General features: G+C 64.2%; 104 protein-coding genes, 2 tRNA genes, 1 rRNA gene, 1 other RNA gene and 1 riboswitch (1 of these 109 running past the window's edge). Of the genes, 63 read left to right on the top strand and 45 right to left on the bottom strand.

What is annotated here, in order from left to right:
- The 4 genes from J0O65_RS07280 to J0O65_RS07265 all read left to right on the top strand — a co-directional run.
- A protein-coding gene (locus J0O65_RS07280) for a carbon starvation CstA family protein (RefSeq protein ID WP_215405466.1) crosses the window boundary here: on the top strand, positions 1-810 show its final stretch. It extends 1,251 nt beyond the left edge of the window; only the last 810 of its 2,061 coding nucleotides appear in the window; its start codon lies beyond the left edge, outside the window; the stop codon is at positions 808-810.
- Complete coding sequence (locus J0O65_RS07275) at positions 810-1,010, top strand: YbdD/YjiX family protein (protein ID WP_092718220.1); 201 nt, start codon at positions 810-812, stop codon at positions 1,008-1,010. The genes J0O65_RS07280 and J0O65_RS07275 overlap by 1 nt, the downstream gene beginning before the upstream one ends.
- Before the next feature lie 317 nt (positions 1,011-1,327).
- Positions 1,328-4,189 (top strand): hybrid sensor histidine kinase/response regulator, encoded by a 2,862-nt coding sequence (locus J0O65_RS07270; protein WP_215405464.1) that lies wholly within the window; start codon positions 1,328-1,330, stop codon positions 4,187-4,189.
- Between the two features lies 1 nt (position 4,190).
- Positions 4,191-6,350 carry a putative bifunctional diguanylate cyclase/phosphodiesterase gene (locus J0O65_RS07265; RefSeq protein ID WP_215405462.1) on the top strand — a complete coding sequence of 720 codons (2,160 nt, stop codon included), beginning with the start codon at positions 4,191-4,193 and terminating at the stop codon, positions 6,348-6,350.
- On the opposite strand, the gene J0O65_RS07260 is transcribed toward J0O65_RS07265, so the two are convergent.
- The 5 genes from J0O65_RS07260 to dnaX form a co-directional block, all read right to left on the bottom strand.
- A complete protein-coding gene (locus J0O65_RS07260) occupies positions 6,319-7,452 on the bottom strand; it encodes an esterase-like activity of phytase family protein (protein ID WP_215405460.1) in 1,134 nt (377 codons plus the stop codon). The two genes, J0O65_RS07265 and J0O65_RS07260, sit on opposite strands and share 32 nt — an antisense overlap.
- Positions 7,453-7,540: 88 nt before the next feature.
- On the bottom strand, positions 7,541-8,758 hold the full coding sequence (locus J0O65_RS07255; RefSeq protein ID WP_215405458.1) for a CaiB/BaiF CoA transferase family protein: 1,218 nt from the start codon (positions 8,756-8,758) through the stop codon (positions 7,541-7,543).
- Between the two features lie 3 nt (positions 8,759-8,761).
- A complete protein-coding gene (gene recR / locus J0O65_RS07250; RefSeq protein ID WP_034786598.1) occupies positions 8,762-9,352 on the bottom strand; it encodes a recombination mediator RecR in 591 nt (196 codons plus the stop codon).
- 47 nt (positions 9,353-9,399) lie between these two features.
- Complete coding sequence (locus J0O65_RS07245; RefSeq protein WP_034759121.1) at positions 9,400-9,726, bottom strand: YbaB/EbfC family nucleoid-associated protein; 327 nt, start codon at positions 9,724-9,726, stop codon at positions 9,400-9,402.
- A 41-nt stretch (positions 9,727-9,767) separates the two neighbouring features.
- Positions 9,768-12,089, bottom strand: coding sequence for a DNA polymerase III subunit gamma/tau (gene dnaX / locus J0O65_RS07240; protein ID WP_215405455.1), 2,322 nt, complete (start codon positions 12,087-12,089; stop codon positions 9,768-9,770).
- Between the two features lie 56 nt (positions 12,090-12,145).
- Between dnaX and J0O65_RS07235 the strand changes: the two genes are divergently transcribed.
- Entirely contained in the window at positions 12,146-12,298 is a 153-nt protein-coding gene (locus tag J0O65_RS07235; RefSeq protein WP_215405453.1) for a hypothetical protein, read from the top strand.
- A gap of 28 nt (positions 12,299-12,326) precedes the next feature.
- On the opposite strand, the gene ffs is transcribed toward J0O65_RS07235, so the two are convergent.
- Positions 12,327-12,425: signal recognition particle sRNA small type (gene ffs / locus J0O65_RS07230), an RNA gene on the bottom strand.
- 122 nt (positions 12,426-12,547) lie between these two features.
- Positions 12,548-14,032 (bottom strand): 4-hydroxy-3-polyprenylbenzoate decarboxylase, encoded by a 1,485-nt coding sequence (gene ubiD, locus J0O65_RS07225; protein WP_215405452.1) that lies wholly within the window; start codon positions 14,030-14,032, stop codon positions 12,548-12,550.
- 587 nt (positions 14,033-14,619) lie between these two features.
- On the opposite strand from ubiD, the gene J0O65_RS07220 reads away from it, so the two are divergent.
- Positions 14,620-15,429 (top strand): lytic transglycosylase domain-containing protein, encoded by an 810-nt coding sequence (locus tag J0O65_RS07220; RefSeq protein WP_251373581.1) that lies wholly within the window; start codon positions 14,620-14,622, stop codon positions 15,427-15,429.
- Between the two features lie 121 nt (positions 15,430-15,550).
- Here J0O65_RS07220 and nusB read toward each other — a convergent pair whose 3' ends face one another.
- From nusB to ribBA, 3 genes are all read right to left on the bottom strand, one after another.
- Positions 15,551-16,021 carry a transcription antitermination factor NusB gene (nusB, locus tag J0O65_RS07215; RefSeq protein WP_215405451.1) on the bottom strand — a complete coding sequence of 157 codons (471 nt, stop codon included), beginning with the start codon at positions 16,019-16,021 and terminating at the stop codon, positions 15,551-15,553.
- Positions 16,022-16,223: 202 nt separating this feature from the next.
- Positions 16,224-16,706, bottom strand: a complete 483-nt coding sequence (gene ribH, locus J0O65_RS07210) for a 6,7-dimethyl-8-ribityllumazine synthase (RefSeq protein ID WP_070219579.1) — start codon at positions 16,704-16,706, stop codon at positions 16,224-16,226.
- 98 nt (positions 16,707-16,804) lie between these two features.
- Positions 16,805-17,926 (bottom strand): bifunctional 3,4-dihydroxy-2-butanone-4-phosphate synthase/GTP cyclohydrolase II, encoded by a 1,122-nt coding sequence (gene ribBA / locus J0O65_RS07205; protein ID WP_215405450.1) that lies wholly within the window; start codon positions 17,924-17,926, stop codon positions 16,805-16,807.
- A 376-nt stretch (positions 17,927-18,302) separates the two neighbouring features.
- On the opposite strand from ribBA, the gene J0O65_RS07200 reads away from it, so the two are divergent.
- Positions 18,303-18,728: an OsmC family protein gene (locus J0O65_RS07200; protein WP_215405449.1), complete on the top strand. Its 426-nt coding sequence runs from the start codon at positions 18,303-18,305 to the stop codon at positions 18,726-18,728.
- Here J0O65_RS07200 and J0O65_RS07195 read toward each other — a convergent pair.
- The 11 genes from J0O65_RS07195 to glyA all read right to left on the bottom strand — a co-directional run bounded on the left by J0O65_RS07195 (position 18,725) and on the right by glyA (position 30,999).
- Positions 18,725-19,810, bottom strand: a complete 1,086-nt coding sequence (locus J0O65_RS07195) for a hypothetical protein (protein ID WP_215405448.1) — start codon at positions 19,808-19,810, stop codon at positions 18,725-18,727. The genes J0O65_RS07200 and J0O65_RS07195 overlap by 4 nt on opposite strands.
- Before the next feature lie 102 nt (positions 19,811-19,912).
- The gene (locus tag J0O65_RS07190) at positions 19,913-20,548 is read right to left on the bottom strand and encodes a riboflavin synthase (RefSeq protein ID WP_215405447.1); all 636 of its coding nucleotides are present in this window, start codon (positions 20,546-20,548) and stop codon (positions 19,913-19,915) included.
- Between the two features lie 30 nt (positions 20,549-20,578).
- A complete protein-coding gene (gene ribD / locus J0O65_RS07185; RefSeq protein ID WP_353056161.1) occupies positions 20,579-21,679 on the bottom strand; it encodes a bifunctional diaminohydroxyphosphoribosylaminopyrimidine deaminase/5-amino-6-(5-phosphoribosylamino)uracil reductase RibD in 1,101 nt (366 codons plus the stop codon).
- 35 nt (positions 21,680-21,714) lie between these two features.
- Positions 21,715-22,284, bottom strand: coding sequence for a GspH/FimT family protein (locus tag J0O65_RS07180; RefSeq protein WP_215405445.1), 570 nt, complete (start codon positions 22,282-22,284; stop codon positions 21,715-21,717).
- A 3-nt stretch (positions 22,285-22,287) separates the two neighbouring features.
- A complete protein-coding gene (locus J0O65_RS07175) occupies positions 22,288-22,788 on the bottom strand; it encodes a type IV pilin protein (RefSeq protein ID WP_215405443.1) in 501 nt (166 codons plus the stop codon).
- 86 nt (positions 22,789-22,874) lie between these two features.
- A complete protein-coding gene (locus J0O65_RS07170) occupies positions 22,875-26,720 on the bottom strand; it encodes a PilC/PilY family type IV pilus protein (RefSeq protein ID WP_215405441.1) in 3,846 nt (1,281 codons plus the stop codon).
- Positions 26,717-27,301 carry a pilus assembly PilX family protein gene (locus tag J0O65_RS07165; RefSeq protein ID WP_215405439.1) on the bottom strand — a complete coding sequence of 195 codons (585 nt, stop codon included), beginning with the start codon at positions 27,299-27,301 and terminating at the stop codon, positions 26,717-26,719. Before J0O65_RS07165 ends, J0O65_RS07170 begins: the two co-directional genes overlap by 4 nt.
- A gap of 84 nt (positions 27,302-27,385) precedes the next feature.
- The gene (locus tag J0O65_RS07160; protein WP_215405437.1) at positions 27,386-28,345 is read right to left on the bottom strand and encodes a PilW family protein; all 960 of its coding nucleotides are present in this window, start codon (positions 28,343-28,345) and stop codon (positions 27,386-27,388) included.
- Positions 28,342-28,911 (bottom strand): type IV pilus modification protein PilV, encoded by a 570-nt coding sequence (gene pilV / locus J0O65_RS07155; RefSeq protein WP_215405435.1) that lies wholly within the window; start codon positions 28,909-28,911, stop codon positions 28,342-28,344. The genes J0O65_RS07160 and pilV overlap by 4 nt, the downstream gene beginning before the upstream one ends.
- Positions 28,912-29,142: 231 nt before the next feature.
- A complete protein-coding gene (gene nrdR, locus J0O65_RS07150; protein ID WP_071078724.1) occupies positions 29,143-29,607 on the bottom strand; it encodes a transcriptional regulator NrdR in 465 nt (154 codons plus the stop codon).
- Positions 29,608-29,751: 144 nt separating this feature from the next.
- Positions 29,752-30,999 (bottom strand): serine hydroxymethyltransferase, encoded by a 1,248-nt coding sequence (glyA, locus tag J0O65_RS07145; RefSeq protein WP_215405433.1) that lies wholly within the window; start codon positions 30,997-30,999, stop codon positions 29,752-29,754.
- Between the two features lie 111 nt (positions 31,000-31,110).
- Positions 31,111-31,235, bottom strand: a riboswitch (ZMP/ZTP riboswitch).
- Between the two features lie 283 nt (positions 31,236-31,518).
- Here glyA and ybgC point away from each other — a divergent pair.
- The 10 genes from ybgC (at position 31,519) to J0O65_RS07095 (ending at position 37,644) form a co-directional block, all read left to right on the top strand.
- On the top strand, positions 31,519-31,920 hold the full coding sequence (ybgC, locus tag J0O65_RS07140; RefSeq protein WP_215405431.1) for a tol-pal system-associated acyl-CoA thioesterase: 402 nt from the start codon (positions 31,519-31,521) through the stop codon (positions 31,918-31,920).
- Positions 31,921-31,966: 46 nt separating this feature from the next.
- Positions 31,967-32,656: a protein TolQ gene (tolQ, locus tag J0O65_RS07135; RefSeq protein WP_046682323.1), complete on the top strand. Its 690-nt coding sequence runs from the start codon at positions 31,967-31,969 to the stop codon at positions 32,654-32,656.
- 15 nt (positions 32,657-32,671) lie between these two features.
- Complete coding sequence (locus J0O65_RS07130) at positions 32,672-33,112, top strand: ExbD/TolR family protein (protein WP_226939836.1); 441 nt, start codon at positions 32,672-32,674, stop codon at positions 33,110-33,112.
- A gap of 48 nt (positions 33,113-33,160) precedes the next feature.
- Positions 33,161-34,171 carry a cell envelope integrity protein TolA gene (tolA, locus tag J0O65_RS07125; RefSeq protein ID WP_251373576.1) on the top strand — a complete coding sequence of 337 codons (1,011 nt, stop codon included), beginning with the start codon at positions 33,161-33,163 and terminating at the stop codon, positions 34,169-34,171.
- A 5-nt stretch (positions 34,172-34,176) separates the two neighbouring features.
- Positions 34,177-35,445, top strand: a complete 1,269-nt coding sequence (tolB, locus tag J0O65_RS07120; RefSeq protein ID WP_502793546.1) for a Tol-Pal system beta propeller repeat protein TolB — start codon at positions 34,177-34,179, stop codon at positions 35,443-35,445.
- Positions 35,446-35,488: 43 nt separating this feature from the next.
- Entirely contained in the window at positions 35,489-36,010 is a 522-nt protein-coding gene (pal, locus tag J0O65_RS07115) for a peptidoglycan-associated lipoprotein Pal (protein WP_034759187.1), read from the top strand.
- Between the two features lie 135 nt (positions 36,011-36,145).
- On the top strand, positions 36,146-36,904 hold the full coding sequence (gene ybgF / locus J0O65_RS07110; RefSeq protein WP_215405427.1) for a tol-pal system protein YbgF: 759 nt from the start codon (positions 36,146-36,148) through the stop codon (positions 36,902-36,904).
- 67 nt (positions 36,905-36,971) lie between these two features.
- Positions 36,972-37,047, top strand: a tRNA-Lys gene (locus J0O65_RS07105).
- Between the two features lie 143 nt (positions 37,048-37,190).
- Positions 37,191-37,394 carry a type II toxin-antitoxin system RelB family antitoxin gene (relB, locus tag J0O65_RS07100; protein WP_215405425.1) on the top strand — a complete coding sequence of 68 codons (204 nt, stop codon included), beginning with the start codon at positions 37,191-37,193 and terminating at the stop codon, positions 37,392-37,394.
- Positions 37,363-37,644 carry a type II toxin-antitoxin system RelE/ParE family toxin gene (locus J0O65_RS07095; RefSeq protein ID WP_251373574.1) on the top strand — a complete coding sequence of 94 codons (282 nt, stop codon included), beginning with the start codon at positions 37,363-37,365 and terminating at the stop codon, positions 37,642-37,644. Before relB ends, J0O65_RS07095 begins: the two co-directional genes overlap by 32 nt.
- 34 nt (positions 37,645-37,678) lie before the next feature.
- Here J0O65_RS07095 and J0O65_RS07090 read toward each other — a convergent pair whose 3' ends face one another.
- Positions 37,679-38,809, bottom strand: coding sequence for an acyltransferase family protein (locus J0O65_RS07090; protein WP_215405422.1), 1,131 nt, complete (start codon positions 38,807-38,809; stop codon positions 37,679-37,681).
- Positions 38,810-38,931: 122 nt separating this feature from the next.
- Positions 38,932-39,273, bottom strand: coding sequence for an ArsR/SmtB family transcription factor (locus J0O65_RS07085; protein ID WP_215405420.1), 342 nt, complete (start codon positions 39,271-39,273; stop codon positions 38,932-38,934).
- Positions 39,274-39,379: 106 nt separating this feature from the next.
- Between J0O65_RS07085 and J0O65_RS07080 the strand changes: the two genes are divergently transcribed.
- A complete protein-coding gene (locus tag J0O65_RS07080; protein WP_215405418.1) occupies positions 39,380-40,468 on the top strand; it encodes an NADH:flavin oxidoreductase/NADH oxidase in 1,089 nt (362 codons plus the stop codon).
- Here the strand turns inward: J0O65_RS07080 and J0O65_RS27840 are convergent.
- From J0O65_RS27840 to J0O65_RS07070, 3 genes are read right to left on the bottom strand one after another with little or no spacing between them, the layout of a single operon-like run.
- Complete coding sequence (locus J0O65_RS27840; protein WP_251373572.1) at positions 40,462-40,731, bottom strand: hypothetical protein; 270 nt, start codon at positions 40,729-40,731, stop codon at positions 40,462-40,464. The genes J0O65_RS07080 and J0O65_RS27840 overlap by 7 nt on opposite strands.
- On the bottom strand, positions 40,652-41,956 hold the full coding sequence (locus J0O65_RS07075; RefSeq protein ID WP_251373570.1) for an MDR family MFS transporter: 1,305 nt from the start codon (positions 41,954-41,956) through the stop codon (positions 40,652-40,654). The genes J0O65_RS27840 and J0O65_RS07075 overlap by 80 nt, the downstream gene beginning before the upstream one ends.
- A complete protein-coding gene (locus tag J0O65_RS07070) occupies positions 41,953-42,411 on the bottom strand; it encodes a MarR family winged helix-turn-helix transcriptional regulator (RefSeq protein WP_215405416.1) in 459 nt (152 codons plus the stop codon). The genes J0O65_RS07075 and J0O65_RS07070 overlap by 4 nt, the downstream gene beginning before the upstream one ends.
- Positions 42,412-42,530: 119 nt before the next feature.
- Between J0O65_RS07070 and J0O65_RS07065 the strand changes: the two genes are divergently transcribed.
- Both J0O65_RS07065 and J0O65_RS07060 read left to right on the top strand, forming a co-directional pair.
- Positions 42,531-42,606: transfer RNA gene (locus J0O65_RS07065), tRNA-Lys, on the top strand.
- A 172-nt stretch (positions 42,607-42,778) separates the two neighbouring features.
- Positions 42,779-43,705, top strand: coding sequence for a hypothetical protein (locus J0O65_RS07060; protein ID WP_215405414.1), 927 nt, complete (start codon positions 42,779-42,781; stop codon positions 43,703-43,705).
- Positions 43,706-43,824: 119 nt separating this feature from the next.
- Here the strand turns inward: J0O65_RS07060 and J0O65_RS07055 are convergent, their stop codons facing one another.
- Positions 43,825-44,610, bottom strand: coding sequence for an AraC family transcriptional regulator (locus tag J0O65_RS07055; RefSeq protein WP_215405412.1), 786 nt, complete (start codon positions 44,608-44,610; stop codon positions 43,825-43,827).
- A 66-nt stretch (positions 44,611-44,676) separates the two neighbouring features.
- Here J0O65_RS07055 and J0O65_RS07050 point away from each other — a divergent pair, with 66 nt between their 5' ends.
- Positions 44,677-44,934 carry a hypothetical protein gene (locus tag J0O65_RS07050; protein WP_215405410.1) on the top strand — a complete coding sequence of 86 codons (258 nt, stop codon included), beginning with the start codon at positions 44,677-44,679 and terminating at the stop codon, positions 44,932-44,934.
- A gap of 67 nt (positions 44,935-45,001) precedes the next feature.
- Complete coding sequence (locus tag J0O65_RS07045; protein WP_215405408.1) at positions 45,002-45,610, top strand: IMPACT family protein; 609 nt, start codon at positions 45,002-45,004, stop codon at positions 45,608-45,610.
- A gap of 260 nt (positions 45,611-45,870) precedes the next feature.
- Here J0O65_RS07045 and J0O65_RS07040 read toward each other — a convergent pair whose 3' ends face one another.
- From J0O65_RS07040 to J0O65_RS07030, 3 genes are read right to left on the bottom strand one after another with little or no spacing between them, the layout of a single operon-like run.
- Complete coding sequence (locus tag J0O65_RS07040; protein ID WP_215405406.1) at positions 45,871-46,476, bottom strand: hypothetical protein; 606 nt, start codon at positions 46,474-46,476, stop codon at positions 45,871-45,873.
- Positions 46,477-46,509: 33 nt separating this feature from the next.
- On the bottom strand, positions 46,510-46,899 hold the full coding sequence (locus J0O65_RS07035) for a hypothetical protein (protein WP_215405404.1): 390 nt from the start codon (positions 46,897-46,899) through the stop codon (positions 46,510-46,512).
- A gap of 13 nt (positions 46,900-46,912) precedes the next feature.
- Positions 46,913-47,290 carry a nuclear transport factor 2 family protein gene (locus J0O65_RS07030; protein WP_215405402.1) on the bottom strand — a complete coding sequence of 126 codons (378 nt, stop codon included), beginning with the start codon at positions 47,288-47,290 and terminating at the stop codon, positions 46,913-46,915.
- Between the two features lie 262 nt (positions 47,291-47,552).
- On the opposite strand from J0O65_RS07030, the gene J0O65_RS07025 reads away from it, so the two are divergent.
- The 5 genes from J0O65_RS07025 (at position 47,553) to J0O65_RS07005 (ending at position 53,610) form a co-directional block, all read left to right on the top strand.
- On the top strand, positions 47,553-48,953 hold the full coding sequence (locus tag J0O65_RS07025) for an L-cystine transporter (protein WP_215405401.1): 1,401 nt from the start codon (positions 47,553-47,555) through the stop codon (positions 48,951-48,953).
- A 113-nt stretch (positions 48,954-49,066) separates the two neighbouring features.
- Complete coding sequence (locus J0O65_RS07020) at positions 49,067-49,453, top strand: phosphoglycerate mutase family protein (protein WP_353056160.1); 387 nt, start codon at positions 49,067-49,069, stop codon at positions 49,451-49,453.
- A 120-nt stretch (positions 49,454-49,573) separates the two neighbouring features.
- Complete coding sequence (locus tag J0O65_RS07015; RefSeq protein WP_251373566.1) at positions 49,574-52,072, top strand: TonB-dependent receptor plug domain-containing protein; 2,499 nt, start codon at positions 49,574-49,576, stop codon at positions 52,070-52,072.
- A gap of 17 nt (positions 52,073-52,089) precedes the next feature.
- Positions 52,090-53,013 carry an SAM hydrolase/SAM-dependent halogenase family protein gene (locus tag J0O65_RS07010; RefSeq protein ID WP_215405398.1) on the top strand — a complete coding sequence of 308 codons (924 nt, stop codon included), beginning with the start codon at positions 52,090-52,092 and terminating at the stop codon, positions 53,011-53,013.
- Between the two features lie 249 nt (positions 53,014-53,262).
- Positions 53,263-53,610 (top strand): hypothetical protein, encoded by a 348-nt coding sequence (locus J0O65_RS07005; protein WP_215405396.1) that lies wholly within the window; start codon positions 53,263-53,265, stop codon positions 53,608-53,610.
- A gap of 116 nt (positions 53,611-53,726) precedes the next feature.
- Here the strand turns inward: J0O65_RS07005 and J0O65_RS07000 are convergent, their stop codons facing one another.
- The 6 genes from J0O65_RS07000 to J0O65_RS06975 form a co-directional block, all read right to left on the bottom strand.
- Positions 53,727-56,786, bottom strand: a complete 3,060-nt coding sequence (locus J0O65_RS07000; protein WP_215405394.1) for an efflux RND transporter permease subunit — start codon at positions 56,784-56,786, stop codon at positions 53,727-53,729.
- Positions 56,787-56,795: 9 nt separating this feature from the next.
- On the bottom strand, positions 56,796-57,944 hold the full coding sequence (locus J0O65_RS06995) for an efflux RND transporter periplasmic adaptor subunit (RefSeq protein WP_215405392.1): 1,149 nt from the start codon (positions 57,942-57,944) through the stop codon (positions 56,796-56,798).
- Between the two features lie 58 nt (positions 57,945-58,002).
- Positions 58,003-59,508, bottom strand: coding sequence for an efflux transporter outer membrane subunit (locus J0O65_RS06990; protein ID WP_215405391.1), 1,506 nt, complete (start codon positions 59,506-59,508; stop codon positions 58,003-58,005).
- 182 nt (positions 59,509-59,690) lie between these two features.
- Positions 59,691-62,912 carry an efflux RND transporter permease subunit gene (locus J0O65_RS06985; protein ID WP_215405389.1) on the bottom strand — a complete coding sequence of 1,074 codons (3,222 nt, stop codon included), beginning with the start codon at positions 62,910-62,912 and terminating at the stop codon, positions 59,691-59,693.
- Positions 62,913-62,915: 3 nt separating this feature from the next.
- Positions 62,916-64,088, bottom strand: coding sequence for an efflux RND transporter periplasmic adaptor subunit (locus J0O65_RS06980; protein WP_215405387.1), 1,173 nt, complete (start codon positions 64,086-64,088; stop codon positions 62,916-62,918).
- A 239-nt stretch (positions 64,089-64,327) separates the two neighbouring features.
- Entirely contained in the window at positions 64,328-64,753 is a 426-nt protein-coding gene (locus J0O65_RS06975; protein WP_215405385.1) for a divergent PAP2 family protein, read from the bottom strand.
- A 247-nt stretch (positions 64,754-65,000) separates the two neighbouring features.
- Here J0O65_RS06975 and J0O65_RS06970 point away from each other — a divergent pair, with 247 nt between their 5' ends.
- The 11 genes from J0O65_RS06970 to J0O65_RS06920 all read left to right on the top strand — a co-directional run bounded on the left by J0O65_RS06970 (position 65,001) and on the right by J0O65_RS06920 (position 75,672).
- Positions 65,001-66,083: a DUF475 domain-containing protein gene (locus J0O65_RS06970; protein ID WP_215405383.1), complete on the top strand. Its 1,083-nt coding sequence runs from the start codon at positions 65,001-65,003 to the stop codon at positions 66,081-66,083.
- Between the two features lie 100 nt (positions 66,084-66,183).
- On the top strand, positions 66,184-66,759 hold the full coding sequence (locus J0O65_RS06965) for a TerD family protein (protein ID WP_215405381.1): 576 nt from the start codon (positions 66,184-66,186) through the stop codon (positions 66,757-66,759).
- Between the two features lie 64 nt (positions 66,760-66,823).
- Positions 66,824-67,540 (top strand): TIGR00266 family protein, encoded by a 717-nt coding sequence (locus J0O65_RS06960; RefSeq protein WP_102295010.1) that lies wholly within the window; start codon positions 66,824-66,826, stop codon positions 67,538-67,540.
- 257 nt (positions 67,541-67,797) lie between these two features.
- Positions 67,798-68,835 (top strand): ATP-grasp domain-containing protein, encoded by a 1,038-nt coding sequence (locus J0O65_RS06955; protein ID WP_215405379.1) that lies wholly within the window; start codon positions 67,798-67,800, stop codon positions 68,833-68,835.
- Positions 68,832-69,995: a phosphoribosyltransferase domain-containing protein gene (locus tag J0O65_RS06950; RefSeq protein WP_215405377.1), complete on the top strand. Its 1,164-nt coding sequence runs from the start codon at positions 68,832-68,834 to the stop codon at positions 69,993-69,995. Before J0O65_RS06955 ends, J0O65_RS06950 begins: the two co-directional genes overlap by 4 nt.
- A complete protein-coding gene (locus J0O65_RS06945; protein WP_215405375.1) occupies positions 69,973-70,725 on the top strand; it encodes an HAD family hydrolase in 753 nt (250 codons plus the stop codon). Before J0O65_RS06950 ends, J0O65_RS06945 begins: the two co-directional genes overlap by 23 nt.
- On the top strand, positions 70,722-71,828 hold the full coding sequence (locus J0O65_RS06940) for a cysteine protease StiP family protein (RefSeq protein ID WP_215405374.1): 1,107 nt from the start codon (positions 70,722-70,724) through the stop codon (positions 71,826-71,828). Before J0O65_RS06945 ends, J0O65_RS06940 begins: the two co-directional genes overlap by 4 nt.
- Entirely contained in the window at positions 71,821-72,807 is a 987-nt protein-coding gene (locus J0O65_RS06935) for an HpcH/HpaI aldolase/citrate lyase family protein (protein WP_215405373.1), read from the top strand. Before J0O65_RS06940 ends, J0O65_RS06935 begins: the two co-directional genes overlap by 8 nt.
- Positions 72,804-74,042: a TerD family protein gene (locus J0O65_RS06930; RefSeq protein WP_215405372.1), complete on the top strand. Its 1,239-nt coding sequence runs from the start codon at positions 72,804-72,806 to the stop codon at positions 74,040-74,042. Before J0O65_RS06935 ends, J0O65_RS06930 begins: the two co-directional genes overlap by 4 nt.
- Positions 74,043-74,076: 34 nt before the next feature.
- Positions 74,077-74,451 (top strand): DUF8785 domain-containing protein, encoded by a 375-nt coding sequence (locus tag J0O65_RS06925; protein WP_215405371.1) that lies wholly within the window; start codon positions 74,077-74,079, stop codon positions 74,449-74,451.
- A 267-nt stretch (positions 74,452-74,718) separates the two neighbouring features.
- Entirely contained in the window at positions 74,719-75,672 is a 954-nt protein-coding gene (locus J0O65_RS06920) for a hypothetical protein (RefSeq protein ID WP_215405370.1), read from the top strand.
- 10 nt (positions 75,673-75,682) lie between these two features.
- Here the strand turns inward: J0O65_RS06920 and J0O65_RS06915 are convergent, their stop codons facing one another.
- Both J0O65_RS06915 and J0O65_RS06910 read right to left on the bottom strand, forming a co-directional pair.
- Entirely contained in the window at positions 75,683-78,106 is a 2,424-nt protein-coding gene (locus tag J0O65_RS06915) for a coiled-coil domain-containing protein (RefSeq protein ID WP_215405369.1), read from the bottom strand.
- Between the two features lie 123 nt (positions 78,107-78,229).
- Positions 78,230-79,243 carry a serine/threonine protein kinase gene (locus tag J0O65_RS06910; RefSeq protein ID WP_215405368.1) on the bottom strand — a complete coding sequence of 338 codons (1,014 nt, stop codon included), beginning with the start codon at positions 79,241-79,243 and terminating at the stop codon, positions 78,230-78,232.
- Between the two features lie 104 nt (positions 79,244-79,347).
- Here J0O65_RS06910 and J0O65_RS06905 point away from each other — a divergent pair, with 104 nt between their 5' ends.
- The 6 genes from J0O65_RS06905 to J0O65_RS06880 all read left to right on the top strand — a co-directional run bounded on the left by J0O65_RS06905 (position 79,348) and on the right by J0O65_RS06880 (position 85,636).
- Entirely contained in the window at positions 79,348-80,046 is a 699-nt protein-coding gene (locus tag J0O65_RS06905) for a UPF0149 family protein (RefSeq protein WP_215405366.1), read from the top strand.
- A gap of 78 nt (positions 80,047-80,124) precedes the next feature.
- The gene (locus J0O65_RS06900) at positions 80,125-81,045 is read left to right on the top strand and encodes a LysR family transcriptional regulator (protein WP_215405365.1); all 921 of its coding nucleotides are present in this window, start codon (positions 80,125-80,127) and stop codon (positions 81,043-81,045) included.
- Positions 81,046-81,147: 102 nt separating this feature from the next.
- Positions 81,148-82,671, top strand: a complete 1,524-nt coding sequence (locus tag J0O65_RS06895; RefSeq protein ID WP_353056159.1) for an MFS transporter — start codon at positions 81,148-81,150, stop codon at positions 82,669-82,671.
- A gap of 27 nt (positions 82,672-82,698) precedes the next feature.
- Positions 82,699-83,769, top strand: coding sequence for an HlyD family secretion protein (locus tag J0O65_RS06890; RefSeq protein WP_215405363.1), 1,071 nt, complete (start codon positions 82,699-82,701; stop codon positions 83,767-83,769).
- Complete coding sequence (locus J0O65_RS06885) at positions 83,766-85,205, top strand: efflux transporter outer membrane subunit (RefSeq protein WP_215405362.1); 1,440 nt, start codon at positions 83,766-83,768, stop codon at positions 85,203-85,205. Before J0O65_RS06890 ends, J0O65_RS06885 begins: the two co-directional genes overlap by 4 nt.
- Positions 85,202-85,636, top strand: a complete 435-nt coding sequence (locus J0O65_RS06880; RefSeq protein WP_215405361.1) for a hypothetical protein — start codon at positions 85,202-85,204, stop codon at positions 85,634-85,636. The genes J0O65_RS06885 and J0O65_RS06880 overlap by 4 nt, the downstream gene beginning before the upstream one ends.
- 48 nt (positions 85,637-85,684) lie before the next feature.
- On the opposite strand, the gene J0O65_RS06875 is transcribed toward J0O65_RS06880, so the two are convergent.
- From J0O65_RS06875 to J0O65_RS06865, 3 genes are all read right to left on the bottom strand, one after another.
- Positions 85,685-85,918 (bottom strand): hypothetical protein, encoded by a 234-nt coding sequence (locus tag J0O65_RS06875; protein WP_215405360.1) that lies wholly within the window; start codon positions 85,916-85,918, stop codon positions 85,685-85,687.
- The gene (locus J0O65_RS06870; protein ID WP_215405479.1) at positions 85,906-86,997 is read right to left on the bottom strand and encodes a hemin-degrading factor; all 1,092 of its coding nucleotides are present in this window, start codon (positions 86,995-86,997) and stop codon (positions 85,906-85,908) included. Before J0O65_RS06870 ends, J0O65_RS06875 begins: the two co-directional genes overlap by 13 nt.
- Before the next feature lie 213 nt (positions 86,998-87,210).
- Positions 87,211-88,122 carry a DMT family transporter gene (locus J0O65_RS06865; protein ID WP_215405359.1) on the bottom strand — a complete coding sequence of 304 codons (912 nt, stop codon included), beginning with the start codon at positions 88,120-88,122 and terminating at the stop codon, positions 87,211-87,213.
- A 316-nt stretch (positions 88,123-88,438) separates the two neighbouring features.
- Between J0O65_RS06865 and gcvA the strand changes: the two genes are divergently transcribed.
- Positions 88,439-89,383: a transcriptional regulator GcvA gene (gcvA, locus tag J0O65_RS06860; RefSeq protein WP_092717770.1), complete on the top strand. Its 945-nt coding sequence runs from the start codon at positions 88,439-88,441 to the stop codon at positions 89,381-89,383.
- Complete coding sequence (locus tag J0O65_RS06855; RefSeq protein ID WP_215405358.1) at positions 89,380-89,724, top strand: hypothetical protein; 345 nt, start codon at positions 89,380-89,382, stop codon at positions 89,722-89,724. The genes gcvA and J0O65_RS06855 overlap by 4 nt, the downstream gene beginning before the upstream one ends.
- A 138-nt stretch (positions 89,725-89,862) precedes the next feature.
- On the opposite strand, the gene orn is transcribed toward J0O65_RS06855, so the two are convergent.
- Positions 89,863-90,459 (bottom strand): oligoribonuclease, encoded by a 597-nt coding sequence (orn, locus tag J0O65_RS06850; RefSeq protein WP_175560553.1) that lies wholly within the window; start codon positions 90,457-90,459, stop codon positions 89,863-89,865.
- Positions 90,460-90,515: 56 nt separating this feature from the next.
- Here orn and J0O65_RS06845 point away from each other — a divergent pair, with 56 nt between their 5' ends.
- From J0O65_RS06845 to ppnP, 15 genes are all read left to right on the top strand, one after another.
- On the top strand, positions 90,516-91,796 hold the full coding sequence (locus tag J0O65_RS06845) for a M48 family metallopeptidase (RefSeq protein ID WP_215405357.1): 1,281 nt from the start codon (positions 90,516-90,518) through the stop codon (positions 91,794-91,796).
- Positions 91,793-92,158 carry a 4a-hydroxytetrahydrobiopterin dehydratase gene (locus J0O65_RS06840; RefSeq protein WP_215405356.1) on the top strand — a complete coding sequence of 122 codons (366 nt, stop codon included), beginning with the start codon at positions 91,793-91,795 and terminating at the stop codon, positions 92,156-92,158. The genes J0O65_RS06845 and J0O65_RS06840 overlap by 4 nt, the downstream gene beginning before the upstream one ends.
- On the top strand, positions 92,155-93,060 hold the full coding sequence (gene rsgA / locus J0O65_RS06835; protein WP_215405355.1) for a ribosome small subunit-dependent GTPase A: 906 nt from the start codon (positions 92,155-92,157) through the stop codon (positions 93,058-93,060). The genes J0O65_RS06840 and rsgA overlap by 4 nt, the downstream gene beginning before the upstream one ends.
- Positions 93,061-93,320: 260 nt before the next feature.
- Positions 93,321-93,776, top strand: coding sequence for a hypothetical protein (locus tag J0O65_RS06830; protein ID WP_215405354.1), 456 nt, complete (start codon positions 93,321-93,323; stop codon positions 93,774-93,776).
- 186 nt (positions 93,777-93,962) lie between these two features.
- Positions 93,963-96,815 (top strand): ATP-binding protein, encoded by a 2,853-nt coding sequence (locus J0O65_RS06825; RefSeq protein WP_215405353.1) that lies wholly within the window; start codon positions 93,963-93,965, stop codon positions 96,813-96,815.
- A 284-nt stretch (positions 96,816-97,099) separates the two neighbouring features.
- Entirely contained in the window at positions 97,100-98,020 is a 921-nt protein-coding gene (gene argF, locus J0O65_RS06820) for an ornithine carbamoyltransferase (RefSeq protein WP_215405351.1), read from the top strand.
- A 69-nt stretch (positions 98,021-98,089) separates the two neighbouring features.
- Positions 98,090-99,325: an argininosuccinate synthase gene (locus J0O65_RS06815; protein WP_086140762.1), complete on the top strand. Its 1,236-nt coding sequence runs from the start codon at positions 98,090-98,092 to the stop codon at positions 99,323-99,325.
- Positions 99,326-99,513: 188 nt separating this feature from the next.
- Entirely contained in the window at positions 99,514-101,325 is a 1,812-nt protein-coding gene (locus tag J0O65_RS06810; RefSeq protein WP_215405349.1) for a methyl-accepting chemotaxis protein, read from the top strand.
- A gap of 4 nt (positions 101,326-101,329) precedes the next feature.
- Positions 101,330-101,788 carry a chemotaxis protein CheW gene (locus tag J0O65_RS06805; protein ID WP_215405347.1) on the top strand — a complete coding sequence of 153 codons (459 nt, stop codon included), beginning with the start codon at positions 101,330-101,332 and terminating at the stop codon, positions 101,786-101,788.
- A complete protein-coding gene (locus J0O65_RS06800) occupies positions 101,785-103,020 on the top strand; it encodes a CheR family methyltransferase (RefSeq protein WP_215405345.1) in 1,236 nt (411 codons plus the stop codon). The genes J0O65_RS06805 and J0O65_RS06800 overlap by 4 nt, the downstream gene beginning before the upstream one ends.
- A 9-nt stretch (positions 103,021-103,029) precedes the next feature.
- Positions 103,030-103,716, top strand: a complete 687-nt coding sequence (locus J0O65_RS06795; RefSeq protein WP_215405343.1) for a chemotaxis protein CheW — start codon at positions 103,030-103,032, stop codon at positions 103,714-103,716.
- A complete protein-coding gene (locus tag J0O65_RS06790) occupies positions 103,713-106,016 on the top strand; it encodes a hybrid sensor histidine kinase/response regulator (RefSeq protein ID WP_215405341.1) in 2,304 nt (767 codons plus the stop codon). The genes J0O65_RS06795 and J0O65_RS06790 overlap by 4 nt, the downstream gene beginning before the upstream one ends.
- A 10-nt stretch (positions 106,017-106,026) precedes the next feature.
- On the top strand, positions 106,027-107,079 hold the full coding sequence (gene cheB, locus J0O65_RS06785) for a chemotaxis-specific protein-glutamate methyltransferase CheB (RefSeq protein WP_215405339.1): 1,053 nt from the start codon (positions 106,027-106,029) through the stop codon (positions 107,077-107,079).
- A gap of 10 nt (positions 107,080-107,089) precedes the next feature.
- A complete protein-coding gene (locus tag J0O65_RS06780; RefSeq protein WP_215405337.1) occupies positions 107,090-108,115 on the top strand; it encodes a diguanylate cyclase in 1,026 nt (341 codons plus the stop codon).
- 25 nt (positions 108,116-108,140) lie between these two features.
- Positions 108,141-108,455, top strand: a complete 315-nt coding sequence (ppnP, locus tag J0O65_RS06775; RefSeq protein WP_215405335.1) for a pyrimidine/purine nucleoside phosphorylase — start codon at positions 108,141-108,143, stop codon at positions 108,453-108,455.
- 111 nt (positions 108,456-108,566) lie between these two features.
- Here the strand turns inward: ppnP and murB are convergent, their stop codons facing one another.
- Positions 108,567-109,595 (bottom strand): UDP-N-acetylmuramate dehydrogenase, encoded by a 1,029-nt coding sequence (murB, locus tag J0O65_RS06770; RefSeq protein ID WP_215405333.1) that lies wholly within the window; start codon positions 109,593-109,595, stop codon positions 108,567-108,569.
- Between the two features lie 185 nt (positions 109,596-109,780).
- Here murB and J0O65_RS06765 point away from each other — a divergent pair, with 185 nt between their 5' ends.
- Together J0O65_RS06765 and J0O65_RS06760 are read left to right on the top strand one after the other, a co-directional pair.
- Entirely contained in the window at positions 109,781-110,266 is a 486-nt protein-coding gene (locus J0O65_RS06765) for a YajQ family cyclic di-GMP-binding protein (protein WP_034759416.1), read from the top strand.
- Between the two features lie 183 nt (positions 110,267-110,449).
- On the top strand, positions 110,450-111,715 hold the full coding sequence (locus J0O65_RS06760; protein WP_215405331.1) for a nitronate monooxygenase: 1,266 nt from the start codon (positions 110,450-110,452) through the stop codon (positions 111,713-111,715).
- Positions 111,716-111,770: 55 nt separating this feature from the next.
- On the opposite strand, the gene J0O65_RS06755 is transcribed toward J0O65_RS06760, so the two are convergent.
- The gene (locus tag J0O65_RS06755) at positions 111,771-113,069 is read right to left on the bottom strand and encodes a leucine-rich repeat-containing protein kinase family protein (protein WP_353056163.1); all 1,299 of its coding nucleotides are present in this window, start codon (positions 113,067-113,069) and stop codon (positions 111,771-111,773) included.
- A 111-nt stretch (positions 113,070-113,180) separates the two neighbouring features.
- Positions 113,181-113,293, bottom strand: a 5S ribosomal RNA gene (gene rrf, locus J0O65_RS06750).
- Positions 113,294-113,438 lie beyond the last annotated feature (145 nt).

Here is a 113,438-nt window from a genome sequence, read left to right as displayed (position 1 = left end):
GTGACGCCGGAAATGCTGACGCAGACGGCCAAGGATGTTGGCGAGCACAGCATCATCTCGCGCGCCGGCGGCGCACCGACCCTGGCGGTCGGCATGGCGCAGATTCTCTCCGGCGCCATCGGCGGCAAGGCCATGATGGCCTTCTGGTACCACTTCGCCATCCTGTTCGAAGCGCTGTTCATCCTGACGGCCGTCGATGCGGGCACGCGTGCGGGCCGCTTCATGCTGCAGGATTTGCTGGGCAGCTTCGTGCCCGCCTTGAAACAGACGGAAAACGTCATCGCCAACCTGCTGGCCACGGGCCTGTGCGTGGCGGCCTGGGGCTACTTCCTGTACCAGGGCGTGGTCGATCCATTGGGCGGCATCAACACCCTGTGGCCGCTGTTCGGCATCGCCAACCAGATGCTGGCGGCCATTGCGCTGATCCTCGGCACCTGCGTGCTGTTCAAGATGAAACGCGGACAGTATGCGTGGGTGACCATCACGCCGACCATCTGGCTGCTGCTGTGCACCCTGACGGCGGGCTGGCAAAAGATCTTCGACGCCAATCCGCGCGTGGGCTTCCTCGCGCATGCGAAGAAATACTCGGCGGCCCTGGATGAAGGCACCCTGCTGGCGCCGGCCAAGTCGATGGCGCAGATGCAGCAGATCATCTTCAACGATTATCTGGACGCCGGCCTGGCCGCCTTCTTCGTCATCGTCGTCGTCAGCGTGCTGTTCTTCGGCATCCGCACCATCCTGAAGGCGCGCGCCGACAGCAAGCCTAGCACCAAGGAAACGCCGTTCCAGGCCATGCCCACGGTGCAATGATGATAGCCGATATCATCAAGGCAGGACGGTACCTGGGGCAAAGCATGCGGCTCATGTGCGGCTTGCCCGAGTACGACACCTACGTGGCGCACCGGGAAGTGACCCATCCCGGCGAGCCGATGATGACGTATGAAGAGTTCTTCCGCGAACGGCAGGAAGCCCGCTACGGTGGCGCGGGCAAGCGCGGCGGTTGCTGTTAGCGGACACCTGACCCAGCCTACTGCGCGTCGGTATAGGCGGCTTGCGATGCTCACCGCCTCGGCGGCCCCGTACAAAGTACGGTTGCGCTTCTCGGCCACCTCTCCCTTCCGCTCGCTACGGCTGAGTCAGGTGTTGTTGCTCAGCAATAATTTGAGGGCGGTCTTGTGAGACCGCCCCATTCATTTCCTCTCGTATAAGTTCCCCTCCCCTCTCGTCCCTTAGACCCACATCAACATCGGGGTGTGTCTTCGCGTCTATATTTTTCCAATAGGAATTAAATAACAGTCAACGGGCCGACCGGAGAAGCGCCGCCATCATGTTCAATTTCCAACGCTCCAGCATCAGCCAGAAGCTGACCATGATTTCGGTATTGTCGTCGGGCTGCGCGCTGCTGCTGGTGTTCGTGGCGTTTGCGCTGACGTCCGTGCTCAGCCACAAGAATGACGAGGGCAAGCAATTGCTGTCCCTGGCGGGCGTGATCGGTGCGGCCAGCGCGGCGCCCATGCTGATAGGCAAGCCGGCGCAGGCGCAGGCGGAACAGGTGCTGGCCGCGCTGGCCGCGCGCAACGAGGTGACCCAGGCGGCCCTGTTCGACCGGGGCGGGCGGCTGTTCGCCCTGTACCGCGCGCCGCAGCACGCGGACGGCCTGGCGGCGCCGGAAGACATGGACCCGGCCCTGCTGGCCGACATTGCCGTGCAACCGGTCACGCAGGGCGCGGGCACGACCCTGGCGCCGGCCATGCGCCTGTACCGTCCCGTCTACCGGCCAGGCGAGCCGCAACAGATCATCGGCGCCGTGCTGATCGAGGCCGACCTGAACCACATGTGGCGCGACATCGGCCGCCACGTGGGCGCCATCGGCGGCGCCACCGTGCTGTCCTTCCTGATCGCCGTGTTCCTCGCGCGGCGCTTCAAGAGCGTGATCGCCGAACCGATCACCAAGCTGATCGATACGGCGCAAAAAGTGTCGAGCAGCCAGACCTACAGCCACCGCATCGCGCACCAGCGCAGCGACGAGCTGGGCGTGCTGATCGACAGCTTCAACGACATGCTGGCGCAGATCGACAGCCGCGACAGCACCCTGGCCAATTACCGCGACCAGCTCGAGCGCCAGGTGGGCGTGCGCACGGCGCAGCTGGAAAAGGCCAAGGATGCGGCCGAGGCGGCCAGCCAGGCAAAGAGCGCATTCCTTGCCACCATGAGCCATGAAATCCGCACGCCCATGAATGGCGTGCTGGGCATGACGGAGCTGCTGCTGGCCAGCCCTTTGAGCCCGCAGCAGCGCCACTACACGAGCATGGTGCAGCGCTCGGGACAGAATCTGCTGGTGATCATCAACGATATCCTCGACTTTTCCAAGATCGAGGCAGGCAAGCTGAGCGTGGAATACATCCGCTTCAATTTCCGCGAACTGCTCGACGATATCGAGCACGTCTTCGCGCCGCAGGCGGAGGCGAAAAACATCAGCCTGGAATTCGATATCGCCTACGACATCCCCATCGCCATCTGCGGCGACCCGAACCGTTTGCGCCAGATCATCGTCAATCTGCTGGGCAATGCCATCAAGTTCACGGAAACGGGCAAGGTCACCGTGAAAGTGACCGTGTGCAGCGAGGACGCGCCCAGCGTGGGCTTGCGCTTCGAGGTGCACGACACGGGCATCGGCGTATCGAACGAGGCGCAGACGCGCATCTTCGAATCGTTCTCGCAGGCCGACGGCTCGACCACGCGCAAGCACGGCGGCACGGGCCTGGGCCTGACGATCTCGAAACAGCTGGTGGAGCTGATGGGCGGCACTATCGGCGTTGATAATGCTTTAACGCAAGGATCGATCTTCTGGTTCGAAGTAAATTTCGATAAGCGGCGGGTCGACAGCGACGACCCGTCCTTCAACCTGAAAACCACGCGAGGGTTACGCGCCTTGATCGTCGACCACACACCCGCCACGCGCGCCGTGCTGGAGCGGCAACTGGCCAGCTGGCACATCGTCAGCGACAGCGCCGGCACGGCCGGCGAATGCCTGGCCAAGCTGCGCGCGGCCGCCCAGGCGGGCACGCCGTACGGCGTGGCGCTGCTCGACATGGAATTGCCGCGCACCAGCGGCCTGGCCCTGGCGGCCACCATCAAGAGCGATCCGCTGCTGGCCGACCTCAAACTTTTGCTGCTGAGCACGGAACAGGCGGCGGCCGACCCCGTGCAGCGACGCGAGGCGGGCGTGGCCTTCCAGCTGATCAAGCCGGCCCGCGAATGCGACCTGTTCGATTGCATCGTCACGCCGCCGCGCGCCAGCGACAGCCTGCGCATCCACCCGCCGCACACGGTGCGCCAGGTGGGCCGGCGCCAGCGCCGCCGCGTGCTGCTGGCCGAGGACAATCCCGTCAACGTGGAAGTGGCGCTGGCCATGCTCGACAGCCTGGGCCTGGACGTGGTCTGCGCGCGCAACGGCGAAGAGGCCTTGCAGGCGGCGCAGGCCGAGGATTTCGATCTGATCCTGATGGATTGCCAGATGCCCGTGATGGACGGCTTTGCCGCCACGGCGGAAATCCGCCGCCATGAACAGCAGTGCGGCCACGCGCGCGTGCTGCCCATCGTCGCCATCACGGCCAATGCGCTGCAGGGCGACCGCGAGGCATGCCTGGCGGCCGGCATGGACGATTACCTGAGTAAACCTTTTACGCAGCAGGACCTGGGCCACACCATCGCCCGCTGGATCACCTTGCCGCGCGCGGCCACCGTGCACCACAGCGAAACGCCGCAGGCGCAAGCACCGCAGCAGGTGCCGCCCGAAGCGCCGCCGCCGGCGCCTGCAGCCCCGGCATCGGCCCAGCCGCTGAACCGGCAGGCGCTGGAAAATATCCGCGCCCTGTCCGGCACGGATGGCGATGCGCTGCTCGAAAGAGTCATCCAGGCCTTCGTCGGCGAGACGCCGCGCCAATTGATCGCCATGCGCGCAGCGATTGCCGGCGCGGATGCGGAAGCGCTGCGCAAGGTGGCGCACAGCCTCAAGTCGGGCAGCGCCAACGTGGGCGCCGACGGCCTGGCGCAACTGTGCAAGGAGATGGAAAAACTGGGCCGCGCCGGCAGCACCGAGGGCGCGGCTGCCCTGCTGCAGCAGATGCAGCAAGCCTTCCTGGCCGTACGCGAATCGCTGAACGCCATCCTCGTGAAGGAACACTGACATGACAGCGCCCCTCTCCCCTCCCCGCGGCCTGGTGCTGGTGGCCGACGACGATCCCGTGATGCGCCTGCTGATGCGGCAGATGCTCACGCAGGTGGGCCTGGACGTGATCGAGGCCGAGGATGGCGTGCAGGCGCTGGCCAGCTACAAGCACAGCGGGCCTGACCTGGTCATGCTCGACGTCGACATGCCGGCCATGGACGGCTTTGCCGTGTGCCGCGAAATCCGCCACCAGGAAGTGGGCGGCACGGTGCCCATCATCATGGTCACGGGCGGCGACGAACTGGAAGCCGTCACGCGCGCGTATGAAGTGGGCGCGACCGACTTCATTTCCAAGCCCATCAACTGGCCCATCCTCGGACACCGCGTGCTGTACGTGCTGCGCGCCAGCGACGCCATCGCCCGCCTGCGCATCGCCGACGCGCACAACCGCGCCGTGCTGGCCGCCATCCCCGACACCTTCTTTCGCCTCAACCGCGAAGGCTTTTATCTCGACTACGAACAAGGGCACGACGCCAGCGCGGGATTTTCCCTCAGCGACTGCGTGGGCAGCCATATCCGCGACGTGCTGCCGGCCGAAATCGCCGCGCGCCTGCTCGACAAGGCGCGCGCCGTGCTGGCCACGCAGCATATCGGCTCGGTCGACTACACGCTCACGCACGAGGACAGCACGCGCCATTTCGAGGCGCGCCTGGTGGCGACGGGCGCCGATGAAGTGCTGGGCCTGGTGCGCGACATCAGCGAGCGCAAGCGCACGGAAGAGCAGATCCGCCGCCTCGCCTACTGCGACAGCCTGACGGGCATCCCCAACCGCCAGGCGTTCCTGGAAACCCTGGAACGCGAACTGCTGCGCTCGAAAGAGCACGACAAGAAATTCGCCGTGCTGTTCATGGACCTCGACGCCTTCAAGCGCATCAACGACACCCTGGGCCACGACGTGGGCGACCATTTGCTCAAGGTGGTGTCCGAGCGCCTGCGCGAAACCATCCGCCCCAGCGACCTGGTGCTGCGCGCCGACTACGAGCTCGATGGCGTCTCCGGCGGCAGCAACCTGGCGCGCCTGGGCGGCGATGAATTCACCATCCTGATTCCCGACCTGGAGCGGGTGGAAGACGCGCTGAACGTGGCGCACCGGGTCAAGGAAGCCATGCGCCGGCCTTTCATGATCGAGGGACATGAAATTTTTGTGACGGCCAGCATTGGCATCTCGCTGTATCCGGAAGATGGCGAGGATTGCAACTCGCTGCTGAAATATGCGGACACGGCCATGTACCACGCGAAGAACTGCGGCAAGAACAACGCCAAGCTGTATAGTTCCTCGCTGACGATGGAAATCATGAGCCACGTCAAGATGGAAGTGGGCTTGAGGAAAGCCTTGCAAAACAACGAGCTGTACCTGCTGTACCAGCCGCAGATCGACGTGCCCAGCACGCAGATCGTCGGCGTGGAAGCGCTGGTGCGCTGGCGCCATCCCGAACGGGGCATCATCTCGCCCACGGAATTCATTCCGCTGGCCGAAGAGACGGGGCTCATCGTGCCCATCGGCGAATGGGTGCTGCGCACGGCGTGCAACCAGGCCAAGGCCTGGCAAAGCGACGGCGGACGGGCCATCCGCATGGCCGTCAACCTGTCGGCCAAACAATTCAAGGATGAAAACCTGATGCAGATCGTGCTGTCGGCGCTGGCCGACACGGGCCTGGACGCGCGCCTGCTGGAACTGGAATTGACGGAAGGCACCTTGATGGACGATGCGCGCGCCACCATGGTGACGCTGGAGCAATTGCGCGGCATCGGCGTGTACCTGTCGATCGACGACTTCGGCACCGGCTATTCTTCAATGAATTACCTGAAACGCTTCGACGTGCGGGCCCTGAAGATCGACAAGAGCTTTATCGCCGGCTTGCCGCAGGATACGGAAAACGCGGCCATCACGCGCGCCATCATCGCCATGGCGCATGGCTTGAAGATGGTGGTGGTGGCCGAGGGCGTGGAAACGGACGAGCAACTGGCGATGCTGGAAGAATACGGCTGCGACATGGCGCAGGGATACTTTTTAGGCCACCCGTCGCCGCACGACACGATCACGGCCATGCTGGCCAGGCAGGCCGGCCAGCTGGCCAGCCTGGAAACTAGAGCACTTCGAAGGCAAGGATTTGCGTGACTTGCTGGGCGTTGAAATTATCGTCGGAAATCATCACCAGGCTGCGGCGGCCGTTTTCCAGGCGCGGCCCCCAGCTGATGCCTTCGATATTGTCGACCCGTGCCAGGCCGCTCTTTTCCAGGTCCAGCAGCAGTCGCTTGCGCGCCGGCACATACGCCGCGCCGGCCAGCGCCGGGATGGCCTGGATATCCGTGGCGCCAGCCGTGTCCATCGCGTAGAGGCGCACGTGATTCGTGTAGACGCCGTCGGCGTTGGCCACGCCGGCCCGCTCCACCACCAGCACCTGGTGGTCGTTGACGGCGAGAATTTCCGACACGCCATTGTCCGCCTCGCGCCCCGGCGCGGGCCGCGACGCCACCGGCTCGATCGCATACGCATACTGGCCCAGCACGGCACCGGCGCGGTCCAGGCGCGTGATGCGCACCACCGAACCCTGATCCGGCGTGGCCAGCGGGCCATCCTGGTACAGGGCCGCTTCCATGCCCAGCCACAAGCTCTTGCCATCCGAGGCAAACGACAGCGCTTCAAAGCTCATGTTGTTGCGCGAACCGGTTTCGTTCTTCGAGACCTGGAACATGGCGGGCGTGGGCAAGGTGGCCAGGTAGCGCCCGTCGCGGTCCGCGTGGCGCACGAACGGATGCAAGCCCACCTTGCGGTTGCCTTCGCTGCCGTACCACAGGCTGCCATCGTGCGGATCGACGCGGATGGTTTCGATGTCGGGCACCTGGTCACCCTGGTCCAGCCTGGCATGCGCCAGGTTCGGATAGCGGCTGCCGTCGGGCTGCGTGAAGAAATGCACGCTTTTCAATGTCACGCCGGAGAATTTTGCGCTGTCGTAATCGAGCGTGGCGCGGTAGAAGCGGGCCGGATTGATTTCCGAACGGTCATCGCTTTCCATCACCCAAGTGCCACTGGCCGCATCGTAATCGATGCCGGACAAGCCGCCCACCGTGGTGCCCTCGAACGGCTGTTTCAAGGCGATGCGCTGCTCGCCGATCAGGCGCAGGCCGGCGATCGGCGCGTCGTGGGGGAAGCTGGCGCAGGCGGAGAGAAGTACAGCGGCGGACGCCAGGGCAAGCGCGGTGCGGAACAATGGAGGCATGATCGGTATCAAATAAGTCGGGAAGCAAATTCCGGGGTCAGACCCGCCGGGTCTGACCCCAGCTTTAGTTCTGTGGGTTAATAGCGAATTACACCACCCCATCGGCCTTGAGCCGCGCGATGGCGGCCGCGTCATAGCCGAGCGACGCCAGCACCTCGTCGTTGTGCTGGCCCAGGGCCGGTCCCAGCCACTGGGTCTTGCCCGGCGTGGCCGACAGTTTCGGGCTGATGGCGGGCAGTTTGACGGGCGTGCCGTCGGCGAAATGGTGCTGTTCGAACATGTCGCGGGCGAGAAACTGCGGGTCGCTCAGCATGTCGCGCACGGAGTAGATCTTTCCGGCGGGAACGTCGGCCGCCTTGAGCACGGCCAGCGCGCTGTCGATCGTGTGCGTGGCGCACCAGGCGCCGATGGCGTCATCGATCTCCTGCGTGCGCGCCACCCTGCCATCGTTGCGCGCCAGCTGCGGGTCGCCCGCCATGTCGATGCGGCCCATGGCCAGCATCAAGCGCTTGAAGATGGCGTCGCCATTGCCGGCAATCACGATATTTTCGCCGTCGCCCGTCGTGTAGGTATTCGAGGGCACGATGCCGGGCAAGGAACCGCCCGTGCGCTCGCGCACCACGCCCGCCTGGTCGTATTCGGGCACCAGCGACTCCATCAGGTTGAACACGGATTCGTACAGGGCCACGTCGACCATCTGCCCTTCGCCATGCTCGCGTCCGCCCGTCACGTCGCGGTGGCGCAAGGCCATCATGGCGCCGATCACGCCGTGCAGCGCCGCCACGGAGTCGCCGATGGAGACGCCCACGCGCACGGGCGGGCGGTCGGCAAAGCCGGACACATAGCGCAAGCCGCCCATGGATTCGCCGATGGCGCCGAAGCCGGGCAAATCCTTCATGGGACCCGTCTGGCCAAAGCCGGACAGGCGCACCATGATGAGGGACGGCTTGATTTGCTTGAGCTGCTCGTAGCCGAGCTCCCACTTTTCCAGCACGCCGGGGCGGTAGTTCTCGATGATGATGTCCGCTTCCAGGGCCAGCTGGCGCGCGATGGCGCGGCCCTCGGGCGACTTCAGGTTCAGGGTCAGACTTTTCTTGTTGCGCGCCTGCACCGACCACCACAACGAGGTGCCATCCTTCAGCACCCGCCAGGTACGGATCGGGTCGCCGCCATCGGGCGACTCGATCTTGATCACGTCGGCGCCGAATTCGGCCAGCATGCGGGCGCAGAACGGCCCCGCGATCAGGGTGCCCAGTTCCAGGACTTTGATACCCGCCAAAGGACCAGCCGACGTTTTTTCTTGCATGATTCAAGTTGCCCTGCGGTCGAGCATCGCGCGGGCGATGGTGCCCGCGTCGACGTATTCCAGTTCGCCGCCCACGGGCACGCCGCGGGCCAGGCGGCTCACGCGCAAGCCACGCGCCTTCAGCATTTCGCTGATGTAATGGGCGGTCGCTTCGCCTTCATTCGTGAAGTTGGTGGCCAGCACCACTTCGCCGACCACGCCATCGTTGGCGCGGTTCAGCAATTTTTCGAGGTGGATATCTTTCGGGCCGATGCCGTCCAGCGGAGACAGCCGTCCCATGAGGACGAAATACAGGCCCTTGTAGGTCAAGGTCTGCTCGATCATCAGCTGGTCGGCCGGCGTTTCCACCACGCACAGCAAGCGCTTGTCGCGCTCTTCGTCGAGACAGGTCTCGCACACTTCGTGTTCGGTAAAGGTATTGCACAGGCCGCAGTGATGCACGGCATCGACGGCCTGGAACAGGGCGCGCGACAGCATGGCCGCGCCTTCCCTATCGTGCTGCAACAAATGAAATGCCATCCGCTGCGCCGACTTGGGGCCGACGCCGGGCAGGCGCCGCAGCGCCTCGGTCAAAAATTCAAGCGACTTGGACATGGATCAACCCTGCCCCGTGCCATAGATCGAGCGCATGCGGTGTTGCATCAGAATGGCATTTTGAAGCCGGCTGGCAAGTTCATGCCGCCAGTCAAGCCTGCCATTTTTTCCGCGGACGTCGCTTCGGCCTTGCGCACGGCGTCGTTGAAGGCGGCGGCCACCAGGTCTTCCAGCATGTCCTTGTCGTCGGCCAGCAAGGACGGATCGATGGATACGCGCTTGACGTCGTTCTTGCACGTCATGACGATTTTCACGAGGCCGGCGCCGGACTGGCCTTCCACTTCCACCAGCGCCAGTTGTTCCTGGGCCTTTTTCATGTTGTCTTGCATTGCTTGCGCCTGCTTCATCAGGCCAGCCAGTTGATTTTTCATCATGAGAATGCTCCGTTCAATTCAGTTTGTGAGTGTGTTAATCATCAATGCAGGGTCGGCGCGGCGGAGCCGGCCGGTGCAGGGGTAATCGTTCCCGGCACGACAAAAGCGTCGAATGCCTGCTTCATGTCGAGCACGAAGGGGTCGCTGGCGATGGTGGCTTCCGCTTGCAGCTGGCATGCCTCGCGATGGGCCTGCGCTTCCGCGCTGGCCGTGTACCAGACGGCGCCCAGTTCCGTATCGACCGAAACCTTGCGGCCGAAGCGCTCGGTCAGCGCGGCCGCCAGTTTTTCCACGTTGGCCGGGCTGCGCCACGTGTCGATCGGCACGCGCAAACGGAACGTGGTGCTGTGGCCGTCGTGCAGGCATTCGATCAGTTCGGCCTGCACGGCCAGCTGCTGGGCCACGCCGCGCAAGGGCAGCACGGCGGCGACGGCCGGCCAGTTGCCATCCCAGTCCAGGCCCGGCACGGGCGTGATCACATACGGTCCGCTGGGCGCGGCTTGCTTGGCGGCACGCTGCGGCATGACGACGGCCGGCTGCTCGCTGCCTGGCGCATTGGCGGGCGCCGACACGGCGGCGGAAGCGCTGTCGTCGGAAAATTCGGTGACCCACGGCGGCAGGTCGTCATCCTGCTGCTGCGCTTGCGGCGGCGGGGCGGCAGGACGCGTCTGCTGCACGGGCGCGGATGCGGGAGCTTCCATCACGGCCACGGGCGGCGCATCGTCCCACGGCGCCGGTGCTTTCGCGGCGGCGGGCGGTGGCGGCGCGGCCTGGGCGGGCGCGGCCGGTGCCACGGGTGCAGCGGCGACAGGCTCCGCTGCCGGTGCGGGGGCAGCCGGCTTGGGCGCCGACGATGGCGCCGATGGCGCGCTGCCCGGACGGCCTTTCGAAGCGGCGCGGGCCGCTTCCAGCGCCGCATTGATGGCGGCGCGGGCGGAACTGATGGGGGCGCCCGATGCGGCCGGGGCAGCAGCAGCTGGAGCGGCAGGCGGCGGCGCCGCTGGTGCCGGCGCCGGAGCCGCGACAGGTGCCGGTGCCGGGGCAGCCGCGCGCGGCGGCGCCGCTTCGCTGCGCGCCATGCTGGCGGCAGCGGCGGCCACCACGGCGGGCGGGGTCACGGCCGCGTGGCTGGCCACGCTGTTCGTGGCGGCGCGGGCGGCGGGCGCCGAGGCGCCAGCGGCGGCGCGCGCTGCAGCCACGGCGGCGGGACGGTTGCCAGGAGCCGACGCAGGCGCGGCAGCCGGTACGCCATCGGCGCCGCCTATGCCGGGCCGAAAGGCCAGCATGCGCAGCAAGGTCATGGTAAAGCCCGCGTATTCATCGGGCGCCAGGCCCAGTTCATTGCGGCCATGCACGGCGATCTGGTAAAACAGCTGCACTTCTTCCGCGTCGAAAGCGCCAGCCAGACGGACGATGTCCGCGTATTCCGGCAAATCCTGCGGCAAGGCGGCGGGCACGGTTTGCGCCAGCGCAATGCGGTGCAACAAGGTGCCCAGATCCTGCAGCGCGCCGTTGTACGACAGGCTGCGCGACGCCATCTCGTCGGCCACGGCCAGCAGATCCGCGCCATCCTGCTGCGCCAGCGCGTCGAGCAGGCGCACCAGGTACGATTGGTCGAGCGCGCCCAGCATGCCTTGCACGGCGTCAAGAGTGACGGCGCCGGCCGCATAGGCGATGGCCTGGTCCGTCAGGGACAGCGCATCGCGCATGGAGCCGTGGGCGCCCTGGGCCAGCAGGCGCAAGGCCGGCTGCTCGAAGCTGATGCCTTCCTGTCCCAGGATATTGTCCAGGTGGCTGATGATGTGGCCGGGCGGCATCTGCTTGAGGTTGAACTGCAGGCAGCGCGACAGCACGGTCACGGGTATCTTTTGCGGGTCCGTCGTGGCCAGGATGAACTTGACGTGCTCGGGCGGCTCTTCCAGCGTTTTCAGCATGGCATTGAACGCGTGGTTCGTCAGCATGTGCACCTCATCGATCATATAGACCTTGAAGCGCGCATTGCTTGGCGCGTAGACCGCCTGCTCCAGCAGCTGCGCCATTTCATCGACGCCGCGGTTCGACGCCGCATCCATCTCTATATAGTCGACAAAGCGTCCCGCATCGATCGCCGTGCACGCTTCGCACACGCCGCAAGGCTGGGCCGTGATGCCGCCCGTGCCATCGGGGCCGATGCAATTGAGCGACTTGGCCAGGATGCGCGACAGGGTCGTCTTGCCGACGCCGCGCGTGCCCGTGAACAGATAGGCGTGATGCAATCGGCCGCTGTGCAAGGCATGCGTGAGCGCGCGCACGACATGCTCCTGGCCGACGAGCGTCTCGAAATTCTTGGGGCGGTATTTACGGGCGAGGACTTGATAGGACATGCTGAGATTTTACCATGCGATTTTGCGGGTGATCCTGCGCGGCGGGCGCAAGCCTCATGGCCGGGCCATTCAACATGGCAAACGCGGCAAAGCAGCAATTGTATAACATGGCCAGCTGGAAATATGGAAAACACGGCAAGCCCGGCAATGCTGCGGGCTGGCAAGAAAATGGCGCCGCAAAAGCAAAAAAGCTGCCCATGGCAGCTTGATTGTCGATCCTGATAAAACATTCCCGAAGGAGGCGAGCCTGATCTGCGGCACTCATGGTTAATAGCCGTGGCTGCTTCGTTCCCGACCTGACCAGGTTAGCCATGCCACGATGCGCAGGGGCCCGCCGGGGACCATTATACCCGACCTGGGCAGGATTGGGGAAGCAAGCTGAAATCCGGGGTCAGACCCCCGGTCAAGTTGGCAATGACCTTTGCGTCAGCGGTGTTGAGGGTCTGACCCAAGCCGTTCTACAGCCCCAGCTCTTGCCAGATCCCATCCACCCTGGCCTTCACTTCCGGCGTCATGGCGATCACCGTGCCCCACTCGCGCGTCGTTTCGCCCGGCCATTTATTCGTCGCATCGATGCCCATCTTGCTGCCCAGGCCGCTGACCGGCGAGGCAAAGTCCAGGTAATCGATGGGCGTATTGTCGACCAGGGTGGTGTCGCGGATGGGGTCGACCCGCGTCGTGATGGCCCAGATGACCTCTTTCCAGTCGCGGATATTCACGTCTTCGTCGACGACGACGATGAACTTGGTATACATGAACTGGCGCAGGAAGCTCCATACGCCGAACATCACGCGCTTGGCGTGGCCCGCGTACTGTTTCTTGATCTGCACCACGGCCATGCGGTAGCTGCAGCCTTCGGGCGGCAAATAGAAGTCGGTGATTTCGCTGAACTGCTTTTGCAGCAGGGGCACGAACACTTCGTTCAGGGCCAGGCCCAGCACGGCCGGCTCGTCCGGCGGTTTGCCCGTGTACGTGGAGTGGTAGATCGGGTCGCGGCGCATGGTGATGCGGTCGATGGTAAACACGGGGAAACTGTCCTGCTCATTATAGTAGCCCGTGTGGTCGCCATACGGCCCTTCCAGCGCGTGCTCGTAGCCGCTCGGATGGTTTTCGTCCGGGTAGATATGGCCTTCGAGCACGATTTCGGCGGAAGCAGGCACGCGCAGCTCGCTGCCGATGGCTTTCACCAGCTCCGTGCGGCTGCCGCGCAGCAAGCCGGCGAACTGGTATTCGGACAGGCTGTCCGGCACCGGCGTGACGGCCCCTAATATAGTAGCGGGATCGGCGCCCAGCGCGACGGCGATCGGATACGGCTTGCCCTTGCTCTGGATCGCGTGTTCGCGAAAGTCCAGCGCCCCGCCCCGGTGCGCCAGCCAGCGCATGATGACCTTGTTGCGTCCCAATACCTGCTGACGGTAGATGCCCAGGTTTTGCCGCTTCTTGTTCGGCCCCTTGGTGATCACCAGGCCCCAGGTAATCAGGGGAGCGATGTCGCCGGGCCAGCAATGCTGGATCGGCAGGCGCGCCAGGTCGACGTCGTTACCCTCCCAGACGATTTCCTGGCACTTCGCGCCGCGCAATTCTTTCGGCGACATGTCCCACACGGATTTCACCAGCGAACCGAGTCCCAGCAGATCCTTGAAATCCTTCGGCGGTTCCGGTTCCTTCAGGCGCGCCAGCACGTGGCCGATCTTGCGCAACTCGCTGACGTCTTCCGCGCCCATGCCCAGCGCCACGCGGCGCGTGGTGCCGAACAGATTGCCCAGCACCGGCATGTCGTATCCCGTCGGGTTATTGAACAACAAGGCCGGTCCGCCCGCGCGCAAGGTGCGGTCGCACACCTCCGTCATCTCCAAAATCGGTGAAATGGGGGTCGAAATGGGCTTAAGTTCACCTATTTGTTGCAGTTGAGAAATAAAATCTCGCAAATCTGAATATTTCATGTGTTTTTAATTTTTTTTTGACGTCGGACGCCGTTGCTGAAGGATCTATGCCAAGTAATTGATTTTATTGGCTTTTGGCACAATGCAAGTCAAAAAGTAAGACATAAAAGTAATAAAGAAACGATTCGTTAGTATTGACTTGATATAAAACGGCTTCTACAATTCGCCCAACTTGAAAGAGCACGCCGGCCCAGAGCTTGATTTTAGCGTTTCTCTTTCATTCACGGAGTCGGGGCTCCACATGACATTTTAAGGAGTGTTTTCAAAAGGCGTCTGCCTTACCCCCGGTAAAAGTTGTATTGCGACTGATCCAATACCAGCATGGGACCGATCAGCTCAAGCAAGCAATGACGGCGTTTCTCGCACGCATCCATACGCGGCGGAAACGATGATATTTCTGATGCACGGCATTGGCAGTACCCACAACACCGCGACACCGCGGAGGGACCGCCTGTTGACGCGACATTTCGGGGAACTCTATGACTCATCGTAGCACTGAAGCAGCTGTGCCTGCTTCAACCGTGGCTGGCCAGCCAGCGTTGGCGCGTTTGCGCGCCCGCGCACAGGCCATTTCGGCACGTGGCGTTTTGACCACGGCGCAACACACACTGACAGTCTTCGGCATTTCCGCCCTGGCACTGATCGCCCTGCTGATGTTCCGCCCGGACCTGGGCAAGCAACTGACGCACAGCCTGTTCCCGCTGCCGATGGCAGAGGCGCAAGCCGTTGAAGCACCGGCCCTGTCGGCACTGATGGAAGCGCCTGCTTCCGTGCAAACGGCCGCCGCCAGCGAAGCACCGCTGAGCAAGGAAGAAAAAGCCTTGCTGGGCACGCAAAAGCAGCAGCAATGGGTCACCAACTGGCTCTCCAAGCGCTACCGCGTGGCCAACGACGCGACCAATATGCTCGTCTCGACGGCTTACCTGACGGCCCGCGAAATCAAGCTGGACCCGCTGCTGATCCTGGCCGTGATGGCCATCGAATCGGGCTTGAACCCGTTCGCGGAAAGCCCGGTCGGCGCGCAAGGCTTGATGCAAGTCATGTCGAAAGTGCACCATGAGCGCTTTCAGGAAATGGGCGGCGTGCAAGCGGCCCTGAACCCCGTCGCCAACATCCGCGTCGGTTCGCTGATCCTGAAAGACTACGTCACGCGTGGCGGTTCCGTCGAAGCAGGCTTGAAAACCTATGTGGGCGCCGCCAACTTCGCCACCGACTCGGGCTACGGCTCGCGCGTGCTGGCCGAATACCGCCGCCTGAAACAAGTGTCCGCCGGCCAGCGCGTGCCGACCACGACGCCGGTGATGGCATCGAACACGCCGGCACCGGTCAAGGCGCCGGCAGCGGAAAGCGGCATCACCATCAAAGTACTGCCCCATAACGAGATCGCCGGCCTGTGACCCTTTAAAAGCCCTCACAGGGTCATCCGAAAAGCAGCAACCAGTAAAAAAGCCACCGGCACTTGCGTGCGGTGGCTTTTTTATTGCCCTGCGGCACTGGCCGCAGGAACTACTCTCTCTATTACTTGCGCTTGCTGGCGTTGACTTCTTCCTCGCGGAATTTCACTGCCAGCTTGTCGAGCACGCCGTTCACATACTTGTGGCCGTCGATGCCGCCGAACGACTTGGCCAGCTCGACCGCCTCGTTGATGACGACGCGGTACGGGATTTCCATGTTGTTCTTCAGCTCGAAAGCGCCGATCAGCAGGATGCCGTGTTCGATGGGCGACAGTTCCGCGATATTGCGGTCGATCAATGGTGCCATGCTGTCGCGCAGCGCCAGCGAATCCTTGATGGCGCCGTACAGCAGCACCGTGAAATGATCGCCATCGGCCTTGTCGAAACCATGGGCGGCGCGAATATTGTTCACGACGGTGGTCGCATCTTCATTGTTCAGCAGCCACTGGTACAAGCCCTGCAGCGCAAACTCGCGCGCACGGTGACGCGGCGTGCGGTTTTTGCTGGGATTGGCGAGCAAATTTTTCTCAGTCATGATTGTTACCTGTTCTTAAGTACGTGTTCACTACAAATTCCGGCGAGGCAGCACGGCGCGCTTTTCAACGCGCCGCAGCCAACCGCGTGTCAGAACGTTCGAGAAAATGCTCAGAGCAAGGCGCGAGCCCAAAGACAGTACGAATGTACGGCGAGGGCTTGCAACGCAGCTATGGGCGTTTTATCGGACGTTCACTACACGGCTAGTCCTCCTCGGATTCCTGCAACTCTTCCAGCGCTTGCGCCAGATTAGCCATTTCCACCGCCACGCGTGCCGCTTCGGCTCCCTTGACCAGCATGCGCACTTCCGCCTGCTCGTCGTTTTCGGTCGTCAACACTGCGTTGGCGATCGGGATGCCGTAATCGAGACCGACGCGCGTGATGCCCGCGCCCGATTCGTTCGATACCAGCTCGAAGTGGTAGGTTTCACCGCGAATCACGGCGCCCAGTGCGATCAGGGCGTCGAATTGCTCGGTTTCCGCCATCTTTTGCAGAATCAGTGGGATTTCCAGGGCGCCCGGCACGGTCACGTGCAGGATATCTTCATCGGCCACGCCCAGCTTGCTCAACTCTTCCAGGCATGCCGACAGCAAGCCACCACCGACGATTTCATTGAATCGTGCCTGGACGATACCGACGCGCAAACCTTCGCCGGCAAAATTGGTTTCATAAGTTCCTACGGTCATCATATGCCTCTTTAATCTGGTGGTTCAGGGCGACACACACATGCCGCCATCATTTACTCTCACATCGACGCCTGACAAAATCGCGACGCGCAGTCGATTCAGTTGGGCGTCTGGCCTGGATGGCACTGAAAACCCGTTACTTCCAGGTCGAAACCGGCCATCGACGGCATCTTGCGGGGACTGGCCAGCAATTGCATCTTGCTCACGCCCAGGTCGCGCAGGATTTGCGCGCCAATGCCGTAGCTGCGCAAGTCCATGCTGGCGGCGCGGCCTTTCGGCTTGGCTTGCGGCGTATCGAGCGCGGCGAACTGGGCAAACAGCTCGCCCGACGTCTCGCCACAGTTCAGCAAGACCATCACGCCCCGCTCGGACTGCTTGATGGCGGCCATCGAGGCAGCCACCGTCCACGAGTGGGTGGTCGCTTCGCTTTCCAGCACGTCCAGCAGGGAAACGGGCTGGTGCACGCGCACCAGCGCTTCCAGGCCGGGCGCCAGGTCGCCATGCACGAGGGCCAGGTGGGCCGACGCGCTCGGTTTGTCGCGGAACGCGATCAGGCGGAACTCACCGTGCGCCGTGTGCAGGGTGCGCTCGGCAACGCGCTCGACCAGGGACTCCGTCTGGCTGCGGTAATGGATCAGGTCGGCAATCGTGCCGATCTTCAAGCCATGTTGCTCGGCAAACACCAGCAAGTCCGGCAGGCGCGCCATGGTGCCGTCATCCTTCATGATTTCGCAAATCACGGACGCGGGCGTCAAGCCGGCCATGGCCGTCAGGTCGCAACCGGCTTCCGTATGGCCTGCGCGCATCAGCACGCCGCCTTTTTGCGCTTTCAGGGGGAAGATATGGCCAGGCTGGACGATGTCGCTGGGCTGCGTGCCCTTGGCCACGGCCACCTGGATGGTCTTGGCGCGGTCGGCGGCGGAAATGCCCGTCGTCACGCCTTCGGCCGCTTCGATGGACACGGTAAAGTTGGTGCCGTAGGCCGTGCCGTTGCGCGAGGTCATCATCGACAGGTTCAGCTCGTCGCAACGTTCTTCCGTCAGGGTCAGGCAGACCAGGCCACGCGCATGCGTGATCATGAAATTGATGGCTTCAGGCGTCACGAAATCGGCGGCAAGCACCAGATCGCCTTCATTTTCCCGGTCTTCTTCATCGACCAGTATCACCATGCGGCCGGCGCGCAATTCAGCGACGATCTCTTCGGTGCTGGATATAGACATTGTTCATCCTCGTATGACGCCTGGCAAAACCTGCTGCGCGTCGGTATAGGCGGCTTGCGACGGTTTTGCCGGGCGTTGTTAGTGAAACTAAAAACTGAAACTGAAATTGAAACATCGAGCGCGAATATTCCGCGAATTTCCGGGAATTTTCTTATAACCTGCTATTTTAAAGGATTTAGCGCTTGCAGACCTGAAATAAGACAGGTTTGCGGCACGGATGCCGCAGTCTGCCCCGGAACACTGCGCTTCCCTGATCCAGCGCGCGCGGCGGCGCCAAGACGCGCGCCGCCGCTCTTGCAAAGAGCATAAGATCAGCCAGTCACCGCCACGGCGCTGACACCCCACTCGCAGCGACACCCCACACAGGAGCGGCAACATGAAAACCAATGGATCGGCCATCTGGTCAGGCGGCATCAAGGACGGCAAGGGCGCCATCAGCACGCGCAGCGGCGCCTTGCAGGACTATCCCTACGGCTTTGCCAGCCGCTTCGAAGGCAAGCCGGGCACGAATCCCGAAGAATTGATCGGCGCCGCCCACGCGGGCTGCTTCACCATGGCCCTGTCGCTGATCCTCGGCGAAGCGGGACTGACGGCGGAAAAGATGGAAACGACGGCCGAAGTGACCCTCGACAAGGTCGACGACGGCTTTGCCATCACGGCCGTCCATTTGATCCTGAAAGCGAAAATCCCCGGCGCCGACCAGGCGACATTCGAAGCACTGACGGCCAAGGCCAAGGCCGGCTGCCCCGTGTCGAAGCTGCTGAAAGCCAATATCACCCTGGACGCCACCCTGCTGGCCTAGATTTTCGGCACGGGCTTGACGGGCTCCACGGGAGCGACCGGCGCCACCAGCGGCAGGCGCGAGTCGCTGGCCGGCACTGGCCGGTTCATCAAGCCGGGATTCAGGGCTGCATTGTTCAGGTTATACGCGGCAATGGCCGCCGCCACGGACGGGTCTTGCGATGACGGCGGCGGCACGGCCATGCCCGCGGCTTGCGCGGCCGGCTGCTGCGCCAGCTGCTCCGCATTCATGCGCTCGCTGTCGATGCGCAGGACATCCACGCGCTGGCTGTCAGCCCGCTGCGCCTGCAAATCCACATTCAGCTCTTCCGCTTCCAGTTGCTGCCGCAGTTCCAGTTGCCGCTGTGCAATGGCGGCCGTTTGCGGCGGCGCCGCATCGACGGCCTGCGGCTGGGCGGCTTGCGCGGCGCGCGATGGCAGAGTTTCGCCCGTCAAATCCGCTTCGACCACGGCCGCCAGCGGCGCGCCCTGCTGCCGGGCCAGCACGGCGCCCACCTGCGCCAGCACATCCGTTCCCTGTTGCAAGGCGTCCAGCGTGGCCTGGCGGTCGGCCGCATACGCGGCCCGCAAAGTTGTGGGATCGACCTCTTCATTGCGCAAGTCGATGCCGATGCGCGCCAGGCCCGCCTGGGTCAGCAAGTTGCCGTCCTGCGCCAGCGCGGCCGCCGTATTCGTCGTGCCATCGCCCGACAGCAAATCATAGCGCTGCGCCAGGCTGCCCGGCGTGTCGCCGGCCGTGGCCAGCTGGCTGGCATCGATGCCGCTCGTTTGCAGCTGGGCGAACGATTCCGTCAGCTGCCGTGCCAGCGCCAGCAAGTCGTCATTGACGTTGACGGGCGCATTGGCCGCCCTGGCCTCGTCCGTGGCGCCCTGCAGGGCCAGCAGTTGCCGGCGCGACAAGGCCACTCCGGACAGGAACTGGCCCAGCGGGGAGAGGTCGACCTGGGTCGAGGACAGGATGGCCAGGGCCGCCGCCGCGCTGGAAGCCGGCACGGGCAGCGCTGGCGCCAGCGGCGCAGTCTCGCCCACGCGTGACGTGGCCGGGATGGTGTTGGGCACGGTTGCGCGCGAAATCGGGTCCATGGTCAGCCTCCACTGCGGAAAGCTTCATAGTATGCGCGTCTGAAAGAAAAGCAACACACGCCTGGCAAGGCGCAGGATGTGTTGCCGTGTTCCGTTCTTATATCAGGCGGCAGCCTTGTCCAGGGACAGCATGCGCTCGACATAGCGGGCGATCAGGTCGATTTCCAGGTTGACCTTGCCATCGACCGTCAAGTGTTTCAAGGTCGTCATGGCGATCGTGTGCGGAATCAGGTTGATCGAGAAGCGGCAGCCGTCGGCGGCGCCCGCGCCCAGGTCTTCCACGCGGTTGACGGTCAGGGACACGCCATTGACGACGACGGAACCCTTGAAGGCCAGGTATTTCGCCAGTTCATGCGGCGCTTCGATGACCAGTTCCCACGATTCGCCCACGGCTTCGAACTTGCGCACGATGCCCAGGCCGTCGACGTGGCCGGACACCAGGTGGCCGCCCAGGCGCTCGGCCAGGGTCAGGGCTTTTTCCAGGTTCACTTCCGTGGTGGTATCGAGGCCCACGGTGCAATTGAGGCTTTCGCGCGAGACATCGACGGCAAAGCCCGTGTCCGATTTTTCCACCACCGTCATGCAGGCGCCATTGATGGCGATCGAATCGCCCAGGGCCACGTCGGCCAGCGGCAAGCCGCCTGCGTGGATGTTCAGGCGCACGCCTGCATCGAGGCCGCCGTCGAGTGCTTGCACGGTTTCAATCTTGCCGATGGCGGCAACAATTCCTGTAAACATGGAGCTAATCCTATAAAAAGTATGAATGTATTAATTGCGCTGGGCGAATCTTGCAAGGATACACAAATCTTCGCCCACTTGCTGAACCTGGTGAAATTGCAAAGTGCGCTGCTGCTGGATATCCGTCAAGGCGGGCAAGGCAAACATGCCTTGCGCATCGCCCAGCAAGGTGGGCGCCAGGTAGACCAGCAGCTCGTCGACGCAGCCTTCGCGGATCAGCGAGCCGTTCAGTTTAGCGCCGGCCTCGACGTGGACTTCATTGATTTGCCGGCGTCCCAATTCCAGCATCAGCGCGGCCAGGTCGACCTTGCCGGCCGCGTTCGGCAACAGGATGACTTCCGCGCCCAGGGCGCGCAGCTGCGCCTCCTTTTCCGGGTTGGCAACGGCCGCGACGATCCACGTGCCGCCGCCCTGCAAGATGCGCGCGTCGAGGCTGATGTCGAGCCGGCTGTCGACGACGATGCGGCGCGGCTGGCGCGGCGTCTCGACGGCGCGCACGTTCAGTTGCGGATCGTCCGCCTTGACGGTGCCGATGCCCGTCAGGATGGCGCAGGCGCGCGCGCGCCAGGCGTGGCCGTCGGCACGCGCTTGCGGCCCCGTGATCCACTGGCTTTGCCCGTTGTGCAAGGCCGTCATGCCGTCCAGGCTGGCCGCCGTTTTCAGGCGCACCCACGGCTTGCCGCGCTGCATGCGCGAAAAGAAGCCGATATTCATTTCATATGCCTCGTCGGCCAGCACATCCGTCGTGACGGCGATGCCGGCCGCTTGCAGCTTGGCCAGTCCCTGCCCCGCCACCAGCGGGTTCGGGTCCGTCATGGCGGCCACGACGCGGCCCAGCCCCGCGCGCACGAGCGCATCGGAACAGGGGGGCGTGCGGCCATGGTGGTTGCACGGTTCCAGGGTGACATAGGCCGTGGCGCCGCGCACGTCGTTGCCGCGCGCGGCCGCGTTGGCCAGCGCCTGCACTTCGGCATGATCCTGCCCGGCCGCCTGCGTCACGCCGGCGCCGATCACCTGGCCATCCTTGACGATCACGCAGCCGATGCGGGGATTGGGCGAGGTCGTGTACAAACCGCGCGCGGCCCATTCCAGCGCCAGGCGCATGCCATCGATATCGTTGAGTATTTCCACGGGCTTCTTTGAGAGTGAGTGATAGCTGAGTCGGCTTACGAACTGTCGGCCACGCCGCTGCAATTGGCCGCTTGCAGCTGCGGGTCGCACACGCGCACCCGCCCCAGCATATTGATTTTAATATGGCGCACCTGCTTTCCCAAAACCAGGGAGACGGTACCCCAGCGCGCCGCCAGGCTATTGGTCGCGCTGCAACTGCGCCCTGCGCCATTGTAGGCGATATAGAACGGCGCCGTGGCCGAGGAAAACGCGAACTGCGTCGTGATGCCTGACGGCAGCGGTCCCTGGCGAAACAGCAATTCATCATCGCCATCGAAGGCCAGATTGGCATTGCGGTCGATAAACACCAGCCAGCCCGTGCCCCAGTCCGTGCCACCGGGCCCGGCCGGCATCAACAGCACGCGCTGCCCGCGCGCCATCGCCTGCGCCCGTGTCAACTCGATGGCCGAGAACAAGTCCGTGGCCGCCGCGCGCACCTGCTGGCGCGCCAGCACCTGCCGCAAAGCGGGCATGGCGGCGGCCGCCAGCAGCGCGGCTATCGCCAGCACGGCCAGCAATTCGAGCAGGGTGTGCCCTGTCCGGCGCGGATGCTTGCGCGTGCTCATGGCCTAGGGCCAGCAATGGCTGGCGGGGCCGCTGCTGCCGCGCTGGCCCGTGCTGCTGAACGACAGGACACCGCAATCGACATCCTGGAACTGCGCATCGACCTTGGGCGTGCCCGGCATGGCGCGCAACAGCACGCATTGCCCGATCGCCAGGCCGGGACAGGCCAGCGCCTCGATTTCATACGCGCTGCCGGCCGCGCCCACGTCGCCGGACCACCATGGAAACTGCTGCACTTGCGACGCTGGCGACGCCGAGGAAAAGGCCAGGTAGCGGTTGTTTTGCGAATAATAGCGCTCCTGCTGCTGCATCAGCCGCAGCAGGGCCGCCTGCCCCTGCACCCGCTTGGCGCGCACGATATGGCCTTGATACGCGGGCACGGCCAAGGCCAGCAGCAGACTCATGATCGCCAGCGCGGCCAGCAGTTCGATCAGGCTGAAGCCCAGAGTGACGGCAGGGGTGCCGCCGTTTGCAGCAGGCCCATTCCGCCTTGCCAGCATGCCCATGCGACCTCCCCTTTTTTTCAAAAAGCGCCAGCCGATGCGCGGCACCGGCCTGCGCTGCGTTAGCTTTCCGCACGCCACACTTAGGCCTATTTTTTCTTGGCCGCCTCATGCAATTCGCGCCAGTTCGCCACTTCGCGCCAACTGAGGCGCCGGGCCGGCAGCGGCGCGCTGGCGACCTTGAGCCCCGCCCCGCTGGCCGCACCGGGCAAGCCAGGTTGCAGCACCGCCAGTTCCGTGCGCCCCTGGGCCCGCCCTGCCGCCGTCGCGGCACCCACCGTGCTGTTCAATTCCAGCGCCAGCGGCGACGCGCGCGCCAGGCCATCGAACAAGCGCCCCGTCTGCGCACCCGCCTGCACGACACCGGCGCCATCGGCGGCGAAGCCGCTCAGCACATCGAGCACGTACAGGCGCGTGGCCGGCTTGGCGCAAGGGTCGCGCCCGGGCAGGACGGTATTGAACAGCACCTTGCCGGCGGCCAGCACGGGACTGCTGATGCTGCGTTCGCCCGTCTGCGCGGTATTGAAAAAATCAAGGTACCAGCCGCGCATGGCGTCGCTGCCCGTATAGCGCAGCTCGGCGCCATCGACGCGCACGCCGCCCACCGCCTCGCCCAGGCTGCGCTGCTCCAGGTCGGCCCGGCTGCGCGTGGGAGATGACTCGCGCACATCGTCGCGCACGGCGTAAAACGACTGCGACAGGAAGGCGGCAGGCCAGGTATCGGCCGCTTCGACCAGCTTGCCCGTGCCGAACAGCAGCACATAACCGCCAGCGGGCGCATACGCCACGTTCAGTTGCTGCGTCACGGGCTGGCGCCGGCCCAGCGCATCGCGCGCGACAAAGACGAGCTTGCGTCCCTTACTCTCCGTCCACGGCGGCCCGCCCGCCATGTCGAAGCGCCAGATGTTGCCCTGCAAATCGCCCGCATACAGATACGCCAGCGCACCATCGCCGCCCGGCACCACGGCGGGCGGACCCAGCGCGCGGGGGATGGCATCGGCGTCCGCCTCCCCATCGCTTTCATGGCTATCGCCGCCGCTGGCCACGGGCACCTTGAGGCGGAAGTAATTGCTTCCCAACACCCAGGGCGTGCCGGGCGCCTTGTCCAGCGCCAGCAGGAAGATGGCGGCCGCCGCTGCGGGCGCCGTCGTATCCTTGCCGTCGTCCACATGGTTGTTGTAGCCGCTGGCGACGATGGCAACATCGCGATAGGCCGGCGCGCCGTCCTTGCCGCCCATGTTGACGCGGGCAAAGGCGGGCGGCGCGCGGATGTTGCCGATCAGCTTGTCGTCGCGGTCCGTGAATTCCCACAACGCCCCGTCTTGCGCGAAGCGCGACGGGTCGGTGATGTCGAGCGCGAACACGCCTTGCGCCCCACCGCCCATGCCCGACACCAGCACCGTCTTCCAATGTCCCAGCGCCAGCACTTCCGCCGTGGCCGCCGCGCCGTCGAGCAGCGGCCCGGGGCTGTAGTGAGTGCTCGCAGCGGCGGCGGCCGTGTGCAGCAGCGCTTGCGGCAGATAGGCAAACGCTTCGCTGCCCGTGCGCGCATCGAAGGCATGCAGCAAGCCATCGTTGGCGCCCAGGTACAGCATTTTGCGCCGCTGCAGCAGCGCCTGGCGGTGCAAGCCATAAGCGGCGCCCGGCATGCCCAGCCCCGGCGCGCCCACGTACAACAGATTGCCGTACGGTGACGCGCCCAGGCTGCCTGACCGGCGCCGCAGGAAGCCACCCGGCTGGCCCACCTCGTGCGTGCGCTGGCCCAGCAGATACGCCAGGCGCGCTTCCCCCAGTCCATCGCCGCCGTCGAAGGCGCCGCGCTGTTCCCCGTCCAGCCGCGCCCAGGCCAGCGGCATCAGGGCGCCCTGGGCATCAAGCGTGTAGACGGGACGCAAGGGTGCGGGCGCGCCATCCGGTACGGACTTGTCTCGTCCGCCGGCAGTCCACGATGACTTCCCGGGAAGCAGTGCGCCATCGGGGCCCAACGCAAACGCGGTGCGCGACAAGGTCATGCCTCCGTCGGCCAGGCGCATTCGCGTGTGGAACCAGTAGGCTTCTTCCGTGCCGCTGGCCAGCGCCATCAGGGCCGGCCCGGCTAGCGTCGCCGGCAAGCCGCCCTTGTCGGCGGCCGCAAAGGCCGCGCGCAATCCCCCGATCAAGGCGGCCGGATCGCTGCCGGGCAGGTAATGGGTGGGCCAGCGGCCGTCGAGGCTCCACTCCTCCAGCGCGCTACCCGCCATGCTCTTGAAGGGGTTGGCGTCGCCGTTCGCATCGAGAAAGCCGCCATATTTGGCCACCAGTGACAAGGGGGTGACGGCGGAAGTGGCGGCCGGGTCGCCCTGGCGCAAGTCGCCCGCATAGTGCTCGACTTTTGCAACACCGTCGTTCTTGCCGCCGGGACGCAGGATCTGCACATGCGACCAGTAGGCCAGGCCCGCCGCATGGTAGCTGGCGCCGCCCGCCCCCTCGGCCAGCCATTCCAGCGCCGCCAGTTCGGGCCGTGGCGTGGGATTGCCCTGCGCGCCAGCGCTTTCCAGGCTGCCCACCGCATGCGTCCAGGCCATCGCGTCCAACGGCGGCGACACAAAGCCGTCGGCGGCGCGGGCACGGTCGCCATTTGACGCGGGAGTCGCCGGGACATTGCCGGGCACGTAGCGGTCGACCGCCATGCCCGCATCGCCAAGAGTGACGATGCTGTGGCGCTGGCAGCTGGCCGTTTGCGGGTCGCTCCACGCAATCACCACCGGCAAGCCGTCGTCAATGGCAGGCGGGGCCGTGACGGGCGGCACCACGGCGCTCGCTTGCCGTCCCTGCAGGTAGCGCAACGATTCGTACAGCAATTCGGCCGTTGGCGCCGCGCTGGCGTACCTGCCGGGATGCCCGGCGTTGCCCCGGCCCAGGCCATTGATGTAAGCGGTCACCCCGCCGCCAGGGCCCGCAGCTTGGGTCACCGTTGGCGCCACATACACGCCGGTGGCGGGATGCCACTCGACGTCGGCATTGTCTTGCGGCAGATAGTCGGGCGCCGCCCAGCGTTGCCGCCCCACGTGGGCCAGCGGCGCGCGCAACACGCCGCCATACACGGGGCTTGCGCCGGCGGGCACGCCGTTCAAATGGCCAAACACGCCCACGCGCACCCTGCCGCCATGGCGCTGCACGGCGCCCACCGGCTTGTAGTTCTTGCCATACGCCAGGCACAAGTCGTCGCGCAGCGGCCCCTCATCAGCGTCGCACACGCGCACGCGCGCAAGGAAGACGCCGTGCGTGGCAGCGGCGCCGGGCGCGTCGCAATTGCCGCCCGCAGGCAAGCTGGCGTCGCCGAACAGCAGGCGGTTGCGGCAGGAAACGATGGCCAGTTGCGCCAGCGCAAACGGCGTCGCCGCCGCCACGCCAGCCTGCAAGACCTTGCGCGGGAAAAAGACGGGATGGGAAAAAAAGTCGATGGGGCCGGCGGCATCGGGCAGGTAGGCGCGCTGCAGCACCGTCTTGCGCACTTCGTCGACGACGCGGTCGCCGCCCGTCAGCGCATAGCGCACGATGTCGAGCATGCTGGTAGCAGCCCAGTTGAGAAAGTTGCCGCTAAAACTATCGCCGCCGCAGCCGTGCAGCGCATCGGCCGGTTTCAACACGGAGAAGTAAGCGGTCGCTACGCGCAAGTCCGGCAGCATGACCCCGTCCTTGCTGCGGTATGGATAGCGGTAGCACATGCGTGCATGGAAGTAACCGAGGTACTCGCGCTGCGGCGCATACTCGCCGCCATGCGCGGCGGCGGCCGCCGCATGCGTGAAAGACAGGTTGAGCAGCAGATTCGGCGGCACCCTGGCCCCATGCAAGCCCGCGTCGGCCCGCGCCAGCGTCACTGCGGGAGGGGCGGCAACGGCGACGCAAGCCAGGCAAGCCAGCAACAGCAAGCAGACGGACGCCAGCGCCCTCATGGCCCCGCTCCCGCCGCCTGCTTGCGATAATAACTTTGCAGCACCACTTGCGTGCTTTCCTGTGCGCCAAAACCCATGGCCGTGATGCGGTATACATAGCTTTGCGTGGCCAGGCCGCCAGCCACTGCCGTGGCCTGCGCGCCGGGCAGGTGAAACGGCAGCAGTTCGATGAGGTAGCGGGGTGGGCGCGACGGCAGGAAACCCTGCCCCGTCTGCATGACGGCGCCCGTAAACTGGCCATATGGCACGGTCCGGCTGCTCGCTTGCGCGCCATCGAGGTCCATACTCAGCCAGAGCGCCGGCGCGTCCGGGGCTGCGGGCAGGCACAGGCCCAGCGCGCCGCCCTCGCCGCAGCCATCCGCGAACCCGGCCGCGCTGCCTGGTGCGAAGAGGCTGCTGCGTCCCGGTGCGCCGGGCAAGCCTTCGATATCGTTCTGCGCATCCACCAATGCCTCCTCCGCCGCCTGAAATGCGATCTGCCGGTCGCGCTCGCCACGCGCCGCCTTTTCGCCCTGCAAGGCCATCTGCGCCGCCGATATGCCCAGCAACAAGATGATCACCAGCAGGCACAGCACATACACGAGAGTGGCGCCACCGCAGCGGGCACGAGGTCGGCACCACGGTGCGCAACAGCGGACGCCTGCGCCGGCCATCGCGCCGCCCGCCTAGGCCGGCCCGTTGCGCAGCATGATGCTCGTCTGCGCCAGTTGCCGCAGCCTGGAACGCGTCGCGGCGGGCAAGGACGCGCGCGCGATGCGCACGCCCGTGTCGCCGGCGCCGTGCGCCTCGGCATACGCCTGGCCGAACAGGTCGAACCGCGCCGGACCCAGTTCCGCCATCTTGTCGGCCTGGCCCACCTCGCCATGCAACAGCAGCGCCACGCGCACGCTGGCCACGCGCTTCCAGTGCGTGCGCCGGTAAAAATCGCGCTGGCGCGCGGCCGCATCCGCTCCCGCCAGCACCAGCGCCGCATCGTAGGCGTCGAGCATGCTGGCGTTGACATAGCGGTTCGCCACGCCGTCGGGCGGCGTATCCGTGTCGAGGCCATACAGCACCTGGAAAGCATCGACGCCGCGGATGACGGCGTCCGCGCCCCAGCCGTTCGCGCCCCGGTATTTGCAGCGCAATTCCCCCTCGCCATCGGCGCCCTGGGCCACATAGAAAATGCTCCAGCCCCGCTGCGCCTCCGTTTGCGCGGCGCCCACGCCGAAGCCCGCGCAATTGAGCACCGAACCATCGCCGCCCGCCTCCTTGCCGGCGCCGTAATAACGCAGGGCCAGCACGTCGCTGCCATGCAGGGCATCGGGCAGCGCGCCGCTGATGCCCTCGCTGTTCTTGCCCAGGCTGTGCGCGTCGAGCCCGGCGATATTCGCGCTGTCGTCATCGGCATGGGCGACGGGCGCGGCGCTGCTGTCCCAGTTCACGTACGCCGTCTGGCGCACGGCGCGGGCGATGGTGTCGAGCGCATAGCGGCCATTGTCGTCCAGGCGCGCACTGGCGGACTGGTCGCCATAGCTGCCGCTGGCCGCCAGCAGCATGGTGCTGGCGGCCAGCATCAGCAGCGCGCCCAGCGACAGGGCCACCAGCAATTCGAGCAGGCTAATGCCACGATGCCGGCCGTTCATGCGCCGCCTCCGCCCAGTTGAAACGCCAGCCTGGGCAGCGACTCGCCTGCCGCATTCACGGCGGATGAACCGTCGGGCGAACGGGCGCGCCAGCCCAGCTTGATGACGATGGGCGCGCCCTTGCCGCCGCTGCACGCCCAGTGCAAGCCTTGGGCGGCGGCATCCCACGCGGAAGAATCGCGGCAGATATGCAAACGCGCGCCGGGCAAGGCCGCATGCAGCGCCAGCTTCCATTCGGCGATGTCGAATTGCGCCAGTTCGGCCGCGCCGCAGGCGCTAGCACCGAAGCAGTCCGGCGCGCCGCCGCCAGCTTCGGCATCGTCCGCCGCCGCGTAGGCCACGTTCAGGTAGGGATTGCCCGTATCGGGGCCATTCATGAGCACGCTGTTCGCGCGCATGCGTTCGGCCATGCCGGCGGCCAGCTGCACGCCCGCCGACAGCAGCGCGGACTCATGGCGCGCGCGCAGGGAGTGCAGTTGCAGGATGCTGGCGCCCAGCAGGCCCAGTGCCAACAGCAGCAGCGACACCAGCACCTCGACGAGGCTGCTGCCACCCGCAGGAAACATATCGCGACCGCCATTGCGCATGCGCTACTCCCTTCCGCAGACACGGTCGCAAGAACAGGCGGCCCAGCTACAAAGATAGGCGGACGCAGAAAACCGCGTCTGCGCTGGCGCAAACAGCACGGCGATAAGGTGAGAAGAACAGGGTTGGTATTGATCAGACCGCTTGCCAGGCGAACCTTGGCGTGATGAAGACGGGGCGCACGCTCGGCCCCGTTGTCGGCACGGTGTGCGTCAGGGCTTGCTGCGCGCCTGTCCCACTTCGGCGATCGCATCCTGGAACTCGGCCAGGTCTTCGAAATTCTTGTAGACGGAGGCGAAGCGGATGTAGGCGATCTTGTCGAGGCGCTTGAGTTCCTGCATGACGAGCTCGCCAATATAGCCGGAATCGACTTCGCGCAAGCCGCTGGTCAGCAGCTTTTCCTGGATGGAGGCAATGGCCGTATCCACAGAGGCGGCCGCGACGGGACGCTTGCGCAAGGCCAGCATCAAACTGCCGCGCAACTTATCCGCAGCGAACTCCGTCCGGCTGCCATTCTTTTTGACGACGGCCGGCATGATAAGTTCAATGCGTTCGTAAGTCGTAAAACGCTTGTCGCATTTGCCGCAGCGGCGGCGGCGCCGAATGGCATCCCCTTCCTCCGATACGCGCGTATCGAGAACCTGGGTGTCGCCGTGCTGGCAAAATGGACATTTCATGGGCTGGCTACAACTTTATAGTAATAATTACGGGAAATCGCCGCCCTTGTACAAAGGGCGCCCGAATCACTCCGGGCGCCCTTGGGCACGACTGGAATGTGTCAGACAGAATCTTACTCCGTATGACACATTCTGGACAGTCTCTTAAGCAGCGTACACCGGGTGCGCGTCGGCCAGTACTTTCACGGCCGCTTTGACGCGCTCGATGGTGGCGGCGTCATGCGGATTGTCCAGCACGTCGGCGATCAGGTTACCCACTTCTTCCGCTTGTGCTTCCTTGAAACCGCGCGTCGTCATCGCCGGGCTGCCCAGGCGGATGCCCGAGGTGACGAATGGCTTTTGCGGGTCGTTCGGGATGCCGTTCTTGTTGCAGGTGATGTGCGCGGAACCGAGGATGGCTTCGGCTTCCTTGCCCGTCAGGTTCTTGGCGCGCAGGTCGACCAGCATGACGTGCGATTCGGTGCCACCGGACACGATGCGCAGGCCGCGCTTGATCAGGGTTTTCGCCAGCACGTCGGCGTTCTTGATCACTTGCTTCTGGTATTCGACGAATTCAGGGCTCAGCGCTTCCTTGAAGGCGACGGCCTTGCCGGCGATCACGTGCATCAGCGGGCCGCCCTGGATGCCGGGGAAGATGGCCGAGTTGATGGCTTTTTCGTGTTCGGCCTTCATCAGGATGATGCCGCCGCGCGGGCCGCGCAGCGATTTGTGCGTGGTCGAGGTGACGAAGTCGGCGAACGGCACCGGGTTCGGGTACAGGCCGGCGGCGATCAAGCCCGCGTAGTGGGCCATGTCGACCATGAACCAGGCGCCCACTTCCTTGGCGATCTTGCCGAAGCGTTCGAAGTCGATCTTTTTCGAGAACGCCGACGCGCCGGCGATGATCAGTTTCGGCTTGCGTTCGCGGGCCAGGCGTTCCATCGCCTCGTAGTCGATGTCTTCTTCCGCCGTCAAGCCATATGACACGACGTCGAACCATTTACCGGACATGTTCAGCGGCATGCCGTGGGTCAGGTGGCCGCCTTCGGCCAGCGACATACCCATGATCAGGTCGCCTGGTTTCAACATGGCGAAGAACACGCCCTGGTTCGCCTGCGAGCCGGAGTTCGGCTGCACGTTCGCGCATTCGGCGCCGAACAGCTGTTTCACGCGGTCGATGGCCAGTTGCTCGGCCACGTCGACGTATTCGCAGCCGCCGTAGTAGCGCTTGCCTGGATAGCCTTCGGCATACTTGTTCGTCAGCTGCGAGCCTTGCGCTTGCATGACGGCGGGCGACGTGTAGTTTTCCGACGCGATCAGTTCGATATGATCGTGCTGGCGCACGTTTTCTTTTTGAATGACGGCGAACAATTCAGGATCGACGTTGGCGAGGGTGTGATCTTTTGCAAACATGTAAAAACTCCAAGTATGAGGGTGCTTGTACTGGCAGGTTGGATCGAATGAGGGGAGCCGGCGTTAAGTGAATAACAACATTTGACGGGCAGCCTCTTCGTGCTTTTCCATAGTGGCTACCCAGGCGAACGGCTGATGAAAAATCTCACGTTTCCCGGTGGGTGCCCACCTTTCGCCGGTTTGCCGATCGCCATCCATGGAAATCGCCCGACTTTTCGCCAGTCACGTGAGACGGAATGGAAATCAAATTGTAAGTTAAGTGCCCAAATTGAGCAAGGAATGCAACCGTGCGGCTATAATCGCCGCCCGGGCAGCGCCCGTCCACGATCTTAAGCTGGACGTAAACTTTGCCACGGCATGTAAGCGTATGTTACGGGGCTTGCCATCGCAGCCCTGCGTTTTACAATGCTGTGGTGCAACTTATATGCAGCTTTTGCATGGTTTTCCAGCAAGCGCCCACAGTCACAAGAAGAAAAATCGCGTAAAATGTTGCTCAATCTCACTACTGGCGCAATAAACATGCCTTCAGTCTTTACCTGGAACGTACGTGTCTACTATGAAGACACCGACGCCGGCGGCATCGTCTACTACGCTAACTACCTGAAATTCTTCGAGCGCGCGCGCACCGAATGGCTGCGCGCCATCGACGTGGGCCAGCAGACATTGCTGGAACAGCACGACGCGATGTTCGTTGTCAAAAGCGTCAACGCCGACTATCATGCGCCGGCCAGGCTCGATGACACGGTAAGATTAACCTTAAGCATAGAAAAAATGGGGCGCGCCTCCATCGTTTTCCTGCAACAAGCCTGGTGCGGCGACCGCCTGCTCAACACGGCCCGCGTCAAGATCGGCTGCGTCGACTCGGCACTGCGCCCGCGCGCCGTGCCTGATGCAGTCGCGGCCCGCATGCGCGCCGCCTGAGCCCTACCGCCACCCCCGGATAATTCACCCAACAGACTGCCAGCCAATGAACGTTACACAAGATCTTTCTTTCCTCGCGCTCATCACCAACGCCCATTTGATCGTGCAACTGATCATGGCCCTGCTGCTGCTGATTTCCCTGACCAGCTGGACCTACATTTTCCGCAAGATGTTTGCCGTGCGCCAGGCGCGCAAGCAAACCATCGAATTTGAACGCAGCTTCTGGGCCGGCGGCAACCTGCATGCGCTGCATCAAAACGCCAGCGGCAACCGCGACCAGAGCGGCGCGCTGGCCCGCATCTTCGACGCCGGCATGGGCGAATTCATCAAGGGCAAGGCTTCCTACGGTTCGCGCGAAGCGCTGGACGTGGGCGCCGTGCTCGACGGCGCACGCCGCGCCATGCGCGCCGCCTTCCAGCGCGAAATGGACGTGCTCGAATCGCACCTGGCCTTCCTCGCGTCCGTCGGTTCCGTCTCGCCGTACATCGGCCTGCTCGGTACCGTGTGGGGCATCATGAACGCCTTCCGCGGCCTGGCCAACGTGCAGCAAGCCACGTTGGCCGCCGTCGCGCCCGGCATTGCCGAAGCGCTGATCGCCACGGCAATCGGCCTGTTCGCGGCCATTCCCGCCGTCGTCGCCTACAACCGTTTTTCGCATGACATCGACCGCCTGGCGATCCGCTTCGAGAGCTTCGTCGAGGAGTTCTCCAACATCTTGCAGCGCCAGTCGCGCTAAGAGGGAGCAAGGTCCATGGGTTCCTCATTCAATAGCGGCGGCATGCGCGGCGGCCGTGGCCGCAAGTTCAAGTCCGAGATCAACGTCGTGCCCTACATCGACGTGATGCTGGTGCTGCTGATCATTTTCATGGTGATGCCGTCGTCGAACAATCCCAGCGTGGTGAACTTGCCCAACGCGGAAAAGTCGGCCAAACCGCCCGACGACTATATCCAGATCGTGCTGAAGCCGAATGGTTCGCTGTCGATCGGCGTGATCGGCAAGGAACAGCTGGCGCCGGAAACGGAACCGAACCGCGACGCCCTGCTGCGCAAGCTGCGCGGTCTGCACGAGAGCAATCCCGACTATCCCGTGATGATCGCGGGCGACAAGGAAAGCAAGTACGACGATGTGATCCAGCTCATTTCGGAAGCGAAAAAGATGGGCATTACCCGCGTCGGCCTGGCCACCAAGTAAGCGCAGCTCCCTGTTTCCAGACTTGACCGTTTTTAGATAGACTAGACTTTGCAGACCAAACAAATCGACCATGTACTCGGCAAGCCCTACAGCGTGCCGCGCGAACGCAGCCGCTGGCCCTCGCTGGGCCTGGCGCTGGCGATGCACCTTGGCCTGCTGTTTTTCTTGTGGGTGGGCGTACACTGGCAAAATACGGAACCTGTCGCCGTCGAAGCGGAAGTGTGGGACATGAAGGTGCAGACGGCCGCGCCGCCGCCCGACGTGGCGACGGAACCGGAGCCGACGCCGACGCCGCCGCAACCCGAAGTGGAACAGCCGGCCCCGCCGCCACCGCCGCCAGTGGCCGCGCCCGAGCCGAAGGTCGACCTGCGCGAGGCGGAAATCGCCCTCGAGCGCAAGAAGGCCAAGCTGAAGGAAGAGAAAGCGGCGGCGGAAGAACGCCGCAAGCAGGAATTGAAGGAACGCGAGGAAGAAAAGCGCGAGCTGGAAAAACAGAAGCAGAAAGAAAAAGACAAGGCGGCCAAGCTGGAAAAAGAAAAGGCCGACAAGCTGGAGAAAGCCAAGGAAGCCAAAGAGAAAGAAAAAGCGGCGGAAGAAAAAGCCGAGAAAGAACTGTCCGAGAAAAAAGCGGCGGCGGAAAAAGCGGCCAAGGCCAAGAAAGCGGCGGAAGAGAAAAAAGCCGCCGACAAGGCGCGTGACGCGGAAATGCGCCGCATCACGGGCGCTGCAGGCGCCGGCACAACGGGCACGGCCGCGAAAGCGACCGCGCCGCGCAAGGACAGCGGCTATGTCGCTGCCCTGACGAGCAAGATCAAGAGCAATATCGCGTACAGCGGTAGCACGGACGTGCCGGGCAACCCGCGCGCCGTGTTCAAGATCGAGCAACTGCCAACTGGGGAAATTATTTCGGTCCGAAAGATTAAAAGCAGCGGCCTGCCGGCGTATGACAGCTCGGTGGAAAACGCCATTAATAAATCGTCGCCACTGCCGAAGAAAAAAGACGGCACCGTGGAACGCGAGATTGAACTCATATTCGAGATGAAGGATTTGCCTAAATGATGACCATGAAAAAAATGAGCTATGTCGTGCTCTGTGCCGGCCTGATGCTGGGAGCCGCCGGCGCCCAGGCGCAGCTGCGCGTGGAGATTACGGGGATCGGCAGCAACCAGATCCCGGTGGCTGTCGCCAGCTTCGTCAATGAATCGGCGGCGCCGCAATCGCTGTCCGGCATCATCAAGGCCGACCTGGCGCGCAGCGGCGTGTTCAAGCTGATCGACGCCGATGCGCCCGTCTCGGAAACGGCGCCCGTCAGCTACGAGCAATGGAAGTCGCGCGGCGCCGACGCGCTGGCGGCCGGCAGCGTGCAAAGCATGGCCGATGGCCGCCTGGACGTGCGCTACAAGCTGTTCGACACCATCAAGGGCGCGCAGATCTCGAGCATGAACAATGCGGCCGCGCCGCAGTTCAACCGCTTGCTGGCGCACAAGATCGCCGATGACATCTATGAAAAGCTGACGGGCGTCAAGGGCGCGTTCGCCACGCGCATCGCCTACGTCACGCAATCGGGCCGCGAATACCGGCTGGAAGTGGCCGACGCCGATGGCGAGGGCATCCAGGTCGCGCTGCGCTCGAACGAGCCGATCATTTCGCCGTCGTGGTCGCCGGACGGCACCAAGGTCGCGTATGTGTCGTTTGAAAAGAAAAAGCCCATCGTCTACGTGCAAAACCTGGTGACGCGCCAGCGCACCATCGTGTCGAATGAAAAAGGCAGCAATTCGGCGCCAAGCTGGAGCCCGGACGGCTCGCGCCTGGCCGTAGCCCTGTCGCGCGACGGCCATACCCAGGTCTACACCGTCAATGCCGACGGCAGCGGCTTGCGCCGCGTCAGCAACAGCAGCGGCATCGATACGGAACCGCAATTCTCGGCCGATGGACTAAGCATTTACTTCACCAGCGATCGCAGCGGCGGACCACAGATCTACCGCATGTCGGTCAGCGGCGGCGAAGCCAAGCGCGTGACGTTTGGCGGCTCCTACAACATCAGCCCGCGGATTTCCTCCGACGGGAAGACTCTCGCTTATATTTCCCGTCGCGACGGCAATTTCCAGCTCTACGCGCTCGACCTGGCTAGTGGCCAGGAACTGCGCCTGTCGGACACCGCCAACGACGAATCACCGAGCTTTTCGCCCAACGGGAAATATATCATGTACGCGACCGAATCCGGACGACGCAAGTCGCTGGCAGTGGTATCGGTGGATGGCCGCGTCAAACAGCGTTTGACTACGCAAGCTGGCAATATCAAGGAGCCCACCTGGGGTCCTTTTATGAAGTAAATGCTGTACAGTTTCACCTTTAACCATGACCCGGAGAATAAAAATGAGTAACTTTAAAAGTTTGGCTTTCATCGCCGCTACCGCAGCCCTGCTGTCCGCCTGCAGCACCCCAGTCAAAGTCGCAGAAACCCCAGTGGTTGAGCGCGCTCCTGAAAAAGTCGCCGCTCCAGTTGACACCCGTCAAGTTCAGCCAGTGACGACCGCATCGGTCGATCCGCTGGACGATCCAAAAGGCGTGCTGGCCAACCGCAGCATCTACTTCGACTTCGACAAATACGTCGTGCGCGAAGCGGACACCCCAGTCGTGCAAAACCACGCTGCTTACCTGGTGAAAACGCCTAGCCGCAAGATCCTGATCCAAGGTAACACCGATGAACGCGGTGGCGCCGAGTACAACCTGGCCCTGGGCCAGAAACGTGCTGAAGCCGTGCGCAAGTCGATGGCCGCCCTGGGCGTGCCGGAAGGCCAAATGGAAGCCGTGTCGCTGGGCAAAGAAAAGCCTAAAGCACAAGGCAGCAACGAAGCAGCATGGGCAGAAAACCGCCGCGCTGACATCGTTTATTGATGTTGACGGGTGAGCGCGGCAGCATTGACGCTTACCTAACTGGCCAGTCATAGGCATAATAATGGGGCGCAGCGCGGTGATTCACCGCCCGGCGCCCCGTTTGCATGTTTTGCGTAACCTTTGAAAGCCCGACCCATGATGACATTCTCGAAAGCCGGCGTCGCCGCCGCCTTGATGGCCGCGTTTGCCTACCTGCCCCTGCACGCCAACGCCGCCCTGTTCGATGACGACGAAGCACGCAAGGCCATCCTCGAGCTGCGCGCCAAGGTCGACGCCATGGCGCGCGACCTGAACGGCCGCATCGACGCCAAGGCGGACAAGACCAGCACCCTGAGCATGCTCAACCAGCACGACCAGACCATGCAGGAGATCGCCCGCCTGCGCGGCCAGATCGAAGTGCTGGGCAACGACCTGGCGAATGTGCAAAAGCGCCAGAAGGATTTCTACACCGACATCGACGCGCGCCTGCGCAAGCTCGAACCGCGCCAGGTCACCATCGACGGCCAGGAAGCGGCCGTGGGCGTGTCCGAGCAAAGCGCGTACGAATCTGCGTTCGGCCTGTTCAAGTCGGGGGACTACAAGGGCGCCGTGACGGCCCTGGACGCCTTCGTCAAGCGCTATCCGGAATCGGCCTACGCGGCCAACGCACAATACTGGCTGGGCAACGCCTATTACGCCCAGCGCGACTGCAAGAGCGCCATCACGGCCCAGCAGGCAGTGCTGAAGAACTACCCCGACAGCCCGAAGGCGGCCGACGCCATGCTCAACATCGCCAGCTGCTACACGGAGCTGAAGGACAAGCCGAACGCGACCAAGACCTTGAACGCCCTGATCTCGCGCTACCCGGACTCCAGCGCGGCCCAGGCTGCCAAGGAACGGGCCGGTAAAAAGTAAAAACGGGGAAAAAGTTGCCCGTTCGGTTTGACAGAATCCCGGGCACCCCCTATAATCTTTCTTCTTCGGGTCGTTAGCTCAGCTGGTAGAGCAGCGGACTTTTAATCCGTTGGTCGCAGGTTCGAATCCCGCACGGCCTACCAAATACGTCAGAGAAGCCAACCGTTCGCGGTTGGCTTTTTTGTTTTCAACGGCATCACCTACACTGAATGCCAGCGCTGACACAAATCAAACACCCTGCCACCTGCGATACGCCCCTGTCGAACTGTCGTATAATCAGGCAATCATGAACGGCCCCCTACCCTCGACCACATCCGCATTTGAGACAGCGGAAGCAGCCGAAACCTATGACCACTGGTTTCGCGCCAAGGTATTGTCATCACTAAATGATGACCGCCCTGCCCGTCCACATGCAACGGTCATGGCGCAACTGAGGAAAATCGTCACAGCCCAGCCTGATGACCATGCTGCCAATTCGATGGAAGGCTAAAGCGCAGGAAGATTTGACCACGATCCTTACTTACATCGCTCAGCGCAACCCGCCAGCAGCACTTCAGCTTTACAACGACATCGACAACGTCGCCTCCCAACTTCCACATCATCCTCATTTGTACCGAACCGGAAGAGTTGCCGGCACGCGGGAACTGGTAGCCCACCCAAACTATGTCGTCGTATATCACGTTGAAGCAAGCGCGATAGAAATTCTTGCCGTCATGCATACACGGCAACGATATCCCTGAGCCCCTCCCCTACCGGCATGCTGAACGCCAGTCGTTAACGCGACGCCAGCGCCGGCCTTCCCGCCAGATGCGCCAGCACACCGCCCATCACCCGCCCCAGCGGCACTTCCACCCAGCGGTAAAACGCGGCGCCGGCCGCCAGGCTGGCGCTCCAGGCGGTCAGCATGCCCAGCGCCTGCCATGCCGGTTCGAGCGGGGCATACGTGACAAACAGCGCATTGACCAGCAGGCTGACGGGAAAGTGGACGAGAAACACGGCATACGAGATGCGCCCCAGGGTATTGACGATGTTCCAGGCGCCGCCCTGGGACGGCGTACGGGCGCGGCCGAACAGGAACAGGGCGCAGGCGACGATCAGGGCCAGCGCGATGCGGCTGCGGTAGTCGACGGCCAGGGCCAGCAGGACGGGCACGGCGGCCATCGCCATGAGCGCCGTCATGGCGCCGGGTTTGCGGGCAGGGTCGCCGGCCCACCAGGCCAGCATGCCGAGGCCATAGCTGCCGAAGAAATACGGCGCCCAATTGTCCCAGCCAGCGTCGAGATTGAAATACAGCAGGGAAAAGGTGATGCCCGCGGTGACGGCCAGCGGCATCAGCCAGCGCCGGCGCCGCTGGCCCGCCAGGCGGCCGCCCAGCCATAGCAGCGCTACCGTCAGCAGGTACAGCTGGAAATCGATGGCCACGTACCAGGCGCCGGCCGACAGCGATTCATAGCCGAGCACGCCGTGCAGCAGCAAGGCATGGGCGCTCAGCTGGCCCAGGGTGACGGCGGCCGACATGGAATCGTGCAGCATCCAGATGCCGGCCACCGGGGTCATCACGGCCGCGAGCAAGGTGGCGGCCAGGAAAGGCGGCGCCAGCTTGGCATAACGGCGCCAGATGGCTTGCAGCGGCGTGGCAATGCCGGGGTTGCCGGCGGGCGAGAGGGATTTGGCGGCGAGAAAGCCGCCGATGACGAGAAACACCTGTACGGCGATGCGCGCGCTGCCGCCCAGCCAGTCCAGCAACTCGGGCCACAGGGGCTGCACGTAGTCGGACATGGGCCCGTAAAACGCCAGATGGTGCAACACGATCAACTGCGCCGCGCCCGCCTTCAAACCGTTGATCCAGCCAAACTGCGGACGATGTGCCAGGTCCGCCTGTGATACCACTGCTGCTGCCGTCATTCCCATCCCTTGCCATGCCAGGTAGTGTCGCCAGCGCGTCGCGCAACAGGCGCGCGGCCGGGGATTTACCGAAAGGCCGACATGATAGCCGAGCCTGGAAAATGGCGGGGCGCGGCAGGCGGCTAAGCTGCCGGCTTTTCCGCCTGCGGCGGCTCGGGCGCCAAGGGCCGCTGCGCCAGGATAGCGTCCAGCAAGCCGGGGAAACGGCTCTCGATGTCGGCGCGGCGCAGGGTATTCATGTGCGTCGTGCCCGCGTTTTCCGTGTAGACGAGACCCGCTTCGCGCAAGACCTTGAAATGGTGGGAAACGGTCGACTTCGGCCGCCCGCCATCGAGGTCGCCGCAGGCGGCCGCGTCGACTCTGGCCAGGTGGCGCACGATGTCGAGGCGGATGGAATCGCTCAAGGCGTACAGCACTCTTTCAAGCACGAATTCGCTGGCGGGAGGATGTTTGTGTGGGCGCATGTGCAGAATCATACAGCATGCGCTATACTAATTCCATTATTCGAATATTTACGAACTAACGAATCTGCAGCAGCACCTTACTCATCAACAAACCATAAAGGCCACCATGTCCGCCCTCTTCCAGCCCTACACTCTCAAAGGCATCACCCTGCGCAACCGCATCGCCGTGCCGCCCATGTGCCAATACATGGCCGTCGATGGCCAGGTCAACGACTGGCACCTGTCGCACTACGCGGGCATGGCCCGTGGCGGCGCCGGGCTGGTGATCGTCGAAGCGACGGCCGTGGCGCCGGAAGGCCGCATCACGCCCGGCTGCACGGGCATCTGGAACGATGACCTGGCGCAAGCCTTCGTGCCGGTGGTAAAGGCCATCAAGGCGGGCGGCTCCGTGCCCGGCATCCAGATCGCCCACGCGGGCCGCAAGGCCAGCGCCAACCGCCCATGGGAAGGCGACGACCATATCGTGGAAGGCGATGCGCGCGGCTGGCAAACCATCGCCCCGTCCGCCATCGCCTTTGGCGGCGGCCTGCCGAAGGTGCCGCGCGCCATGGACCTCGACGATATCGCCCGCGTGCGCCAGAACTTCGTCGACGCGGCCATCCGCGCCCGCGAAGTGGGCTTCGAATGGCTGGAACTGCACTTCGCCCACGGCTACCTGGCGCAAAGCTTCTTCTCGGCCCACTCGAACCAGCGCGACGATATCTATGGCGGCAGCGTGGAAAACCGCAGCCGCTTCCTGCTGGAAACCTTGAAAGCCGTGCGCGCAGTGTGGCCCGAGCACCTGCCGCTGACGATCCGCTTCGGCGTGCTGGAATTCGACGGCCGCGACGAGCAAACCCTGCTCGAATCGATAGCCCTCGTGCGCCAGTTCAAGGATGCCGGCATGGACATGCTCAGCGTCAGCATGGGCTTCACGATTCCCGACGTATCGATTCCATGGGGTCCCGCCTTCATGGGCCCGATCGCCGAAAGAGTCCGCCGCGAAGCGGGCGTGCCCGTCTCGTCCGCCTGGGGCTTCGGTACGCCGGCCATCGCCGAGCGCGTCGTCAAGGAAGAACAGCTGGACGTGGTGATGGTGGGCAAGGCGCACCTGGCCAATCCGCACTGGGCATATTTTGCCGCCAAGGAACTCGGCGTGGAACGCGCCTCGTGGACCCTGCCGGCGCCGTATGCGCACTGGCTGGAACGCTACTGATCGTCCTTGACCGTTGCCGGATGCCCCTCCAGGGGCAGTTCCGGCAGGAACAGCAGGAAAACCAGCCCCACCAGCAGCAGCACGGCGCCGGCGCCAAACACGCTGGCGATCGCATGGCGGTAGACGTCCACCGTCTGCGTCGCCGCGTGCGCGCCCAGCGCCGAGACGGCTTCCACGCCATGGCTATGTAGCTGGTGCGCCAGGATGGCGCCGGACGCCGTCACGCCCAGCAAGCCGCCCAGCGAGCGGAAAAAGGCCAGCATGGCCGTGCCCGCGGCGCGCCAGCGGCAAGGCATTTTGCACGGCGATCGTCATGTTCGGCATCACCAGGCCCAGTCCCGTGCCGAGCAGGAAGATGGCCGGCTCGATGACCCAATAACCGCGCGACGTTGCCATGGCCCAGGCCAGCACGGCAAACGCCAGCAGCGCCACCGCCAGCCCCGCCACCTGCACCATCTTGTACTTGCCCGAGCGCGACAGCACCCGGCCGTTGAACATCGGCGACGCCACCAGCCCCACCATCATCGCCACCGTCATCACGCCCGATTCGGCGGGACTCGCGCCCATCACCAGCTGGAAGAACAGGGGGAAGAAGACGCTGGCGCCCATCAGGCCCATGAAGGTCACGGCCATCACCAGGCTGGCGATATTGAAAGTACGGCTTTCGAACAGGTCGGGCGGCAGCACGGGTTCATCGACGCGCCCCACATGAAAGGCCAGCCAGATACCCAGCAGCAGCGCGCCTCCGCCGCACACCTTGATGGCGAGCGAGTCCCACGGCCACTCGGTGCCGCCCAGCGCCAGCACCAGCAGGGCCGCCGTGATGGCGCCCGTCAGCAAGGCCGAGCCAAGATAATCGATCTTGTGCGCATGCGTGCGCACCGGCTTGCGCATGGCGCGCGCGATGATGACAAAGGCGGCCGCGCCGATGGGCAGGTTGACCAGGAAAATCCAGTGCCACGACAAGGCATCCGTGATCACGCCGCCCAGCACGGGCCCCAGCACGCTGGTGACGGCAAACACGATGGGCACCATGCCCTGCCGCTTGCCCCGCTCGGCCGGCGGCACGATGTCGCCGATGATGATCTGTGCCAGCGGCATGAAGCCGCCCGCGCCCAGGCCCTGGATGGCGCGGAAGATGATCAGCTCCGTCATGTTCTGCGCCAGTGCGCACAGCACAGAACCGAGCAAAAAGGTCAGCAGCGCGGTGAAGATCATGGGGCGGCGGCCGTACTGGTCGGCCAGCTTGCCGTACAGGGGCATGGTGGCCGTCGAGGCCAGCACATAGGCCGTGACCACCCAGGACAGGTGCGCCATGCCGCCCAGGTCGTCGACGATGCGCGGCAAGGCCGTGGCGACGATGCTCTGGTCCAGCGCGCCCAGGCCCAGCACGGCCATCAAACCCAGGTAGATGGCGCGCACTTCGCGTTCGGTGACGGGTTTGGCCGCGTCTTGCTTTGCGCCTGCGGCGTGATCGTGGCCGCTCATGCCTGTCCAATCTCGAGCAAGGGTTGCATGGCGGCGGCCAGCGCATCGACCTGCTGCGGCGTCAGACGGGCGATGCGATGCGCCAGCGCATCGCGGCGGCGCGCGCGCAGGGTCTCGAGCACGGCCAGCCCTTGCGCGGACACCTGCAAGCCCGAACGCCGGCGGTCCTGCGGATCGGGCGCGCTGCGCTCGACCAGGCCCGCCTCTTCGAGCGACTTGACTTGCGCGCTGACGGTGGGCCCGCGCACATTCTGCAGACGCGCCAGCGCGGCCACGCCGATGCCGGGCTGCTCGTGGATCAACGCCAGCAGCATGTACTGCATCATCGACACGCCGCCCTCCAGCTCGCCCCCTCCGCGCTGCATGGTACGCAGCAGGCGCTTGAACGCCGTGCGCAATTCGTCGGACAGCGCCAGTGCGCGCTCAGGGATGGGAAGGTCTTCGGTAGTGGACATGGAAATATATAAGTAGGTAGGCTATCTACCCATATTAGTCCGCCCCCGAGCGCTGCGCAAGGTTTTTTCCATCCCCGCCCTTCCCAAAACCGCCGTTGGCCGTCATAATAGCCGCCCTTGGGTCGTTAGCTCAGCTGGTAGAGCAGCGGACTTTTAATCCGTTGGTCGCAGGTTCGAATCCCGCACGGCCTACCAAATACTTCAGAGAAGCCAACCGTTCGCGGTTGGCTTTTTGCATTTTCCGCCACTATGTCCATGCTACGCACCGCATCGCCACAAAATAGTCTCTCCACCCTCATTGAAAAACAAATACACAACGCCACCTTCCAAGGGCAAACATCGATAAACCACTCACAGGAATCCATGTATGGATACGGCACGCGATACAAGAACCCTCGATTTGGTCGAATGCGAGGAGCTTTGGACCATGGAGACAGTGGATCGCAACGGCTTTATCTGCCGTGGATGCACCACCCAGGTATTTCCTGCATCGTTCGATAAAGAGCACAACAAAAAGCGCCCGTACTTCACGCTAGGGCCGAGCAACAAGCATCAGGCGGGTTGTGATATTGACGGTGAGGACAAGATAATCAAGCGCGCAAAGAAAGAGCGAGTTGGCACGCCAGAAGGGTTCCCACTACCGTTCCCCAGCAAATTGATACTCACCGACAAACGCCCCGTAGAAGCTAAAGACCTCGTTACGCAAGGATTATCCGGCAGCACAAGGACAAGCAGCACGTCGGATAAAAATGCCGCCACGCCACGCAAGTATCATGGCCATTCAGTAAAAAACATTCGACCCGCATGCCGTGCATTCATTCAGCTTCCAAACGACCGCGACTTTCTGCCGCTCGAGATTCCTGGTGTTGCAGGCAACACCTATGCCAAAATCTTCACTTACCTGCGTAGCAAAAAGCCAGAACCATTCAAGTTTCCAACCCGGCTTTATTACGCAGCAATCCGCTGGGTAGCAAGGCCACTGATAACAGAAGAGTACTGCGAGCTGACGCTTAACGCAGGCGAATGGAGCCAAGAAACGGGGGGATACAAGACGCTTTGCAAAGTGCGCGTGAACTGGGCAAGTTGGAGTAAGGTCCGTCGTAACACGTTGCTACGCGAATTCACCACGACTCGCGAAGAAGCCATCGAGCAAGCAAAGCGTAACAAGCAGATTAAAGGATGGATTTTCTTCGTCGGTACACAGGATCCTGCCGACCCAAGTATTTTTCATATAGACAATTACCAACTGATCTGCTGCCTTTCAGCGGAACTGATTTGGCCATCAAAGAAGTAGCGTTCCCAAAGGACGGCCAATACAAGGCACGACGTTATTGAGATCGCGGGATCGGGGTCAAGTCCGGCATTCGTACACGATTTCAGCCTTGGCCGCCTCCATCAACAGCAAGTTGCGCTTTATCCAATACCGATATTGCTCGATGAACCGCCATCCCCATACCTCCCCGGCGTCACGCCCATCACGCGCTTGAACATGGCGATGAAGGCGCTGACGTTGTCGTAGCCCAGGTCCAGCGCAATCGTCGTCACGGGCTGGCCACTAGCCAATAGTTCCAGGGCGCGCAGGATGCGGGCGCGCTGGCGCCAGGCGGACGGCGTAAAACCGGTCTCGATCGTGAAACGGCGCGCCAGGGTGCGCGGCGAGACGCCGGCCCAGGCGGCCAGCGCTTCCACGCCCCGCTCGTCGGCCAGGTCATCGAGCACGGCGCGCGCCACGCGCAGCAGGCGCGGGTCCCTGGGTAGCGACAAACCGAAGGGCTCGTGCGGCGCCGCGGTGATCTCGTCGAGGATCACGCCCGCCACCCGGGCCTGCCGCGCGTCCAGCGCGCCATCGCCCCAGGCGCTGGCGCGGCCCACCGCTTCGCGCAGCAAGCCCGAGACGCGCATCACGCAAGGCGCGGCGGACAAATCGCCGCAACTGGCCTCGTCCACGTACACGCTCCAGCCCGCAAACGGGCCATGCGAACGCAGCGCATGGACGTGATGGGGCGGCATCCACACGCAATGACTGGCCGGCACCACCCACTGCCCGCTGTCGGCGGCAACGGAGAGCAAGCCCCGCGTGGCGCCGAACAGCTGGCCGCTGGCGTGGCGGTGCGCCGCCGTCACGCGCTCCTGTGGCTGGGAAATATGCATGGCGCGCAGCGGCGGCAAAATTGGCGGATTTGACGTATCGAATGACATAAACAACGCAGGCAAGACAATCCCGCCATCATACAGTGGCGTCTTTCCATCGTTCAGGAGTGCATCATGCGCGCAGAAGACGTATTACCCGATCAACAAAACCAGGGCCAGTTCAACGGCGTCACCGTGCGCAAGGGCACGGTGGGCGCCTTCCTCGCCAATGCCAGGCTATGGCTGGACGAGACCAGCAGCGGCGCCGAGCGAAGCGGCGCCGAGCGCGACATCCTCGACTCACTGCCCGCCTTGCACGCGCTGGGACTGTTCGACATCGTGCAAGTGCGCGATGCGGCGCTGCGCGAACTGGTATCGCCATCGGGCAAGTAGGCGGCACCGGCTCGTCGCCGGCGCGCATTTCCTCTATCATGCTGCTTTGCCCGCCTTCGCACCCGCCATGCCGTTTACCATTGCCGCTCCCGTCCACAGCGAACTGATCATCAAGAAAAGCCGTTTCATCGGTTGCGTGCAGCCGATGACGGACCGCGCCAGCGCGCAGCAGGTGGTCAATGACTTGAAGGCCCAGCATCCGGGCGCCTGCCATGTGTGCTGGGCGCTGCTGGCGGGCGGGCAGTCGGCCGCCGTCGATGATGGCGAGCCGAGCGGCACGGCCGGGCGGCCCATGCTCGATGTGCTGCGCCACCAGGACCTGGAAGGCGTGCTGGCGACCGTCGTGCGCTACTTTGGCGGAGTGAAACTGGGCGCGGGCGGCCTGGTGCGCGCCTACACGGACAGCGTGGCGCAAGCGCTATTGCAGGCGGAAAAGACGGCCATCGTGCGCCAGAGAATCCTGCGCTGCACGGTGCCGTATGCGATGGAAGGCATGCTGCGCCGCGAACTCGACGGCGCCGGCGCCACACTGCTGAACGTGGCACACGGCGACGACGTGCTGTTCGACTTCAGCCTGCCTGAAACGGCGGCCACCGCCCTGCTCGCCCACTTGCTTGAGGCGGGGAATGGACGGATACAGTGGCTGGACGCACAGGATGGCGAGGGCCAGCCATAATCAACTGGTGCAGCCTGGCGGACATGATGGACGGCGATAATCGCCCAATGGAAAACATATCCGCTTTTGCCGGAATACGCTGATCCACGACCACGGCGAAATCGCCTTCATTCCCGGGCATGTAATTTCCGCAGTCTGTACAGATGCCCGCAGCGGCATGCCCGCTCGCCCACGCTGCATTGGCGTCCACCACATCTGTCCCACCATAATACAGATGCCACATGTGTTTTTTCATGGCCTTGCCTTGAAAACCACCATCGTCATGGATAGCGCTGCTCCTGATATCCATTCGCAAACACGTGAAGAATATTCTCCAGCTGTCCGTCCACATAGCCGAACAGGATCTGATATCCGGCAGGGTTTTCCTGTCCATGCTCTTTCTGCCGGACCATGATGGAATGGAGGCGATCATCCTCATACAGATAATCGTAAGTCCCTTCGCCAAATTTTCCGAAATTAATGTCCTGCGCGATGCGTGCCCCGTCAAGAAAACTGAGCATGACATTCCTCAAGCTCCCTCCCGCATTGAAATGCACGCTTTCCAGTTCGCCGCGCTCATGAAAATAGAAACTCCTGTTGATGATGGCAGCAGATCCGCCATAGCTTTCCACCAGGATGACCCTGCCTTCCCCATCGAAATAGTAGACATGGATATCTTTCAGCGTCGCGGGCAGCGACTTCAGCTCTTTTCCCGGCTTGAAGCCGGCCCTTTGGGCTTCGAATGGCCTGACGTTACATAACGGCCCTTTGCTGATCAGCGTTCGCGCCACGCGCAGTTTGACGGCATCCAAATACGCCGCCATGAAAGAGTCGGATTTCGACGCTATCGCGTGGAATTGCTCGCCCAGTTTTTGGATTTCACTCATGCTATATCGCTCCGGCTACGACACTTCCAGCAATCAAGCCTTGCGCGGCCGCTTGAGCTGCAACAAGATGAAATGCGTCCACGCCAGCGCCGGCAGCACCAGCAACAGCAACATCAGTCCGGCCGGCATGTCCGGCACGAAACGCACGAAGCAGGCGAGAAAACCGGCGATGGCCAGCCAGAAGCGCCAGTTGAACGCGTATGCCTTGCGCGCCACCGTCGCCAGGGCGATGCGCCAGAATTCCAGCAAGGCCCACAGGCCGCCCGTCAGCAGCAAGGCGGCCAGGGCATTGGCCCCGGGGGCGCCGGCCCAGGTGCGCACCAGGTTGTACAACAGCACGGGATAGCCGGCCGTGATGGCCAGGGTGGCCGGGCCGGCGGCGATGACAGCTTCCAACAGCTGCCCTTTGGAACGATGATCCACTAAATCTTGCTCCTCAAGCCACGACGCCGGAATGGGCGGCGATCACTTGCAGCGCACCGGCCGCATCCTGCGCCCAGACGCGCGTAAAACGGAAGTCGCCATGCGTTTCCACGTCGTGATACTTGCCCGTCAGCTGCATGCGCACGGAAACCACGGCCACGTGGCCGTTGAGACGCACATGGCGCTCGGAGGCGCGCAGGTCCGTGATGGCCAGCAAGCGCTGCTCGTGCGCGGCCAGGTCCGCATGTTTGCTCAGCAGATGACCCAGGTGATTGGTAAACAGCAAGTCGTCAGCCAGCAAGGCATTCAGCGCGGCCACGTCGGACGCCATCATGGCCAGGCGCAAGCGTTCTTCCGCATCGAGCACTTGTACTTCCGTTAAAGCATTCATCTTTTTCCTTATTAAAATAACGCGCGCATAGTAGCAAACGGAAAACCATGCTGGCACGAAATAGCCAATTTCACAATCATCCAGAAGACTTATGCCTGTGGGGCATATTCATATAGCGTAATATTCGCAGCAGCATGGCGCAGAACGCCCCCATAGTACTGTACAGTGCTTGCCCTTTCGCCCCAGGCTGGGGCAGCTGTTACTTGTAGTAAAGTTCTCATGCTCTCCGCAGTCTCGAATAAAACCAAGATAAGGCCCCTACATGGCAATTAACATCATTCTGAACCTGCTCGTTGCGTTGATCGTCTTCGCCTTCATGTTCCACCAGCAGCGCAAACACGCGACGTTCACCGTGCGCGTCTTCACGGGCCTGGGCCTGGGCGTGCTGCTCGGTGCGGCCGCGCAATGGCTGTACGGCGCCGGTTCGCCCATCATCGCGGGCACCAATGAATACATCGACATCGTCGGCAGCGGCTACGTCAAGCTGCTGCAAATGATCATCATGCCGCTGATCATGGTGTCCATCATCTCCGCCATTTTAAAGCTCAAGGACGCGAGCTCCTTGGGCAAGATCAGCGCGCTGACCATCGGCACCCTGCTCATTACCACCACCATCGCCGCCGCGCTGGGCATTTTGATGGCCAAGCTGTTCGGCCTGACGGCTGTCGGCCTGACGTCGAGCGCCGCCGAAGTGGCGCGCGGCGTGCAGCTGCAAGGCTCGCTGGAAACGGCGAAGGCCCTGTCCTTGCCAAAACTGCTGGTCAGCTTCGTGCCGACCAACCCCTTCCTCGACATGACGGGCGCGCGCAAGACGTCGACCATCGCCGTGGTGGTGTTCTCCATCTTCATCGGCATCTCGGCCACGGGCATCGCGGCGAAGAAGCCGGAAATCTTCGCTTCCTTCGAAAGTTTCATGAAAGTGGCGCACGCCATCGTCATGCGCATGGTCACCCTGGTGCTGCGCCTGACGCCGTATGGCGTGTTCGCGCTGATGTTTGAAGTGGTGGCCTCGTCGAGCTACACGGACATCTTAAAATTGATCAACTTCGTCGTCGCCTCCTACAGCGCGCTGATATTGATGTTCCTCGTGCACCTGGCCATCATCGCCGGCGTGGGCCTGAACCCGCTGCGCTTCGTAAAGAAAGTCTTCCCCGTGCTGGCCTTCGCCTTCACCTCGCGCACCAGCGCCGGTTCCATCCCGATGAGCGTGCAGACGCAGACCCAGCGCCTGGGCACGCCGGAAGGCATCGCCAACTTCGCCGCCTCGTTCGGTTCGACCATCGGCCAGAACGGCTGCGCCGGCATTTATCCCGCCATGCTGGCCGTGATGATCGCTCCCACCGTCGGCGTCGACCCGTTCACGATCAGCTTCCTGCTGCCCTTGCTCGCCATCATCACCATCGGCTCCGTCGGCGTGGCCGGCGTGGGCGGCGGCGCCACGTTTGCCGCCCTGATCGTGCTGTCGGCGATGGACTTGCCCGTCGCGCTGGCCGGCTTGCTGATCTCCGTCGAACCGCTGATCGACATGGGCCGCACGGCCCTGAACGTGAGCGGGTCGATCACGGCCGGCACCGTCACCAGCCGGATCATGGGCGAGACCGACCTGGCCGTCTACAACAGCGATGACGCGCCCGACCTGGACGAGGCGGAACACGCTGCTTAGGAAACCATCGGGCTGCGCGCCGCGCCTTGCCGCCTCCCTCTATATTGATTGACAATAGACATAGAGGAAGGCGCAAGGCGATGGAACAGAAATGGCCGCGGCACATCTGGATCGTGCGGCACGGCCAAAGTACCGGCAACGTGGCGCGCGATGCCGCCGAGGCGGAAAAACAGCTGTTGATCGCCATCGCCGAGCGTGATGTCGACGTCCCCCTCTCCGAGCTGGGCGCGCGCCAGGCGCAGGCCCTGGGCGACTGGTTCGCCACCCTTCCCCCTGAACAACAAGCAACCGTCGTGCTGTATTCGCCCTACGTGCGCGCGCGGCAGACGGCGCAGGCCGTGCTGGCGCGCCTCGACGCGGACAGCCTCGCCTCGGTGGTGGCCGACGAGCGCCTGCGTGAAAAGGAGTTCGGCATCCTCGACCGCTGGAGGCGGCCGGCACACCCGTCACGGCCCAGCCCGATATGCCGGCCGCGCCCAAATCCTGAGCGGGGGCAATAAAGGCATAAAAACAACAGCATAAGCATATCCAGAAAGAATCGTTAGCGCCGGCGGGCGCCTCCCTTAAGCTCATGACAACTGTTTCCACACCGACACTAATCGAGCCCAAAGGACACCGCCTTGCATCCGCGCCATTCATCCGCCTCCCTTTCCCTTCCCGCCACGCCGCTGCGCGCCATCGTGCTGGCCTGCGCCATGCTGGGCGCCGCACCGGCCTGGGCCGATGACACGGCCAAGGGCGCAGAAGCACAAGCCACGGCCAGCATCGACCAGGTCACCGTCGTCGGCTCGCGCGCGCGCAACCGCACCGTCTTCGACAGCAGCGTGCCCATCGACCGCTTCGGCGCGCGCGAAGTGAGCAACGCGCTGTCGACGGGCGACGTGGGCGCTGCCCTGCAAAACCTGTCGCCCTCGATCAACTTCCCCCGCATCGAGTCGAGCGGCGCGTCGGACTCCGTGCGCGGCATCCAGTTGCGCGGGCTGGCGCCGGACCAGGTGCTGGTGCTGATCAACGGCAAACGCCGCCACACGAGCGCCGTGCTCGACACGGAAAGCAGCTTTGCCGGCACCGTGCCGGTGGACATCAACGCCATTGCGCCGAACGCCATCGACCACATCGAAATCCTGCGCGACGGCGCCGGCGCCCAGTACGGCAGCGACGCCGTCGCGGGCGTGATCAACATCGTGCTGAAAAAGGCGCGCACGGGCGGCGCCGCTTCCGTCAGCTATGGCGCCAACCACACGCATTTCGACCCGACCGGCCAAACCCTGACGGATGGCCAGACCGTCATCGTCAACGCCGACTATGGCCTGCCGCTGGGCGAGGCGGGATTCTTCCGCTTCGGCGCGGAAACGCGGCGCCGCTCGCCCACGGAAAGGGCCGGCCCCAGCGACGCGGGCTGGACTTCCTACAACTTCACGCCGGCGGACCAGGCGCTCGACGGCAAGGTGGTGTTCAAGTCCGGCGACTCGCGCCAGCGCAACCACTACCTGTTCTATAACACCCAGCTCACCCTGGCCAACGGCCTGGACCTGTACTCGTTTGCCACCCTCAACGAGCGCACATCGGATGGCAGCGCCTACTTCCGCTATCCGGGCGACCCGTCGAACGTAGCGGCCCTGTATCCGCACGGCTACCGTCCCGTCACCAATGGCGACAAGCGCGACCTCGGCATCGTGGCCGGCGTGCGCGGCAGCGCGGGCGCGTGGAACTGGGACGCCAGCGCGCGCCACGGCAGCGACCGCTTTGACTACGGCGTGAGCCACTCCGTCAACGCCTCGCTGGGCGCGGCCAGCCCCACGCGTTTCAAGCTGGCCGGCTTCGACTTCCGCCAGAACGCCTTGAACGTCGATGCCACGCGCAGCATCGACATCGGCTTGCCCGCCCCCTTGAACGTGGCGGTGGGCGCGGAATGGATGCGCGAAAGCTACACCAGCTCGGCCGGCGACCCCGCTTCGTATGCGGCCGGCAGTTTCACCGATGCCCCGCCGGGCGCGCAGGCGGGGCCGGGCCTGCGCCCGTCGGATGTCTATGACGGCAGCCGGCAGATCCGCTCCGTGTATGCGGACGTGGAAAGCGACCTCACGCCGCGCCTGCTGGTGGGCGCGGCCGCCCGCTACTCCGACTACAGCGACTTCGGCGGCGCCAGCACGGGCAAACTGTCCGCGCGCTATAAAGTGACTGATAATTTCCTCGTGCGCGGCTCGCTGTCGAACAGCTTCCGCGCGCCGGCCCTGGTGCAGACGGGATTCCGCTTCGCCACGCTGAACTTCAATGCCGATGGCACGGCCCTGCAAACGGCGGCCCTGCTGCCGGCCAGCGACCCGCTGGCGCGCAGCTTCGGCGCGCAACAGTTGAAACCTGAAAAATCGACCAACGCCTCGCTGGGCCTGGCCTGGAAACCGGCCGCCGCCACCAGCGTGACGGTGGACGCCTACGTGATCCGCATCCGCGACCGCATCACGCGCTCGAGCGACTTGCAAAGCGATGCCGTCACCGCCTACCTGGCCGCCAACGGCCGCAGCGACATCCAGTCCGTGGCCTATCTGGCCAACCTGCTCGACACCGATACGCGCGGCCTGGACGTGGTGCTGAATCATGATCTGGCGTTCTCCTCAGGCAAACTGAACCTGAACGCGGCCCTGAACCTGAACAAGACCAGCCTCGACAAGGTGCGCCAACGTTCCGCCGCGCTGACCGATATCGATCCCAGTCTGACCCTGCTGACGGAGACGAGTTTGTTCCGCATCAAACATGCGTCGCCGACCAGCAAATTGATCCTCGGCGCCGACTGGCAGGCGGCCGGCTGGGGCCTGCAGGCGCGCGCCACGCGCTTTGGCGAACTGAAAGATTTTTCGTACGACAGCGATGCCCCCTTGATCGACGGCATCCCCGCGCAGCGCTTCGGCGCCGTCTGGTCGCTGGACCTGGAAGGCCAGTTAAAACTGAGCAAGCAACTGACGGTGAGCGTGGGCGGCAACAACATCCTCGACCGCTATCCGCAGCGCGTGCGGGAAACGAACAACGCCACCTATGGCGGCGCCCTGCCCTACAATTTCATCAACCCCATCGGCGTCAATGGCGCGTACTTCTACGCCAAGCTGAACTACACGTTTTAACGTCACGGAAAGAACCTATGATCATCAAGAAAATTTCTCACCTCGTCGCCGGCGCCTGCCTGAGCGCCTTCCTGCTGTCGTCCGCACAGGCTGCCGCGCCGCTGGTGCTGATGACGGACTTCGGCACGGCCGACGGCGCCGTGTCGGCCATGCATGGCGTGGCCTATGGCGTCGATCCCCGGCTGACCATCTCGGACCTGACGCACCAGATTCCCGACTACGACATCTGGCTGGGCGCCTATCGCCTGTACCAGACGGCCAATTACTGGCCGCAAGGCACGGTATTCGTCTCCGTCATCGACCCGGGCGTGGGCACGGCGCGCAAGTCGGTGGTGCTGAAAACCAAGGGCGGGCGCTACTTCGTGGGACCGGACAATGGCCTGTTCACCCTGATCGCCGAGCGCGACGGTGTGGCCGAACTGCGCGAAATCGATGAAAAGGTCAACCGCCTGGCAGGTTCCGCCGAGTCGTACACCTTCCATGGCCGCGACGTGTACGCGTATGTGGGCGCGCGCCTGGCGTCGGGCGCCATCACGTATGAACAGGTGGGCCCGGCATTGCCGAGCGAATCCGTGGTGAAGATCGCGTATCAAAAACCCGTGCGAGTCGGCAATACCATCCGCGGCATCGTGCCCGTGCTCGACGTCAAGTATGGCAATGTCTGGACGAATATCCCGAAATCCCTGCTCGACGAATTGCAGGTAACACTGCACGACCCGCTGCAAGTGCGCATTTTGCACAAGGGCAAGCAAGTGGCCAAGGTCACGGCACCGTTCGAACACACGTTCGGCGGCGTGGCCAAGGGCAAGCCCCTGGTCTACCTGAACAGCCTGCTCGACGTGGCCATCGCCATCAGCCAGGGCGACTTTGCGGCCAAGCACCATGTCGAGTCGGGCGTGGATTGGGAAGTGGAAGTGAGCAAGGTTTCAACATCGAAATAAACACCGGCCAGGGCGTCCTGTCCTGGCCCTTTCTTTCCCGTTCATGCCGCGTTTGCGCCACGTCAAAGCGAATCGCCTCTCCCCCCGCCGATGGCCGCTGATTTGTAAATCCGGTGAACCTGCGCGCACCTGCCTACTCTAAATTTTGCAAGCGATGCCAGCATTGTTGCGGTGGTCTGCCCACACTGTGGCAGGCAGCCTGGCAGGTAGGATCACCCACGACAGCTTTCCAACGAGAAAGGAACAATCATGACGGCTCCACTCCCTAGCACCAGCAAGCTTGTCCTCGGCACCGCCATCGTGTGCGCGCTGCTGGGCGGCTGCAACAAGCGCAATGAGTCCACCACCGCCCCGGCGGCCACGCCCAACACGGCTCCCGCCACCACGCCAGGCACGGGCGGCAGCGGCACCTCGGGAACCAGCGGCACCACCACGCCGGACACCACCACGCCCGCCACCCCATCCGTTGCGCCCGGCACCACCACGCATCCCGACGGCACGACCACGCCGCCGGCCACCCCGCCCAACACCACGCCGGGTACCGGCACCGGTACCGGAACGGGGACCGGCACCACGCCACCGCCGCGCAGCAGCTAACCGCCGCGCCAGTGCCGCCCCGGCGGGCGGCCAGACTGCGGCAAATACGCAGCAAAGAGCCTTCCGACGAAGGCTCTTTTTATTGCACCGCGCAGCAATTTCCCTGCCACATCACGTCAGAGGGCCGGCACCGCCTTGCCAGCCGCCCGGGCGCTCAGCGCCTGGTGGTCCGCCGCGAGGAACAGATACATGGCCGGCACCACGAACAGGGTAAACAGGGTGCCGATGGACAGGCCCGTGAAAATCACCAGTCCCATCGCGTGGCGTCCGGCCGCGCCCGCGCCCGAGGCGATCACCAGCGGCAGCACGCCAAACACCATGGCGGCCGTCGTCATCAGGATGGGACGCAGGCGCACGGCGGCCGCTTCTTCCACCGCCTCGCGCTTGCTCTTGCCCGCCTTTTGCAGCTGATTGGCCACTTCCACGATCAGGATGCCATGCTTGCTGATCAGCCCCATCAGGGTCACCAGGCCCACTTCCGTGTAGATATTGATCGATGCAAAGCCAAGGAAGATGAACATGGTGGCGCCAAACAGGGCCAATGGCACGGAAACAAGAATCACGACGGGGTCGCGGAAACTCTCGAACTGCGCCGCCAGCGCCAGGAAGACGATCACCACGGCAAACAGCATGGTGACGATGAAGCCGCCTGATTCCTGCACGAACTGGCGCGACTGGCCGGCGTAATCGGCCGTGTAGCCGCTGGGCGCCACCTGGGCCAGCGTATCGCGCAGGAAGGCCAGCACCTCGCCCTGCGAGGCGCCGGACACGCCGGACAGGGTGACGGAGTTGAGCTGCTGGAAGCGGTTGATGGATTCGGGCACGACATCGTACTGGATATGCGCGACGGTACTGGCCGGTATCATCGTGCCGTTGGGCGTCTTGAGATGAAAATCCAGCACGGCCGATGGATTCAGGCGGTCCACCTGCAACACCTGCGGGATCACCTTGTACGAACGCCCGGCGATGGAAAAGTAATTGACGTAGCCGCCGCCCAGGGCCGCTCCCAGCGCCGAGCCCACATCCTGCTGCGTCATGCCCAGCGCGGCGACATTGTCGCGGTCGACCACGACGGTGGCTTGCGGCTTGTCGATTTTCAAGTCCGTATCGATGAAATAGAACTTGCCCGATGCGCGCGCCTTCTCCAGCACCTGCTGCGCAACGGTATCGAGGTTTTCAAACGGCTCCGTGGTGGCGATGACGAACTGCACCGGCAAGCCCGAGGAACCGGGCAAGGCGGGAAACTGGAAGGCGGCCACGCGGGCGCCGGCAATCCGGTTCCAGCCCGCCTGCAAGTCCTGCTGCACTTGCTGGGCGCTGCGCGTGCGCTCGTCCCAGGGCGTCATCAGCATGCCGCCAAAACCCGAGTTGACAGTCGGAACACCCGTGATCTGGAACATCTGGCTGTATTCGGGCATGGTCTTGGCCACCTGGTAGATTTGCTCGGCATACACTTGCATCTGGTCCGACGTGGCCGTCGGGTCGCCCACCACCTGCGACAGCACGACGCCCTGGTCTTCCTCGGGCGCCAGCTCGGACTGCGACATCTTGAACATCAGCCCCAGCACCACCATCAGCAGCGCCGCCAGGACGATGAGCACCACCCAGGTGTCGAGCAGCGCATGCAGCAGGCGCCGGTACGCGTCGTGCACCTTGCCGAAGACGCGGTCGATGGCTTGCACGAAGCGCCCGCTGTCCTGTTCCTTGCGGAAAAAACGCGAACACATCATGGGCGACAGGGTCAAGGCCACCACGCCCGAGACGGCCACGGCGCCGGCCAGGGTGAAAGCGAATTCCGTGAACAGCGCGCCCGTCAGGCCGCCCTGGAAACCGATCGGCACGTACACGGCGATGAGCACCACCGTCATGGCCAGGATAGGACTGCCCAGTTCGCGCGCCGCCAGCAAGCTGGCCTCCAGCGGCGGCTGGCCCTGCTTCATGTGGCGGTCCACGTTTTCCACCACGATGATGGCGTCGTCGACCACCAGGCCGATGGCCAGCACGATGGCAAGCAAGGTCAGCAAATTGATGGAGTAGCCGAGCGCCAGCATGGCCGTAAACGTGCCGATCAGGGACAGCGGCATGGCGATCACGGGCACGATCACGGCCCGCAGGCTGCCCAGGAACAGGAAGATGACGATGGTGACGATCAGCAGCGCCTCGGCCAGCGTCTTGATGACTTCGTGGATGGAGGTATTGATGAAGAAGGTCGAGTCATACACGATTTCGCCCGTCAGCCCGGCTGGCAGCTGGGCCTGGAGATCGGGAAAGACGGCGCGCACGCGCTCGGCCACGTCGAGGATATTGGCTTCCGGCGCCACCTTGATGCCGATGAAGACCGAGCGCACGCCGCTGAAGGCCACGTTGAAGTCATAGTTTTCCGAGCCGAGCACGACGGTGGCCAGGTCTTGCAGGCGCACGATGGAGTCGCCGCTGCGCTTGACGACGAGCTGTCGGAACTCCTCGACCGAATGCAGATCCGTGCCGGCCGTCAGGGGAACGGTCACCATCTGCCCCTTGCTGGCTCCCAGCGCGGCCAGGTAATTGTTATTGCCCAGGGCGGCGCTGACTTCGGCCGCCGTCACGCCGAACGCGGCCATCTTGTCCGCGTCCAGCCAGGCGCGCAGGGCGAACAGGCGCGCGCCCAGCAGTTCGGCCGTCTGCACGCCGCTGACGGAGTCGAGCTTGGGCTTGACCACGCGGCTCAGGTAATCCGTCACATTATTCGTCGGCAAGGTCTTGCTGTAAAAACCCAGGTACATGGCGTCCGTCGTCTGCCCCATCGCCACCGTCAGCACGGGCGTCTGGGCCTGGGCGGGCAACTGGTTCTTGACGGAGCTGACCTGGGTATTGATTTCCGTCAAAGCCCGGTTCGCGTCGTAATTGAGGCGCAAGGTGGCCGTAATGGTCGACACGCCGCTGCTGCTCGACGAAGACAGATAATCGATGCCCTGCGCCTGGGCGATGGCCGATTCCAGCGGCTGCGTGATGAAACCGGCCACCGTCTGCGCATCGGCGCCGTAATAGGTGGTGGAGATCGTCACGACGGCGTTCTGCGTCTTCGGATACTGGTTGATCGGCAAACTGAACAGGGAGCGCGCGCCGAGCACCAGCAGCAGCAGGCTCACCACCATGGCCAGCACGGGTCGGCGGATAAAGAGATCGGTGAAGTTCATGGCGGCGCCTCAATGTTCCTGCGGCATGGGCCGTGGATTGTTGCGCGGCTCGACGACGTTGCTGATCACCACGGGGCTGCCGTTCTTGAGCTTGAGCTGCCCGCTGGTGACGACCTGCTGCCCCTCGGTGAGCCCCGTCAGCACGGCCACCTGGTCGCCGCGTGTTTCCCCCGTGGTGACAAACACTTGCCGCACCACCAGCTCGCCCGCCTTCGGCGCCGGCGCGCCGGCCTTGGGCGCCGGCGCCGCATGCACGACGAAGACGGTGGAACCATACGGGTTATACGTGATCGCCGTCTGCGGCAGGGTCAGATGATGCTGTTTCGCGCCCACTTCCACGTTGACGTTGGCAAACATGCCCGGCAACAACTGCCGTTGCGGATTGGCCACCGTGGCCTCCACCTGCACATTGCGCGTGGCGGGATCGACCTTGGAACTGATGGCGCTGACCTTGCCCGCAAACGCCGTGTTCGCGTGCGCGTCGTTCGACAGATTCAGTACCTGGCCCACTTGCAGGCCGCTCAGGTGCTTTTGCGGAATATGGAAGTCGACGTAGATGGGATCGATCGTTTGCAAGGTGACGATCTTGTCGCCGGGATTCAGGTATTGGCCCGGGTTGACGGTGGTGATGCCGAGTTTGCCCGCGAACGGCGCGCGGATGGTTTTCTTGTCCACCAGCGCCGCCTGCTGGGCGGCCAGCGCCTGGCGACTTTTCACGTCGGCCAGGTCGCTGTCGATCTGCGCCTGGCTGATCGCCTGCACGGCAAATTGCTGCCGATCGCGCGCCAGCACGGTGGCGGCCAGTTCGGCAGCCGCTTCCAGGGCCCGCAGTTGCGCCAGGTCGGCGTCGGCGTTCAGCTGCAGCAGCACTTGCCCCGCCGTCACCTCCTGGCCGGACTTGAAATGGACAGACCTGACGAGACCGGCGATTTCGCTCGTCACGTCGACGCCGCGCACGGCCACCAGCGTGCCCACGGAAGACAGATGCGGCTGCCATTCGACCTTGCGGATGATGGTCGCCGACACCGTCTCCGGCGCGGGCTTGGGCGAACTGGCCATCAGCTGGCGGATGTGCAGGAAAAATCCCAGCGCCAGCAGGGCAATCAACAGCAGCACCGCCCCCAGCATGATGAGCATGCGTTTCGTGCGTTTCGTCATGAATGCGCTCCTTGTCATTGCTTCCCGCGGCCGCTGCAAGTGGCAGATCGCCAGCCCGTCAATCCACGCCTGCCGCCACCGGCAAGGTCGCTGCCGTGGAAACGGCCGGCAGCGCCGGACGGTTCCACCAGCCGCCGCCCAGCGCCTGGAACAGCGCGGCGGTATCGGCATGGCGCGCCGCCTGCGCCTGCACCAGGCCCACCCTGGCCTGCTGGTAGGTACGCTGGGCGTCCAGCAGGCTCAGGTAACTGATGGCGCCCAGCTTGAATTGCTGCGTACTCAGCGCCAGCGATTCGCTGGCCAGCGCCTCCACCTCGGCTTGCTCCCGCAATGCGGCGGCGTCGGCCTCGAGGGCGCGCAGGCTGTCCGCCACGTTCTGGAAAGCGCCCAGCACGGTGGCGCGGTAATCGGCCGCCGCCCCCTCGTAGGCGGCGACGGCGGCACGCCGCCGGGCGCGCAGCGCGCCGCCATTGAAAACGGGCTGGGCCAGCCCGGCCGCCACGCCCCACACGGCCGAGCCGCGCTGCAGCAAGGCGGGAACGCTGGTGGCCAGCGCGCCAACATTGCCCGTCAAGGTGAATTGGGGATACATGGCCGCCGTGGCGACGCCGATCTGCGCGCTGGCCTGCTGCAGCAGCGCTTCGCTGGCGCGGATGTCGGGGCGCTGGCGCACGAGGGCCGACGGCAGGGAAAGGGGCAGGTCCTGCGGCAAGCGCAGCGACGCCAGCTCGAATTCAGGCAGGCCCGGTTCGCTGGGCAAGCGGCCCGCATACACGGACAGCTGGTGGCGCGTCAGGGCCAGGGCTTTTTGCAGCGGCGGCACGCCGGCGCGCGTCTGCGCCACCGTGTTGCGCTGGACCAGCACCGTGGCGCGGCCGATGGCGCCGAAACGCCATTGCTGTTCGATCAGCTCCAGCTGTTTCTGCTGCGCGTCGAGTATCTCGCCGGTGGCCTGCAGCTGGGCGCGCAAGGACGCTTCGCGGATGGCCGCCGTCACCAGGTTGGCCGTCAGGGCCAGGTACGCCGCTTCCAGCTGGTACTGCCTGTAGTCGACCAGCGCCTGCAAGCCCTCGAGCTGGCGCTTGTTGCCGCCAAACACATCCAGCGCATACGACACGTTCACCGAGGCATTGTACAAATTGAGGACGCCGCCCTTGCTTTCCAGGCTGCTGTTTTTTTCGCGGCTCACGCCCAGCTGGGCGCCCACCTCGGGGTACAGCAGGCTGCCGGACAGGGCGCGGTAATTTTCATCGGCCTGGCGCAGGGCCGCCTGGGCCGAGGCCAGGCCGGGACTGCGCGCCAGGGCGCCGCGCACCAGCCGGTCCAGCGCCGGCGACTGGAACAACGACCACCATTGCGCGGGGATATCCTGGCCCGGCACGAAGCGCTGCGCCTGGCCGGCGGGAGCGGGCGCCGCCACCGTTTGCGCCGGCAACGGAGTCGGCGTGTAGCTGTCGCCGCCGCCGGGAGCGGCGGGACGCTGGAAGTCAGGCCCGACGGCGCAGGCGGCCAGCAGGCAGGCCATGAGGATGCCGAGACTGGACTGCCGGAGGCTGGAGAACATGGTGCTTGTCCGATACGTTGCCGTGCCACATCACCGTTGAAAAGTATCCCGAAGTATCCCGTTACGGACTGGCGAACACGCCGCCACCCGTTCTACGATTGTAGAGCACCTGACGTAAAAAGAGCCTTCCGAAGAAGGCTCTTTGACCTGGCACAAGGATTGCGCAGCCGAGGCTGCCTGACTTACTTTTGCAGGCTGACGGACGCCGCTTTCGGCGCGCGGCGTCCCATCAGGAACAGCACGCCCTTCTTCAGCATGCGGTAGACGAAGCGCACCAGCAGCAGGGTCAGCACGCATTCGAGCAGGGTCAATAGCATGGCCACGGCCACCGGCATGCGCGCGGCGCGGCGGTGGAACTTGGCCACGGCGCCATCGCGGGCGATCTCGATGCTGTCATAGAAGGTCGGCACGACCAGCAGGGTCAGAATCGTCGAGGTGATGGTGCCGCCGATGATGGCGATCGCCAGTGGACGGTAGAACTCGCCGCCCTCGCCCAGGCCCAGCGCCACGGGGAACATGCCGGCGATCAGCGCGAACGTCGTCATCAGGATGGGGCGCAGACGCATGCGGCCCGCGTACATCAGCGCATCTTCGCGGCCATGGCCCTCTTCCTCGCGCTTGCGCGCCGCGTCCAGCAGCAGGATGGCGTTCTTGGCGACCAGGCCCATGAGCATGATGATGCCGATAAAGCTCATCAGGTTGAGGGTGTTGTTGGTGATCACCAGCGCCACCACCACGCCGATCAGACTGAGCGGCAAGGACATCATGACGGCCACCGGCGCGGTGAAGGAACCGAACTGCATCACCAGGATCAAATACATCAGGCCGATACCCATCACCAGCGCGATCAGCATTTCCGTGAACAGCTCTTGCTGGTCCTGGCCGGCGCCACCGAGCGCCAGGCCGTAGCCGGGCGGGAAGTCGATGGAGTTGGCCAGTTTCATGGCGTCGCTCGTCACTTCGCCGTTCGAGCGGCCTTGCGCATTGGCCGACACGGTGATCGTGCGCTTGCCGTTCTTGTGCTCGATGCCGGACGGCCCCTTGCCCATGGTGATGGTGGCGATCTGGTCCAGCGGCACCATTTGCGACGTGCCCGTCACGCTGATCGGCAGGCGCTCGATGTTTTCCGACGCCACGCGGTCGTCGGGATGCAGGCGCACGGCCACGTCGCGCGTCTCGCCCGTCGGATCGACCCAGTCGCCCACTTCCACGCCGGCAAACGCCACGCGCAACGATTGCGCCGCGTCGTTGACGGAAATACCCATCGAGTTGGCCAGGCCGCGGTTGAGCTCAATCTGCAGCTCGTTCTTCGGATCCTGCTCGGACAGGCCCACGTCGACGGCGCCGGGAATGGCGCGCAGCTTGTCCATGTAGGCGTTGGTAATTTCCATGAGTTTACGCGAGTCCGGCCCCGTGAATTCCACCTGGATGGGCTTTTGCGAACCGTTGCTCAAGTCATCCTGCACCACGTATTCGGCGCCCACCAGGCGCGACATCTTCTCGCGCAGCTCGACGGCGATTTCCTTGGCCGAACGCTTGCGGGTGTTGCGCTTGCCGATGTCGACATACACTCTTCCGCCGCCCGCATTGATGGAGCTGTTGGTGTCCTTGGTTTCAGGCAAGGTGCGCGCCAGCACGGCCGCCGCTTCCAGTTTCAGGCGCGAGTACTCGATGCTGCTCGACGACGGCGTGCGCACATTGATCATCAGGTTGCCCGAATCGGATGCTGGCAGGAAACTCGTGCCGCCATGCGTGGAGTGCAGAACGATGGCGCCCACCAGGCTGCCGAAGGCGATCACGGCCATCCAGCGGCGGTGATGCAGGGCCCAGGCGATCACGCGGCCGTAGCGGTCGGCCTGGTGGTCGAACCAGTGGTTGAATTTTTCCAGTACGCGGCCGATGCCTTTTTTCGGCGCCGAATGTTCCTCGACCGGGTCGCCCCAGTAGGCCGACAGCATCGGGTCGAGCGTGAACGAGATGCCCAGGCTGACGAGCACCGAGCACGTCACCGTCAAGGCAAACGGACGGAACCATTCACCGGAGATACCGGGCATGAAGGCGACGGGGATGAAGACGGCGATGATGGAAAAGGTCGTGGCGGCCACGGCCATGCCGATCTCGGCCGTGCCTTCCAGCGCGGCAGTGCGGCGGTCCTTGCCCATCTGCATGTGGCGCACGATGTTTTCACGCACCACGATGGCATCATCGATCAGCACGCCGATGGCCAGCGACAGGCCCAGCAAGGTCATGAAGTTCAGGGTAAAGCCGCACAGCCATACGGCGATGAAGGCGGCAATCACGGAAGTAGGCAGGCTCAGCGCCGTGATCAGGGTCGAACGCCACGAGTTCAGGAAGGCGTAGACGACGAAGATCGTCAGCACGGCGCCCAGCACCAGCGATTCGATCACGTTGTTCAAGCTATGCTGGGCGTTTTCGCCGCCATCGCGCGTCACTTGCAGGATCGTGCCTTTCGGCAAGGTCTTGTTGATTTCCGCCACCATGTCGCGGATCTTGTTGGCCACGCTGACGGTGGAGGCGTCGCGCACGCGAGTGATCGAAATACCCACGTTGGGCTTGCCGCTGCGCATGCTCAGGCTGTTGACCTCGGCAAAGCCGTCCTCGATGGTGGCCACTTGCGCCAGGCGCACGATTTCCTCGCCGCGGCGCTTGATCACCACCTTCTCGAAGTCGGCTGGCGATTCGATGCGGCCCACCAGGCGGATGCTTTTCTCGTCCAGGGTGCCGCGCACCTTGCCCACGGGCGCATTCGTGTTCTGGTTGCGCAAGGCGGTGACGACATCGCTGACGGAAACATTGTATTCGCGCAACTTTTCCGCCCGCAGCAACACCGACAGTTCGCGCTTGAGCGAACCGCCCACATTGACCAGCGCCACGCCATCGACGGTGCGGAAGCGGTCCGACAGCACGTCCTCGGCCAGGCGCGAGATTTCCGCATGGCTTTGCGAGTTCGACGACAGGGCCAGTTGCATGATCGGTTCGGCTGCCGGGTCGATGCGCTGCAAGATAGGCTCGCGCATTTCCGTCGGCAACTTGTAGCGCACGGCGGCAATCGCATTGCGGATATTGTCGGACGCTTCGATCAAATTGGTATTGAAGGAAAACTTCAGGAAGATGCTGGCCGAACCTTCATTCGAGTCGCTGTTGACTTCGGTCACGCCGGAAATGCTCTGCAAGGACTTTTCCAGGCGGTTCACCACTTCACGCTCGACCGTATCAGGTGATGCGCCAGGGTAAGGAATGCTGACGACGATGAACGGCACTTCGACGTCCGGATTCTGGTTGACGCGCAATTTCTTGAGCGCCAGCAGGCCGACGCACATCATGGCCAGGATCAGGACGATGGTGGCGGTGGGCCGCTTGATACTGAAATCGGAAAGGAACATGGCTTAGTTTCCTTTACCGGCAACGGCGCTGCTGCTGCTGGCCACGGCGGCGGCTGGCACGGCCTTGGCGGCCGTCAGCTCCACTTTCTGTCCATCCTTGAAGGTCGAGCCCGGCGTGCGCAGCACGGTGTCGCCACTGGCCAGGCCGCTTTGCACTTCCCACTGCCCCGTGCGCACATCGCGCGCGCCGATGCGCAAATTGACTTTATGCAAAGCCTTGTCCTTGACCTTCCACGTGTACGTCACGTCGCCCGCCTTCACCAGGGCCGAGTCGGGAATCATCAGCGCGCTGACGGTTTCCGTCTCGATACGCCCTTCCGCATACAGACCGGCCACACGCGGCTGTTCCTTGTCGTTGAAATCGACCAGCACGGCCACCTGGCGCGTGACGGCGTTGGCGGCCGGATCGACGCGGCGCACCTTGCCCGCGAAATCCTGGCCTGGATAGCCATTGATGCGGAACAGCACGGGTTGGCCCACCTTGACGACGCCGATCTTGTCGGCCGACACCAGGCCTTCCAGGCGCATGCTGGTCGGATCGATGACCTTGATCAATTCCTTGCCGATTTGCGCCGTATCGCCATTCGATACCTTGCGCTCGCTCACGATGCCGTCGAACGGCGCGCGCACGAGGGTGCGCTGCAGCTGCTGGCGGGCTTGCACGGCGCGGCTTTTCGCGGCGGACAAATCGCTTTGCGCATTGTTGCGGCGGATTTCCGCGTCTTCCAGCGCCTGCGTCGACGTCATGCCCGAGGCGCGCAGGGTTTTCATGCGCTGGAACATGCGTTCGGACTGCTCCAGCACCTGGCTGGCGGCGCGACTGGCTTCCTCGGCCGAATTGAGGCTGTCGCGGATGGACGTTTCGTCCAGGCGCACGAGCACGTCGCCCCGCTTGACGACTTCACCGTTTTCCTTCATGACCTGGATCACCACGGCCGACACTTCGGCGCGCAAGTCCGCATTGCGCTCGGGCTGCACGGAACCGGTGATGACGGGCCCCGACGCCAGCGCATTGCTCTGGATGGTCAGCAGGTCTTCCGGGGAAACCAGCAGATTGACGGCAGCGCCCGCCTGTTCCTTGCCATTCTTGCCGCCCTTGCCGGGATCTTTGGATTCTTTGCCGCAGGCGGCCAGGGCGGAAGCGATTGCCAGAACAAACAGGGTTTTGCGCAACATGGGTAATTCTCCGGATAGAAAGCACCAAGACCGTCCCGGCGGCCCGGATAGGGTGGCAGGCGATCGCAGGCATATATTTTTATTAAAACCACAAGCGCCAAAGTATCCATGAGCGCGTCTGGACATGTCAATCGGCGGCTTCCTGTAATGCTTTAATCAATGGATGAAACGTAGTTTTTGCGCCCTGAAACGCAAAACCCCGCCTTCAGGCGGGGTTGTGCGTGGCGGGGGAAAGACGCTTAGCGGGCAAACACGGTGTTGATCAGGAAACCGATCGCCACGCCCGTGCACAGGCCGCCGGCGATTTCCACCAGGGTATGGCCCATGCGCTCGCGCAAGGTCTTGTGCGCGGCGCTGGCCGCCTCACCGGCCAGGCGGTTGATGGCCGCTGCCTGCTTGCCCACGTGCTGGCGCAAGCTGTTGGCGTCGATGATGACGATGAAGGCCAGGGTCACGGCCACGCCGAAGGCCGGGTGGGCTATGCCTTCGCGCAAGGCGATCAGGGTGGCCATGCTGGAGACGACGGCGCTATGGTTGCTGGGAAAGCCGCCATTGCCGACCAGGCCGAACGCCCATTGCCGCGTGCGGACACTGTTGATCAGGAATTTGATCGGTCCGACCAGGATCCAGGTGATCAGGGGCGTGACGAGGTAAGCGATATCCACGGGGTATTCCTTCTTCTATATGTCTGTCAAGTGTGTGAGGGGCTGCGGCAGCCGGAGGGGCGCGCCGCAATTATCGCAGATCGGCCGCGCCAGCAGAACTGTCTGTCGCCGGCCTATAAAACGCCGCCCCCGGCGGCAACTAATATAAAATCATGGCATATACAACAATTGACGTATATCAACACTGAGTGCGGCGCGCACAGCGGCGCGGATAATCAAACGTCTACACACTTGCAACGGGGTCCTCATGCGACATTTCAGAATTTCCTTTTTAGTCACTTTTATCCTGATGGCGGTGTCCGGCTGGTGGGGTTACAGCCATGCCGGCGTGCCGGGCATGATCCAGGCGCTGTGGATCACGGGCGTGCTGGGCGTCATGGAAGTGTCACTGTCGTTCGACAATGCCGTGGTGAATGCCTCGGTCTTGCGTCACTGGAATGAATTCTGGCAAAAACTGTTTTTGACGGTCGGTATTCTCGTGGCCGTCTTCGGCATGCGCTTGCTGTTTCCACTCGTCATCGTTTCCGTCGCCACGGGCCTGGGCCTGGTCGACGTGTGGACCATGGCCACCACCACGCCGGACGTGTATGCCAAGCACCTGACGGACAACCATGCGCAAGTGGCGGCCTTCGGCGGCGCTTTCCTGCTGCTGGTGTTCCTGAACTTCCTGTTCGACGACGAGAAGGAATTGCACTGGCTGGGCTGGGCCGAGGAAAAAGTCAACGCGCTGGGCACCGAAAGCCTGGCCGTGCTGATCACCATGGGCGCCGTGGCCGCCTGCGTGGCGATGGGCCCTGCGGAACAAAAATACAGCGTGCTGGCCTCGGGCATCGTCGGCATCGCCGTCTACATCGGCGTGAACTGGATCAGCGGCTTGCTGGAAGAAGGCGAACCGGACTTGCAGGATGACGCGGAAGAAGCCGCCGCGCCAGCCAAAAACGGCAATGGCGACCTGGTGAAAACGGTGGCGCGCGGCAGCATCGGCGGCTTCCTGTACCTGGAAGTACTCGATGCGTCGTTCAGCTTTGACGGCGTGATCGGCGCGTTCGCCATCACCAACGACGTCGTCATCATCATGCTGGGCCTGGCCATCGGCGCCATGTTCGTGCGCTCGATGACGGTGTTCCTCGTGCACAAGGGTACCCTGGACGAATTCGTCTACCTCGAGCACGGCGCCCATTATGCGATCGGCATCCTGGCCTTGATCATGCTGGCGTCCGTCAAGTACCATATTCCGGAGTGGTTCACGGGCCTGTCGGGCGTGGCCTTCATCCTGGTCTCGCTGTGGTCATCCCTGCGTTATCGCAAACGGCACGCGGCACAAGCTTGAAATCGGGGGTTCCGCCCCCAATTGAGAGAGTAATGGCACGAGCGCCTTGCGCTCATCCCATGAAGGCATGTTTAAGTAACTTACTGAAAAGGAGCACCACATGGCAATCAGTTTGCAAAAAGGCGGCAACGTCAACCTGAGCAAGGAAGCACCGAACCTGAAGAAGATCATCGTCGGCCTCGGCTGGGATCCTCGTTCGACGGACGGCGCCACCTTCGACCTTGACGGTAGCGCTTTCCTCCTGAAAAGCGACGGCAAAGTCCGTGGCGACTCTGACTTCATTTTCTACAACAACCTGAAGTCGACCGACGGTTCCGTCGTGCACACGGGCGACAACCAGACCGGCGAAGGCGAAGGCGACGATGAGCGCATCGAAATCGACCTGACCCGCGTACCGAGCGACATCGACCGCATCAGCATCACCGTCACCATTCACGACGCCGACGCGCGCCGCCAGAACTTCGGCATGGTCTCGAAAGCCTTCATCCGCTGCCTGAACGCGGAAGGCGAAAAAGAAATCGCCCGCTACGACCTGTCCGAAGACAGCTCGACGGAAACGGCGATGATCTTTGGCGAAATCTATCGCTACAACGGCGAATGGAAGTTCAAGGCCATCGGCCAGGGCTTCAACGGCGGCCTGGGGCCCCTCGCACGTTCGTTCGGCGTCAACGCTTGATTTTTTCTTGAGCTAAACGCAGCCGCCTGAATATCCTCAGGCGGCTTTTTTTTGGAGATTTATCATGCCAGTATTTAGTGTCACCGGCGACGTCGATCCATTCCTCCACGTCAGCATGAAGCAGGGCGAAACCATCTATTGCGAATCCGATGCGATGGTGATGATGGAAACGGCGCTGGACTTGAAGGGCAAGATGACGGGCGGCCTGGGCAGCGCCATCATGCGCCGCTTCGCGAATGGCGAGTCGTTCTTCCAGCAGCATATCGAAGCGGTGCGCGGCAGCGGCGACTGCCTGCTCTCGCCCACCCTGCCGGGCGCCATCGAAGTGGTCGACGTGGGCGCGCGCCAGTACCTGCTCAACGACGGCGCCTTTGTCGCCGCCACCTCGGGCACGGAAATGAAGGTGCGTACGCAAAGCATCGGCAACGCGCTGTTCGCCCAGTCGGGCGGCTTCTTCGTCATGGAGACGGCCGGCACCGGGCAAGTGGTGGTGTCGGGCTTCGGCTCCATGTTCCAGCTCGACGTCGAGCCGGGCAAGGATGTCGTGATCGACAATTCCCACGTGGTCTGCTGGGACAATAGCCTGAAATACGAGATTTCCGTGACCACGGGCGGCGGCGCCAGCGGCGGCGGCATCGGCGGCTTCCTCGGTAATATCGTCAATAGCGTGACCAGCGGCGAAGGCATCGTGCTGCGCTTTTCCGGCTCGGGCAAGGTCTTCATCTGCTCGCGCAACCGCGACGCGTTCCTCAAATGGACAGCCAGCGGCAAAGCTAGCTAGAGGCACCTGACCAAACCTACTACGCGTCGGCATAGGCGGGCTGCGATGCTCACCGGCTCGGCGCCCCCGTACTTAGTACGGTTGCGCTTCTCGGCCACCTCTTCCTTCCGCTCGCTACGGTTTTGTCAGGCGCTGTTAGTTTGTTGCTCAACGTTGTAGTTCAAAAAAAATTCTAAGGCCAGGTTAAGTCTGGCCGCTTAGAATACCCGCGCGCGCACCTGCGCGCGGCTTCCCCTATTTCCACCCGGTCCCCGTACATGCAAAGAGTCTGGTTCAACAAAACATTTTCCTCGGTCGGCACGGCCATACGCCTGATCCGCGAAGCCGACGTGGCCGCAACGGGCGGCGTGCCCCGCTATCACATCGTGTGCAGCAATACGAATGCGCACGCGGCGGCCTTCCTGTCGGCCCACGAATATGCGGTCGAACCGTCGGGACTGACGGGCCACAATTATGTCGAGTGGTGCCTGGAGTTTTGCCGCGACCGCCACATCACGATTTTCTGGCCCGGCAAGGAAGCGGGCCTGATCGGCAGCGCCAGCGCGCGCTTCGCCGCCCTCGGCACGCGCGTGCTCAGCGTGGCCAGCGAAGAGACCCTGGCCCTGATGCACGACAAGGCGCGCTTCTGCGACGGCCTCGATCTGCCGATGGCGCGTCCGGCCGACTACCGCGCCGTCGCCACCATCGAAGAATACGACGCCGCCTACGCCGAGCTGCGCCCGCTGCATCGCAAGCTGTGCATCAAGCCCTCGGAATCCGTGTATGCCCTGGGCTTTGCCATTCTCGATGAAGAGCGCAGCAGCGCCCAGCTGCTGCTGGCCGGCGCCGCCTACCAGATCAATGCGCAAGAGCTGCGCAGCGGCCTGGCGCAGATGGAAACGTTCAAGACCCTGCTGCTGATGGAATACCTCGACGGCCACGAATACAGCGCCGACTGCGTGGCCGACCAGGGCAAGCTCATTTGCGCCGTACCGCGCAAGAAGCTGCACGGGGGCGGCAGCGGCCAGCTGATCGAGCTGCGCGCCGACTTGCTGGCGGCCTGCGACAAACTGGCGCGCGACTACCGCCTGAATGGCGTCTTCAACATCCAGTTTCGCGTAGGCGCGAACGGCCTGGCACTGCTGGAGATCAACCCGCGCATGTCGGGCGGCATCGGCATGGCGTGCGCGGCAGGCCCCAACCTGCCCTATTTGGCGCTGGCCGGTTTCGACCAGGGCTTTGACAAGCTCACCGTGCCCGCCGTCCACGAAGGCATGCGCGTGGGCGAAGCCGCCTACGCCGTGGAGCTGCCATGAATCTCGTCAAGCAGCAGATGCCGACGGGCGAGCTGACCCTGCAAGTGGACGAGGCGCGCTTTCCGCTGGACGGGCTGATCGGCTTTGCCGCGCGCGCCAACGCCAAGCGGGGCTTTTTGTTCCTTTCAAAAGTGCTGGGCAAGCACTGGCCCGTCGCACCGCGCGCCATGCAAGCCATCCACGACGATCTGGCCGCGCAGATCCCCCCCAGCCTGCCCGGTCCCGTGGTCTTCATCGCCATGGCGGAAACGGCCGTCGGCCTGGGCCAGGGCGTGTTCGAGGCGTGGCTGCGCGCCAATCCCGGCTCGTCCTGCAAGGCGCTGTTCCTGCACAGCTCGCGCTATCGCGTGGGCACGGTGCCCTTCTTCGAATTCGAGGAATCGCACAGCCACGCGCCGCGCCAGTTCCTGCATTTGTCCGACGCGGCCAGCGCCCTGTTTTCCACGGCGCGCAGCCTGGTGCTGATCGACGATGAAGCGTCGACCGGCAACACCTTCGCCAACCTGGTGCAAGTGTGCCGCGCGCGCTATCCGCAGCTGGAAAAGCTGCACCTGGGCGTGATCACCAATTTCATGGGCCAGGCCGCCAACGCGGGCTTGAGCGAGCGTTTCGGCCTGCCCACCAGCATCGGCGCGGCCCTTTCCGGCCAGTACGCCTTCCAGGCCGGCGACGCACCGGCTCCCGTGGCGGCCAGCGCGCAGCGCTTCGAGGCGAATGCGGAACGGGGCGCCAGCCCCGCGTTCGGGCGCATCGGCGTGGGACGCGCATTGAGCCCGCCGCAAGGCCTGGCGGTGCAGCTGGCGCAGGAAATCGGCGCCGGCGACTCCGTGCTGGTGCTGGGCACGGGCGAATTCATGCACCCGTCGTTCCTGCTGGCGCGCGAACTGGAAAGCCTGGGCAAGAACGTGGTGGTGCAATCGACCACGCGCTCGCCGATCTTGTCGTGGGGCGCCGTCGGCCATATCGTCCGCTGCGACGACAACTACGGCGAAGGCATCGCCAATTACCTGTACAACGTGGCGCCTGGCCAGTACCAGCACGTTTTCATCTGCCATGAAACCCCGGCCAGCCCGGCCCTCATGCAACTCGCCGGCCAGCTCAATGGCCGCCTGTTCCACTTTCAGTCAGAGACCAAAATTGAAGAAATTCCTGTTTGTTGACCTGGACGACACACTGTTCCAGACGCCGAAAAAATGCCCGGGCGAGACCGGCCTGCAAGCGGCCGCCTATTTGAAAAATGGCGACGCCTGCTCGTTTACGACGGCGCGCCAGCGCGCCTTCTTTGAATTCGCGCAAAGCGGCATGACCCTGATTCCCGCCACGGCGAGAAATGGCGACGCCTTCCGCCGGGTCGACCTGCCGTTTACCAGCTACAGCGTGCTCGATTACGGCGGCATCGTGCTGCAGCCGGGCGGCGCGCTCGACGCGGGCTGGCTGGCCCTGATGCAGGACGACATGCAGACGGCCCTGCCCGGCCTGCGGGACGCCATGCGCATCATCGACGATTTCCAGGCCAGGACGGGCATGCCCTCGCGCGCGCGCCTGATCGAAGACTACAACACGCCGTTCTACATCGTCGTCAAGGATCATGAAGCGCGCGGCGAGCGCCTGGCCGACATCGAGGAGCAGGTGCTGCAACAGTGGATCGCCACGGAAGGCAGCGACTACTTCATCCACCGCAACGGCAACAACCTGGCCGTGCTGCCGAAGACCCTGAACAAGGCGCGCGCCGTGGCTTACCTGCGCGCGGAGCTGGAAGCCGAGCATGGCCCCATCGTCAGCTTCGGCATGGGCGACAGCCGTTCGGACGCCCGCTTCATGGCCGCCTGCGACTACGCCATCATCCCCAACGGCACCCAGCTGGCGGCACTCACGGTGGCGGCGCTATGAGCGAAGGCACGCAGCATTTCAGCGGCAGCTACCGGCAGGAAGACGTCCATTTTCTGCTCACGCCGATGGCGCTCGAACCCATCCTCGACCTGGCCGAAAAAGAGCGGCTGATCCAGTCGGGCCAGCGCCACTACAGCGAAATGCTGTCGCCGGAATCCCTGCCCTCGCCCGCCTACCTGGCGCTGTTCCAGAGCGCGTTCGCGGCCAACCGCCTGCAGATGGCGCGCGACTGCCTGCGCCTGGCGGCCCTGATCGCGGCGCGCCGCGCGGGGCCCGTCACGCTGGTGTCGCTGGCGCGCGCCGGCACGCCCGTGGGCGTCATCCTGGGCCATTTGCTGCGCCAGGTGTTCCAGCGCGAGTGCAGCCATTATTCCGTTTCCATCATCCGCGACCGCGGCATCGATGCGAACGCCTTGAAACACATCCTGGCGCAGGGCCATGCCGCCGAATCCATCGTCTTCGTCGACGGCTGGACGGGCAAGGGCGTGATTTCGCGCGAACTGCGCCAGACGGTGAACGATTTCAACGCCGCCAATGGCACGGCCATCGACGGCGGCCTGTTCGTGCTGTCCGACCTGGCCGGCACGGCCGCCTGCGCCGCCTCGGCCAGCGACTACCTGATCCCGTCGAGCATCTTGAACGCCACCGTCTCGGGCCTCGTCAGCCGCTCCGTGCTCAATGATGCCATCGGTCCGGACGACTTCCACGGCTGCGTGTACTACGCGCAGTTCGAGCAGCACGACCAGTCGCGCGCCTTCGCCGACGGCCTGGTGGCCGACGCCATGGCGGTCGCCGCCAGCAGCGGCATCCCGCTGGCCGAAGCGAGCGATGCGCCAGCCATGGCGGCCCGCTCGCAAACCTACATGGCCGCCGCGCAGCAGCAATACGGCATCAGCGACATCAACCTGATCAAGCCAGGCATCGGCGAAGCGACGCGCGTGCTGCTGCGCCGCGTGCCCGAGCGCCTGATCGTGCGCGACACGAATGCGCCGGACGTGGCACATTTGCTGCTTCTGGCGCAGGAAAAAGCCATACCCGTCACAGTAGAACCGGCGCTGCCTTACCAGGCGGTCGCCCTTATCAGGAGCGCAGTCGATGGATAACAACTCCCTACACCCGCAAAGCGAGCATAAGGCGGCGCTGGGCGCCTCCATGTATGTGCCGACCACGCACAAGGACTTGCTGGCGATCGCCAATGGCGACAAATTCAGCCATCTGCGCTCGGTCATTCTTTGCACCGAAGACGCCATCGCGGAACGCGACCTCAGTTACGCGCTGTTCAACCTGTCGCTGGCGCTGCAAAACATGTGCGAGGAATCGGACACCTTGCGCTTCGTGCGCGTGCGCAATCTCGAGGTGCTGGCGCGCGTGCTGGCCATGCCGGGCGCCGACAAATTGAGCGGCTTCGTGCTGCCCAAATCCACGCGCCACAATTTCGCCGCGTATTTCGATCTCGTGCGCCACACGCATCACTTGCTGATGCCGACCCTGGAAACGGCGGAAGTGTTCGACGACGAGGAAATGAAGCAATTCCGCATCGTCCTGTCGGCGCCGGAAGTGCGGCGCCGCATCCTGGCCCTGCGCATCGGCGGCAACGATTTATTAGCCCTGCTGGGCCTGCGCCGTCCCACCAGCGGCACGATTTATTCGACGCCGCTGGGCCAGGTCATCGGCCGCCTGGTGACCATCTTCAAGCCGCACGGCTTCCAGCTGACGGCGCCCGTCTTCGAGCACCTGTCGCAGGGCAGCTGGCTGGACGCCGAAGTGGCGCAGGACATGGCGCACGGCATGATCGCCAAGACGGCCATCCACCCGGACCAGGTGCCGCAGATCGAGCGCCACTACCAGGTGGCGCAGTCGGACATCGAACTGGCGCTGCGCATCATCGACCCGGACAGCCCGGCCGTATTCCGCATGCAGGAATCGATGTGCGAAGTGGCCACGCACAGCAGCTGGGCGCAGCGCATCATCGAGCAGGCGCGCCTGTTCGGCATCCGCCATGCGGCCGACGCGGCGCCGGCGCACCTGGCCAATACCTCATTGACTCAACTCTCAAGCGACGAAGGGATTGCACGACCATGACCAATTTCACACGCGGACAAAAAGGCAAACTGGCGGACCTGGGCTTGAATGGCCCGTTTGCCGTCACGCTCGATATCGCATCGGGCTCGATGGAAGTGGACGTCAGCTGCTTCGGCGTCGATGCGGCCGGCAAGCTGTCGGACGACCGCTACATGGTGTTCTACAACCAGAAAAGCGCGCCGGACAACGCCGTCACGGTGGAGCTGAACGGCCCCCGCTCCACCTTCCAGGTGGACCTGTCCCGCCTGCCCGCCTCGATCGACAAACTGGTGTTCACGGCGGCGACGGAACAGGGCAGCATGCGCGCGCTGGGCAACTCCAGCATGGCGCTGGGCCAGGCAGCCACGTTCGCCTTCACGGGCACCGACTTCCAGGACGAGAAAGCCGTCATCATCGGCGAACTGTATCGCCGCGACGGCAGCTGGCGCTTCGGCGCCGTGGGCCAGGGTTTCGCGGGCGGCCTGGCGGCGCTGCTGAAGCACTTCGGCGGCAGCGAGGCGGCGCAATCGGCCCCGGCACCCATCCCCGTGCCCACGCCGGCGGCCCCGCCGGCGGCGAATAAAATCTCGCTGTCGAAGATCCGCCTGGAAAAACGCGGCGACAAGATCTCGCTCGACAAGCGCGACAGCGGCGGCTATGGCCGCATCCGCGTCAACCTGAACTGGAACCAGAACGCGTCGCAAGGCCAGGCGCCCGCCTCCAAGCTCGACACGGGCTTCCTCGGCAAGCTGTTCAACAAGCCGGCCGGCCGCGCGGGCGGCATCGACCTCGACATCGGCTGCCTGTTCGAAATGAGCAACGGCGCCAAGAGCGCCGTGCAGGCGCTGGGCAACAGCTGGGGCGCGTATGACAGGCCGCCGTACATCCACCTGGAAGGCGACGACCGCACGGGCAGCGTCAGCAGCGGCGAAAACATCTTCATCAACGGCACCCATTTCGACCAGATCAAGCGCGTGCTCGTGTACGCCTTCATCTACGAAGGCGTGCCGAACTGGGCCGCCACGGATGGCGTCGTGACGATCGAGATTCCCGGCCAGCCGACGGTGGAAGTGCGCCTCGACAGCGACAGCCAGCACGCCATGTGCGCCATCGCCATGCTGGAAAACCACGGCGGCAACCTGCAGGTGACAAAATTGGTGGAATACTTCGGCGGCCAAGGTAAAATCACGGCGCACCAGGCCATGGACGAACGCTACAATTTCGGCCTGAACTGGAAAGCCGGACGGAAAGACTAACTCTTTCTCCAACTAAACAATTCCCCCCCTTAACATGACCCCTACGACCAAAAAAGTCACCTTCGCCTTCGTCATCTTCCTCGTGGCCGGCTTCCTGCTGCTGGCCGCCTACACGTGGATGGCCCTCAGTTTTTCGTACTCGGAAGGCGAACGGGCGGGTTACCTGCAAAAGTTCTCCAAGCGGGGCTGGATCTGCAAGACCTGGGAAGGCGAGTTGCTGCTGACGGCGCTGCCGGGCACCATCCCGGAAAAATTCCAGTTCAGCGTGCGCGACGAGGACGTGGCGAAGCAGCTGACGGCCGCCGCCGGCAAGCGCATCCTCGTCACCTACAGCCAGCACAAGGGCGTGCCCACGCAATGCTTCGGCGAGACGGAATATTTTGCCGATAAAGTCGTGTTGAGCCAGTAACACCGCCGTTCCCGCAGTCCGGCGCCGGCAGCCCTTGCTGGCCGGCGCCCTCCCGTCCCCCTCCCGCCCCTGCATGCCCCCCCGCAAAAATAATTTTCTAGCAAGAAATTTATTGCGTGCCTCACACATGCGCACTTTCTTATACACTTGCGCAACTAGTTCTGACTGAAACAATCTACGAATGTAGCAAATAGGCGTGACGGTTGCCCTTCCGCATGACGTCCAGCCAGCCGACCTTTAGCGTGCATCATCACCATCGGATACCTCATGCGCAAGCAACTTTCCGCCCTGGCCCTGCTGGCCGCCTCGCTCCCCCTGTCCGCCCGGGCACAGGACCTGTCCGGCATGGCCGGCGTCCTGAAAGTGCACTCGACCAGGGAGCGCACCTTTGTGGCCGCCATCAGCTACACGCAGCCGGTGGGCCAGCACAACGCCGTCAGCCTGTCCTACATCAATGAAGGCCACCCGGAAGACCATCACCGCGACGGCATGGCGGGCCAGTTCTGGCTGCGCACGAAGAAGGTGGACCAGGGCCTGATGCTGGGCGCCGGCGCGGGCCGCTATTTTTTCTTCGACACGGCCAGGACCGACGACGGCTTGCACAACTTCGACAATGACCACGGCTGGGGCTCCATCGTCAGCCTGCAGGCGCGCTGGCAGTTCGACAACCGCTGGTATGCGCAAGCGCAGCTCAACCGCATCAAGCCGGACGGCAAGGACAACACCACGCACCTGCTGATTGGCGCTGGCTACCGCTATGACGGCGTGCCCGGCGCCAAGCTGCACTTGCAGAACTGGGCCCACGACGACACCCTGACCTTATCGACGGGCCATACCATCGTCAACAGCTTGCGCTCCGAGTCCTCGCGCCCGTTCACCCTGGAATACCGGCGCGCGGTGGGAAAATACGTGGACTGGAGCGTCACCGCCCTCGATGAAGGCGATACCGACCTGGCGCACCGGCGCGGCGTGGCCGCCCAGCTGTGGCTGATCCGTTCGCTCAATGAAAAGGTGGAATTCGGCATGGGCGGCGGCCCGTACGTGGCGTGGGACGGGCGCGACACCCAGGGCCACGGCACGCGCCTGACCGGCTTGCTGTCAGCCGTGGCCCGCTACCACGTCGACCGCCGCTGGGTGGCGCAAGTGGCGTGGAACCGGGTGGTGACGGATTATCACCGCGATGCGGATGTCTTGCTGATGGGGGTGGGCAGGAAGTTTTAAACGTTCCAGCCTAGCGCGAACGCCAGACGGCGCCAACATCATTCGGCTGCGTCAGGCGCTCGATCACTTCGCGCGTCAAACTGGCCGAACTCACTTGTTCGGCTTTCGCGCGGGCCGCGCTCAAGGAGCTGGAAAACGCGCTTTGCGGCTGCTCCAGGCTGGCGCGCAGGGCGGCCAGTTCGCGCTCCTGCTGCTGCGCGCGCGCCGTTTCCATATCCAGCAACTGCTGCTTGGCCTCAGCCATCGCGCGCGTCGTGTCGGCCGCCTTGCGCTGCAGGGCGGCATGGGCCTGGGCGCTGGCCAGCAAGGCTTGCTGCGCGTCGAGCTTCTCGCTGGCGGCCTGCTGCGCGGCCCGTTCCAGCTGCTCGCGCTGGCGCATGGCGTCGAGCGCCTGCTGTTCCATGGCGACGCGCGTTTCCGCTGCCGCCGTCGCCTGCTTTTCCGCTTCCAGGCGGCCGGCGATGGCTTGCGAAGCGCGCTCTTCGGCACTGCTGGTCTGGCGCTGCTGCACCAGTTTTTGCGCGATCAGGGCCAGCGACTCGCGCTCGGCCGCGACGAAATCGCGCTCGGACGCCAGCAACGCTTCGGCCGCTTGCGCCTTGTCTTCTTCCACGCGGGCGCGCTCGCCATGCACTTGTCCCAGTTCCACGGCCAGGCGCGCCTGCGCCTGCACGGCTTGCGCGGCGGCGGCTTTCTGTTCGCCTTCGACCAGCGCCTGGTCCATCAAGATGCGGATGGCGTCGGCTTCCTTTTGCGCCGCTTCCCGCAAGGCCTGTTCGGCCGCATGCTGGCCGCGCAACAGTTCCGCTTGCGCGCCTTCGGCGGCGATGCGTTCCTGCGCCGCGGCGAACGCCAGCGCTTCCGCCTCCAGTTTCTCTTTCAGGGCGGCGATGGCCGCTTGTTCGGCGGCCAGGCGCTCCTGTTCGGCCTGCAGCAGCTGCTCTGCCTGCCGGGCTTTTTCCTGCGCCAGTTGCGACGCTTGCGCCTGCGCGGCCAATGTCGCCTGGCCGGCCTCGACCTCGGCCTGCTCGGCAGCGTTCTGGCTGGCGGCCAGTTCCGCCGCCTGACGCGCCAGTTCGGCCCGTTCCTGCGCCAGGCTGGCGGCGCGCTGCTGCTCTTCCAGTTCGCGCGCGGCCGCCACGGCCGCTGCCTGTTCGGCCGCTTCGCGTGCCTTGGTTTCTTCGAGAGCCGCCGTTTCCGCCTCCAGCCTGGCGTGGCCGGCGATTTCCGCATCCTGTTCGGCCGTCACGCGGGCCAGCGCCACGGCGCGCAGCTGGCGGTCCACTTCGATGCGCGCCTCGGTGGCGGCAAGGATGCGCACGTCGGCGTCGCGGCGCGCCTGCGCGCTGGCCACGGCCACCATCTCCAGGCGCTCGCGGTGGATGGCCGCGTCGCGCAATTCCTTTTCCGTCTGCAGGCGCAAACGCAGGGACTGCGCCGCATGGCGTTCCGATTCCGCCTGCGCCAGCGCGATGGCTTCGCGTTCCTGTTCCAGGTGCGCCAGCGCGCGCGCTTCTTCCAGCGCGCGCACTTCGGCGGCGGCGCGGTTGAAGGCCGATTCCAGCGCGATCTGGTCGGCGCGCTCGCGCTGCACCGTCAATTCCAGCGCTTCGCTTTCCGCTTCGGCCAGCATCTGCGCCGTCTGGCGCGCGCCGTGCGCATGGCGCTCGCGTTCACGCGCCAGCACGGCGACCCTTGCATCGGCCGAGGCGATGCCCACCATTTCTTCCTTGGCCGCCTGCACGGCGGCGACGCGCTCGACGGCTTGCAGGCGCGCCTGCTCCGTCTGCACCTGCAATTCCTCGGCGGCGCGGGCGGCCTGCTCGGCCAGTTCCGACTGCACCGCCACCTGCTCGCTGGCGCGCAGCCGGCTTTCCTGTTCGGCGCGCGCGCGCTGTTCGGCGGCCAGGCGGATGGCATTGTCGGACTCCACGCGGGCGCGCAGTTCGGCCGTCTCCTGCTTGACGGCTTCCAGGCGGGCCACGCTCGCTTGCGCGGCGGCGCGCATGGTGTCGAGACGTTCGCGGTTGGCGGCGATCGCTTCTTCGGCCGCCTGCGCATTTTGCTGCGCGGCGGCGGCGGCGGCCGCGTCGATGGCGGCGCGGTCCTCGGCCAGCGAGCGCACGCGCGCCTCGGCCAAGGCCCGGCTTTCGGCGGCGCAGGTGGCCTTCGCTTCCGCTTCCACGCGGGCGATCGCCTCGTGGATGGCTTTCAATTCCATTTTCTGGCGTTCGGCGGCGGGCGCCTTGCCGTCGGCTTCCGCTGCCGGTGCGGCTTGCAGTTCGGGCGTGATGGCGGCAGACGGCGCTTCCGCCTTGCGCTCCAGGTCCTTGAAATCATGCAGCGAAACGATGCTGTCCTGGTCGAACTCGTCGTCGGCCGAATAGGCGACGGTGAGGGAGGCGGCCTGGCGCTGATTTTGCTGTGCTTGCATGATTTCTCGCTTATTCGGGTGAATGCCGTTGCTTATGGGGTTATTACCACCATTATCGAACAGGCATGCACCAATCAGCACGGCAAGAAGAGGGGCGTTTACCGCCCTTTTCCCGCGTTTAGGTCAAATAGGCCACAATGGCGCTTCATCCATCAAGGCCACCTGCTCCCTGAGTTCCAGGATGCGGTCCTGCCAGTAGCGCTGCGTGTTAAACCACGGGAAGGCGACGGGGAAGGCGGGGTCGTCCCAGCGGCGCGCCAACCAGGCGGAATAATGGATCAGGCGCAGGGTGCGCAGCGCTTCGACCAGGTACAGCTGGCGCGGGTCGAAATCGCAAAAATCCTCGTAGCCGGCCAGGATGTCGCTCATCTGGCGCACCTGGTCGCCGCGCTCGCCCGACAGCATCATCCACAGGTCCTGGATGGCCGGGCCCATGCGGCTATCGTCGAAATCGACGAAATGCGGGCCGGCGTCCGTCCACAGCACGTTGCCGCCATGGCAATCGCCATGCGTGCGCAGCACGGCCACGTCGCCCGCGCGGTCATAGCAGCGCTTGACGCCGTCGAGCGCCTGCTGCGCCACGCTGGAATACGCGGCCAGCAGCTCGGGCGGCAAAAAATCACCTTCCAGCAAGAATTCGCGCGGCTCGACGCCGAACGTCTGGCGGTCGAGCGCCGGCCGCTCCTGGTAGGTGGACAGCGCGCCGACGGCGTGGATGCGGCCGATGAAGCGCCCTATCCATTCCAGGGTCGCCGGGTCGTCCAGCTCGGGCGCGCGGCCGCCGTGGCGGGGAAAGACGGCGAAGCGGAAGCCATGGTACTGGTGCAGCGTGCTGCCATTGATTTCCAGCGCCGGCACCACCTGGATTTCGCGCTCGACCAGCTCGGAGACGAACGCATGTTCCTCCAGGATGGCCGTGTCGCTCCAGCGCGCGGGACGGTAAAACTTGGCCACCAGGGGCGCGCCGTCTTCGATGCCAACCTGGTAGACGCGGTTTTCATAGCTGTTCAGGGCCAGCAGGCGGCCATCGCCGCGCAAGCCCACGCTGTCGAGGGCGTCGAGCACGCAATCGGGGCTCAGGGCGGAAAAGGGATGGACGGGCCGGTCGTCCGCGTGCGGCTGGTTTTCATTGTGCATAAGCGACATTGTAAGGCGCGCGCGGGCCGCCGGTGCAAACACTTCGGTGATGAAGCGCCGCAAGGCGTATACTGGCGGCTTATATTCAATACAAAGAGCAAGCCATGCAACTCGAACAGCCATTATCAGAAAAAGAATTCGACGAATTAGACCAATTCCTGTTGTCGGAGCGCTGCTCCGAAGACGCGATGACCATGGATATGCTGCACGGCTATCTGACGGCCGTCGCCATCGGCCCGGAACCGATCATGCCGGCCGAGTGGTTGCCGCGCGTGTGGGGCGAAAACGCCGAAGATGCGCCGAAATTCAAGAACGGCAAGGAAGAAGAACGCATCATCAACCTGATCATGCGCTTCATGAACGAAGTGCTGGTGACGTTTGAAGTGGCGCCGAAGGAATTCGAAGCCCTGTTCGTCGAGCACGACTACGAAGGCCAGACCCTGATCGACGCCGAAGCCTGGTGCTGGGGCTTCTGGGACGGCATGGAGCTGCGTCCCGGCTCGTGGAACGAGATCTGGGATTCCGAAGTGGCCGAGCTGATGCAGCCGATCTACCTGCTGGGCGCCGACGAAATCAAGGAAGAAGAGCTGAAACTGGTGGAAGACCCGGTCAAGGCGCACAAGCTGGCGCAGGAACTGGAAGCGAACCTGCCGGCCATCCACCGTTTCTGGGTACCACGCCGCAAGGCTCCCGTGCAAACCATGAAGCGCGAAGAGCCGAAAGTGGGCCGCAACGACGACTGCCCTTGCGGCAGCGGCAAGAAGTTCAAGAAATGCTGCGGCGCCGAGCCGGCAGCCGAGTAATACCGCAGTAGCATCCCCTGTTGCGCCGGCGTCCTGCCGGCGCAGCGCTGGCCTTGGCCCAGCGGCTATAATCGGCGCATGAAACTCCCCGACCTGAACCTGCTCGTCGCCCTCGACATCCTGCTCGAGGAAGGCAGCGCCGTGGCCGCGGCGCGGCGCATGAACCTGAGCGCGCCGGCCATGAGCCGCACCCTGGCGCGCATCCGCGACGCCATCGGCGACCCCGTCTTCGTGCGCTCCGGGCGCGGCCTGGCGCCCACCCCGCGCGCGCTGGAATTGCGCGAACAGGTGCGCGGCGTGGTGGAGCAGGCGCACGCCATCTTCACGTCCGGCCGCGAAGTGCACTTGCGCACGCTGGAACGCACTTTCAGCCTGTGCGCCAACGACGTGTTTGTCGGCGCCTACGGCGGCAAGCTGCGCGACCTGCTGGCCATCCATGCGCCGCACACGGTGCTGCGCTTCGTGCCCGAGGGCGATGGCGCCACGGAAAACGACGCCCTGCACGCGGGCCGCATCGACCTGTACGTCAGCGCGCGGCGCGCCTTTGCCCCCGACATCAAGCTGCAGCAGCTGTTTACCAGCGGCTTTGTCGGCATCGCCCGCAGCGATCATCCGATCTTCGACGGCCCCATCAACCTCGACAGCTTTACCGAATACGAACATATCAGCGTCTCGCGGCGCGGCCTGGCGCGCGGCCCCTTCGACACGGCCCTGGCCGAGCGTGGCTACACGCGCAGGGTCTCCCTGATCAGCCCCAACTTCCAGTCCGCCATCTTCGCCGTGGCCGATTCGCGCCTGCTGCTGCCGCTGATGCCCACGCCCCTGCTGGCCATCGTCGAGCGGCTGGGCTTGAAGCTGCGCACCTTCCAGCTGCCGATCCCCGTCGACAGCGTGGAAGTATTCCAGGCCTGGCATCCGCGCCTCGACCACGACCATGCGCACCGCTGGCTGCGCCGCACGATCAAGGAGCTGTGCGGCAGCGCGCTTCCGGGCACCTGAATCATTGCGCCAGACGCAATTCAGACTTCATCAATGATCAATTTTCACAAGATTTAACGCTCCCTATACTGCGTGGACTGATTCTCATCCACGGAGTTCCCTGTGTCCGCTGTACCCGTTTCCGGCGCCGCCCCTGCGGCCGCGCCACCCGCATCCCCCATTTTCGGCCTGCGCCTGGCCACGGGCCTGGCTGGCGTGCTGCTGGCCGTGCTGGTAGCCGGCCTGAATGAAAACATCACCAAGGTCGCGCTGGCCGACATCCGCGGCGCCATGGGCATCGCGCGCGACGACGCCAGCTGGCTCGTCGCCCTGTATGCGGCCGCCTCGGTATCGGCCATGGCGTTCGCGCCGTGGTGCTCCGTCACCTTTTCGCTGCGCCGGCTGACGGCCGCCGCCATCCTCGTCTGCATGGCCGCCGGCGTGCTCTGTCCGTTCGCGCCGAACCTGTCCGTGCTGATGGTCCTGCGCGTGGTGCAGGGCGCGGCGGGCGGCGCCCTGCCACCCATGCTGATGACGGTGGCGCTGCGCTTCCTGCCGCCCAACATCAAGCTGTATGGCCTGGGCGGCTATGCGCTGAGCGCCACCTTCGGCCCCAGCCTGGGCACGCCGCTGGCCGCCTTCTGGACCGAGTACCTGGGCTGGCAATGGGCCTTCTGGCAAGTCGTCCCGGGCAGCATCGCCGCCCTGCTGATGGTGTCCTGGGGCTTGCCGCAAGACCCGCTGCGCCTGGAGCGTTTGCGCCAGTTCGACTGGCGCGGCCTGCTGCTGGGCCTGCCCGCCATCAGCATGCTGGTGGTGGGATTGCTGCAGGGCGAACGCCTGGCGTGGTTCGCCTCGCCGCTGATCTGCGTGCTGCTGGGCGGCGGCCTGTTGCTGCTGGTACTGTTCTTCATCAACGAGTGGTCGCATCCGCTGCCCTTCTTCAAGCTGCAGCTGCTGTCGCGGCGCAACCTCAGCCATGCCCTGCTGACCCTGGGCGGCGTGCTGTTCGTGCTGCTGGCCGTGATCCTGATTCCCTCGTCCTACCTGGCGCAAGTGCACGCCTACCGCCCGCTGCAGACGGCGCCCGTGATGCTGATGGTGGCGCTGCCGCAATTGATCGCCCTGCCGCTGGTGGCCGCCCTGTGCAATATCCGCGCCGTCGACTGCCGCTGGGTGCTGGCCATCGGCCTGGCCCTGCTGGCCCTGTCCTGCGTGCTCGGCGCGCGCATGTCGCCGGACTGGATACGCATGCATTTCTACCTGCTGCAAGCGGTGCAGATCTTTGCCCAACCGATGGCCGTGATCCCCTTGCTGCTGCTGGCCACCACGGGCCTGGCGCCGCAGGATGGCCCGTTCGCCTCGGCCTGGTTCAACACCATCAAGGGCATGTCGGCCGTCGTCGCCACCGGCGTGCTCGATGCGCTGATCACGCGCCGCAACCATTTTCATTCGACGGTGCTCAGCGACCGCCTGGGCAACCTGCCCGGCGCCGTGGACGTGCCGGGCCTGGCGCAGCGCATGCATGCGCAAGTCGTCACGCTGACCTCGTCCGACCTGTACCTCATTGTCGCCGCCATCGCGCTGGCCATGATTGTGATCATTCCCATCCTGCCGACGCGCGTCCATCCGCCGCGCGCCGCCTGATTTCCATTCTGACGAAAGAGCTTCACCATGCAAAAACCCATACTGCGCTCGCGCGCATTTCTTCTCGGCCTGGCCCTGCTGGCCTGCGCCCTCGCCTTTTGTGCCTGGCAACTGCTGTTCGCCCGTGGCGACGAGCAAAGCACCGACGACGCCTTCGTCAGCGCCGACTACACCGTGCTCTCCCCAAAAGTGGGCGGCATCGTGCGGGAAGTGCTGGTGGAAGACAACCAGACTGTCAAGGCGGGTCAGCTGTTGGCGCGCATCGACGAGCGAGATTACCAGGCCGCCGCCGACGCGGCCCGTGCCGAGGTCGCCGGCGCCGAAGCGCAACTGGCGAATGCCCGCGCCACCTTGCAGCGCCAGCAATCGGTGATCGAACAAGCCACCACCCTGGTCGACGCCAACCAGGCGGAAGACAAACTGGCGCAGCAGGAACTGGCCCGCTCGACGCACCTGGCCGGCCAGGGCGCGGGCAGCGTGCAAAACGCGCAGCAGGCCCAATCGCGCTTCGACGTGAGCCGCGCGCGCCTGGCGCAAAACCGCGCCGCCCTGCTTGCCACCCGCAAGCAGACGGACATTTTGCAGGCGCAGCAAGGCGCGGCCGAAGCGGCACTGCTGCGCGCCCGCGCCAGCCTGCAACGGGCCGAACTGGATTTGTCGCATACGCAGCTGCGCGCCCCCATCGACGGCATCGTCGGACGCCGCGCCGTGCGCATCGGCGCCCTGGTGGCTCCCGGCGCCAGCCTGATGGCCGTGGTGCCCTTGAACCGCAGCTTCGTCGTCGCCAACCTGCAGGAAACCCAGCTGACGCACGTGCGCCAGGGCCAGCGCGCCAGCATCGCCGTCGACGCGTATCCGGACATGCTCCTGCGCGGCACGGTGCACAGCATCGCCCCCGCCACGGGCGTGACGTTCGCCGCCATCGCGCCGGAAAACGCCACCGGCAACTTCACCAAGGTGGTGCAGCGCATCCCCGTCAGGATCGCGCTCGATCCCGGCCAGGATGGCGAACATCACCTGCGCGTGGGCATGTCGGCCGAAGTGCGCATCGATACGGCCATGCGCCGTCCACAGCTGCAGCAGGTGAGCGCGCGATGAAAGCACTGATACTCTTCACGGCCCTGGGCCTGGCCGGCTGCGCCAGCGTCGGCGGCGACTTCCAGCGCCCGCACCATGATCTGGGACAGCAATGGCGCCAGGCGGAGCATGCCCGTTTCGCCGCGACACAGGATGGCGCCATCGAGCAGCGCTGGTGGGACGGCTTTGGCGACGCCACCCTGTCGTCGCTGCTGCAGCGCGCCGCCGGCGCCAACCTCGACGTATTGGCGGCGGCCAGCCGGCTGGAGCAAAGCCGCGCCGCGCGCGGCGTGGCCGGCGCCGCGCAAGGCCCGTCCCTGGGCGCGAATGGCGGCTATGGCCGCGCGCGCAACAGCGAGCAAGGGCTGAGCGACCCGTCGCGCCACAACGGCCAATCCGCCTACAGCCTGTGGCAAGGCAATCTCGATGCGGCCTGGGAGCTGGACTTGTGGGGCCGCGTGCGGCGCGACGTGGAAGCGGCCGACGCGCGCGTCGACGCGGCCGTGGAAACGCAGCGCGGCGTGCTGCTGGCCGTGCTGGCCGAGACGGCGCGCGACTATATCGAGCTGCGCGGCGCGCAACAGACCCTGGCCATCACGCAGCAGCTGCGCGATATCGCCCGCCATACCTTGAACCTGACGCGCATCCGGCTGCGCGAAGGCGCGGCGACGCAACTCGACGAGGCCGAGGCGGCGGCCCACGTGGCCACCATCGAGGCGCGCCTGCCGCCGCTGCAGCAGCGCGAAGCGCGCCTGGGCAATGCCCTCGCCCTCCTGCTGGCGCTGCCGCCGCAATCGCTGCAGGCGGAACTGGCGGCGGGCAAGGACATTCCCGCCGTGGCCGTGCAGGTGCAGCTGGGCGTGCCGAGCAGCCTGGCCGAACGGCGTCCCGACATCCGCCGCGCCGAAGCGCAGCTGCACGCGGCCACGGCCGCCATCGGCGTGGCGCAAGGCGATTTTTATCCGCGCATCACGCTCTCGGGCAGCGTCGGCCTGCAGGCGATGCAGCTGTCCGACATCGGCTGGGACGCCAAGCGCTTCGCTTTCGGTCCCGGCTTCAGCGTGCCCCTGTTCGATGGCGGTCGCCTGCGCGGCAACCTGCAATTGCGCGAGGCGCAGCAGCAGGAGGCGGCCATCGCCTACCGCCAGACGGTGCTGGCCGCCTGGCACGAGGTGGAAGATGCCTTATCGAGCTACCAGGCCAACGCCCGCCGCCAGGCCAGCCTCGATGCAGCCGTCAAGCAGGGACGGCGGGCGCTGGGCAGCGCGGAACTGCAATACCGCCAGGGCGGCACGGACCTGATCAACGTGCTGCATGTGCAAAACACCTTATTGAACAACGAAGCGGCGCTGGTCGACAGCCGCGCCACCGCCTCGCTGTCGCTGGTCCAGGTCTACAAGGCGCTGGGCGGCGGCTGGCAAGCCTTTTCACCCCCATCGCAAGGAAGCACGCCATGAAACCGCATCCCGCACATTTTTCCATCCACGACGTCAGCGACTTTCCCATCGTGCGCTTTCGCCCTGAAACGGCCGTCACCGGCTATGCCCCGCTGTGGGAAAACGACATGGACGCCCTGCTGCGCCATGGCGAACCGTTCGTCATGCTGTTCGAGGAGGAACGCGGCGATGAAGCGCACATCGACCGCAAGCGCCGCGGCCTGTGGCTCAAACATAACAAGGTGGCGCTGGCCGCCCTGTGCCGGGGCCTGGTATCGGTCGAGGAGGATGCGGAACGGCGCGCGCGCCTGCAAGCGATGGCGGCCGGCGCCATGAAGGCCTTCGGCATCCTGCAGGAAGTGGCCGCCACCCGCGAACAGGCCGATGCCCTGATGGTGTGGCTGCTGGGCAGCGGCCAGATGGCGCGGCCGCGCGCGGCGGACGTGTGGTGAGTGCGGCGGCCGGCAGCAAGCCATCGCCCCTGCGCGACGCCGCGGTGCTTACGGCGCCGCGTCCTCGGTGGCGGTCCGCTGCGTCGGCGCCAGCACGCCCTCGGCCGGCAAGGTGCGCGCATAGCCCGCCTGCGGCAGCTGCTGCGCCACGGCCGGGTACTGCGAGGCCGCATCGCCGACGGCGGACAGCACCTGCATCGGCGTGGCCAGCGCCAGCGCTCCCGCGCCCATTTTTTTCAGCGCGATGCGGCGCGCCACGCTGGCGGCGATCATGCGGCGCATAGTTCGCCCTCCTGCGCCACGCGCTCGACGATGTGGCGCCATTCGCACAATTCATGGACGCCCGGCTTGCGTTCGCCGAAGAACATGACGATGGCGTCGCCCCTGGCGTCGAACAGTTCCACGGACGTCACCAGGCCGTCGACGGTCGGCTTTTTCACTACCCAGGCGCTGGCGATATGGTCTTCGCGCACATGCAGGTTGAAGCGCGTGTCGAGGACATTGATCCATGGCCCCATCACGGCGATCTTGTGCACGGGGCCGGAATGGATCTGGATCATGCCGGCATTGCCGACGAAGGCCATGATGGAGACCTTTTCGAGGGCGGCGCTGTTGAGCAGGTCGAGCACGCAGGACGTGTCGATCTGCTGCACGAAGCGCGCCTCGGCCAGGCGCAGCCCCTGCAGGCGCGAGACCGCATATTTTTTCAGCAAGGTGAAAAATTCATGCGTGTCGCGCAAGTCGGCCCAGGCGGCGCGAAAGCCGGCCACGTCGATCTGCGCGTCGGGCAGTTCGGCCGGGCGCGCCGCCGGCGCCGTCACGCTGATGCCGGCCGCCTGGTTCGCGTCGGCAAAATGCGCCACCAGCGCGTCGCAGGCGGCGATGTCGCTGTGCGGCGTGAGGAAAATCTTGTGCACGGCATGGCCGGCCGCATCGAAGAACTGCAGGCTGCGCCGCACCGCGTTTTCGCCCGCGTTCACCTCGCGCACGGCAAAGCCATGCGCCCACTGGCGGTAAAACAGGCGCAGGTCGATGTCGCCACCGAGCACCAGGCCCACATGGTTGTCGTGACTGGCCTGGCGGTAGACGCCCGTCTTTTCATGCACGCACGAGGCGTTGCGCGTCAGCGCCATGACTTCGCCCAACGGTTCCAGCGCCTGGACGATGGCGGGCCAGTCGGCTTGCAGGCGCACGGCGCCCAGCAAGGCGCCATTGGCCAGCGACAAGCCCGCATGCGCGGCGATCAGCTCGCCTTCGGAAAGACCCAGTTCCTCGGCGATGTCGCGGTGGCGGGCTTTGTTGTCACGGCGCAAACGGGCAAATTCGCTGGCGACCAGCTCGGTGTTGCAAATAGGGGGCATGCTCGTCACGGTGTCTCCTTTCAAGGCGAACACTGGCTGGCATGGGCTGGCTGGTGGTGGGGGAATCTTGAATTCAATTATAAATGAGAATCATTCGCAATCAAGGCTTATTTGCGTGAAAAAACACCGTGCAAAAAAAAGCGCCGCGACAGGAAACCCGTCGCGGCGCAAAGGAGACCGATCGGTATTGCCGATCAGTTCAGGAAAAAAAGGTCAGGCGCTGGCCTGCGCTCCCGGCATGACGGCCGCTTCCGCCGCCTGCTTCGGGCTGGAGCGCTGCGCCAGCAATACCACGGCGGCCAGCACCATGGCGCCGCCCAGCAATTGCGTGCCGCTGACGGATTCCTTCAGCAGGGTCACGCCGAAGGCCATCGTGATGACGGGTTCGAACGTGGAAATGATGGAGGCCTTGGCCGCGCCGATCTGCGCCACGCCGGCAAAGAAGGCGGCAATGGCGATGGCCGTCGAAAACAGGGCGATGGCGCTGACGGCCAGCCAGCCCGTCGCCGTGCCCGGCAAGGACACGCCTTGCCACAAGGCAATCGCGCTGTTCGACAGGCCGGCCGTGCCCAGAATCACCACGCAGGCGGCCAATGGGTGAATATTCTCGCGGCTTTTCGACAGGCTGTTGCCAAACAGGATGTACACGGCGTACACGCCGGCGGCCATCAAGGCCAGCGCGATGCCGATGGGCTGGCCCTGCAGCTTGCCGCCCAGGGTGATGGCCATGCCGGCAATCGCCAGCGCCATCAGCACCAGCATGCGCCGGTCCAGCTTTTCCCAGCCCAGCGCCAGCGCGAGAATGGTGACCAGCACGGGATACACATACAGCAGCATGCCGCACAGGCCGCTGCTGGCATACATGAGCGCATTGAAATAGCCTTGCGACTGGGCCGTGTACATCAGGCCCATCAGCATGTAGCCGGCCAGCAGGCGGCCGCGCGGCAAGCGCCAGCCGCCCAGCCACACGAGCGGCAGCAACAGCATGGCGGCGATGACGAAACGCAAGGCCAGCATGGTCGACGGGTTGACCCCGGACGCATATGCCGCCTTGGCAAACACTGCGGAACTGCCGAAACCGGCGGCCGACAGCAACACCAGCGCAACGGCGCGGCGATCAGACATGACTAAACCTCTTAGAGTACGCCAGGGCAAACCTGCTGCGCGTCGCGCTTTGCGGCCTGCGATGCTCACCGTACTGAAGTACGGTTGCGCTTCTCAGCCACAAATCACTGCCGCTCGCGACGGTTTTCCCAGGCGTTGTAAATATTAATGCCAAGCAAGGCTGGAAGGTGATGCGTGCGTGAAATACATGCGTGAATCCTATTGCGGGTCACTTCACGCAGTGACGGCATCATATTCGCTTGCGCAAAATGAAACAAACCAATATTCTTCACGGATAGGCCGAATATTACTGAGGCTCAATCTCTTGAAGAGTGCCATGTCACGTCCCTTGCCACCGCTCGCCGCCCTGCACGCCTTCGAGGCGGCCGCCCGCCATGAAGGCTTCCAGCGCGCGGGCGAAGAATTGCACGTCTCGGCCGGCGCCATCGGCCACCACGTGAAACAGCTGGAAGCGTGGCTGGGCATCGTGCTGTTCCAGCGCCTGCCGCGCGGCGTGGTGCTGACCAATGCCGGCCAGCGCTATGCGGCGTCGCTGGGGCCGATCCTCAACCAGCTGGCCGACGTCTCCGAGCAGGCGCGGCGCCAGGGCGATGACAAGGTGGTGACGGTGACGGCCACCAGCTCGCTCGTCTCGCGCTGGCTGATGCCGCGCCTGGGCCGGCTGCGCGACCGCTACCCGCAGATCGAGCTGCGCGTGCTGGCGTCGATGCACCCGGTCGACCTGGCGCGCGACGGCGTGGACGTGGCCATCCGCCTGGGGCCGGGCCGCTATCCGGGCCTGAAGGTCGATTTATTGATGGAGGAATGGTTTTCCGCCGTCTGCAGCCCCGGTTTCCGCGCCAACGCGGCCAGCCTGCGCCAGCCCGCCGACCTGCTGCGCTATCCCCTGCTGCACGACGAACCGGAAGTGCACCTGCCCGGCGAGATCGACTGGACGCGCTGGCTGCACAGCTGCGGCGTGCATTACAGCGGCAATAGCGGCAACAGCGGCGCGCGCTTTTCGCACACGTATTTATGCCTGGACGCGGCCGCCAGCGGCCAGGGCGTGGCCATCGCCGCCAGCCCCCTGATCGGCGACGATTTACGTTCGGGCCGCCTGGTGCGCGTGTTCGAGCACGCCGTGCGCGGCCCCCACTGTTATTATCTGCTGCGCTCGCCCCAGGCGGAAACGCGGCCCCTCGTGCATGCGTTCTGCGAATGGCTGATCGCCGAGGCGCGCGCCGACCAGGAAACCGTCTGGCCCACCGTGGAGACAGCATGACGAGCAGGGAACTGGCGCGCAGCGCCCAATATATAGTCCAGCATGAATACGAACACGCCGGCGTGCTGGCCGCCGATGGCCGGCGAGCGAGCCTGGGCGAATTCTATGGCGACCCGGCCGCGGCCTTGATCGACGTCAACGAGCAATGGTGCGCCGTGGCGGGCGAGGGCTTGGTGCTGCGCCGGCTGGGCCAGCCGTTCGGGCAGTGCGTGGAATATTACCGCCAGCCAGGCGAGGTGCGCTGGATCACGGCTTTACGGCAAACGGGACCGTTTGCGCTGGCGTGGCAGGATGAGGAAGGGGATTGGTACACCCTCGATTTTGACCTTGATACGATGTAACAGAACCTTCGCGACGCCTCGCAAAACCGTAGCGAGCGGAAGGGAGAGGTGGCTGAGAAGCGCAACCGTACTCAAGTACGGTGAGCATCGCAGGCCGCCTATACCGACGCGCAGTAGGTTTGGCGAGGCGTCATCACATTACAGCTTGATGAAGTGTTCGCGGTAGTACTTCAGCTCTTCGATCGATTCGAGGATATCGGCCAGCGCCGTGTGTTTCTGGTGTTTCTTGAAACCGGTGGCGATTTCCGGCTTCCAGCGCTTGCACAGCTCCTTCAATGTCGATACGTCAACATTTCGATAGTGGAAAAACGCTTCCAGCTTCGGCATGCCGCGCACCATGAAGCGGCGGTCCTGGCCGATGGTGTTGCCGCACATGGGCGACTTGCCTGCCGGTACGTATTTCTTCAGGAACGCGATCAGCTCCGCTTCCGCCTGGGCTTCCGTCACGGTCGACGCTTTCACCTTGTCGATCAGGCCCGAGCGGCCATGCGTGCCCTTGTTCCAGGCATCCATCTTGTTCAGGGTTTCATCCGACTGGTGAATCACGAACACGGGGCCTTCGGCCAGCAGGTTCAAGTGCATATCCGTCACCACCACCGCCACCTCGATGATGCGGTCGGTATCGGGCTCCAGGCCCGTCATTTCCATGTCGACCCAGACCAGGTTCATCTCATTGGGACGCGCTGGCACGGTGGGTGCGGGGGTGGATGCAGTTAAGTCGGTCGCTTGTGACATAATTCTCTCTTGGCCTAATCAAACTAAATAATCAGCCATTTTCTCACAGGCACAGAATGTATTCACTCGCGTTTTCGATTTTGTTTGTATCCGTCCTCGTTTTGACCCTGGCCGTGCGCTTCTGGCTCGCTTCGCGGCAGATTCGCCACGTGCTGGCGCACCGCGCCTTTGTTCCGCCCGAATTCGCGGAAAAAATTCCGCTGGCCGCGCACCAGAAGGCGGCCGACTACACGGTGGCCAAGACCAAGTTCGGCTTGCTGACCTTGCTGGTCAACTATGCCGTGCTGATCGGTTTTACCTTGCTGGGCGGCCTGCAATGGCTGGCGCTGCATCTGAATGAATGGATGGGCCCGGGCTCGCCCATGCTGTACCAGATCGGCCTGATCGCCGCCTTCGCCGCCATTTCCGGCCTGATCGACCTGCCCTTCGAGTATTACCAGCAATTCGTGCTGGAGCAGCGCTTCGGCTTCAACATGATGAGCAAGCACCTGTTTTTCACGGACCTGCTCAAGAACATAGGCCTCACGGCGGCCCTCGGCTTGCCCTTGCTGTGGGTCATTCTCGTGCTGATGGCGAAAAGTGGCGACCTGTGGTGGTTCTATGCCTGGATCGTCTGGAGCGGTTTTTCCCTGCTGATGATGATCATCTTCCCCAATTTTATCCAGCCGCTGTTCAACAAATTCACGCCGCTGGCCGATGAAGCCTTGAAAAGCCGCATCGAAGGCTTGATGCAGCGCGTCGGTTTCGCCTCGAAAGGCTTGTTCGTCATGGATGGCTCGAAGCGCAGCGCGCACGGCAATGCGTATTTCTCGGGCTTTGGCGCCAACAAGCGCATCGTCTTCTACGACACCCTGCTGTCGCGCCTGGCGCCGCAGGAAATCGAAGCCGTGCTGGCGCATGAACTGGGACATTTCAAGCTCAAGCACATCGTCAAGCGCATCGCCGTGATGTTCGCCATCTCGCTGGGCTTTTTGGCGCTGCTGGGCTTCCTGAAGACGCAGCCATGGTTTTACGCGGGCCTGGGCGTGGATCCCGTCGCCCTGGCCATCACGGGGCAGCCGACGGACGCGCTGGCGCTGCTGCTGTTCATGCTGGCCTTGCCCGTCTTCACGTTCCTGCTGGGACCGTTGACCTCGCTCAGCTCGCGCAAGCATGAGTTCGAAGCCGACGCCTTCGCCGCCACGCATACGCAGGCGGACGACCTGGTCTCGGCGCTCGTGAAAATGTATGAAGACAATGCGTCGACCCTGACGCCCGACCCGCTGCACTCGGCCTTCTACGACTCGCATCCGCCGGCCAGCGTGCGCATCCGCCACCTGAAAGGGGCTACGACATGAATACGCCATCGACCTCGCAAGACCTGGCCCAACTGTCCTGCACGCCGCGCCTGCAGGCGCTGGGCGACACGGACATCGCCACCCTGCACGCCCTGCTGCCCCAGTGGACGCTGCAAAATGGCAAGCTGTGCCGCGACTTCGGCTTCAAGAATTACTACCAGACCCTGGCGTTCGTGAACGCCCTGGCCTATATGACCCATACGCAAGACCACCATCCGGAGCTCATCATTACTTACAAAACCTGCGCCGTGCGCTACGACACGCACTCGGTCAACCATGGCGCCGGCGGCCTGTCCGAAAACGACTTCATCTGCGCCGCCAAGGCAGACCTCATCTACCAGAGCAGCCAGGTGGCCCCATGAGCGAAGGCAAGTTGACGGGCGTCATCATCGCCGCCCACGGCCGCCACTACCTGGCCGACGTGGACGGCGCCAAGCTGCAATGCGTGACGCGCGGCAAGAAAACCAATGTGGCCGTGGGCGACATCGTGCACCTGACGCGCACCTCGAACGACCAGGCCGTCATCGACCGCATCGAGGAACGCAAGACCCTGCTGTACCGCTCGGACCAGTACAAATCCAAGCTGCTGGCCGCCAACCTGACGCAGCTGTTCATCGTCGTGGCGACGGAACCGGGCTTTGCCGACGACCTGATCTCGCGTTCGCTGGTGGCGGCCGACGCGGCCGGCATCGAGGCGCGCATCATCCTGAATAAGACGGACGTGACGGCCTCGCTGGAGCGCGCCCGCGAACGCCTGCTGCCGTATTCCTCGATGGGCTATCCCGTCGATGAAGTGTCGGCGCGCGCCGCACCCGAGCACGCCGTGGCCACCCTGGCGCCACTGCTGGCGGGCCAGTCGTCCATCCTCATCGGCCAGTCGGGCATGGGCAAGTCGTCGCTGATCAACCTGCTGGTGCCGGACGCCGACATCGCCGTGCGCGAAATCTCGGCCGCGCTCGACACGGGCAAGCACACGACGACGTTTACGCGCCTGTACAAGCTCGACGAGCTGGGCCCGGACAGCTCCATCATCGATTCGCCCGGCTTCCAGGAATTCGGCCTGTACCACCTGTCCGAGGGCATGCTGGAGCGGGCCTTCCGCGAATTCCAGCCCTACCTGGGCGGCTGCAAGTTCTACAACTGCCGCCACCTGATCGAGCCGCAATGCGCCATCCTGCAAGCCTTGTCTGAAGGCAAGATCGCCAAGATGCGCCATACCCTGTACGGCCAGCTGCTGCACGAATCGGCGCAGACGCTCTATTAAGCACGCGCCGCCGCACAAAGATAGCGACAAAAAAGCTCGGCTGGCGAAATTTAATTTTGCAGCCGAGCTTGCCTTCCGACTTTAAAACCGTTCATCCGCCGTTTTATGCATTTCAGCGCGTAAAAGCGGCCATCCGTCGCCCGCCGCTGGCGATGGCCAGGCGCGTTTGCTAACTTGACACCAGTCCCTGCCGGAAACCTGCCAGCGACCACACGATCTAACTTCAACCAATCCTGTCATCCTGATCGAAGGTGAATGCCATGCATACCAAACGCTTCCTCCCCATCCTCCTTGCCCTGTTCGCGCTTGCCGGCGGCACTGCCCAGGCGCAAACCGCCGCCGCACCGCCCACCACCGACAGCGTGCGCGTCACCTCGGGCACCTACTATCACGTCACGGCCCAGGAAGCCTTCGACATCGAACAGCAATATCGGCTGTCGAATGGACAACGGCTGGAAGTCCGCCAGCAGGACAGCCATTTCTTTGGCCGCCTGATCGACGACCGTGAATGGCAGGCAAAAAACAGCGTGGAAATCTACCCGACCGGCCCGGGCCAGTTTGTCAGCAAAAAGGGCGCCACCTTTGTCTTCAGCAATGCGGGCGACCGTGTGGTGATCGACGACGCCCAGTTCCTGCCCGGCTTGCGCATGCCCGCCGACATGCGCAGCGCCGGCACCGTGACGGGCAGCACCAGCATCCGGCTGGTGTCACGCTAAGATCGACTTGGGCGACTGCCCCGCCATCGGCCGGCGGGGCAAATAGCCCCCGCAGGGGGTGCCATGCCCGATGAAGAATTCTGACCGGCGCACTGAACAATTCCCCTGAATGCAGCTTACAATGCCATGACGCATGGCCTGTGCGATCGCAGGCTGGCGCTACTGTTTGCGGGGGAGAATGCTTGAATGGAAATGTTCGCGCTCGAACATGACGTAGCGCAGTGGGAAAGCGCATTGCTGCCGTTGCGCGGCGCCGGGCGCGTACCGCTGCTGCTGGCGCTGTCGTGGCATCTGCGCCAGCGCGATTGCGCCAGAGCAATTGCGCTGAGCGAGGAGGCGCATCTGCTGCTGCCGCTGGCGGGGCTGGAAGCGGTGGCACTGGAACAGGCGCGCGCGCGCCTGCAACTGGTGCAGGCGGAAGTGGCATGGCTGCAAGGTGCGCTCGATGCGGCGGAAAGCCTGGCCATGGCGGCGCACGCCATGCTGTGCGCGCACGGCGACGGCGCCGCTTGCGCCGACGCCCACTGGCTGCTGTCCTCGATCGCCGTCGACCGGGGCGACCATGCCCGCTGCGATGCCGAGCTGCTGGCTGCGGCACAGCAAGCGCGCGGCGCCGGCGATGCGATGCGCGCCAGCCTGGCCGACGCGGCCATGGCGCGCTGGGCCGTGTTGCGCGACGCGCCGGCCGCCCAGGCCCGCTGGAGCGGCCACTTCCAGGCCGACGCCGGCGTCAAGCTGGCCGCGCCGCTGGCCGCCTGGGTGCATGACTTCCACGGCTTGCTGGCGCACACCTCGCGCGACCTGGGCGCGGCGGCCGGCCACTACATGCAAAGCTACGAGGCGGCGCTGGAAAGCGGCCAGCTGCGCGGCGCGATCACGGCCGCCATCAATATCGGCGACTGTTTCTCCAGCCTCAACGACAACGAATCGGCCCTCGAATGGATGCAGTGCGCGCTGGATCTGGCCCGTCCCACGGGCTGGCCGCGCAGCATCGGCGCCTGCCAGACGCATACGGCCGAAACCATGCGCAAGCTGGGGCGGCTGGGCGCCGCCGAAGACTTGCTGCGCGAAGCGCTGCACATCCTGGCGCCCGTGTCCGGTGCGCGCACCTACGCCAACGCCCTGCTCCACTTGGGCGAGCTGAGCCTGGACAAGGGCGACTACGACACGGCGCTCGACGCCTTCAGCCGGCTGGCGCAGCGCGCCGAAGCGCTGGGCCAGGCCGATTTCCGCAGCATGGCGCAGCGCGGCAGCGCCCACGCGCTGTCCTACCTGGACCGCCCGGACGAGGCGCTGCAGGCGGCCGAACGGGCTTGCCAGCTGGCCACCGCGCAGGGCGACGCCATGCACCAGGTGGCGGCGCTGCGCGTCTTGTCCATGTTGCATGCGCGTCACGACTTGCCGCCGCCCGCAGGCATGTCGGAACGCAATCCCGCCCTGCATTTCCTGCACCAGGCGCTGCAGGTGGCCGCCTCCATCGAAGGGTATTCGCCGCCCGGCGAACTGCTCGATGCGCTGGCGCGCGAATACGCGCATGCGGGCGACTATGCGCGCGCCTACGATATCGCCCTCGATGCGGGCGTGGCGCGCGAAAAAAGCCACACCCAGCAAGCGAGCAACCGCGCCACCGCCATGCAGGTCTACCACCAGACGGAACATGCGCGCTCGGAAGGCTATCACCACCGCGAACTGGCCGCCTCCGAAGCGCGCCGCGCCGAAGTGCTGCAGCAGACCAGCGACACCCTGGAACGGCTGTCGGCCATCGGCCAGGAAATCACCACCCACCTCGACGCCAGCGCCGTCTTCCAGGTGCTCGACCGCCACGTGCATGCCTTGCTGCCAGTCAACACCTTCGCCGTCTACATGCTCGAACCTACGGGTACGGCCCTGCGCCGCGCGCATGGCATGGAGGCGGGCCGTCCCCTGCCCGACAACGCCATTCCGCTGAGCAATCCGCGCGCCTACTCCGTGCGCTGCCTGCTGGGCCGGCGCGAAGTGTATATCGACCAGGTGCCGCCGAAGCGCCACGCCTACACGGTGCCCGGCACCCTGCATAACCAGAGCGTGCTGTACGTGCCGCTGATGGTGGGCGAACGCGTGCTGGGCGTGATGACGGTGCAAGCTTGCCATGCCAACGCGTATGGCGAACGCGAGCGCCTGATCTTCCGCACCCTGTGCGCGTACGGCGCCATCGCGCTCGACAATGCCAGCGCCTACCGGCAATTGCAGGACGCCCAGGCGCAATTGGCGTCGCAGGAAAAACTGGCCGCCCTCGGCTCGCTGATGGCGGGCGTGGCGCATGAACTGAATACCCCGATCGGCAACAGTTTATTGATCGCCAGCACCATGCAGCAAAAGACGGAAGACGTGGAACGCCTGATGAACGGCCCCGGCCTGCGCCGCTCCGACCTGGCGGCCTTCATCGACGATGCGGGCAAGGCGTCGGCGCTGGTGATGCGCGGCTTGCGCAGCGCGGCCGACCTGGTCAACAGCTTCAAGCAGGTGGCCGTCGACCGCACCACCGAGCAGCGGCGCCAGTTCGACTTGCAACAAGTGAGCAATGAAATCATCGCCACCGTCATGAACCGCATCCGCGGTTCGGGCCACAGCATCGACATGGAGATAGCCTTCGGCATCGCCATGGACAGCTATCCTGGCCCGTTCGGCCAGGTGATCACCAATCTGATCAACAATGCCCTGCTGCACGCCTTCGCCCCCGCGCCCAACGATGGCGCCGCCGGCACGGGCTGCATGCGCCTGTCCGCCACGACGGACGGCGCGCGCGCGCGGATAGTCTTCGAGGACAATGGCGGCGGCATCGCCGAACAGCATTTGTCGCGCATCTTCGACCCCTTCTTTACCACCAAGCTGGGCCAGGGTGGCAGCGGCCTGGGGCTGTCGATCAGCTACAACATCGTCACGGCCCTGCTGGGCGGCACCATCCAGGTGGCCAGCAGCCCTGCCGGCACGCGCTTCACCCTGGACTTGCCCCTGGTGGCGCCCCAGCTGGACGGCGCCGCGCCCGCCAGCATCTATTAATCGGCCGCCCTTTTCGCGGGCGCAGGCTTGCCTATACAAGTACGCGCCCGGACGGTCTTTCCAATCTAAAAGCAAAACCCTTATAATTGAACGGCTGAAGTACTTGCCATTGCATTATTTTCAACTTGGCAAACCGCATCGTACCGCGCGACAGGCGTCGCGCTGGCACCGATCAACACAGCAGCGCGCCGGGCGAGGCAGTCATCAGTCGAGATGTTGTACGCTGATGCAACCCGGCGGGAAAGGCACGCCGCCGGCGGCCTGCGCATCTTCAAGTGGTCATTATGTCGACAAAAAAACCGATCAAGCACTACCTCCAGTTCTCCGATTTCACGTTGGAAGAGTACGAATATGTGATCGAACGCGCCCATCTGATCAAGCGCAAGTTCAAGAACTACGAAATCTACCATCCCCTGATCGACCGCACCCTGGTGATGGTCTTTGAAAAGAACTCGACCCGCACCCGCCTGTCTTTCGAGGCCGGCATGCATCAGCTGGGCGGCGCCGCCATCTACCTGAATACGCGCGATTCCCAGCTGGGCCGCGGCGAACCGGTGGAAGACGCGGGCCAGGTCATGTCGCGCATGTGCGACATCATCATGGTGCGCACGTTTGGCCAGGAAATCATCGAGCGTTTCGCCGCCAATTCGCGCGTGCCGGTGATCAATGGCCTGACCAATGAACACCACCCGTGCCAGGTCTTTGCCGACATCTTCACCTACATCGAACACCGCGGCTCGATCGCCGGCAAGGTCGTCGCCTGGATCGGCGACGCCAACAACATGCTGTACTCGTGGCTGCAGGCGGCCGAAGTGTTCGGCTTCCACGTCAACGTCTCGACGCCGAAGGGCTACGACCTTGACCTGTCGCAAGTCAAGACCGACCGCTACACCTTCTTCGACAACCCGTCCGACGCCTGCGAAGGCGCGCACCTGGTCAACACGGACGTGTGGACCAGCATGGGCTACGAAGCGGAAAACGCGGCCCGCATCGCCGCCTTCGACGGCTGGATCGTCGATGGCGCGAAGATGGCCCGCGCCGCGCCCGACGCCCTGTTCATGCACTGCCTGCCCGCCCACCGCGGCGAGGAAGTGGCCGCCGAAGTGATCGACGGCCCGCAATCGGTGGTGTGGGACGAGGCGGAAAACCGCTTGCACGTGCAAAAAGCGCTGATCGAATACCTGTTACTCGGTAAAATCCAATAATTCGCCAGGCATTGCAGAGCACCTGGCAGCATCGCAACACATACATCGACAACGACAACTGGAAGCAATATGAGCGACATTAAAAAAGTAGTCCTGGCCTATTCCGGCGGACTCGACACCTCCGTCATCCTGAAATGGCTGCAAGATAACTACCAGTGCGAAATCGTCACCTTCACGGCCGACCTGGGCCAGGGCGAAGAACTGGAACCGGCGCGCGCCAAGGCCATCAAGTTCGGCATCAAGCCGGAAAACATCCATATCGAAGACGTGCGCGAGGAATTCGTGCGCGATTTCGTCTTCCCGATGTTCCGCGCCAATACCGTGTATGAAGGCGAATACCTGCTGGGCACCTCGATCGCCCGTCCATTGATCGCCAAGCGCCTGATCGAAATCGCCAACGCCACGGGCGCCGACGCCATCTCGCACGGCGCGACCGGCAAGGGCAACGACCAGGTGCGTTTCGAACTGGGCGCCTACGCGCTGAAGCCAGGCGTGAAGATCATCGCCCCATGGCGCGAGTGGGATCTGCTGTCGCGCGAAAAACTGCTGAAGTACGCGGAAGACGCCGGCATCGAAATCGACATGAAGCACAAGAACGGCGGCGCGCCGTACTCGATGGACGCCAACTTGCTGCACATCAGCTTTGAAGGCCGCCACCTGGAAAACCCGAGCGCCGAAGCGGAAGAAACGATGTGGCGCTGGACCGTCAGCCCTGAAAAGGCGCCGGACGAAGCGGAATACCTGGACATCGAATACGAAAAAGGCGACATCGTCGCCATCAACGGCGTGCGCATGTCGCCCGCCACCGTGCTGGCCGAACTGAACAAGGTTGGCGGCAAGCATGGCGTGGGTCGCCTGGACCTGGTGGAAAACCGCTACGTCGGCATGAAGTCGCGCGGCTGCTATGAAACCCCGGGCGGCACCATCATGCTCAAAGCCCACCGCGCCATCGAATCGATCACCCTGGACCGCGAAGTGGCCCACTTGAAAGATGACCTGATGCCGCGCTACGCGTCGATGATCTACAACGGCTACTGGTGGGCGCCCGAGCGCGTCGCCCTGCAAACCCTGATCGACCACACGCAGCAAACCGTGAACGGCTGGGTACGCATCAAGCTGTACAAGGGCAATGTCATCGTCGTGTCGCGCGATTCGAAGACGGATTCGCTGTTCGACATGAACATCGCCACCTTCGACGAAGACGGCGGCGCCTACAACCAGGCCGACGCCGGCGGCTTCATCAAGCTGAACGCCCTGCGCATGCGCATCGCCGCCATCGCCCGCGAAAAGCGCGGCCAGAAGTAAGCAGGACGGGGCGGCAACTCCGCCCTTGCTCCCGCGCAAAGCCGCCTTCGGGCGGCTTTTTGCATTTGCATCGCACTCATGCGCGATTTACACGCCGCCACGCACCCGGATTGCCCCCCATTTTGCTGTGTGCGTGGCAAAATGCTACAGTGCAATTGTGCTGACCTTCCCGCTTCCGGAGCCCTCCCATGTTCAAAAACCTGAGCATCAAGAATAAACTGTACCTGGGCTTCGGCTCCATCGTGGCCATCATCCTGATCCTGCTGGTCGTGGCCTACAACAGCTTTTCGCGCCTGTCGGAAGCCAATGCATGGGACCGCCACACGATGGAAGTACAGGTCGAGATCGGCAAGATTCACAATTCCATCCTGCAAATCCAGATGGAAGCGCGCGGTTTCGTCCTCACAGGCAACGAAGCGTCGCTGAATCCGGAAACGGACGAGATGGCGGTGCTGACGCAACACACGCAAAAAGCCATCGCCATGACGGTCGACAACAAGGTGCAATCGGAACGCTTCCGCAAGATCGACCAGCTGACCGCCGCCTGGGTCAAGGAGTGGATCGATCCCCTGATCGAGAAGCGCCGCGCGCTGGGCAACGCGCCGGGCGCCACGGAATCGGTGGCGCGCACCATGCCGCCGACCGGTTACCCGGCCGTCAAGCAAGCGAACAAGCTGCTCGACGAGGCGGCCGCCGAGGAAAGCCGCCTGCTGGCCGAGCGCACGGCCACCACCGCCAAGCTGCAGGACACCATGATGCTGACCCTGGCCCTGGGTGGCTTGCTGTGCGTGGTGCTGGCGCTGGGCATTTCCTACCTGCTGGGGCGTTCCATCCTCGCTCCGCTGAACAGCCTGACGGACGCCGTCGGGCGCATCGCCGGCGGCGAGCAGAGCGCGCGCGCAGCCATCATCTCGCGCGACGAGCTGGGCCAGGTGACGGAAGAGTTCAACCGCATGGCGCAAACCATCCAGGACAACCAGGCCAACGAACTGGCCGCCACCAACACCTTGCGCGCCAAGGTCGATTCGCTGCTGGAAGTGGTGTCGAAGGCGGCCTCGGGCGACCTGACGGGCAAGGTCGGCATCACGGGCAACGACGCCATCGGCCAGCTGGGCAACGGCCTGGCGAAGATGTTCGAGAACCTGCGCAGCCTGCTCAACAATGTGCAAAAGGCCGGCATCCAGGTGACGACCTCCGCCACGGAAATCGCCGCCTCGGCGCGCCAGCAGGAAGCCACGGGCATCGAGCAGGCGCAAACGAGCGTGGAAATCCTCAGCACCACCAAGGAAATCTCGGCCAATACGAGCCAGTTGCTCAAAACCATGGAAGACGCCACCGCCGTGGCCGACTACACGACGAATGCGACGGCCGAAGCGCAAAACAACCTCAAGCGCATGGATTCGACCATGCAGCACATGGTCTCGGCCACCGATTCCATCAACGCCAAGCTGGCCGCCCTGTCGGAAAAAGCCAGCAATATCAATAGCGTGCTGATCACGATCACCAAGGTGGCCGACCAGACCAACATCCTCTCGCTGAACGCCGCCATCGAGGCGGAAAAAGCGGGCGAGGCGGGCCGCGGCTTTTCCGTGGTGGCGACGGAAATCCGCCGCCTGGCCGACCAGACCTCCGTGTCCACCTGGGATATCGAGCAAATGCTCAAGGAAATGCAGTCGGCCGTGTCCGCCAGCGTGATGGGCATGGATAAATTCTCGGAAGAAATTCGCCGCAGCGTGGGCGAGGTACGGCAAGTGGCCGAGCAGCTGTCGTCCGTGATGGACCAGGTGCAAAAGCTCACGCCGCAATTCGACGCCGTGCTGCAAGGCATGCAGTCGCAAGCCATCGGCGCCTCGCAGATTTCCGACACCATGATGCAGCTCAACGACGCCACGCAGCAGACGGTGGAGTCCTTGAAAGCCACCAGCGAAGCGGTGCACCAGCTGCAATATGCGGCGGGCGACCTGCAGTCGAGCGTGTCGAGCTTCGCCGTCACCATCTGATCCCATGAAAGTGCTGCTCTTTCACATCGGACGCGACCGCTATGGCCTGCCCCTGGCCGGCATCGTGCGCGTCTTGCCGCTGCTGGAGCTGAAACAGTTGCCGCTCACGCCAGACTATGTGGCCGGCCTGATGGACTTGCACGGCACGCCCGTGCCCGTGATCGACCTGTCGCGCCTGGCCGGGCTGCCGGCCGCCGCCGCGCAGTTCGACACGCGCATCGTCATCGTCGACTACCGCGCGCCTGGCGGCGCCACCGCGCGCGCGCTGGGCTTGCTGGCCTCGCAGGTGCGCGGCATCGCCGACATCGATACGGAAAAGCTTGACGATAGCGGCGTGGCGACGGCGCCCTTCCTGGGCCAGGTGGCCAGCGACGCCGACGGCATCGTGCAGCTGGTGGAACTGGAATACCTGCTGCCGCCGGACGTGCGCGCGCTGCTGTTTCAAGACGCGGGCGCGGCATGACGGCGCAAGCCTTGCTGCGCCGCGCGACCGGCCTGTCCGTTTCCAAGGCCGTGGCCGAGCGGGCCGTTGGCCAGCGCATGGAGCAAACGGGCTTTACCGACAGCGAGGCCTACCTGCAGGCGCTCACGCCGGCCGAAATGACGCAATTGATCGAACTGGTGGTGGTGCCGGAATCGTGGCTGTTCCGCGACCCGCAGGCGTTCTACGCCACCGTCGAACTGGTGCAGGAACGCTGGGCACGCGGACGCGCCACGCGCATCCTGTCGATTCCCTGCGCCGGCGGCGAGGAACCGTATTCGATGGCCATGGCGCTGCGCGACGGCGGCGTGCCGAAACAGGCGTTCAGCATCGACGCGTATGACCTGAGCCCCGGCTGCATCGAGCGGGCGCAGGCCGGCGTGTATGGCCGCAACGCCTTCCGCGCGCAGGACGTGGCCTTCCGCGAACGCTATTTCACGCACGTGGCCGACGACGCCTACCGCATCATCGACGCCTTGCGCGAGCAAGTCACCTTCAGGCAGGGCAATCTGCTGCAGTTCGACACCGCCACCTACAGCCGCCACTACGACGTCATCTTCTGTCGCAACCTCCTGATTTACTTCGACAAGCCGACCACGCGCGCGGCCATCGAGAATCTGTCGGCGCTGCTGGCCGACGACGGCATGCTGCTGGCCGGCTATGCGGAAGTGCCGTCGTTCTGCCAGAACGGCTTTGCGCCGCTGCAGTTCCGCCAGGCCTTCGCGCTGAAAAAGGACAACACGCCGCCGGCTGCCGTCATCCAGGTGGCGCCGCTGCCTGCCCTGCGCAGCGTGCCGCCCGCGCCCAGGCGCGCCAGTACGCCCTCGGCGCCCGTCGCGCCGGCGGCGCCGCGCGCGCGCCCCGTGGCTGCGCCCCCGCCGGCGCCGGCCGCGCAAGCCGATTTGCTGGCCGAGGCGCGCCTGCTGGCCGACCGCGGCCAGCTGCGCGAAGCCGGTGAAAAATGCCACGCCCACCTGGCCAGGGTACCCGAGGCGGCGGAAGCGTATTTCATGCTGGGCATCATCAATGAACTGGCCGGCAAGATGGATCTGGCCGACGATTACTGGCGCCGCTGCATCTACCTGCAGCCCGACCATTACGAAGCATTGTGCCACCTGTCGCTGCTGGCCGAACGCAATGGCAACCACACGGCCGCCGCCACCCTGAAGGCGCGCGCGGCGCGCATCTACCAGCGCCGCCAGGCGTCCAACTAAGGGGCAAGCATGACCAAGCTCATCGCCAACGAGTCCCCCACCGCCATCGACGACTGCTGGAACCATATCGGCGTGGTCGGCGACCAGAGCTGCCCCAAGCTGCCGGTCAACGTGCATTGCCGTAACTGCGAGGTGTATGCGGGCGCCGCGCAGCGCAACCTGCAGCGGCCCGTGGACGAACACTACCGGCGCGACTGGGCCAGCCACTTCCGCCAGCTCGATGCGGGCGGCGAAGTGCGCGACAACTCGGCGCTGGTGTTTCGCATCGGCCGCGAATGGCTGGCGCTGCCCACGCGCGTGTTCGACTCCGTGGCGCCGCAGGCCAAGCCGCATGCGCTGCCGCACCGTGGCGGGCGCGGCCTGTCGGGCATCGTCAATATCGGCGGCAAGCTGTATCCATGCATGTCGCTGGCATCGCTGCTGGGCATCGACGAACAGGGCGCGCCAGCGGCCCGCGGCCGCCACACGTTCGCGCGCCTGCTGCTGATGCGCTGGGAGGAACAGGCCTACGCGCTGCCCGTGGCCGACCTGCACGGCATCGTGCGCTACGCCTCAAGCGCCGTGCAAACGCCGGCGGCCACCATCAACAAGGGCCTGTCGCGTTTTCTGTCGGGCGTGATCACCGAGGGCGACATGCGCATCGGCTGCCTCGACACGGCGCTGATCGGCTTTCAACTTGCGAGACTATTACGATGAGCCAGGACCAGCACGGCGACCTGAGTGCCTTTTCCATGCTGGACCTGTTCCGCATGGAGGCGGACAGCCAGACCCAGATTCTCACCGACGGCTTGCTGGCCATGGAGCGCCATGCGGGCGACGCGGCGGCCGTCGAAGCGATGATGCGCGCGGCGCACTCGATCAAGGGCGCCGCCGCCATCGTCGGCCTGCAGGTGGTGGTGCAGCTGGCGCACGGCATGGAAGACAGCTTTGTCGCCGCCCAGCACGGCCGCTTGACACTCACGCCGGAGCGGGTCGACGTGCTGCTGTCGGGCGTCGACCTGATCGTGCAACTGTCGCGCCTGGACGACGTGGGCGCCGAAGCCTGGCTGGCCGCCAATGCGGCGCAGATCGACCAGACCCTGAACGCCATCGCCGGCATCGCCGACCTGCCCGAATTGCCCGCCCTGCCTTCGGCGCCGGCGCCCATGCCAGCGCCGGCGGCAGCGGCCGAGCCGCAGGCTCCCGTGGCCAGCGGCCTGGCGGGCGAGGAGCCGGAACCGGAGCCGGAGTCGGCGGGGGCGCCCGCGCCGCGCGCCGGCGCTCCCGCCAAGGCGCCGGCGCAAAACTTCGACAAGCTGCTGTCGCTGGCCAGCGAATCGCGCATCAATGCGCACCAGATGCACCCGTTCATCGGCGCGCTGCAGCGCTTCAAGCGCAACCAGAGCAGCCTGTTTTCCGCCATCGAGCACCTGCACGAAGCCATTGCCCGCTCGGGCGACGCGGGCCTGATGGAAAAGTCGCTGCTGGCGCTGCAAAAGACGCAGCCCCTGAAGCAGTTCATGCTCGAGCACATCGCCGACATCGAAACCTATGAACGGCGCCTGCTGGCCGTCTCGCAAGGCATGGTCGACGAAGTACTGGCCCTGCGCATGCGCCCTTTCCGCGACGGTATCCACGCGTTTCCCCGCATGGTGCGCGACCTGGCGCGCAGCCTGGGCAAGGAAGTGCGGCTGGAGATCGAGGGCGAGGACACGCTGGTCGACCGCGACATCCTGGCAAAGATCGAAAGCCCGCTAAACCACATGCTGCGCAACGCCATCGACCATGGCATGGAAGGCCCGTACGAGCGCATCGACGCGGGCAAGGAAGCGCTGGGCACGATACGCATGGAAGCGCGCCACCGCGCCGGCATGCTGAGCATCGAGATCAGCGACGACGGGCGCGGCGTCGACCTGGAAAAGATCCGCCAGTCCGTCGTCGAGCGCAAGATGGCCAGCCCCGCCATGGCGGCCGCGCTGTCGCCGGGCGAGCTGCTGGAGTTCCTGTTCCTGCCCGCCTTCAGCCTGAAGGCGACGGCGAATCAATTGTCCGGACGTGGCGTGGGCCTCGACATCGTGCACGAAACGATACGCCAGCAAAACGGCACGGTACGCCTGGAATCGGAGCCGGGCCGGGGTTTCCGCGCCCTCGTCACCCTGCCGCTGACGCAATCGATCGTGCGCGCGCTGGTGGTCGACGTGCACGGCGAAGCCTACGCCATCCCCATCGTCAAGGTGGAAAGCGTGGTGCGCGTGCCGCAAGCGGCCATCCATACGCTGGAAAACAAGCAATTCTTCGAACTCAAGGGCGAGCACCTGGGCCTGGTGTCGGCGGCGCAGGTGCTGGAGCTGGGCGAGGCGGCCAACCAGGCCGAGGACTTGCCGGTGGTGGTGATCGGCCGCGGCAAGCAAAGCTATGCGCTGGTGGTCGACGCCATCCGCGGCGAGCAAAGCCTGGCCGTGCAAGCCATCGATCCGATCTTCGGCAAGATGCGCGACATTTCCGCCGCCGCCCTGCTGGACGACGGCGAGCCGGTGCTGATCCTCGACGTGCCCGACCTGCTGCTGTCGATCGACAAGCTGCTGCACGAGGGCGGCCTGCACCAGCTGACGCAGGCGGACCACGCGCAGCAGCGCCGCGCCAAGCGCATCCTCGTCGTCGACGATTCGCTGACGGTGCGCGAAATGGAGCGCAAGCTGCTGCTGGCGCGCGGCTTCGAGGTCGACGTGGCCATCGACGGCATCGACGGCTGGAACGTCGTGCGCAGCGGCGAATACGACCTGGTGATCACCGACGTGGACATGCCGCGCATGGATGGCATCGAACTGGTCTCGCTGATCAAGAAGGACCTGCACCTGCACAAGCTGCCGGTGATGATCGTCTCTTACAAGGACCGCCCGGAAGACCGCGCGCGCGGCCTGTCCGCCGGCGCCGACTATTATCTGACCAAAGGCAGCTTCCACGACGAGACCTTGCTCGACGCGGTGGCCGACCTGATAGGAGATGCCCGCTTATGAATTGCACTTCATGAAAATTGCCATTGCCAACGATGTCGCCATGGCCGCCGAGGCCCTGCGCCGGGTGGTCGCCAGTACGCAGGAACACCAGGTGCTGTGGATCGCCCGCACGGGACTCGAGGCCGTGCGCATGTGCGAAGGCAGCCGCCCCGACCTGATCCTGATGGACCTGAACATGCCGGAGATGGATGGCGTGGAAGCGACGCGCCTGATCATGGAGCAAAACCCGTGCGCCATCCTGGTGGTCACGGGGCGCCCGCAGGACAACGTCAACCAGGTCTTCCGCGCGCTGGGCGCGGGCGCGCTCGACGTCACGGCCACGCCCGTGCTGCAGGGGGAAGCGGGCGGCGACAGCGAGCTGCTGGCCAAGATCAAGACCATCGGCAAGCTGATACGCCACAGCGCCGAAGCACCTGCGCCGCGCCAGGCGAACGGCAATGGCGGCGAACGGGGCCACGGCCAGGTATCGACCCTGGTGGCCATCGGCGCCTCGACGGGGGGGCCGTCAGCGGTGGCGAAGGTGCTGTCCGGCTGGACGGCGCCGCCCGGCTGCGCCATCGTCGTGGTGCAGCACATCGATGAAACCTTCGCCTCGCACTTCGCCAAATGGCTCGACGACCAGCTCAGCATGCCCGTGCGCGTGATCGCCGACGGCGACGAACTGGTGTCCGGCGCAGTACTGATCGCCAAGACCAATGATCACCTGCTGCTAGATCAAAATTATCGTTTGGGTTACGATGCGGCACCGCGCGACTATGTTTACCGCCCTTCCGTCGATGTTTTCTTCAACTGCGTGGCGCAGCACTGGCGCGGCGACGCCATCGGCGTATTGCTCACAGGCATGGGGCGCGACGGCGGCGATGGCTTGCTGGCCATGCGCCGCGCCGGCAAGACGACCATCGCGCAAGACCAGGCCAGCAGCGCCGTGTACGGCATGCCGCGCGCGGCGGCCGAACTCGATGCGGCGCAACAAATCCTGCCCTTGGATAGAATAGGCGCCAGCCTGCGCAGCCGCCTGGGCGCCAAGCTCAACAATGGGTGGGATCCCTCCCCCAACATCTGAAAAGAATGCAATGCCAGAATTCTCCTCCAGCTTCACCCAGCATGAGCCCGCATTGACCGAATTCAAGGTCAGCGTGCTGCTGGTGGACGACCAGTTGATCATAGCCGAGGCAGTGCGGCGCATGCTCAGCGACCAGCAGGATATCGAATTTCACTACGTGACCGACGCCACGCAGGCGCTGGACACGGCGCTGCGTTTGCAACCGACCGTCATCCTGCAAGACCTGGTGATGCCGGGCATCGACGGCTTCGCCTTGATCAAGCTGTACCGCGAAAACGCGGCGCTGGCGCACGTGCCGGTGATCGTCATGTCGGCCAAGGATGACCCGAAACTGAAGGCGCACAGCTTTGCCGTCGGCGCCAACGATTATGTGGTGAAACTGCCGGATCGCCTGGAACTGCTGGCGCGCATACGCTACCATTCCAATGCGCACATCAGCCGGCTGCAGCGCGACCAGGCATTTCGTTTTCTGCGTGAAAGCCAAAAGAACCTGGCCGACGCGAATATTGAATTACAGAAACTGGCCGCCCTCGATGGCTTGACGGGCATCGCCAACCGCCGCCGCTTCGATGAAACCCTGCAATTCGAATGGCAGCGGGGCCAGCGCGACAAGACGCCGCTGAGCCTGCTGTTCTGCGATATCGACCATTTCAAGAGCTATAACGATCACTTTGGCCACCTGGCCGGCGACCTGTGCCTGAAAAAAGTCGCCGCCGTGCTGACGGAACATTTGAAACGCCCGGCCGACCTGGCCGCCCGCTACGGCGGCGAGGAATTCGCCCTGATCCTGCCGGAAACAGAAGCGGCCGGCGCGCTGCTGATCGCCGAAGCATGCCGGCGCCACCTGGAAGGCTTGCAGGTCGAGAACCCGGCGACGAGCACGGGCATCGTCACCATCTCGATCGGCGTGGCCACCATCGCGCCCTCCCCGGACTCGACGGTGGAGCAACTGATCAACCGCGCCGACCAGGCCCTGTACGCGGCCAAGCGCGGCGGACGCAACAGCGTGCTGAGCGCCGATGACGTCCAAGACTGATTTTTAACAGCAAGGAAAGTGAAACATGAGCACACAACTGGACAATGTCAGCGTCGTCAAGAAATCGAATATCTACTTTGACGGCAAGTGCATTTCGCACAATGTCATCCTGGCCGACGGCACGAAGAAAAGCGTGGGCGTGATTTTTCCGTCATCGTTGCGCTTCAACACGGGCGCGCCGGAAATCATGGAAATCGTCGGCGGCCTGTGCAAGGTACGCCTGGCCGACGCGACAGAGTGGAACAGCTATGGCGCGGGCACGCAATTCAAGGTGCCGGGCAATAGCCATTTCGATATCGAAACGGTGGAGACATTAGACTATGTCTGTCACTTTGGTTAATCCACGCAGAAAAAACGTCCATGGCTGCGTTGCACTGCCTCGCCGTACTATGCGTACTGTCTTCGGCAATGCGCCTTGCCCTGAACATTTTTTCAAGCGCGGATTGACTATTTAGACAAACACAGGCTCGGGCGACAGGCGCACGCCATATTTCGCCTCCACGTCATCCTGTATCGCTGCCGCCAGCCGGGTAATGTCCGCGCCACGAGCGCCGCCATTATTCACCAGAACCAGCGCCTGCTTGGGATACACTCCCGCGGGCCCCAGGTTTTTCCCCTTCCAGCCGCACTGATCGATCAGCCAGCCGGCCGCCAGCTTTTCCGTGCCATCGGGTTGCGCATGGTGCACGAGCGCAGGGAAACGTTCCAGCAAGGCAAGACATTGCTCACGTGACACCACCGGATTCTTGAAGAAGCTGCCCGCATTGCCGATCACGGCCGGATCGGGCAATTTTCGCCGGCGGATCGCCATCACCGTGTCGGCCACCTGCTGTGGCGTCGGCTCGGCAAGATTGCGCTCGGCCACGGCCAGCGCCAGTTCCGCATAGCGCAAGTTCGGCAGCCACTCGGCCGGCAAGGCAAACGTCACTTCCAGCACGATCAGCTCGCGCCCGTCCGCCTGCTTGAAGATGCTGTCGCGGTAAGCGAAGCGGCAGGCGTCGCGGTCCATGTCGAAGACGATGCCGCTGGCGCTGTGCATGACGCTCACGCTATGCAGATAATCCTTGATTTCAACGCCATACGCGCCGATATTCTGGATAGGCGCCGCGCCCACCGTGCCGGGGATCAGGGACAGGTTTTCCAGCCCGCCCACGCCTTGCGCCAAGGTCCACTGCACGAAATCGTGCCAGTTTTCGCCGGCCGCGGCCGTGACGAGTATGGTCTCGACATCCGCCTGCGCCAGGCGCATGCCGCGCGTGGCCATGTGCAGCACGGCGCCGGGAAAGTCGCCCGTCAGCACGATGTTGCTGCCCCCGCCCAGTATCAGGCGCGGCATGGCGGACAAGGCGGGATCTTGCAGCGCGGCCTGCAATTGGGCCTGCGAAGTGATGCGGACGTAGGCGGCCGCGTTGGCTTCGATGCCGAAAGTATTCAGGCGCTGGAGGGAGTAATTGTGTTCGATGGTGAGCTCTGCAGACATGGGATAGGGAAATTTTGCTCGATTATAGAGCGAAAGCGACAAAAAACCACCTCAGGACAAGGGCGACTTGCCCGTTGTCCGTTAAAATGTCGCATCTTTAACAGGGCCGTCCCATGGCGCAGAATCAGCCGCCAAGGCCCAGCGCGCCGAGCGCGCGCTCGCTTTAACAAGAAAAGGAACAGACCATGCCGTCATTTGATGTAGTCTCCGAAGCCGATATGATCGAAGTCAAGAATGCCGTCGAGCAATCCAACAAGGAAATCACGACCCGCTTCGACTTCAAGGGCAGCGACGCCCGCGTCGAACACAAGGAAAACGAATTGACCGCGTTTGCCGACTCGGAATTCCAGCTCAGCCAGGTGCGCGATGTGCTGACCAACAAATTGACCAAACGCAAGGTCGATGTGCGCTTCCTCGACGAAGGCGACATCAAAAAGATCGGCGGCGACAAGGTCAAGCAGATCATCAAGATCAAGAACGGCATCGAATCGGATGATGCCAAGAAAATCGTGCGCGTCATCAAGGACAGCAAGATGAAAGTGCAAGCGAGCATCCAGGGCGAAGCCGTGCGCGTCACGGGCGCCAAGCGCGACGACCTGCAGGCGGCCATGGCCATGCTGCGCAAGGACGTGCCCGACATGCCGCTGGAATTTAACAATTTCCGCGATTAATTCCGATGCGGCGCACGCTGCGGCCTGCGCTTGCACCGGCAGGATGGCAAGCCGCCCCGGAGCGCCTGCCCGCTTGGAGTAGAATTGAAGCTGCGCACAGCTACATGCGCCCGCGCGCCTGACCGGCGGCGGGCTTGACCGTACATCTGGCTCAGTGATAACCACGGTAGTCTAAGGATAGCAATGAAACGTGTTGATGATTTCCGCCTGCGATTTGGCAAAAAAGAATATGTGCCCATCATGATAGGCGGAATGGGTGTGGATATTTCCACGTCGGAGCTGGCCCTGGAAGCGGCCCGGCTGAACGGTATCGGCCATATTTCCGATGCCATGGTGGAAGACGTGTCGGACCGCCGTTTCGACACCACCTTCGTCAAAGACAAGACGAAACTGTACAAGTTCAACATCAATAACAGCGACAAGGCCGTGGTGCAGTTCGACCTGGGCCGCCTGGCCGAAGCACAGCGCCTGCATATCGGGCGCACCATGGAAGCGAAAAAAGGCGATGGCTTGATCTTCGTCAATTGCATGGAAAAGCTGACCATGAACGGCCCGCGCGAAACCTTGCGCGTGCGCCTGAACGCGGCGCTGGACGCGGGCATCGACGGCATCACCCTGTCGGCCGGTTTGCACTTCGGCTCGTTTGCCCTGATGGCCGACCATCCGCGTTTCCGCGATGCCAAGCTGGGCATCATCGTCTCGTCCGTGCGCGCCTTGCAGATTTTCCTGCGCAAGAACGCCAAGCTGGACCGCTTGCCCGACTTCATCATCGTCGAGGGCCCCTTGGCCGGCGGCCACCTGGGCTTCGGCATGGACTGGGCCAATTACGACCTGCACACGATCACGGCGGAACTGCTGGCCTACCTGAAGGCCGAACAGCTGGACATCCCGCTGATCGCCGCCGGCGGCATTTTCACGGGCAGCGACGCCGTCTCCTTCCTGGAAGCGGGCGCGGCTGGCGTGCAAGTGGCGACGCGCTTTACCGTCACCAAGGAATGCGGCTTGCCAAACAAGGTCAAGCAGGAATACTACAAGGCCTCGGAAGAAGACATCATCGTCAACGGCGTCTCGCCGACGGGCTACCCGATGCGCATGCTGAAGAACACGCCCGCCATCGGCGCCGGCATCCGTCCAGGCTGCGAATCGTATGGCTATCTGCTCGACGCGACGGGCAACTGCGCCTACATCAACTCGTACAACCGCGAAGTGGCTGCCCATCCGGAACAAAAAACCGTCGTCGTGATGGACAAGACTTGCCTGTGCACCCACATGCGCAACTTTAACTGCTGGACCTGCGGCCATTACACGTATCGACTGAAGGACACCACGCACAAGCTCGACAATGGTGAATACCAGATCCTGACGGCCGAACATGTCTTCAAGGACTACCAGTTCAGCGTCGACAACCAGATCGCCCTGCCGGAAAAAGAAATCCAGGCAGCAGGCTGAATCTTGCCAGCTTGAAATGAAAATGGCGCAGCCTGCGAAGGCTGCGCCATTTTTTTTATGCCGGAAGCATGTCCCGCAATGCCCGTTCGATCATATCGAAGCTTGGCCGCCGCCGCACCTCTTCCTGCAGGCAAGCGTCCAGCAAGGTCTGCAGGGCGGGCAATGGCGTTGCACAACGCGCCATCAACTCGCCCAGCAGCACGCCAAAGGCACGCGCCTCGATGCCCTGTAACAAGTCCCCTTGCGGCGAGCCGGGCGCAAACATGGACGCCGCGCCAAAATCACCCAACAGGCAAGCGCCACCGTCCGCATGCAGGATATTGTGGGCGTACAGATCGCCGTGCATGACGCCGCGCGCATGCAACTGGCATACGGCCGAGGCGATGCCATGGGTAATCGCCAGCGCTTGCTGCGTACTGAAACGCAGGCCATCGGCATACACGTCGCGCGTGCACGATTCCAGGCTCGGCGGGCCGGCCAGATTGCGGAAGGCCGCATCGATGAGCGGCATGACGAGTCCCAGCGCTCCTTGCGGATGTGCATCGAGCGTCCCGAGGATGGGAATCAGGCTCGGATGGGCACCGGCGCCGACGCAAGCGGCCATTTCACTGCGCGGCAAGCCGTCGCTGGTCATCGCCCCCTTGAACACTTTGACGGCGACCTCATCGGCGCCATCGAGGCGGGCACGATAAATCACGCCGGATGCCCCCTCGCCCAGCTGCTGCGCCAGTTCCAGGCGCTGCCATGCCACGCCCGCCGCAGCGGTACCGGCCAGGGCCGCCAGCTCACGCGCTTGCGTGCAGGGATTGCCCGCATACGCGAGCCAGCTCAGGCGTGGCAAGGAGAACAGGCAATCGGGCAGCGTCGTGTAACGGTTGGCGGCGATGCGCACCAGTTCCAGCCGATGGCAATTCGCCAGGGATGCCGGCAAACTGTCCAGGCAATTTCCCGCCAACATGAGTTTCTGTAATTGCACGCACTGGCCCAGCGCATCCGGCATGGACTCGATGACATTGTCGGTCAGGGTCAGCCAGCGCAGCCTGGATGGCAAGGCCGCGGCCGACACAAGACTGATCCGGTTCGCCTTGAAACCGATCATTTCCAGCGCAGGACAGGAACCGAGCACGGCCGGCAAGGTAGTAAACAGGTTATTCGAGCAAAAGATGATGCGCAGCTTGTATAGGCGCGACAGGTCGTCTGGCAGGGATGACAGCGCATTGCCCGACAGGTCGAGGATTTCCAGGCTGTCGGCCAGATCGAAGATTTCGCGGGGGAATTCCGTCAAGCCGCAGGCCAGCGTCAGGCGGCGCAGGCCAGCCAGTTGACCAGCACGTAATTGTTCCAGCGTATGCACAGCAGACAAGATATCCCTTTCAAGGTGGCACGCGATCGATGCCATGCATTAAATCATTGGACGTAAAAAAACCCCAACCGGATCACCGGAAGGGGTTTTTTCGAATAACAAGCCTGACGATAACCTACTTTCACACTGGTTGCAGCACTATCATCGGCGCAAAGTTGTTTCACGGTCCTGTTCGGGATGGGAAGGGGTGGGACCAACTTGCTATGGTCATCAGGCATAACTTGTACTGGCATTTGTCCTCGGTGGAGCGACAAGGCCATGAATCTGGAAGAAGCAAAGATCGGGGTAATGAATTGGTGTATCAACACACACGCAACGTTGTACCGTCTTATCCTCTGCACCTGCTAAGGTTATAGGGAC

This window comes from Janthinobacterium sp. JC611, from assembly GCF_018682595.1.
Classification (GTDB): domain Bacteria; phylum Pseudomonadota; class Gammaproteobacteria; order Burkholderiales; family Burkholderiaceae_D; genus Janthinobacterium.
Note: the sequence above shows the minus strand (reverse complement) of the source record. Positions and strands in the feature narration are given on the sequence as shown.

Excerpts from the sequence above, each read along its gene's own strand:
- J0O65_RS07275 (WP_092718220.1), top strand. The coding sequence starts at position 810 with ATGATAGCCGATATCATCAAGGCAGGACGGTACCTGGGGCAAAGCATG.
- J0O65_RS07270 (WP_215405464.1), top strand. The coding sequence starts at position 1,328 with ATGTTCAATTTCCAACGCTCCAGCATCAGCCAGAAGCTGACCATGATT.
- J0O65_RS07265 (WP_215405462.1), top strand. The coding sequence starts at position 4,191 with ATGACAGCGCCCCTCTCCCCTCCCCGCGGCCTGGTGCTGGTGGCCGAC.
- J0O65_RS07260 (WP_215405460.1), bottom strand. The coding sequence starts at position 7,452 with ATGCCTCCATTGTTCCGCACCGCGCTTGCCCTGGCGTCCGCCGCTGTA.
- J0O65_RS07255 (WP_215405458.1), bottom strand. The coding sequence starts at position 8,758 with ATGCAAGAAAAAACGTCGGCTGGTCCTTTGGCGGGTATCAAAGTCCTG.
- recR (WP_034786598.1), bottom strand. The coding sequence starts at position 9,352 with ATGTCCAAGTCGCTTGAATTTTTGACCGAGGCGCTGCGGCGCCTGCCC.
- J0O65_RS07245 (WP_034759121.1), bottom strand. The coding sequence starts at position 9,726 with ATGATGAAAAATCAACTGGCTGGCCTGATGAAGCAGGCGCAAGCAATG.
- dnaX (WP_215405455.1), bottom strand. The coding sequence starts at position 12,089 with ATGTCCTATCAAGTCCTCGCCCGTAAATACCGCCCCAAGAATTTCGAG.
- J0O65_RS07235 (WP_215405453.1), top strand. The coding sequence starts at position 12,146 with ATGGCCGGGCCATTCAACATGGCAAACGCGGCAAAGCAGCAATTGTAT.
- ubiD (WP_215405452.1), bottom strand. The coding sequence starts at position 14,032 with ATGAAATATTCAGATTTGCGAGATTTTATTTCTCAACTGCAACAAATA.
- nusB (WP_215405451.1), bottom strand. The coding sequence starts at position 16,021 with ATGACTGAGAAAAATTTGCTCGCCAATCCCAGCAAAAACCGCACGCCG.
- ribH (WP_070219579.1), bottom strand. The coding sequence starts at position 16,706 with ATGACCGTAGGAACTTATGAAACCAATTTTGCCGGCGAAGGTTTGCGC.
- ribBA (WP_215405450.1), bottom strand. The coding sequence starts at position 17,926 with ATGTCTATATCCAGCACCGAAGAGATCGTCGCTGAATTGCGCGCCGGC.
- J0O65_RS07200 (WP_215405449.1), top strand. The coding sequence starts at position 18,303 with ATGAAAACCAATGGATCGGCCATCTGGTCAGGCGGCATCAAGGACGGC.
- J0O65_RS07195 (WP_215405448.1), bottom strand. The coding sequence starts at position 19,810 with ATGGACCCGATTTCGCGCGCAACCGTGCCCAACACCATCCCGGCCACG.
- J0O65_RS07190 (WP_215405447.1), bottom strand. The coding sequence starts at position 20,548 with ATGTTTACAGGAATTGTTGCCGCCATCGGCAAGATTGAAACCGTGCAA.
- J0O65_RS07180 (WP_215405445.1), bottom strand. The coding sequence starts at position 22,284 with ATGAGCACGCGCAAGCATCCGCGCCGGACAGGGCACACCCTGCTCGAA.
- J0O65_RS07175 (WP_215405443.1), bottom strand. The coding sequence starts at position 22,788 with ATGGGCATGCTGGCAAGGCGGAATGGGCCTGCTGCAAACGGCGGCACC.
- J0O65_RS07170 (WP_215405441.1), bottom strand. The coding sequence starts at position 26,720 with ATGAGGGCGCTGGCGTCCGTCTGCTTGCTGTTGCTGGCTTGCCTGGCT.
- J0O65_RS07160 (WP_215405437.1), bottom strand. The coding sequence starts at position 28,345 with ATGAACGGCCGGCATCGTGGCATTAGCCTGCTCGAATTGCTGGTGGCC.
- pilV (WP_215405435.1), bottom strand. The coding sequence starts at position 28,911 with ATGTTTCCTGCGGGTGGCAGCAGCCTCGTCGAGGTGCTGGTGTCGCTG.
- nrdR (WP_071078724.1), bottom strand. The coding sequence starts at position 29,607 with ATGAAATGTCCATTTTGCCAGCACGGCGACACCCAGGTTCTCGATACG.
- glyA (WP_215405433.1), bottom strand. The coding sequence starts at position 30,999 with ATGTTTGCAAAAGATCACACCCTCGCCAACGTCGATCCTGAATTGTTC.
- ybgC (WP_215405431.1), top strand. The coding sequence starts at position 31,519 with ATGCCTTCAGTCTTTACCTGGAACGTACGTGTCTACTATGAAGACACC.
- tolQ (WP_046682323.1), top strand. The coding sequence starts at position 31,967 with ATGAACGTTACACAAGATCTTTCTTTCCTCGCGCTCATCACCAACGCC.
- J0O65_RS07130 (WP_226939836.1), top strand. The coding sequence starts at position 32,672 with ATGGGTTCCTCATTCAATAGCGGCGGCATGCGCGGCGGCCGTGGCCGC.
- tolB (WP_502793546.1), top strand. The coding sequence starts at position 34,177 with ATGAAAAAAATGAGCTATGTCGTGCTCTGTGCCGGCCTGATGCTGGGA.
- pal (WP_034759187.1), top strand. The coding sequence starts at position 35,489 with ATGAGTAACTTTAAAAGTTTGGCTTTCATCGCCGCTACCGCAGCCCTG.
- ybgF (WP_215405427.1), top strand. The coding sequence starts at position 36,146 with ATGATGACATTCTCGAAAGCCGGCGTCGCCGCCGCCTTGATGGCCGCG.
- relB (WP_215405425.1), top strand. The coding sequence starts at position 37,191 with ATGAACGGCCCCCTACCCTCGACCACATCCGCATTTGAGACAGCGGAA.
- J0O65_RS07095 (WP_251373574.1), top strand. The coding sequence starts at position 37,363 with ATGACCATGCTGCCAATTCGATGGAAGGCTAAAGCGCAGGAAGATTTG.
- J0O65_RS07090 (WP_215405422.1), bottom strand. The coding sequence starts at position 38,809 with ATGACGGCAGCAGCAGTGGTATCACAGGCGGACCTGGCACATCGTCCG.
- J0O65_RS07085 (WP_215405420.1), bottom strand. The coding sequence starts at position 39,273 with ATGCGCCCACACAAACATCCTCCCGCCAGCGAATTCGTGCTTGAAAGA.
- J0O65_RS07080 (WP_215405418.1), top strand. The coding sequence starts at position 39,380 with ATGTCCGCCCTCTTCCAGCCCTACACTCTCAAAGGCATCACCCTGCGC.
- J0O65_RS27840 (WP_251373572.1), bottom strand. The coding sequence starts at position 40,731 with ATGCTGGCCTTTTTCCGCTCGCTGGGCGGCTTGCTGGGCGTGACGGCG.
- J0O65_RS07075 (WP_251373570.1), bottom strand. The coding sequence starts at position 41,956 with ATGAGCGGCCACGATCACGCCGCAGGCGCAAAGCAAGACGCGGCCAAA.
- J0O65_RS07070 (WP_215405416.1), bottom strand. The coding sequence starts at position 42,411 with ATGTCCACTACCGAAGACCTTCCCATCCCTGAGCGCGCACTGGCGCTG.
- J0O65_RS07060 (WP_215405414.1), top strand. The coding sequence starts at position 42,779 with ATGGATACGGCACGCGATACAAGAACCCTCGATTTGGTCGAATGCGAG.
- J0O65_RS07055 (WP_215405412.1), bottom strand. The coding sequence starts at position 44,610 with ATGTCATTCGATACGTCAAATCCGCCAATTTTGCCGCCGCTGCGCGCC.
- J0O65_RS07050 (WP_215405410.1), top strand. The coding sequence starts at position 44,677 with ATGCGCGCAGAAGACGTATTACCCGATCAACAAAACCAGGGCCAGTTC.
- J0O65_RS07045 (WP_215405408.1), top strand. The coding sequence starts at position 45,002 with ATGCCGTTTACCATTGCCGCTCCCGTCCACAGCGAACTGATCATCAAG.
- J0O65_RS07040 (WP_215405406.1), bottom strand. The coding sequence starts at position 46,476 with ATGAGTGAAATCCAAAAACTGGGCGAGCAATTCCACGCGATAGCGTCG.
- J0O65_RS07030 (WP_215405402.1), bottom strand. The coding sequence starts at position 47,290 with ATGAATGCTTTAACGGAAGTACAAGTGCTCGATGCGGAAGAACGCTTG.
- J0O65_RS07025 (WP_215405401.1), top strand. The coding sequence starts at position 47,553 with ATGGCAATTAACATCATTCTGAACCTGCTCGTTGCGTTGATCGTCTTC.
- J0O65_RS07010 (WP_215405398.1), top strand. The coding sequence starts at position 52,090 with ATGATCATCAAGAAAATTTCTCACCTCGTCGCCGGCGCCTGCCTGAGC.
- J0O65_RS07005 (WP_215405396.1), top strand. The coding sequence starts at position 53,263 with ATGACGGCTCCACTCCCTAGCACCAGCAAGCTTGTCCTCGGCACCGCC.
- J0O65_RS07000 (WP_215405394.1), bottom strand. The coding sequence starts at position 56,786 with ATGAACTTCACCGATCTCTTTATCCGCCGACCCGTGCTGGCCATGGTG.
- J0O65_RS06995 (WP_215405392.1), bottom strand. The coding sequence starts at position 57,944 with ATGACGAAACGCACGAAACGCATGCTCATCATGCTGGGGGCGGTGCTG.
- J0O65_RS06990 (WP_215405391.1), bottom strand. The coding sequence starts at position 59,508 with ATGTTCTCCAGCCTCCGGCAGTCCAGTCTCGGCATCCTCATGGCCTGC.
- J0O65_RS06985 (WP_215405389.1), bottom strand. The coding sequence starts at position 62,912 with ATGTTCCTTTCCGATTTCAGTATCAAGCGGCCCACCGCCACCATCGTC.
- J0O65_RS06980 (WP_215405387.1), bottom strand. The coding sequence starts at position 64,088 with ATGTTGCGCAAAACCCTGTTTGTTCTGGCAATCGCTTCCGCCCTGGCC.
- J0O65_RS06970 (WP_215405383.1), top strand. The coding sequence starts at position 65,001 with ATGCGACATTTCAGAATTTCCTTTTTAGTCACTTTTATCCTGATGGCG.
- J0O65_RS06965 (WP_215405381.1), top strand. The coding sequence starts at position 66,184 with ATGGCAATCAGTTTGCAAAAAGGCGGCAACGTCAACCTGAGCAAGGAA.
- J0O65_RS06960 (WP_102295010.1), top strand. The coding sequence starts at position 66,824 with ATGCCAGTATTTAGTGTCACCGGCGACGTCGATCCATTCCTCCACGTC.
- J0O65_RS06955 (WP_215405379.1), top strand. The coding sequence starts at position 67,798 with ATGCAAAGAGTCTGGTTCAACAAAACATTTTCCTCGGTCGGCACGGCC.
- J0O65_RS06950 (WP_215405377.1), top strand. The coding sequence starts at position 68,832 with ATGAATCTCGTCAAGCAGCAGATGCCGACGGGCGAGCTGACCCTGCAA.
- J0O65_RS06940 (WP_215405374.1), top strand. The coding sequence starts at position 70,722 with ATGAGCGAAGGCACGCAGCATTTCAGCGGCAGCTACCGGCAGGAAGAC.
- J0O65_RS06935 (WP_215405373.1), top strand. The coding sequence starts at position 71,821 with ATGGATAACAACTCCCTACACCCGCAAAGCGAGCATAAGGCGGCGCTG.
- J0O65_RS06930 (WP_215405372.1), top strand. The coding sequence starts at position 72,804 with ATGACCAATTTCACACGCGGACAAAAAGGCAAACTGGCGGACCTGGGC.
- J0O65_RS06925 (WP_215405371.1), top strand. The coding sequence starts at position 74,077 with ATGACCCCTACGACCAAAAAAGTCACCTTCGCCTTCGTCATCTTCCTC.
- J0O65_RS06920 (WP_215405370.1), top strand. The coding sequence starts at position 74,719 with ATGCGCAAGCAACTTTCCGCCCTGGCCCTGCTGGCCGCCTCGCTCCCC.
- J0O65_RS06915 (WP_215405369.1), bottom strand. The coding sequence starts at position 78,106 with ATGCAAGCACAGCAAAATCAGCGCCAGGCCGCCTCCCTCACCGTCGCC.
- J0O65_RS06910 (WP_215405368.1), bottom strand. The coding sequence starts at position 79,243 with ATGCACAATGAAAACCAGCCGCACGCGGACGACCGGCCCGTCCATCCC.
- J0O65_RS06905 (WP_215405366.1), top strand. The coding sequence starts at position 79,348 with ATGCAACTCGAACAGCCATTATCAGAAAAAGAATTCGACGAATTAGAC.
- J0O65_RS06900 (WP_215405365.1), top strand. The coding sequence starts at position 80,125 with ATGAAACTCCCCGACCTGAACCTGCTCGTCGCCCTCGACATCCTGCTC.
- J0O65_RS06890 (WP_215405363.1), top strand. The coding sequence starts at position 82,699 with ATGCAAAAACCCATACTGCGCTCGCGCGCATTTCTTCTCGGCCTGGCC.
- J0O65_RS06885 (WP_215405362.1), top strand. The coding sequence starts at position 83,766 with ATGAAAGCACTGATACTCTTCACGGCCCTGGGCCTGGCCGGCTGCGCC.
- J0O65_RS06880 (WP_215405361.1), top strand. The coding sequence starts at position 85,202 with ATGAAACCGCATCCCGCACATTTTTCCATCCACGACGTCAGCGACTTT.
- J0O65_RS06875 (WP_215405360.1), bottom strand. The coding sequence starts at position 85,918 with ATGCGCCGCATGATCGCCGCCAGCGTGGCGCGCCGCATCGCGCTGAAA.
- J0O65_RS06870 (WP_215405479.1), bottom strand. The coding sequence starts at position 86,997 with ATGCCCCCTATTTGCAACACCGAGCTGGTCGCCAGCGAATTTGCCCGT.
- J0O65_RS06865 (WP_215405359.1), bottom strand. The coding sequence starts at position 88,122 with ATGTCTGATCGCCGCGCCGTTGCGCTGGTGTTGCTGTCGGCCGCCGGT.
- gcvA (WP_092717770.1), top strand. The coding sequence starts at position 88,439 with ATGTCACGTCCCTTGCCACCGCTCGCCGCCCTGCACGCCTTCGAGGCG.
- J0O65_RS06855 (WP_215405358.1), top strand. The coding sequence starts at position 89,380 with ATGACGAGCAGGGAACTGGCGCGCAGCGCCCAATATATAGTCCAGCAT.
- orn (WP_175560553.1), bottom strand. The coding sequence starts at position 90,459 with ATGTCACAAGCGACCGACTTAACTGCATCCACCCCCGCACCCACCGTG.
- J0O65_RS06845 (WP_215405357.1), top strand. The coding sequence starts at position 90,516 with ATGTATTCACTCGCGTTTTCGATTTTGTTTGTATCCGTCCTCGTTTTG.
- J0O65_RS06840 (WP_215405356.1), top strand. The coding sequence starts at position 91,793 with ATGAATACGCCATCGACCTCGCAAGACCTGGCCCAACTGTCCTGCACG.
- rsgA (WP_215405355.1), top strand. The coding sequence starts at position 92,155 with ATGAGCGAAGGCAAGTTGACGGGCGTCATCATCGCCGCCCACGGCCGC.
- J0O65_RS06830 (WP_215405354.1), top strand. The coding sequence starts at position 93,321 with ATGCATACCAAACGCTTCCTCCCCATCCTCCTTGCCCTGTTCGCGCTT.
- J0O65_RS06825 (WP_215405353.1), top strand. The coding sequence starts at position 93,963 with ATGGAAATGTTCGCGCTCGAACATGACGTAGCGCAGTGGGAAAGCGCA.
- argF (WP_215405351.1), top strand. The coding sequence starts at position 97,100 with ATGTCGACAAAAAAACCGATCAAGCACTACCTCCAGTTCTCCGATTTC.
- J0O65_RS06815 (WP_086140762.1), top strand. The coding sequence starts at position 98,090 with ATGAGCGACATTAAAAAAGTAGTCCTGGCCTATTCCGGCGGACTCGAC.
- J0O65_RS06810 (WP_215405349.1), top strand. The coding sequence starts at position 99,514 with ATGTTCAAAAACCTGAGCATCAAGAATAAACTGTACCTGGGCTTCGGC.
- J0O65_RS06805 (WP_215405347.1), top strand. The coding sequence starts at position 101,330 with ATGAAAGTGCTGCTCTTTCACATCGGACGCGACCGCTATGGCCTGCCC.
- J0O65_RS06800 (WP_215405345.1), top strand. The coding sequence starts at position 101,785 with ATGACGGCGCAAGCCTTGCTGCGCCGCGCGACCGGCCTGTCCGTTTCC.
- J0O65_RS06795 (WP_215405343.1), top strand. The coding sequence starts at position 103,030 with ATGACCAAGCTCATCGCCAACGAGTCCCCCACCGCCATCGACGACTGC.
- J0O65_RS06790 (WP_215405341.1), top strand. The coding sequence starts at position 103,713 with ATGAGCCAGGACCAGCACGGCGACCTGAGTGCCTTTTCCATGCTGGAC.
- cheB (WP_215405339.1), top strand. The coding sequence starts at position 106,027 with ATGAAAATTGCCATTGCCAACGATGTCGCCATGGCCGCCGAGGCCCTG.
- J0O65_RS06780 (WP_215405337.1), top strand. The coding sequence starts at position 107,090 with ATGCCAGAATTCTCCTCCAGCTTCACCCAGCATGAGCCCGCATTGACC.
- ppnP (WP_215405335.1), top strand. The coding sequence starts at position 108,141 with ATGAGCACACAACTGGACAATGTCAGCGTCGTCAAGAAATCGAATATC.
- murB (WP_215405333.1), bottom strand. The coding sequence starts at position 109,595 with ATGTCTGCAGAGCTCACCATCGAACACAATTACTCCCTCCAGCGCCTG.
- J0O65_RS06765 (WP_034759416.1), top strand. The coding sequence starts at position 109,781 with ATGCCGTCATTTGATGTAGTCTCCGAAGCCGATATGATCGAAGTCAAG.
- J0O65_RS06760 (WP_215405331.1), top strand. The coding sequence starts at position 110,450 with ATGAAACGTGTTGATGATTTCCGCCTGCGATTTGGCAAAAAAGAATAT.